We start from the raw sequence: 115,343 nt of genomic DNA, 5'->3' as shown, positions 1-115,343 counted from the left end.
TCATCATCATCTCTAGGTGTAGTTGGATAACGCAACATACGTAATGTTCCCATAGGATCTTTACTAGAAGCATCAAAATAGTTCGATGGCAGATTTAACGTTAATGCTAAAAGTTGCATCAGAAAATTTGCCAGTTTATACATTTCATCGATGTACTCCTGACAAATCAATTCACATTGAGGTAATTCTTCAGGCCACTGATTTGGACCATAGTTTTGATATTTAGCGATTGCAAAAGGATGATCTTGAGGATAATTACGACCACAATAAAACCCTTCTTTATAATCTGGCTTGCCGTAAGGGTCTAATTGCTGACCATTTAGTTTATCAAATCCACGGAATCCAAAAAAATTACGTACATCATATTTTTGCTTAACGTCTTCTGGAAGCGCCAATAATTCTTTTGCTAATGCAAACTGTCGCGTCATCATTTCCAAAGGAACTGTATGATTCTTCACATAGAAAAAACCTGAATGCATCGCAGCTTTTCTCAGTTCAGCAACTGCACGTTTAGTCGCCTCACTTTCTGGTTTGTTTATATCTACGCCTGCTAAATCAATTACTGGTATTCCCATTTTTATCCCCTTGTATCAGGTATACATCTTTTACGTTTTCATTATCTTGCTGAAACTTTCGACAATTTAGGATTGACTAAAATTTGTCTTAAAAGCTAAGTCTCAAACTTAAGTTTTTTCTGGTACAACGTCTGCTACTATTTGATTCTGCTTTTGATTAGCTCGATTAAAAATCAGATTTAGAATAATTCCCGCAAATGTCGCCGTTGTAATGCCGCCGAGATCAAGTCCACTAACCATAATCGAATAGTTCCCTGCGCCCATAATCACAGTCACTGATGCCACAATAATGTTGCCGTTTTGAGTAAAATCGACTTTATTTTCGATCCAGATTTTCGCACCAGCGATTACAATTAAGCCGAAAACAATCATTGAAGTCCCTGTCAAAATTGCGACAGGTAATGTGCTAATGAGTGCTCCAAATTTTGGTGATAATCCCAGAATAATGGCGACAATACCCGCAATTACAAAAACCACTGTAGAGTAAATACGCGTTGCCGCCATGACCCCAATATTCTCTGCATATGTAGTTAATCCTGTTCCTCCTACTGCACCAGACATAGAGGTACATACCCCATCTGCCAAAAATGCTCTACCCATATAGGGTGTAATATTTTTGCCTGTCATTTCACTTACAACTTTGAAATGCGCAAGATTTTCAGCAATAAGAATAAATGCGATAGGTAGAATCAGCAGAATTGCATTCATTTGAAATTCAGGTTGATATAAAGTTGGTAAACCAAACCATGCCGCATTTGAAACCGAGCTAAAATCGATTGGTTTGCCCATTCCCATCATGTTAGCTAAAACAAAATATACAAGATACGAAACTATCAAACCCACCAATAGCAATAATCGTCTCAACATTCCTCTTGTAAATACTGCGACACCACCAATACACATTGCGGTCAATAAAGCCATCCATGTATCAAACTCATTACCTGATACGGCTTTAATCGCCCCAGGTGCTAAATTTAATCCAACAATCATAATGATTGCACCAGCAACAACTGGTGGTAAAAGATTCTCCATCCATTGAGAACCCGTTTTCATTACAAGTAAACCCATCAAGGCATAGAAAATACCACATACCACTATTGCACCTAAGGCAATCCCAATATTTGGATTTAACCCTGAACCGGTATAGCCTGTTACAGCAATCACAGCACCAATAAAAGCAAAACTACCCCCAAGATAGCTTGGCACTCTCCCACCTGTGATAAGGAAAAATAATATCGTGCCTATACCAGATAACAGGATCGTTAGACTAGGATCAAACCCCATGAGCAGCGGTGCCAACACTGTTGCACCAAACATGGCAAATGTATGTTGAAGTCCAAGTACAATACTTTGTCCTGTAGGCAAGTACTCGTTCATGGCAACGGGAGTTTTTTCAATATCTCCTTGAAAAGGAGTAAATTTGGAAAACCAATTCTCTTTCATCACATACCACCCCATTGGTAATGTGAGCCAATGTCGAACATCTTTAGACATTGGCTGTACAATGATAAATTCATTTCGTTTAAGTACAAATCACAGTTCGTCTATCAAATTTATCGGAACCATATATTCACTTTAACTAAGCAACAAATATACCAATTGGTCGAATTTCTAATATTTCGTTTGGTTGGCAGCTAGTTTAAGATCAACAAAAATAAAACCTAATACTCAGTTTTATATAAATATTAATTTCATTAACAAATGAAAAAATTTGACCGTTTTGTATATTTTTTAGACTTTTACTCAAAAAAATTGGATTCCCGAAATATAAAATAAAATCGTATTTAAAATCATTATTTTAATTTTATTCTTAATGAATATTTCATCATATTAGCCAAGTTTTACTAAACTTTTATGCATTAAAAAAGGTCACCTTTCGATGACCTTACTGACTTAATTTAAATCTTTAAATCCTTGTTGTCGCCATGCTTCATAAACAATCACTGCCGTAGCATTAGATAAATTTAAGCTTCTAGAATTTGGCGCCATGGGCAAACGAATCCAATGTTGCTTTGGGAACATCATACGAACATGTTCAGGTAGTCCGCGCGTTTCAGGCCCCATGAGTAAAGCAACTGGCCTATTCAGATTCGAGGTATGTGGTGTTTCGGTACCTTTGGTCGTTAAAGGATAAATCGAATCTTGATCCACACCTTGACTCGCTAGATTTTCCAGACATGCTTCAATATTATCCCATATCTGCATGCGAGCCCATTCATGGTAATCTAATCCAGCACGCTTTAACTTCTTATCATCCAGCTCAAAACCTAGCGGTTTGACCAAATGTAATTGTGCTCCTGTATTTGCACATAAACGGATAATGTTTCCTGTATTTGCAGGAATTTCTGGTTCGTATAAAACAACATGAATCACAATAATTTCTCAACTTTATAGCAGACTTTTACAGTTCGTCTTGCCATTTCAACTGTTCTCTTAATTTCACCACCTCACCAATAATGGTCAAAGTTGGCGCCTGAATTTGATTTTCTAACACTTTCGAAGCGATATCTGCCAAAGTCCCCACAACAACTTTTTGTTCTGGTGTCGTACCTTTAGAAATTAAAGCAACAGGCATGTCTGCTCGTTGACCATGTTGAATAAGCTTTTCACAGATTTTTTCTAATCCAACAAGCCCCATGTACAGTACCAATGTTTGGTGTTCATACACGAGTTCATTCCATGGAAGTTCAGGAGAACCTTCCTTCAAATGTCCAGTCAAGAAGCGAACACTTTGTGCGTAATCACGATGAGTTAAAGGGATACCCGCATATGCTGAACACCCTGATGCTGCGGTAATTCCGGGAACGACCTGAAATGAAATTCCTGCCTCATAGAGTTCTTGAATTTCCTCACCACCTCGCCCAAAAATAAAAGGATCTCCTCCTTTTAAACGGCAGACACGTTTGCCTTCATTCGCATATTTCACGAGTAAAGCATTAATACCTTCTTGTGGAACAGCATGATTTGACCTTGCTTTACCCACATAGATTTTTTCAGCATCCCGGCGGCATAACTCCATAATAGCACCAGAAACTAAACGGTCATAAATCACAACATCTGCTTGTTGCATCAACCTTAAAGCTTTGAGTGTGAGAAGCTCGGGATCACCTGGACCTGCCCCAACTAAATAAACTTCACCTTTGGGTTTGTTCCATTCTATTAAAGACTGATGAATAATTTTTTCTGCTTCAGCCAGATTATTATTAAATACACGCTCTTTGAAAGGTCCAGCATACAGCTCTTCCCAAAAGATACGGCGTTCATCAGGATTTTCAATTTTTTGTTTTACACGTTTTCGCCATTCACCAGAGATTTTAGCTAATGTTCCGATTCCATGCGGGATTACAGTCTCAAGTTGAGTTCTAATCTGTCTGGACAATACTGGGGATGTCCCATTACTCGCAATTGAAATAACAAGTGGAGAGCGATCAACAATTGCAGGGACCATAAATCGGCAATGTGGTGGATCATCAACACTATTCACCAATACATTTAAGTTTTCACATTCTTCAAAAACTTGTTGATTCACTAAAGGCTGATCTGTGGCAGCAATCACTAAACGGTAATCGTTTAATTTTAAATCGTGATCTTCAAAATGAGCTTGAATATATTGACCAGAGCTTTTCTCGACAATTTCTAAAAGTTGCGCCTCAATCTCAGGTGAAATAACCGAAATTTTTGCTCCTGATTTTTGCAGTAACAGTGCTTTGCGATAAGCAATATGCCCTCCACCGACAATCAAACAAGGTTGCTGCTGCAATTTTAATGAAATTGGAAAAATATCCACTGAATCGATCCTCATATGCCCACTCTATTTTAGCACCTTCTCCACGACTCAAGCTGCTTAAAAGTAAGCAAGTGGTAGCTTTTTTAACAGATGCATATCGATGAAGGGACCTAAAACGGATAAAACTTGAACTCTATTTGGATAGTCAAAAATCCTGCTGATGCCGATGATAAGTTCAACAGTAAAGGAGATTATCGAGATGGCTGGTTCATATATTGATGTACATTCATCAGCAGGTTCATTTAAAGCATATCTTTCAGTACCTGAAGCAGGTAAAGGTCCTGGTCTTGTGTTATGTCAGGAAATTTTCGGTGTTAATGAAGTTATGCGTCAAAAGGCAGACTTTTTGGCTGAAGAAGGTTATACCGTTATTGTTCCTGATTTATTTTGGCGTATTCAACCTAATGTAGAACTCGGTTATACCGAAGAAGACTTTCAAAAAGCATATGACTTATATACTCAATTTAATCAAGATCTGGGTATTGAGGATATCAAATCTACAATTGAAACACTCAAATCCCTTGAAACAGTTGATCAAGATGCAGGTACTGGATTGGTCGGATACTGCCTAGGCGGTAAATTGGCATATCTCGCAGCTTGCCGCATTCCAGATTTAAAGTGTTCTGTTTCTTACTACGGTGTAGGAATCGAGCAAAACCTAGAAGAAGCAGTCAACATTCAATCCAAACTGGTTCTTCATTTTGCTGAACAAGATCAATTCTGTGATTCTAACACTCGTGAACAAATCCTACTTGCTCTGCAAAACAACTCAAAAGTCGAAACATATATTTATCCAGATGTCGATCATGCCTTTGCTCGCCCACAGAGTATGCATTATCACAAGCCTAGTGCACTCATGGCACATGAAAGAACCATTACAGCTTTACGCAAAGCAATAGGACCAAATTACGACCTTGCTGCGCTATGGGAAGAGCATGTTCGATTTGAATTTGACACTCGAAATGTTCCAGACACGATGGCAACAATGGTGGCAGAGCCTTATGTCAATCACATTCCAACATTGACAGGTGGCGTCGGCTACAAACAATTAGCTCGCTTCTATCAATACCATTTTGTTCATAACAATCCAAAAGATATGAAACTGACGCCTATTTCACGAACTGTAGGCGCAACTCAAGTCGTTGATGAATTCATTATGAGTTTCACTCATGATGAGGAAATTGATTGGTTAATTCCTGGAATTAAACCGACGGGAAAATATGTAGAGATTCCAATGCTCGGCATTATCAAGTTCCGTGGACCGAAACTATGTCATGAGCATATCTATTGGGATCAGGCAAGTTTACTGGTGCAAATTGGCGTATTAGATCCAACTGGACTACCTGTTGCAGGTGTTGAAACTGCCAAGAAACTTTTAGATGAAACTTTACCCTCAAATGAACTGATGCCAACTTGGCCATCCAGTGAAAATAAACCGATTGGCGAATAAAGGAACTCATTCTGACAATCAGAATTAAGATGAAGGATTATGATCATGTTAAATGAAATGACACCTGTAATACAGTTGGAGCAACGCTCGTTACGCCAACTCTTGGGTCAGTATGCAACTGGGATTACAGTAGTAACTGCATTAGATTCAAATCATAAAAAAATTGGAATGACAGCGAACTCATTTACTTCTGTATCGCTTGATCCACCTTTAATTTTATGGAACATCGCAAAATCTGCGACACATTTCGAAGATTTCAAACAGGCAGAATATTTTGCCATCAATATCTTGAGTGAAGATCAGTATCAAGAGTCTAAGCATTTCTCAAAATCTTCTGATGACAAATTCGAAGGCTTAGATGACGTTGATGAGTATATGGGCATCCCCATTCTAAATAAATCCTTAACCACTTTTGTTTGTCGTCAGTATGAGCTTCATGAAGCTGGGGATCACTACATTATTGTGGGACAAATTGAAGCCTGCCGTAATCAGCTTGGAAATCCATTGGTGTTCCATAACGGGCAATATAAACAAGCAAATCTTCATCAAGCATTTGCTGGTGTATAGCGAATTCACGAAATTTAAGGATTTTTTAAAATGAATCAACATCACTTTTTCAATGATAATCGCTTTCTACTCGGCTCATTTGCTTCTAACTGCTCAGGTGGAATGACCATTTCAACTCTTGAAGATCGATGGAGTGCGAGCTGGGAAAAGAATCTCGAACTTGGAAAAATGCTAGATGAAGCTGGTATCGACTTCATGTTACCGATTGCTCGCTTTACAGGCTATGGCGGTGAAACAGACTTTCAGGGAACAATTTTAGAGACCATGACTTGGGCGGCCGCATTATTGGCTTTAACCAAAGACATTACAGTTTTTGCGACAATTCAGACTGTCCCCAATCATCCAGTTGTAGTTGCCAAGCAGATTGCAACGCTATCTGAGATTAGTCAAGGTCGTATTGGACTCAACATTGTTGCAGGCTGGAATAAACCTGAATATGAAGCACTCGGTCTACATTTACCTGATGATCACGAAACTCGTTATGGTTATGCACAAGACTGGTATGACCTGATTAAAAAAGTATGGACCAGTGAAGAAAAATTTGATTTTGAAAGTAAGTTTTTCAAAACCAAAGGAACTTATGGAAAACCAAAACCACTTGTACATCCGCCTATCTTCAATGCTGCTGGTTCAAAAAATGGACGTGAATTTGCCGTTAATAATGCGGACTTTCTTTTTACACCAGCTTCAGACTTGGGCAGAAGCAAGATTGAAATTGATGAGCTTAAACAAGCAGGTCGCGACGTAAACCGAGAAGTCAATGTGATGACCTTCTCCCATGTCATTTGCAGACCTACACAAGAGGAAGCCAAAGCAGAATGGGATCGTCAATTAAACAATGCTGATACTGTTGCCGTTGACAATCTGATGAGCTTAATGTTTGCACATGCTCAAAGTTTCCCAAAAGAGGTTCAACAATCCATTCGTGATGCAATGAGTGTAGGCCATGGTGGCTTTCCATTAGTCGGTACACCTGAACAAGTCGCGCAAGGTATTTTAGATTTACATGAAGCTGGTTTTAGAGGAACGACTCTTTCATTCCTCGATTATAGCCGCGAATTTCCGTATTTCCGTGATCATGTTTTACCAATTTTGGAAAAGCATAATATTCGTTAATCCACCACTTAAGCCGACCGTTTCACTGTCGGCTTATTTATTTTAAGAGGGAATTTAGCTGTGAATTATATTTTAAAGGGGTTATTCACTGGATCAATCTGCTTTGCATTAGGCACTGCAGTTCAAGCGGCAAATTGGAGTGATACTTCACTGGCTGTCAGTTATGGTCAAGATTTCTCAGAACCATTTAAAGACGGTGATTTTGACAAATATATTTTTAGTCTTGTACACCTAAGCGGCTATAAATATGGCACCAATTTTTTTCAACTCAATATGCATCAATCCTCAGCTGAACCAAATGCAAACAAAGCTTCTGGTCGAGGAGCTCAAGAGGCATATGCAATTTATCGTCATACCTTAGATATCCCAAGTATCACGCAACACAAACCGAATGATTCTAGTTGGTTCAAGACATATGGTTTTACAGTAGGTTTTGACTGGAATACAAAGAATGATGATTATGGTTCAAATCGACAAATGTATGTTGCTGGTCCAAGTGTTACATTAAATACACCAGGCTATCTTAATCTCAGTTTGCTAGGCTATTACGAGAGCAATGATGCTAATGTACTGAGTAAAAAATATACCTATGATCCTTACTTAGCACTTCAAGTGCTTTGGGATTTTCCTATTATGCAATCGAATTGGAATTATCAAGGCATAGGTGTTTGGATGAGTACCAAAGGGAAAGATCCTTTTGGTGAGCCTACCGCCAGTGAAATCTTTGTAGACATGTCTTTAATGTATTCTTTACTTAAAGATAAATCTGCCAATCAACCAAAATTGAAAGCTGGGATTGCTTATCAATACTGGAAAAATAAATATGGTAATGATGCATCTGGTGTTGCTGGTTCAGGAGCGACCGCGAGTAGCCCTATGTTACGTGTCGCTTACCACTTTTAAATAACATATCAAATTAATCTAATTTAGTACCAAAAGAGTATTTTTATATTCTACTATTTTAGATTAATTTATTTATTTGAGATAAAACAAAAAAAGCAAAATCATGGATTGATTTTTGCATAAGTAATGATAAGCAAGCTAAGGATAGAGGTATTTATGTATAGCCAGCAACACAGGTCTATTTCTACGATTCAATCACATACGCAGAATATTCATGATGCCAACCATTGTCTTGATTTAATCATTGGCCCACATGATTTAGTCGATTTTAATCAATATGAACCATTGGATTTTAGTTTTAATGGATCGCAAATCGGTCGTATGATTATTGGGGATTTAACATATGGTAAAGATGTAATTTTCAAAACGCATACGCATGAAAATATGAACCACTTTTGTATAACGCGCCCTAAAAATGGGCGACCACTATTTAAAAAAGATGGTCAAACTTTTTACGCCTGTTATGATCAAGCATCCATTGTTTCACCTGAAGATAAATTTGAACTAATTATTGACAAAGACTGTGTGCAAACATTCATTTCTTTTTCAAAGACTTTTGTTGAAAAAATACTTTCAGATTTAATCTCTCAGCCAGTTACCGAACCTTTGGTATTTCAAAATGTGATGGATCAAAACAACCCGAAAATTAAAGCATGGTGGGATTTAATTGACAGTATTAAAAATTTCACAAACAATTTTACCAATACTTCATTTTTTCAAGAAATGCGCTCAGATTTTGAATATATTATTGTGAAGTCATTATTATTATCTCAACCCAATAACTATAGTGATTTAATTTATAAAAATACTTTAGATTATCCTGACTTCTTTACTCGCTTGTTAGAATTCATACAAAAAAATATACATCAAAAAATTGAAATTTCAGATTTAGAATATGCATCTGGATTAAGCAAAAAAAAGCTGAATACAATTTTCAAAAAATATTTAAAATGCAGTCCAAATGCTTATATACGCCATTACCGACTTAAATGTATTTATAATGAAATTTCACAGTCTACGCATAAAATTAATATTACTGAAATTGCTTATAAATGGGGTGTTACACATTTAGGTCGTTTTTCACTTGAGTATAAAGATGCATTTGGCGAAAAACCGAGTGAGACCTTAAAAAAAATTATTGAAAGGCAAACAGGCAGTGCTCAACTCATTCATTAAAACACTCAAAAAAAAAAAAAGCTAACTCAATTGAGTTAGCTTTTTTGTGTTTTATCGATTAATCGATAAAACTTTGTCCACCCATATAAGGACGCAAGACTTCAGGAATCTCAATCGAACCATCTTCTCGTTGATAATTTTCCATTACCGCGAGCAAAGTACGACCAACTGCTAAACCTGAACCATTCAAAGTATGAACAAACTCTGTTTTCTTTTGATCAGCACGGTAACGAGCTTTCATACGACGAGCCTGGAAATCCCCCATGTTTGAACACGATGAAATTTCACGATAGGTATTTTGGCTTGGTACCCAAACTTCTAAGTCATAAGTCTTCGTTGCACCAAAGCCCATATCACCACCGCATAAGATGATTTTGCGATATGGCAATCCAAGCGCCTGTAAAATACCCTCAGCATGCCCTGTTAACTCTTCCAATGCTTGCATAGAGTCTTCAGGTTTAACAATTTGAACCATTTCAACTTTGTCAAATTGGTGCTGACGAATCAAACCGCGTGTATCACGACCATAAGAACCAGCTTCACTACGGAAACAAGGTGTATGAGCAGCATATTTTAACGGTAGACGCTCAGGATCAATAATCTCATCACGCACAAAGTTAGTCACAGGTACTTCAGCAGTTGGGATCAAGTAATATTCTTTGTCACCTTGAAGCTTGAACAAATCTTCTTCAAATTTAGGCAACTGACCAGTTCCACGTAATGAATCAGCATTTACTAAATACGGTACATAAGCTTCTGTATAGCCATTTTTCAATGTATGTGTATCTAACATGAACTGCGTTAGTGCACGTTGTAAACGTGCAAGCGGGCCCTTGAGCACACTGAAACGAGTACCTGTTAACTTAGTCGCTGTTTCAAACTCGAGTCCACCCATCCACTCACCAAGATCAGTGTGATCTTTAATTTCAAAGTTGAATTCACGAGGCGTACCCCATTTTAAAATTTCAACGTTGTCATTCTCATCTTTGCCCTCTGGCACCGACTCATGAGGTAGGTTTGGAATAGAAAGTGATTTTGCTTCAATTTCAGCTTGTAGTTCTGTTAACGCAAGCTCAGCGGCTTTAATTTCATCTCCGATCGCGCTCATACGAGCCATGATTTCAGAGGCATCACCACCTGCTTTTTTGATTTGACCAACTTGTTTAGCACCCGAATTACGTTCTGCTTGTAAAGCTTCAGTCTTAGACTGAATTTCTTTACGACGAGCCTCTAAAGATGCCCATTCTTCTACGTTGAGTTGCACGCCACGTTTAGCTAAGGCTAAATTTACAGCCTCTATATTATTTCTAAGTAATTTCGGGTCGATCATGGTTAATCTTTTCAGGGAAAAAAACTGCATATAGTGTAAGCGCTTCGTTGAAAAAAATACAGTCGAAGCGCTGACAGCTGAAGCTTATTGAATCAAATTAAAATAGAGTCAATTACTCAGCAGCGAGTTTGGGTAGGTTTGGAAGATATTCTGACTGTATCAAACCATTCACACTCACATAAGGTAAAGTGAGTTCAGACATTCCTTCAGCATAGGACGCGAGTTCATACAGCGGATAAACAAAGACGATACCATCAACTCCGTAATAGAAATTGTCACTTAATTCGAGTTTATCTTGTTCAATATTGTGATCTGTAAGCCACATACTATTAGCACTATAAAGTGTTTCTAATAGCTTTTTATTTTGACCTTTCACAATTAAATCTTGTAGTGCTATTCTTTTTTTAGTTTTTAAATCGAAATGAACATATTCTTTGTGGTACATCCCATGTGCTGCACCAGCAGGATATACATAGCTCAGATATTCAAAACTCGCTATATTCTGATGTTGACTTAAATAACGTACCACAGTCTGACTCTGACTCAACTTCAGCGGATCCACAGTAGTTGTCTCTGTATTCTTAGTAGCCGATTGGAATGGTATAGGGTCTGCTTTTTCAATTCGATTTTTAAAATACGTATTAATCCACGGATGATTAGTTTCAACCGTTTGGAATGAATATTCTGTACACCCTGCCTCATCGCATACTTGCTTCTGTTTAGGCTTTAATTCGACGTTCTTCGATTCGATATACCAAGATTCTGATTGTTTTGCTTGCACAGCAGTCTCATTGCTTTTTTTAGTTTCTGCATCAGATTGAGGCTGACAAGCGCCTAACATGATCATTGATGCACAAATAACACTCAATTTTCCAAACCGATTCATGTGTTTTAGCATATAGCCTCCAATAAAAATGAGTGTTTAACACAGAGACTATAAATTCTAGATGACATGAATTCAGTTGAAATTTGTAGTTAAAAAAAGCAGCGATAAACGCTGCTTTTATATTATTGGTCAATAATGTCTGTGCCTTTAGGCGGTGTAAAGTTAAATGTTGAATCCGGAATACCTGCATTCACTTTCACATTACTAAATTTAACGTGTGTAGTTTGTCCTAATGAATCTTCTAAAATCATTAAGCTTGGCGCTTTATTTGCACCGAAACTAATGGTCAGACTCTGAAAGGCACCATCTTTCTGCTTAGGATATAACGTGTAATAAGTTTTAGCTTTATTTGGCTGTGTTACACGATATGACTGCATAATTTGGTTGGTATTACCAGACAATAATAATGCTGGTGTATTGGCAACTTGCTCATCCATATTTTGACGAATTGCCTGCTGTAGATCTGGGTCATAGATCCAAATCATCTTTCCAGAAGTCACAATTGTTTGTTTTGCTGGTGCTGTAGTTTCCCAATAGAACTTACCTGGACGAGCAACTTTCATCACCCCAGTAAAAGTCTGATTCATATGTTGAGCACTCAAACCTTGTTTTTGTGGTGCTTTACTAGATTTAGTTGCTTTCGTTGTTTGTTCAAAATTTGCCGTTAAACTTTTTATTCCGTTTAATTGACGAACCAAGTTTGCGGTCGCTTGTTGCTCCGAAGCAGCCACTGGCGCTGCGAAAACTTGAGTGCTTGCGACTGGTGCCATCATTGCAGCACTCATTGTAATTGCACCAATCGTTTTACGAAGCATTGTCATGATCCCACCTTTTGTTATTGATCATCATTTGATATGGAGTCATCTTAAACCAAATTTGATCGCTAATAATTGAGAAAATAAGAACTTTTGTATTGTTATTTAGCTAAATTGTTGAAAATACTTCATCATGATGAAGATTCACTTCAGTTCAAAAACTTTCTTTCAGATATAAAAAAACCCACTCAAGAGTGGGTTTTTTGGTTATGCCTGATAAAACTTATACAGTTTCAACAGATACATAACGACGGCCAAATTGACCTTTAACTTCGAATTTGATCACGCCATCAGCGGTAGCAAATAAAGTATGGTCACGACCCATACCAACGTTAGCACCAGCGTGGAACTCTGTACCACGTTGACGAACGATAATGTTACCAGCAGTCACAGCTTGACCACCGAACATTTTAACACCTAACATTTTAGGATTTGAGTCACGACCGTTACGTGTCGAACCACCGGCTTTTTTAGTTGCCATGTCTATTTACTCCTCGTAATTAGCCTGAAATAGCTGTAATTTTCAACTCAGTGAACCATTGACGGTGACCTTGTTGTTTACGATAGTGTTTACGACGACGCATTTTGATGATGCGGATTTTGTCGTGACGACCATGGCTAACTACTTCAGCAGTTACTTTAGCACCAGCAACAACTGGAGCACCAATTTGAATGCTATCACCGTTCACTAACATTAATACGTCATCAAACGTAATAGTAGAACCAGTTTCAGCTTTCAATAATTCAACTTTAAGGGTTTCACCCTCAACAACACGGTGTTGTTTACCACCGCTTTGGATTACTGCGTACATAATGTACTCCAACAGGCCCGTGTCGTCGTGCCGATAAAGGAATATATCGATCTTAAAACGAACGCCACTGGGGGTTATTCAAGGGCAAGGATTTTAAGTGATAATGAAATAAACAACAAGGTCTTTTGTCTAAAAGTTAACTTTCATCCCGAAATATCTATTTCTTACATGAAAATAACAATTTGCTGATTGATTAAACTATATTTATTCACAAAATGAACTACTTCGAATATCAAATAACGTATCAAGTTTTATTGGTATTATGAAGATTAAATCACAAACATGAATAGAAACTGAACAACATTAAGAAAATCATGCATATTCATGTGGCAAAGCGACCAAAACTTTCACTTAAATTGTTACACTAGCTGAGTAACATCTACTGTTTGTATAAGGACTTCATTGTTATGGCCATCGATTTTAAGCAAGACATTCTCGCACCTGTTGCTACAGACTTTGCTGCGATGGACCAACTTATTAATGAAGGAATCAGCTCTAAAGTTGCTTTGGTGATGTCAGTCAGCAAACATGTGGTTGAGGCAGGTGGTAAACGCATGCGTCCTATTATGTGTTTATTGGCTGCTCGCGCTTGCGGTGAAACCAACCTAGAGCATGCCCAAAAGTTAGCTGCAATTATTGAAATGCTGCATACCGCTACACTGGTACATGATGATGTCGTAGATGAGTCTGGGTTACGCCGTGGTCGTCCTACAGCGAATGCAACATGGAATAACCAAACCGCTGTACTTGTTGGAGACTTCCTGATTTCTAGAGCTTTCGATTTGCTCGTAGATTTGAACAATATGGTGTTATTAAAAGACTTCTCAACAGGAACATGTGAAATTGCCGAAGGAGAAGTACTTCAACTGCAATCTCAACATCAACCTGAAACCACTGAAGCGACGTATTTAGATATTATTCACGGCAAAACATCTCGTTTGTTTGAATTGGCGACTGAAGGCGCTGCGATTCTTGCCAATCAACATCAATATCGTGAAGCACTCAGAAAATACGCAGGTCATTTCGGGAATGCATTTCAAATCATAGATGACATACTCGATTACACCTCTGACGCAGAAACACTTGGTAAAAATATTGGCGATGACTTAATGGAAGGTAAGCCAACACTGCCACTGATTGCTGCTCTACAAAAAACTTCTGGAGCAGAGCACGATATTATCCGTCGTAGCATCACTACAGGTGGTACTGAACATTTGGATCAAGTGATTCAGATTGTTCAAAACTCTGGTGCACTAGATTACTGTCGCGAACGTGCTGTTGAAGAAACTACAGCAGCTCGTGAGGCATTGTTACAACTGCCTGAAAGTATTTATCGTCAAGCGCTTGATAATTTGGCGCAATTAGCATTAGATCGAATCCAATAAACTTCAACTAAAAAAATTTGCGTATGCATATAAACTTTAATGATCTTTTTAAACAAATGCAGGAGCAACTTGACCATCATCAAGCTGCTCCAAACGAAAACATACTCATTGAACTCGTTAATCGCATCCGTCCATCAGACAGTTATAACCTAGAAGAAATTAATCAAAAATTTCAGGCGTTGATACAAGCGTTATTAATTACGCCGACTGCAGCCACCACTTTTCAAGCCTATATCGTTCATCTGATCAATCGCTATAAACAAACCACTATTTATGCGGACAGTGGGATTCTTTCTCTAGATGGTTTTTGGAATCAGTTGGGTCAACGAATGGGAGCGCATGTTCTTCCCCTTTTGACCGATGAAACTGATTTAAAAGATTTAGTCTTCCGTGTCTTTCATTTACGTAGCGATAAATATTGGCTAGAAAATATTGAAGATCAGCAATGGATTCAGTTTTTTCAGATTGTCAATCAAAGTAATGGCAGCTTAGATGCAAAATTTGGCATCAAACGCGACATGATTAAAGCCATTACAGTTTTATCTTACCGTATCAGCGGTATTGGACTTTATCCTGAGTTTATTAATGCACAACCAGAACTGACTGAATATGAGTCACCTTTTTTGGTGCAGAATCGTGAAATCATTGAATTTATTGAGCTATACAAAAAACATTATAGTGAAGCTGATGATCTTACTGAAATGGTCGTACCCGACGCCAACCAGGCTTTGGTGATGATTGAGCAGTGTCGCGATGTTGTTTTAAAGATTCGTCGTGCTACGAAAAGAATTGGGGTGAGTTTAAGTCTCACTTATTTATTGTCTTTGCTTGAGCAATGTTTAGATCGTATTGAACTATTACTGAACTTATTGACTGAAACTGGAAAAGTTCAATACTTAGCACTAGCTGAGTTATGTCAAGATTTAGTTGCGGCTCACTATGAGGAGCGAAGTGTTCGAGAGCTTTTAAAAACAAACAGTGAATTAATCGCATTACAAGTCACTGAAAATGCCAGTAAAACAGGCGAACATTATGTAAGCACCAATAAAGCTGGTTTCTTCAGTATGTACAAATCAGCCGCAGGTGCAGGCGTCATTATCGCTATCATGGCGACCTTGAAGATTCTCACTGCGCGCATCGCCATGGCACCTATCATGCAAGCCTTCGCGTATAGCATGAACTATGCATTAGGTTTCATGTTGATCCATGTACTGCATTTTACCGTTGCAACCAAACAACCTGCTATGACTGCAGCTGCCCTAGCCGCGACAGTTCAACAAAAGAAAGGGTCTCGAACTGCACAAATTGCAGAACTTGCTGCACTGATTATCAATATTATCCGTACGCAGTTTGTCGCTATTCTCGGCAATATTTCCATTGCAATTCCGGTTGCAGCATTGATCACCATGATGTGGCCGTTGATTCTGGGTGAACAATTACTCAATCACAGTAAAGCAACATATTTACTTCATAGTTTGAATCCTTTTACATCCCTAGCAGTCCCACATGCAGCTATTGCAGGTGTATGTCTATTTTTATCTGGTTTGATCGCAGGTTACTTCGACAACATGGCAGTGTATCGTAAAGTCGGACCTCGCTTAAAAGCACATCATCGTCTAAAAAACTGGCTAGGTGCTGACAGACTTGAAAAGTTTGCAAACTATATTGAACGTAATTTAGGAGCACTAGCCGGGAATTTCCTGTTCGGAATCATGCTAGGCAGCATGGGGACAATTGGCTTTATTCTTGGTCTGCCTTTAGATATTCGTCATATTGCCTTTGCTTCAGCAAACTTTATGCAGGGCCTATTGAGTATCAATGGCACGCCTGAAATAGGGCTCATTATTGTTTCATTCCTTGGTGTATTATTAATTGGTTTGACCAACTTATTTGTCAGCTTTAGTCTCACTATTATTGTGGCATTACGCGCACGACGTGTTCGTTTTGAACAATGGAAACCTCTGGCAAAATTAGTATTTACTCACTTTGTTACACGACCAATGGACTTTTTCTGGCCCCCAAAACAACCTTTAGAGGTCGAAGATCCAATTTCACCAAAGAAATCTTCTCATTAGATATTTGTGTTATTTTTTGTGCTAAAAATAAGATGCACATTGTAATGAAATTACTATAAATTATGCTTTTACACTGACTTGAAAAAAAGTGTACTGGCGAGTACACTTTGACGCATTCATGCAATAAATGTATGCCACTATAATATAACTTAGGTTATTTTATATGCCTTACTTACTGATTTTAATAGGTTGTTTAGGAATAACGATAAGTAGTATAGGAATCTATATTCCAACGATACAACAGCTCGATCTCACTGCTGTTTCATGGATGAGTCAACACCGCAATCCCCTCATAGATGGAATTGCGGTTTTATTGTCTCATGTTGGCGGTTTACCGATCATGCTGATGTGCGTGGCGATTTGGACCTTACAGCAATGGCGATTAAAACAATATGCTAACTGTCTATTTATCTCACTTGGTCTCGTTGGTGGTGCCTGTCTTGGCTGGTTACTCAAATATGCTTTCGACCGACCTCGTCCAAATGCAATTTATCAAATCGTTGAAACTTATGGAGCCGCATTTCCAAGCGCACATAGTCTCTATGCAGCAGTGATTGCTGGTTTGATGATCATGATCTTTCGAAACCATCATCAAAGTAGAATCATTTTTGTCGCTGCCTGTATATGGTTTGTTGGCATGGGTTTTTCACGGGTTTATCTCGGTGCTCATTACCCGACAGATGTTGTTGCAGGTTGGAGTATTGCGTTGATATGGCTGACTATACTGTGGTTAGTCCTATCACAACGGATAGCAAAGCAAACAATTATTTTTAGAGAAAAATCTAACGAGGTGGAATAATGATGTCGGCAAAGCTTTGGGCCCCTGCCCTCACTGCTTGTGCTCTTGCAACAAGTATTGCACTTGTGGGTTGTAGCAAAGATCCAAAAGATGCAGAGCAAGCCGCTGCACAACAGCAAATGCCGCCAACTGAAGTTGGTGTCATCGTTGCTCAACCACAAAGTGTTGAACAAACTGTCGAGCTTTCGGGTCGAACTTCAGCCTATCAAATTTCTGAAGTACGTCCGCAAGCAAGCGGTGTGATTTTAAAGCGTCTGTTTGCTGAAGGTAGTTTTGTCCGTGAAGGACAACCTCTGTACGAAATTGATGCAAATACCAACCGTGCGAACTTAGACAGTGCAAAAGCAGCCTTAGTTCGTCAAAAAGCCAATCTCAATGCGCTTCAAGTTAAAGCTGACCGTTATCGCCAACTTGTCGGTATCAATGCTGTGTCTAAGCAAGAATTTGATGATCTACAAGCACAAGTTAAATTGGCACAAGCAGATGTTGCAGCTTCAGAAGCAGCGGTGAAAAATGCGCAGATTAACTTAGGTTATTCTACTGTTCGCTCACCAATTTCAGGGCAATCAGGTCGCTCTAGTGTGACTGCAGGTGCATTGGTAACGGCTAATCAACCTGAAGCATTGGTAACAATCCAACAGCTTGATCCAATCTATGTCGATATCAACCAATCAAGTGCTGAGCTTCTTCGTTTACGTCAACAGTTGAGTCAAGGCAGCATCGACCGCAGCAACAATACTAAAGTTCGTTTAAAACTTGAAGATGGCAGCATCTACCCTATTGAAGGTAATCTTGCATTCTCTGATGCAAGTGTAAATCCAGAAACAGGGACAGTTACCCTACGTGCTGTGTTCTCAAATCCGAACCAATTATTATTGCCAGGAATGTTCACTAATGCTCAAATTGTGCAAGGTGTAATTCCTAATGCGATTTTAGTGCCTCAAGCGGCTGTGACCCGTACACCAACAGGTCAAGCGACTGCGATGATCGTGAATGCGAAAGGTGCAGTTGAAGTACGTCCAATTGAGACTGCAGGTGTGCAAGGTAAAGATTGGATTGTGACCAAAGGTCTAAATACAGGTGACAAGGTCATTGTAGATGGTGTGGCGAAAGTTAAACCTGAACAACAAGTTGTAGCTAAACCTTATCAACCTCAAGCTGCAGCACCTCAAGCCGGCAAAGATGGTCAACAAGCAAAGCCAGCAGCTCAATCTGAACAAAAAGCTACTTCAAATGCATAAGGAGTAGACTGAATGGCTCACTTTTTTATCCATCGCCCAATTTTCGCTTGGGTGATTGCATTGGTCATCATGTTGGCGGGTATTTTATCCCTCACCAAGATGCCAATTGCGCAATACCCAACGATTGCACCACCAACGGTATCGATTTCTGCATCATATCCGGGTGCATCTGCTGAAACTGTAGAAAACACAGTAACGCAAATTATTGAACAACAAATGAATGGCTTGGATGGGTTACGTTACATCTCATCTAACAGTGCTGGTAATGGACAAGCTTCCATTACTCTAAACTTTGAACAAGGTATCGATCCTGATATTGCACAGGTACAAGTTCAAAATAAACTTCAATCAGCGACTGCACTTTTGCCTGAAGACGTACAACGTCAAGGTTTAAAAGTTACTAAGTCTGGCGCAAGCTTCTTACAAGTTATTGCGTTTTATTCTGAGTCAGATGCATTAGATGCAAATGACATTAAAGACTATGTAAACTCAAATATCTCTGAACCACTTAGCCGTGTGACTGGTGTGGGTGAAGTGCAAGTATTTGGTGGTTCATATGCTATGCGAATTTGGATGGACCCATCCAAAATGGCCAACCTGCAAGTTACACCGAGTGATATTGCAAATGCATTAAGAACTCAGAATGCGCAAGTGGCGGTAGGTCAGTTAGGTGGTGCACCTTCTGTACAAGGTCAAGTTTTAAATGCGACTGTAACTGCTCAAAGTCTTTTACAAACACCTGAACAATTTTCAAATATTTTCCTTAAGAACTCACCAAATGGTGCACAAGTTCGTTTAGGTGATGTCGCTAAAATTGAATTAGGTGCAGACAACTACGCATTTGACTCTAAATTTAATGGTCAACCTGCAGGTGGTGTAGCGATTCGTTTGGCAACGGGTGCAAACGCATTAGATACAGCCCAAGCGATTGAAGATCGTTTAAAAGAATTACGTCCAAACTACCCAACAGGTATGGTGGACAAACTTGCTTTTGATACAACACCATTTATTGAGCTCTCAATTAAAAGTGTTGTGAAAACCTTAATTGAAGCGATTATCCTCGTATTCTTGGTCATGTTCTTGTTCCTACAAAACTGGCGTGCAACCATTATTCCAACAATGGCTGTTCCAGTGGTTGTATTGGGTACATTTGCCGTGATCAACATGTTCGGATTCTCGATCAACACATTAACCATGTTCGCTATGGTTCTCGCCATTGGTCTTCTGGTGGATGATGCGATTGTCGTCGTAGAAAACGTTGAACGTGTGATGGCAGAAGAGCATCTTGAGCCTGTGGAAGCGACTGAAAAGTCGATGGGACAGATCTCTGGTGCATTGATTGGTATTACCTCTGTCTTAACTGCAGTATTCGTACCTATGGCATTCATGGGGGGTACGACAGGTGTAATTTATCGTCAGTTCTCTATCACGCTCGTTACAGCAATGATTCTTTCATTGATTGTTGCATTAACCTTTACCCCTGCATTGTGTGCGACCATGTTGAAAAAACATGATGTCAACAAACCTCAAAGCAATAACATTTTTGCCCGTTTCTTCCGTTGGTTTAACAATGGTTTTGACAAAATTTCGGTGAAATATCAAAACGGCGTAAACCGTTTAACACATGCCAAGCTATTTGCAGGATTGGTCTATGGTGTTGTGATTGCTGTGATGGGCTGGTTATTTGTCAACCTTCCTTCTTCATTCTTACCAGATGAAGACCAAGGTGTGGTGATGACACTCGTTCAGCTACCACCAAATGCAACGCTTGAACGCACTGGCAAAACAATTGATCAAATGACAGGCTTCTTCCTCAACAACGAGAAAGAACATGTTGAATCTGTATTTAGTGTTGCTGGTTTCTCGTTCACGGGTATTGGTCAAAATGCGGGTCTTGCCTTCATTAAGTTGAAAGACTGGAAAGACCGTACCTCTCCTGAATCTCAGGTCGGTGCAATTATCCAACGTGGTATGGCACTGAATATGATTGTGAAAGATGCCAGCTATATCATGCCTCTTCAACTTCCAGCAATGCCGGAGTTGGGCGTGAGTGCAGGCTTTAACCTACAGTTAAAAGCAGCTGCAGGTCAAAGTCACGAGCAATTATTAGCAGCACGTAATGCTGTACTCGGCTTAGCTTCTCAAGATCAGCGCTTAACAGGTGTTCGTCCTAACGGACAAGAAGATACGCCTCAATATCGTGTCATCGTCGATCATGCTCAAGCAGGTGCTATGGGAGTCAGCATTGCTGAAATCAATAGTACGATGGGTATGGCATGGGGTGGTTCATACATTAATGACTTCATCGATCGTGGTCGTGTGAAAAAAGTGTATGTCCAAGGTGAAGCGAGCTCTCGTATGATGCCTGAAGACTTAGACAAGTGGTATGTCCGCAATAACCAAGGTACGATGGTTCCATTCTCAGCGTTCGCAACAGGCGAATGGACTTATGGTTCACCACGTTTAGAGCGTTATAACGGCGTTTCTTCCATGAACATCACAGGTACTCCAGCTCCAGGTGTGAGTTCGGGTGATGCAATGGCCGCGGTTGAAGAAATCATTGCAAAGCTTCCTTCAATGGGCTTACAAGGCTTCGATTACGAATGGACAGGTTTATCTCTCGAAGAACGTGAGTCTGGCGCACAAGCACCATTCCTTTATGCTCTTTCTTTATTGATTGTCTTCCTCTGCTTGGCAGCCTTATATGAAAGTTGGTCTATCCCATTCTCTGTACTCATGGTTGTGCCATTGGGTATTGTTGGTGCACTTGCCTTAACATTCTTGGGAATGATTATTTTGAAAGATCCAAACCTTTCAAATAACATCTACTTCCAAGTGGCGATTATTGCCGTGATTGGTTTGTCCGCGAAGAATGCGATCTTGATTGTAGAGTTTGCGAAAGAGCTTCAAGATCAAGGTGAAGAACTCTTCGAAGCAACCTTGCATGCCGCGAAAATGCGTTTGCGTCCAATCATTATGACCACATTGGCTTTCGGTTTTGGTGTTCTTCCTCTAGCTCTCGCTTCTGGCGCAGGTGCAGGAAGTCAACATTCCGTGGGTTATGGTGTACTTGGTGGTGTAATCAGCTCAACACTTTTAGGGATCTTCTTTATTCCAGTGTTCTATGTATGGATCCGAAGTATCTTTAAAACAAAACCAAAACAAAATAAACAGGAGCAAATTTCGTGATGCAAAACGTATGGTCTATTACAGGTCGTAGCATTGCGGTATCTGCAATTGCGCTTGCTTTGACAGCATGTCAAAGCATGCGTGGTCCAGAACCGGTCACTCAAGCCAATATTCCAGGAAGTTATCTTGGCAATGCTTCTGGTCCATCTATTGCGGAGCAAGGTTATAAGGATTTTTTTGTAGATCAACGCTTAATCCAAGTTTTGGATTTAGCCTTGGCAAATAACCGTGATCTTCGTAAAGCGACGCTAAATATCGAATTAGCACGTCAACAATTTCAAATCAGCCAAAACAATCAATTGCCTACGATTGGTGCAAGTGGTGGTGTTTTACGACAAGACACGGTCAATTCGCCAAGCCCAGTAACAACCTATAATGTAGGTTTAGGTTTAACGGCTTATGAAATTGATTTTTGGGGTCGTGTTAGAAGCTTGAAAGACAATGCCCTAGACACTTATCTTTCAACTGCAAGCGCACGTGATGCCACTCAAATAGCCTTGATTAGCCAAACAGCTCAAGCTTGGTTGGCTTACTCATATGCGCAAGCGAATCTTAAACTCGCTGAACAGACACTGAAAGCTCAACTTGAATCTTACAATCTCAACAAAAAACGTTTTGATGTGGGAATCGACAGTGAAGTTCCGCTTCGTCAGGCTCAAGTTTCTGTTGAGACGGCACGTGGTGATGTTGCTGAATACAAGACTCAAATTGCACAAGCGGTTAATGCGTTAAACCTCCTTGTAGGTCAACCACTACCTGACAATTTATTGCCTAAAGAGAGAATCACACGTGTGACATCAACCACTGCTTTTGCGGCTGGTTTGCCAAGTGATCTACTCAACAACCGTCCAGATGTTAAAGCGGCTGAATATCAGCTGAGTGCGGCTGGTGCGAATATCGGTGCTGCAAAAGCGCGTTTATTCCCAACCATTAGCCTCACAGGATCAGCAGGTTATGCATCAACAGACTTAAGTGATTTATTCAAGTCTGGTGCTTTTGTTTGGTCAGTTGGTCCTAGTCTAGATATTCCAATCTTTGACTGGGGAACACGTCGTGCCAATATTAAAGTCTCTGAAACACAGCAACAGATTGCATTATCTGATTATGAAAAATCAATTCAATCTGCGTTCCGTGAAGTGAATGATGCTTTGGCAGTGCGTCAAAATATCGGTGAACGTTTAACTGCACAACGCCGTTTAGTTGATGCGACCAATACAACCTACAAACTCTCAAATGCCCGCTTCCGCGCTGGTATTGACAGTTTCTTAACTGTATTAGATGCGCAACGTACATCATATAGTGCTGAGCAAGGTTTATTGCTGCTTGAACAAGCGAACCTTAACAACCAAATCGAGCTCTATAAATCACTCGGTGGTGGCTTAAAAACCAATACTACGGATCAAGTGATTTATCAGCCTTCAAGCTCAGATTTAAAATACGACAAGAAGTAATTTTTTGTTTAAACAAAGCTCACCTCGGTGGGCTTTTTTATTGTCCCAAATACTGATATTTTGTCATTAATTACCCTTTTTATAACGACTTCAATCACATGCTGTTAAGTAATTTAGAATCTGTACCTGGTCATCAAATTCAACAACAATTTGACGTGGTATATGGCAGTACCGTCAGAAGTAAACACGTCGGGCGTGATTTACTCGCAGGACTTAAGAATATCGTCGGTGGAGAACTCACCGCATACACGGAATTACTTGAAGAGTCTCGTCAAGAAGCAATGAATCGTATGATTGATAAAGCACGTGGCTTAGGGGCGAATGCGATTGTCGGAATTCGTTTCTCAACTTCCAATATTACCCAAGGTGCTTCCGAATTATTTGTTTATGGCACAGCTGTGTATGTCACACCGAATGTACCTAAAATTCCTGATCCATTCACCTCTTAAGGATTCGTTATGGATGGTATCATTTTTCAGGTGGTCATCTTTCTCATCCTATTTTGTATTGGATTTGGATTTGGTCGCTATAATGAACAAAAGCATCTTAAGCAACTTGATGAACAAGAAGCGCGCTTAGCTTATATCAAGTTAGATAGTCAGCGTTTTAAAACTTCTGAAAACCATGGACAAATGATCAGCAGTAATGTTGTGATTTTGCATGATTATTTTAAGTTTGTACTTGCGCAAATCCAAAATTTCATTGGTGGACGCTTACGCAGTTATGAAAGTATTGTTGAACGTGCAAGACGTGAAGCTATTGTTAGACTTAAACTTGAAGCTGAAAAAATGGGCGCAACTGAAATCTTAGGGTTAAGACTCAGCACCACAGATTTAGGACTTCAAGGTGGAATGGTTGAAGTATTCGCTTACGGAACTGCTATACAAAAGAGAGACTAAAAGTCTCTCTTTTTCTTTACAGGTATGTAGTAGTCACTCAAGCCCTATACTTTATTTGAGGAGTCTTCAAACCCCTTATCGCTCGCATGATCATTGAGATAGAAAACCAGACATAGTTGATAAAATTTTTCTCATCGATACGCGGGTCACGATCATTAAAAATTACTTTACTTTCATTTTTCGGATCATTCGATACAGTATTGCTGGTGATAACCGTGAAATAAAGACGCCTAATTTTTCTTTTGCCCCACCCACGACAATATACTCATCCCCTTTTAATAATGCCTGTACGGTTTGTTTAGCAAATTCCTCTGCTTCTAAACCATTTTCAATAGCCTCATCTTGATAACCTTGGGGCTTTCCTTCACCGTTTAAAGCGTTAAAGGATACATTGGTTTTCACAAATCCTGGGAAAATTACCGAGACACCCACACCATCTTGCGCAACTTCAGCACGTAAGCTATTCGCCCACATATGAATCGCACCTTTGGCTGCCGAATAAGTCGCACGATATTGTGTGCCCAATAAACCAGCGACACTTGAGATAAAGGCAATTCGTCCTGACTTTTGTTGCTGAAAAGTCGGCAAAACCGTTTTGGTTAAAAAGACTTGAGAGAAATAGTCAACTTCCATGATCGCACGTTCAGTTTGCATGGTCGTGTCTTTAATTAATGCACGTTGTGATAGACCTGCATTATTGATTAACCAATCAATACGTCCTTTTTGTTGGAGAACTTGTTCATAAGCATGACGAACTTGTGATTCATCTGTGATATCCGCTTTAATGGAAATATGTCGTTCTGGGTGTGCCAAAGACTGCCTTACCGTTTCCAGCTCTTCAAAACGACGAGCCGTCAAAATAACCTGTGCCCCTAAACTGGCACATTCAGCAGCCAACGCTTTACCAAGACCCGATGATGCACCTGTAATCCACACCACTTTCTGATCAAGCTGTTCCAACTTTGCCATTCCCTTTATCCTTATGGTTTAAGCATTTAATTTTGCTTTTTGCTGTCCTTCATTATCAAGAAAAACCAGAAAATGGTCAAAGTACTTCACGATACTTTGTGCATCATGAATTTTGCTTAAATTTTCAAATCGCTTATACCCTAATCCTGTGGTCAGACTGATCACACCATTTAAGGTTTTATCCACCACCATATTAAATTTCAGCATTTTTTTAGGTTCACGAATTAAGCTCGTAACGCCTTGATCAACCACTTTAGTGAAGGCTTTTAAGCCAGGAGCAACATATTGATTTTGACCTTCACGCATACGTTCTGCACAGCCCAGTAACTCATTCACAATAACTTTTTCAACTGGGTATGAAATATAGTATTTTCCATCTTGTTCATACATCAAACTTTGTACATGATTCACCATAGGCGTTAAGCGATCATTACCAAAAAAAGATACTGACCAAGGCATGTATTTCAAGATTGCATCTTGCACTTGTTTCAATACTTTTGCTGAGTCTTGATCCTTTGCATTAGAATCTTTGACCAGTGTGCCAAAGGCTTGATCAATAATCTCACAAGCAATTTTGGACAGATTATCTCCAAGAATTTTAGCTTGCGCTTCATGGTCTCCTGCATTGAGTTTTTGGTGAATGGTTTGATATTGCTGATAAGTTTCAGGTTGTAAGCGCAAAGAAATAGTATAGGTCATGCGATTGTTATCCTTTATTGTCAGGCCGATTCCGCGAGTTGACGCTGGCTTTAGTGTTATTCAAAATCAATTACTGTTCGATTGTGTGGGATTTGAAACGAGAATGCATTTGCTTAACGTGCCTCTCCATGCATTTTTTTTGCTACAATAGATGCAATTTTTTATCTACTTTTGATCTGTTCGAACTATGACTGATTCAGCGCAAAATATTGCTACAACCTACGATCCGACCGAGATCGAGAAAAAATGGTACCAAACTTGGGAAGAACGCGGTTACTTTAAGCCGTCTGAAAAAGGCGAGTCTTTCTGTATCATGATTCCGCCACCAAACGTCACTGGTAGCTTGCACATGGGTCATGGTTTTAACAATGCCATCATGGATGCTTTGACACGTCATAAGCGTATGTCAGGTTTTAACACGCTTTGGCAACCAGGTACTGACCATGCGGGTATCGCAACGCAAATGGTTGTAGAGCGTCAGTTAGGTGCGCAAGGCGTAAGCCGTCATGACTTGGGTCGTGATAAATTCATCGAAAAAGTATGGGAATGGAAAGAACAATCTGGCGGTAATATTACCCGTCAAATTCGTCGTTTAGGTTCGTCTGTTGATTGGTCACGTGAACGCTTTACCATGGATGAAGGTTTATCAAATGCTGTGAAAGAAGTGTTTGTAAAACTTCACGAAGATGGTTTGATCTACCGTGGTAAACGCCTTGTTAACTGGGATCCTAAACTCCAAACTGCCCTTTCTGACCTTGAAGTTGAGTCTGATAAAGAAGAACAAGGTTCATTGTGGCACTTCAAATACTTCTTTGAAGATAAGTCACTTCGCACGCACGATGGTAAAGATCATATCGTTGTGGCAACGACTCGTCCTGAAACATTATTAGGTGATACAGCGGTTGCTGTTGCGCTTGATGATGAACGCTATGCAGCTTTAGTTGGTAAGAACATTATCCTACCGATTACAGGTCGTGCTGTTCCAATCGTTAAAGATGAATATGTTGACAAAGAATTCGGTACAGGCTGTGTAAAAATCACCCCTGCACATGACTTCAATGACTATGAAGTGGGTAAACGCTGCGAATTGCCAATCATCAACATCTTCAACAAAAATGCTGAAGTGTTGGCTGAATTTCAATATATCGCGAAAGCGGGCGAGCAAATTTCTAAAACTATTCCTGCCCCTGCGGACTATATTGGTTTAGAGCGTTTTGAAGCTCGTAAAAAGTTAGTTGAACAAGCGGAAGCTGAAGGCTGGTTAGATCAAATTCAACCGTACACACTTAAACCACCTCGTGGTGACCGTTCAGGTGTAATCGTTGAGCCGTTATTAACAGACCAATGGTACGTGAAGATTGCACCGCTTGCTGAGCCTGCAATTAAAGCGGTTAAAGATGGCGACATCAAATTTGTACCTGAGCAGTACAGCAACATGTACATGGCTTGGATGAACAACATTCAAGATTGGTGTATCTCTCGTCAATTGTGGTGGGGTCACCGTATCCCTGCTTGGTACGATGCAGAAGGTAATGTTTACGTAGGTCGCAATGAAGCTGAAGTTCGTGAGAAAAACAACATTCCTGCCGATGTTCAATTAGATCAAGATGAAGATGTACTTGATACATGGTTCTCATCGGGTCTTTGGACGTTCTCAACTTTAGGTTGGACGGGTGACGAAGCGAAAGATAAAGAAAACTACTTCTTAAATACGTTCCACCCGACTGATGTTCTTGTAACAGGTTTCGACATCATCTTCTTCTGGGTTGCGCGTATGATTATGCTTACGATGCACTTCATGAAAAATGAAGATGGTACGCCACAAGTGCCGTTTAAAACGGTGTATGTACACGGTTTGGTTCGTGATGGCGAAGGTCAGAAGATGTCTAAATCTAAGGGTAACGTACTTGACCCATTAGATTTGATTGACGGTGTTGATCTTGAAACTTTAGTACAAAAACGTACTACAGGTTTGATGAACCCGAAACAAGCGGCGAAGATTGAAAAATCAACGCGTAAAGAATTCCCTGAAGGTATTCAATCTTACGGTACTGACGCAGTTCGTTTCACATTCTGTGCGCTTGCGAACACGGGTCGTGACATCAAGTTCGACATGAAACGTGTTGAAGGTTACCGTAACTTTGCCAACAAAATCTGGAACGCGACTCGTTTCGTGATGATGAACTGCGAAGAGCAAGTCATTGGTCAAGAAGTTCGCCAAGATCTTTGGGAATTGCCTGAACAATGGATCGTGAGCCGTCTACAAAAAGCGGAACAAGCAGTGCAAACAGCATTTGCAACCTACCGTTTAGACTTGGCTGCACAAGCGATTTATGAGTTCATTTGGAATGAATACTGTGACTGGTATGTAGAGCTGACTAAGCCTGTTCTGAATGATGAAAACGTATCGGTTGAGCGTAAAGCTGAAGTGCGTCGTGTTCTTCTTTCTGTAATGGAAGCATCTTTACGTTTAGCGCATCCATTGATGCCGTACCTAACAGAAGAAATCTGGCAAACACTTGCGCCGAAACTGAACATCGTTGGCGAAACCATTATGCTTGCACAGTACCCTGTTGCTGACCAAGCGCTTATCAACGAGCAAGCTGAAGCAGATATGCAATGGCTTCAAGGTTTGATTGGTGCGGTACGTAACATTCGTGGTGAGATGGGTCTAGGTAATGCTCGCTTGTTGCCTGTTCTGCTTCAAAACACGACGGATGCAGAAAAAGCACAGATCGCACGTATTGAGCCGTTGTTTAAAGCATTGGCTAAAGTTGAAAGCATTACATTCTTGGCTGATGCTGAACAACCGCCATTGTCTTCTTCATCTGTAGTGGGTCATGTATCTGTATTCGTTCCAATGAAGGGCTTAATTGACCCGAAAGCGGAATTGGGTCGTTTGCAAAAAGATTTAGACAAGGTTCAAAAGCAGCATGACCAAATCGCAACTAAACTTTCTAACGAAGGTTTTGTGGCGAAAGCACCTGCTGCTGTGGTTGAAGGCGAGAAAGTAAAACTTGCTGAGTTTGCTGACCAGTTAGCGAAGATTAAAGCGAATATGGAGCAGATTGCAGCGCTTTAATGTTGTAGTTTGATTCAAAAAATCCCCTCTTAATGAGGGGATTTTTTATTCATTAAAGTTGCTTATTAAGCTTATTGTTAAAATATCCGATGTGGGTACTTCACTATTTTTTTGCCACTTTAATGCAGTTAGTAATTGCTCTGAAATATGATTATTAGCCCACTCATGACCTTCTAAGGCATCTAAAAAATAAATTAAATCCGATATGAAATAATAGCTATTTTCAACATACTCTTCATCTAGTTCTTTTTTATTTGGTAACCACCCTGTATGTACAATTTTGTTCCTATTCTCAATTAATTTCTGCAAGGGATTATTAAAAACTTTTTTTACATTATCCCAATATTCTTTATTGTTCCCTTCTAAAAAAGGATGTAGCTCCAACAGATATTTACTGAACAATTTTTGAATCGGTGGACTTGGCATATTATCCAACAACCAATAGCTTTTTGGTAATACTCTTCCAATATGCTGTTTAATCGCAATTTCCAAACTTGCTACCATTAAAACAAACGAGCTTCTTAGACTATCTTTCCTAACATTATAAGCTTCCTTAAGTAACTCATGAGCTAATGGTATTTCAAACTGCTGATTATAAAAAATTTGAAAATTATCAACATGATTATCAGCCCAATATACCCCATTACATTTTCCAGTAATAGAACCACCGTCTTCTTTCAATGGAATTAAATGATATAATTTTTCTTCATTTCTAGTTTTCCAAAATAAACTTAAACTAATTTCTTTTATAAATTGACTATTTAAATTTTGATACCAAATTAATGACTGCAAAAATCTTTTTAATTTTTTTTTGATTTCAGAATCAACACTTAAGCATAATTCTTCAACTTTGTAAGGAAGATGATTTAAATCAATAAATTTGTCATGTTGCAAATCACCATTAGCGTTAATATATAAATTATCAAATTTATCAATTAGAGGAAGATTAATTGATGTATCTAAATGCATTAAATATTTATTTTCGTAGATAAAACTATCAATAAATTTATAAATATCAGCATCCACATTGACATCATGAACTACTCTTATGACAGGTGCTCGAGGATTTTCATCATTATCTTTAAAGGATAGTATATAATTGTCACCTAAATCAAAATCCTGATTCTTAAATTTAGAAAAAAAGCCTAATGGTGATTTCAACTCTCCTTGAAAAGCAACAATCATTTAACAATACTCCATTAAATATTATTTGAAAAAATTCTTGGTTAGAATTTAAAAATTTACCACAAATTTTTAAATAGCTATCCTTAATTTCAACCTCACCTCGATCCTATCCAAAGGGAGAAGGAGCTTTCATTATTCATTTACTTTTAGTTCAAAACATATATTCCATAAATGATCTAAAACTACATCAGTCCGCTCCAACACATCATAATTCCAATACCGAACAACCGTTAAACCTAAAGCTGCTAAAAACTTCGTCCGTTCAGCATCATATTCTTGTATCTCATCCGTTCCATGCTGACCACCATCCAACTCAATCACCAAACCAATTTCATGACAGTAAAAATCCACAATATAAGGTTTAATCACATGCTGACGACGAAATTTAAGATTCATAAATCGCTTAGCTCGTAGAATTTGCCACATCAAATGTTCTGCATCAGTGGCGGTGTGGCGCATGGATTTGGCAAATTCTAATAGTTGAGGATCTATTTTCATTTTTATTTTCCCTCTCCCTAACCCTCTCCCATAGGGAGAGGGAACGTTCATTGCGAATCTAATTCTTATTATTAAATTTTATACCAATTACCATAACCAAATTTACAGCTTGAATTTGCTTAGCAATGGATTTTTCCCTCTCCTTCCAGGAGAGGGTCAGGGAGAGGTGCTTTTAAAAAAAATCACAAAACTTGATGCCCCAACAACATCTCCAACCCACGCTCTTTACCCATAAAGCTCAGCCTTTGCTTTTCCGCTTTCAGCTGTTGCTTCACCGCAGATACATCTGCATCAATCTGCTTATACAACTGCTCAATATTCAATTGCCCTTTCGACTTCCTCACCGCAATTTTGGCTTTATTTGACCACACAAGCGAATCAATCAACTCCTGAATTTGCTTTTTTAATGCTTGGCTTTGTGCTTCTAAAGCCTGCTGATAAAACTTAACTTGCTCCGCTGTTAAACCTTTATTTGAACCATTTTTACTTTGCTCAACTTCAAGCTGAAGTTTCAATAAATAGAACAAATCTTCCTGTTCATTGGCTTCATTAGCACGCTGTAACAGCTCGGTCTTTTCCGCTTTTTTCGACTCATCACGCTCACGGTCAGGGTGAATAATCGAGGCAATCTTTAAATATACGGTTTTTAGCGATTGATTCACTAACTTTTCTGCTTCGGCTTGTTTATCTTGCTGCCGTTTAAGTTTGGCTTGCTGCCTTGCTTGTTGATACTGCGCTTTGTCCCACAATGAATCGTCATCAATCGTTGAATCATTTTGTTCACCATGAGCATCTGGTGCTTGACTAGATTCTAAGTTGTTCTTTTTATCTTGCTTATTTCGTGGTTGAGCAAACACCTGTTCGAAATAAATATGTAATTTTTCAACTGTCTCAATTTGAGTTTCATTGAGCATATTTGATTTACTCAACATTTGGGTCAAGTTAAAACACTTCTCTTCTACTGCCTTTTGAGACGACTTATTTAAATCAATTTGACTTAGGCTATTCCATAGACTTTGTAACTGCTGAAACAGCACTTGATAAACATCACGATAGACAGGAATAAGTTTCTTCTGCGTGTAGGCACGAATTTCTTCTTGTGCGTGTTGCCATGCGGATAATTGTAATTTTTGCTGCTCAATCTGATTAATCAAAACCCGTAGCTTATGATCTTGAACAAGTTGTGCAGAAGAACTGGATTGAATTTCGAATGAAGTCACGTCAGGTGTTTAGTCCAATGAGAGAATACTGAGTTTAACTAACTGTGGATGCTTTATTTTAAGCATCGATCACAGTTTGATTTCGACCATTCGCTTTTGCTTGATAAAGATGTCGATCTGCTCGTTTAAGAATGGCATAAGCATCAGCATCGTTGAGATCAGTCACACTGACACCAATACTGACGGTCAAAGTTTTCTCTGCCAAAATAACAGCTTGTTCCACCAATGTACGAATTTTCTCTGCCAAAACTTGCGCACCCATCAGATGTGTTGCAGTCAATAAAATTACAAATTCTTCACCACCATAACGTGCCACAAAATCGGTTTCACGCGTTGCTTGATCAAGGATTTTTGCTACTTGTTGTAACACTTGATCCCCTTGATCATGACCATATTGATCGTTGACTTGCTTAAAATAATCGACATCCAATATAAGTGCTGCATAGCCAATTTGATTTCTTTTATGTTGACCAAACAAGTATTCAAGTTGTTCGTTTAAAGCACGGCGATTGTGTAAACCTGTTAATGCGTCATGTCGTGACAATCGAATCAACTCAAGATTAGCCAATTCAAGTGCTCGAGTGCGCTCTTGAACCTTACGCTCTAGAGATTGGTTTGCCTCAAGCAATTGTTGTTTCTGTTCCAATAAGGTTTGCGTCATGCTTTGTAGAGAATGTGATAATCCTTGGATTTCACGGATGCTGCTTTGACTATGAAATGCCGTATGCACGTCTCCCTGTTCGACCGCATAAGCCGATTTAGCTAAAGCCTCAATGGGTCTGCTCAATTTATTGGCAAGTTGATAAATCACATAAAAGATAAACAGCGAGACGAATAAACCAATCAGGAAGATTTTGAACTGCAAATCACGCATATCTGCCAAAGCAATCGCCAAAGGTTGACGAATTACCACATGCCAACCAATATCACTTTTAGTCTCGGACTCCACCGCAATATTTGCGGTTAAGAAATCCTGCCCTTCATTCCAATCATCAATATAATAAAGTGCATCGTTGACTTTAAGTTGAGGTGGCTTGACTCGTCCAATACTTTTAAATGGATACAGCAGTTCACCCTGTTTGTTTAAGATAAAGACTTCTATGCCACGCTGAGATGCTGTTTGAGATAATGCTTTATTGAGAATATGACGTGCCCACTCCCAATCTGCATGTGCAGCTAACACTCCTTTTAATTTTTGAGTATTTGGATCATAGATTGGTGTTGCGAAATCAATAAAACGCATCGGCTCATGAGGATTTAAAGCTTGAATTTTTTTTGCCAATAACACAGCTTCATGCACATCACCTAAGTATGTACCCTGTAAACCTGCCTTAAACCATGGCCGTGAAGAAACGTTTTCACCTTCAAGAATACCATCCGCAGCAATTTGAACATCACCGTTTAAATCTGTTACCCCCATCCAAGCATAATAGACATACGCATTTTTGACTTGTTCCAAGCGTGTACGAACACGTGGATCATCTAGACTTGCTTCTGAAAAGAATGGAGATTGGCTGAGCAGCACCATTTCGCGCTCGCGTTCGGCAAGAGAAACTGCCAAGGCATTACTGATATTTTTTGCTGCGACATGTAGGGTCTGTCCACTGGCTTTAGCCAAGTGCTGAGATGCGATATTTCCAATATACAGCGATACGCATATCCCAAGGATAATGGTTAATCCAGCAAATATGAACAGAACGCGATTACGGAATGAATCCAAAATACACCTTAACTCTTGGTTAAACACCGAAACATGCAACCATAAGAATATAACAGAATATTACAAATACATAACAAACATTTCGGATCATTGTAATGAATAAAAAATGCCAACCTTATCTCATATATTCAAAATCCTGATTAACATTAACAACTGTAATTCCACTCCCTATCTTTTAAACAACATGATTTAATATTCAAGTCACGCACCACATCTACATAAAGTCATAATAATTCGACAATAATTCTGTATTTCTTTTTTTTGGCGCTTGATAGCTTAAGTAGAATCACCTAGAAAATTGAGGAACAAATGGATTTTGCTTCTATCTTTTTTTACGACACCACATGGGCATTTGTTTTCGAGATTTTAGTCCGATGCGTGGTGATGTATTTACTGATCATTCTTTTTCTTCGTTTGACTGGCAAGCGAGGGGTTAGACAACTCTCCATCTTTGAAGTTGCCATTATTCTTTGTCTTGGATCAATTGCTGGAGATCCAATGTTTACGGAGGATTTACCCTTAATTCAAGCCGTAGTCGTCATGAGTGTGATCATCTTGCTTTACCGCACCACAACGTGGTTAATGATGAAATATCAGCCTTTCGAAGACTTAGTCGAAGGTAAATCCTGTTACATCGTAAAAGATGGCATGCTCGTCCTTGAAGCATTCAAGCGAGGTAATATGTCGCATGATGAGTTCTTTTCGGAAATGCGTCGTCAATCCGTTGAGCATTTAGGTCAAATTCGAGTCGGTCTATTAGAGTCCGATGGGAATTTCAGTATTTTGTTTTATCCCGATGAGCAAGTTAAATATGGCTTACCAATTTTTCCAGATCAAGCTCAATCAATATACAAGGTAAAACCTAGCGTAATATATGCGTGTACACATTGTGGATTCTGTACTGAACTTCAACAACCACTTCAAGATTGTCCGCGCTGTTCTTGCCAAGATTGGACGCAAGCAATGAACAGTCTAAGAATTGGTTAGCAGATGAATAATCTAAAGTCTGTTGGGACGAAGCAGATTATTCATCCTCAGCGCTGACTCAATCGAACATAGGTGGTTGAGATTAATCCAAGACTTTCACCACAATTTTACCAATGTGATCACCTGCATCCATTGCCAAATGAGCCGCTTGAATCTCATCAAAATTAAAAGTTTTATAAATCATCGGTAGACATTCACCTTTTGCCCATAACGGCGCAACATGTGTCTTTAAATCTTGAGCGATTTTGGCTTTTTCTGCTGTGGTACGTGCACGCATGGTTGAGCCAGTAATGGTTAAACGCTTCATCATGATTTGACCTAATTTTACGCCGTCAGCTTTAGCTCCTCCAAGAAATGCGATATAAACCAAACGCCCATCACGACGTAATACATTCAAGTTTTGGGCTAAATAAGGCGCTCCAACCATATCTAAGACAATATCTACGCCATTTTCTTCCGTCGCTTGCTGAATGACCTGTTCAAAGTCTTCCGTTTTATAATTAATTGCATGCGTCAAATCTTGAATTGCTTTTACTTTCTCATCTGAGCCAACAGTCGCAAAAGTTTTTAAGCCAAATGCTTTACACAACATTAATGCTGTTGTTCCAATCCCACTGGTTCCGCCATGGATTAAAGCCGTTTCCCCCGCTTTAGCTTTGCCCATTTGAAAAATATTCGCCCAAACGGTAAAAAATGTTTCTGGAATTGCAGCAGCTTGAATATGACTCACCCCTGCAGGAATATTAATCAGCTGAGATTCAGGCACCACACAGTATTCCGCATAACCACCACCATTGGTGAGTCCACACACTTGATCCCCCACCTGATAGGCGTTTACCTCAGCCCCTACTGCAACGACTTCCCCTGATACCTCTAACCCAGGTACAGGTGTGACCCCTTTAGGCATTGGATATAAACCTTGGCGCTGTAAAATATCAGGACGGTTAATGCCGAAAGCATGTACTTTCACCAAGACTTCATTGTCTTTAGGTTGCGGAATATCAACCGTTTCATAAGCCAACTTCTCAACGCCGCCTGGTTCAGTAATGATCACATGTTGCATGCTTTGTGCCATAATCAAATCCTTTATTTACAATACTTTTCATTCATTTCAATCAATTTCATCATAGTTGATCGCATTGATAAAGTCCTGTATTACTTATGTATAAGGATGAAAACGAATCATTATTATTTGGGGAAAATAATATGCGTTACTTGCTGCAATTTATTTTGCCATGCAGTTTTGCTGCCTTGGTCATCATCTGTTGGACTTTTTTGTTAAGTTTTCCATGGGATTCAGCAGTAATTGCGATGATCTACTTCCAAATTGGGCTGGTGTTGTTATTGCTATACATTGAATACGATGCGAGTAAAGTGGATGGTGCAGCAGGTTGGACTTTTTTAGTTTTCTGTTTTTTTGAAATGATATTGTTCGTCGCTTTGGGGATCATTCGTGTCATTATTGGTGGATGGCAAGTTTTAAATCTTTTATTTTGAACCTTGCCTCAGACACGAATATTAAAATAACTCAATAATATAAACAAAGTTTCGTATTTTTCTGATTTACAAAGGAATTGTAACCTTAATTTCATAGATTTTAAGGTCGTCATGGATCGTACACTCGAGAATTTTAAAATGAAAAAGCAGACTCTAGTTGTCACACTATCGCTCATGCTCGGTTTAGCAGGATGCTCTGGGGAAGATCAAGCTAAATCAACCTTACCAAATACTCCTGAGCCAACCATACCAATTCAGCCTGAAGATCCAGAACAATCTCTACCACCGGATCTCGAACCTGAAACACCGATCAATGTTCCACAACCAAACACTTATTTAAATCTGGATTTTACTGAACTTTATTCAATACCTTCTGATTGGAATATTCTGCCTTTAAATCCAGGTAGCATTCAATTTAAAGAAGGCGCCTTACTGATTGATGGTCGCAAAGATTTAATCAAACCCACCACGATCATGTTAAGTTCGTATTTTCAAAAGCTTCGCAATTATAAAATTGAGTTAGAATTCGAATACCTTGAGCGTAATAACGGTACTCGTTGGGGAAGTATTATTTATAGAGCCTCAGAAGTGTTTGCTCAACCTGAATATACACCATATTACCAATTTGCTATTCGTGCAGATGCATCTGCTTATAATGGTCTAGAACTCGCACTTAGACGCTCAAATAACACATGGAATGTCATCAATACATCCAAATTCGAATCAAACATCGCTTTAAATACACCTTATAAGGCTACAGTTGTTGTTCATGATCAACGTGTTCGTCATTACTTGAATGATCAATTGGTTTTTGATGGTGAATTACCCATCAACCTAAACCAAGGTGCCATTGGACTTTCAGCAGCAGGATTGCTGATGAAGGTCAACACAATACGGGTGATTGAACAACTTGATGCTCTCCCTACTCAAGATCGGATCACAGATGTCATTGATCACAAATATCCAGTTGCAATGGCGCCTGCTTTAGCACAACCAGCCGACTCATTAACAAATGATAACGCTCATACCGCCACTTATATTGCGTACCAACTTGATGAACAATTATTTTTAAAAGATTTCGACAATAAGACCTCGATGCACCTTAGAAGTCTTCTTTCTGATCAAACCAAAAGAACACTTCCTCTTCTGCATATCGACTCTGAAAACACACTGGCTGAATTAAGATCTTTGTCTTCAGATTATGATTTTAGTGATGTCACGCTAGTCTCTGATGATCCATATCTATTAAGAAAAGCGCGTGTGGAGATTCCAGAAATCCGTACAGCATTGGATTGGTCTGAAAAGGGCAATTTGATTTCAGATCAAAATAGTGTTGTGAAAATTGCACAGGCAACCAATACATCACTTGCTAAAATTGTGATTTTACCAGCCCATTTGGTTCAATCTCATCTGGTTGCACACTTGCAACGTTTATTGATCACACCTTGGGCAGGTTTTACCCACAATACTTCTGGACAGACCAGTCCTAAACTTGATGCCTATCAAGCTGCTGAAATATTAACGACAGGAGTGAATGGCATTTATACGCTTCAGCCTGAATTATTTCATTCCATCATGCGCTCAATGGCGCCCAACACCCTACTTCGTAAACCGCTCATTACAGGTCATCGTGGAATTCCATCTCAAGTTGATGAAAATACCCTTGAAGGTATTCTTAAAGCGATAGAAGTTGGCGCTGATGCCGTGGAATATGATGTATATCTGACAAAAGATGACCATGTCGTTTTAATGCATGATAAATCGGTTTTGCGCACAACGGGTATCGCAAAAAATATTGAGAACATGACGCTCGAAGAGGTTCGTAAACTAAAAACGACCGGGCAGCGACTTGCCGTACCGACGATGGATGAAGTATTGGCTGCAGTAGTTGAAAAATACCCACATGTCACCAATTTTATCGAGATTAAGAGTGCAAAACCCGAAATAATTTCAAAAATTAAAGATTTACTTGATAAACATGATGCATATGGTCAAGTGATTGTCATAAGTTTTGATGGGCAACAAATTCTTCAAATGAAGAACACTCTAAAAGGTGTATCAACGGGTTTATTGGTATATCCACCAAAGGAACAAACTACTTTTCTAAACGTTCGAAGAATTTTGGAAACAACACGACAATTTTCTTCAACATTTAATCCGAATTATAGTGGTTTGAATCAGGACGTCATGTATCTGGCAAGTTTACGTGGTGTAACCTTCTGGCCTTGGACGTTCCGTTTAATAAAAAATGATTTCTATCGTATGTACATTCAAGGTACACATGGGTTGACCACGGATTATGCACAAGATGCATCAAATTTTGTGGTCAAAATTGAAACTCCACGACAAATAACAGCAACTGTTGGTCAACCTTTACAAATCGCTGGGCAAAAATTAACGCAACTGGGTCAATCTAGTTACCAAAGCTTCAATACGATGCTCGTACTACCAGGCTCTGCAAAATATAGTCTAAATGGTCAATCTGTGAGTTTCAGTGAACGTGGTACTGCCTATGTCATGCCAAGCTACCAATACACCATAGCACCCAATTTCACCTATATGATCTATGCAAAACCCGTGACTGTGACCATTCAATAAGCAAATCTCATTGATATTCGAAGACCAATTCAGTTCGCTGAGTTGGTTTTTTTCGAAAATCGCATTTTCCCTTATCTTTTCATAAGATTTCAACTGGACTTTTAATGATGTTCACCGCTTAAACACGACAGTATTTAAAACTGATGAATTTCATAAATATTTAATATGTAATATTTTTTTTACTTTATGACAAATCCATAGAATTGTCATTTTATGTACTTAGATTGTGTCTCGCTTAGGGACATACTTTTCGAGTACTTTTTAATGATGAAATTTACAACACTGACGTCAGCAATATTATTAACATTAAGCTTAACGGCTTGCTCCGATGATGATCAAAAAAATGCTGTATCAAATCCAGATCAAACGGAAAATCCTAATCCATCTCCTGAACCAGAAACACCAGACATTGAAGTACCTGTACCCGAAATACTTTTTGAAGAAAATTTCAATGCTTTAACTACTATTCCAAACAATTGGACTCAACTTCGTAGCAATCCAGGTAATATTGAAGTTAAAGATGGAGCACTACTCATCAATGGTACGGCGCACGATACACAAATGACGACCATCATGTTGCCAACCGAACTACAGCAACATCGTAATTATCGTATCGATATGGATTTTGCTTTCTTAGAAAATAACAATGGCGGGCGTTGGGGTAGCATCATCTATCGTGCCGCTGATCAATATGCTGATCCAGCTTTTACTCCATACTATCAATTCGCATTTCGTGTTGATGCAACCGCTGCAAGTGGTCTTGAACTTTCTATGCGTCAACCTAACAACACATGGAATGTTTTACAGAAATCTGCATATAAAGAGAATTTTGAGTTAAATAAAACCTACAAAGCAACAGTCATCGTACATGGCCAACGCGTACGCCATTATATTAATGATGAACTCGTACTCGATAGCACGCTACCTTACAATTTAAATCAGGGTGGCATTGGCATTTCTACAGCTGGCGCTTTGATGCGTGTAGATTCAATTAAAGTGACTGAGCAACTTGAAGCCCTACCAGAGTCTAATCGAGTTACAGATCTAATCGATCAGCAATTGCCAGTCTCTATGGCACCAGCACTCGCTCAGCCTGCTGGCGCAACTACACTGAACTCAGCTCCATTAGCAACTCATGTTGCCTACCAACTGGATGAGCAACTCAATCTTCTTAACCAAGATCAAAAGAAAATTACTCATTTAAAAGATTATTTAAATGATTCAACACGACGTCATATTCCGCTATTAACGATCAATTCAGAAAAAACAATTCGTAATCTGAAAACGTTGACAGAAAACTATGATCTCGCTGATATCACCTTGGTGTCGGATCAGCCTGAACTCTTACGTAAAGCTCGTGTTGAAATCCCTGTATTGCGTACAGCACTCGACTATTCAAAACAATCTGGTTTAACCAATAGTAAATCAGATATTGTAAAAATTGCTCATAATACCAATTCTTCTTTATCAAAAATTGTCATTTTACCGCCGCACTTAGTGCAATCAGAAGTCGTATCTCATCTACAACGCTTATTAATTACACCTTGGGCAAGCACACTTCATCCAGATCAAAAAGATGGCATTGATGCATTCAAAGCAGCTGATATTTTAAGCACTGGTATTAATGGGATCTATACACAACAGCCAGATGTTTTCCAAAACATTATGAAGCAGATGGCACCGAATACCCTGTTAAGAAAACCCCTCATCACAGGCCATCGTGGCATTCCAGCTTTAGAGGATGAAAATACTTTAGAAGGAACAATTAAAGCTATTGAGGTGGGTGCTGACGCAGTTGAATATGATGTTTATCTATCGAAAGATGGTCATGTTTTCCTGATGCATGATGGAACATTAACTCGTACCACAGGTGATAATAGAAATACTGAAGATCTTACCTTAGCTGAAATTCGTCAGTTACGTACGATTCCCAATGGTCGCCCAGTTCCAACCATGGATGAGGTTTTGGCTGCAGTCAAAAAATACCCCCATGTGACCAATTTCATCGAAATTAAAAGTGCTAAGCCTGAAATTGTAGCGAAGATTAAAGAGCTTTTAGATAAGCATAATGCCTATGATCAATCGATTGTTATTAGTTTTAATGGTGATCAAATCTTACAGATGAAAAATACCTTACCGGGTGTTTCTACAGGCTTTTTAACGAGTACGCCGAACGCACAAAGCAATATTGTAAACACACGTCGAATATTAGACGCGACTCAAAAATATTCTTCTACATTTAACCCGTCTTTTGCAGGATTAAGCAAAGAGTTAATGTCAATGGCGAGCTTACGTGGCGTAACTTTCTGGCCTTGGACATTCCGTACCAATAAAGATGATTTTAATCGTATGTATGTACAAGGAACACATGGCTTAACCACCGATTATGCTCATGAATCTTCTGATTTAGTCGTCAAGATCAATACTCCAGGTCAAATTACTGCGAAAGTGGGACAGCCTGTTGTTTTTAGTGGAGAAAAAGTTACTCAAATAGGTAAGGCTTCAGCACAAAACTTTAATTCAATGATTGTTCTGCCTGGTTCTGCCAAATATAGTAAAAATGGTCAGTCGATTACATTTAGTGAAAAAGGCAAAGCCTATGTCATGCCGAGCTATCAATACACGATTGCTCCGAATTATAGCTACACTTTGTACGGTAAACCCGTGACAGTCACGATTCAGTAAGAAACTTTAAATTTACATGCCCAATTGTTAAGTTTGAAGCTTCAATTGGGCATTTCTTATTTTTTTAAATTTTGAATCACTTCGGGTAAAAAAGAACGGTGAAATCCATCATAGGCTTGATTATTCTCAGCTGGACTTAATGGAAATATACGTGTGCCTTGAGAAGCTGCGCCATCAATCCGTATCGTGACACCCGATATAAATTTAGACGCTTCAGACAATAAATAGACGATCGCTGATGACACCTCAGCTTCTGTTCCCATGCGTTGCAAAGGAACTTTCTCCGCCATACTTGGAATCACTTTTTCAGCCATTTCACCAGTATATGTATCCATACCTGATGACAAAATCCATCCAGGTGCTACGGCATTCACACGAACTCCAGATTTGCCCCATTCGACAGCAGCTGTCTTGGTCAGATTATCAACCCCTGCACGGGCTGCGCCTGAATGTCCCATATTCGGCATACCTCCCCACATATCAGCAGTCATGTTGACAATACTTCCACCATGCTTATTCATCCACTGATTGTAAGCTTCGCGCATAAGATAGAATGTAGCGTGTAGATTGTTTCGAATGACAGCATCAAATCCATTGGGTGAGATTTTTTCTAAATGCGCTGGAAATTGTCCGCCTGCATTATTCACCAAGCCATCAATTCGTCCGAATTTTTCAATTACTTCGCTGATCATGGCTTTCACTTGTGCCTCATCACGATTATCACAAGCGATGCCATAGGCTCTGCCACCATCTTGCATGATTTCAGCAACAACTTTATCGAGTTTTTCTTGGGTACGCCCTGTAATAATCACTTGTGCATCCAATGATGCAAGCTCATGAGCTGTACAACGTCCAATACCAGAACCACCTCCTGTCACAATGATGACCTGATTCTGAAATAAGTTTTCCTTGAATACTGAGTTATATGTCATGCCAATCCTTAGGTTGTAATTTTTATCGACTTGCAAAATTATCCCGATTTTTTAACAGTTGCAAGATCATAGAATTTTATAATTGTTGTTTTAAATGCTAATCAAACCTTTCATTCAAGGGCTATGGCATCGTTTTTACAAAACGCATTAAGATTTTTCTTACCACAGGTAAAAATATTAAGATCAATGGAAATGCGATTAACCAAGACATTGCCCACGTCTTTATCCAGACCACCCAGATCCCATCAAAAAATCCACGATTCATTACAATATTAATTAAAGAAATTGAACCACTCATCAAACATGACAAAATTAACGGCATCAGCCAATTGAGATGTTTGGGGTGAAATTTTGGGAGTGCATTATTCATTGTAGCGCCTAATCATTTCATCTCATTTAATTTAGCACCGATGCAATCATGATTCCTATATTTTTCAAGTTTCAAGCACACAAAACTAATCCAATATCGTTAAAATTTTGAACCTTAAGGCATGGTTTAATAATTTTTCTTAGTAAATGAATATTAAATAGAATGGATTAGTTTCCTTCTTAATCAAGACTCATGAGCAATAAAAAAATATTTGACTTTAAACGATGATTTTATTTTTTAGCTTTTCTACTCTACGAAAATGTTTTAAGTTTTTAGTTCAATTTTACCGTTAATCTCTATTCTTTAGATTCGAAGCATTTTTTTTTCAGTTTTTGCATAGCTTCTCTAGGCATAGGCGCTGTCATCATTTGTTGGTATTCTAAACAAGCTTTACTAGGGTGTTTTTGTTGTATCGGAGCATTAACACATGCCGTTAAGAGCATCAAAAGCAAATACGCTACTATTTTCATCATATCTCGAATTTATCGTTAATGTTCATTCTATCTTAGCTCATTAGGGCTAGTGTGGTCGTTATTAAATTTTAAATAAAAAAACCCGCCATCAGGCGGGTTTTTTAAATCAGTCAATCTTAAAGACGAACCAATTCCACAATCTTCTCAGCCAATTCTTCAGCAGCTTCTACTTCAAAACTTGCATCCGTACCTGTTGCAGTATCAGTAATGACCACCACTCCAGTTTCACGTAATAATGCAACGTGTTCAGCAGTTAAACCAGCTTTAGCTATCGCGACAACACCTTGTTGGATCAATAAGCTTTCTAATACTTGTGCATTCACAATTGCAGCATTTGATACAGTTACCGCAGCAGGTTTTTGACCCAAACGCGCCGCACGTGCTTCTGATGTTACAGGCTCATTATGTGCAGTCCACTCAACTGCCTCTTCAACCATACCTGCACCAACTGTAACGTTGCTTAAGCGGTCAATAAAGATAAATGAACCTGTGTAACGGCTATCTTGATAACGGTCAAATACGACTGGTGCATCAAATTCAATCGTTACATTCGCAATCGCATTCAGCTCTAAGTTTTCAACTTGAACTTTTTCAAGCGTATTTACGTTTGTACGGAAGTTAATTGCTGTTACCTTAGCAGGAACAGTTTGCGTACCAATCTTCACGTTATATAACTTACCAATCGCAAGCGGTTGGTCAGCCATCCATACAACAGTCGCTTGAACAGAACGAGAAATTGCCGGTACTTCTTGGTCTGCACGTACAAGTACGTTACCACGAGAAATATCAATCTCGTCGTTTAACGTTAATGTCACTGCTTGACCGGCAACTGCACGTTCTAAGTTACCATCAAAAGTAACGATTTCTTTAACTGTAGATGATTTACCTGATGGCAACGCAGTAATCGTATCTCCAACGTTGATATCACCTAGGGCGATCGTACCGCAGAAACCACGGAAATCGAGGTTAGGACGGTTCACATACTGTACAGGGAAGCGGAAGTCAGCTTTAGCTGAAGTACGATTAATCTCTACAGATTCAAGCGTACCCATCAAAGTTTCGCCTGTGTACCAAGGTGTATTTGGTGATTTGTTTACAACGTTATCACCATTTAACGCAGAAATCGGCGTAAAGATGATGTTAGATGGTTTACGATCGCCAAGTTGTGCAACAAAGCCTGCGTATTCTGTTTGAATTTCATTGAAACGAGTTTCAGAGAATTCAACCAAGTCCATTTTGTTGATCGCAACAATAATGTTCTTAATACCAAGTAAGCTTGCAATATACGTATGACGACGTGTTTGCGTCTGAACACCGTAACGCGCATCAATTAAAATGATCGCAAGATCACACGTAGACGCACCTGTAGCCATGTTACGTGTGTATTGTTCATGCCCCGGAGTGTCGGCAATAATAAACTTACGTTTTTCTGTAGAGAAATAACGGTAAGCTACATCAATCGTAATACCTTGCTCACGCTCTGCTTGTAAACCATCTACAAGTAGCGCTAAGTCAGGTGCATCCCCTGTTGTACCGACTTTTTTAGAGTCACGTGTAACGGCTTGCAATTGATCTTCATAAATCAATTTTGAATCGTAAAGTAAACGACCAATTAAAGTTGATTTACCATCATCTACGTTACCGCAAGTCAAAAAGCGTAATAAGTCTTTATTTTCGTGTTGTTTTAAATAACCCAAGATATCTTGGCTAATCAAATCTGATTGATGAGACATGGCTCATAGCTCCACAAATATGTTGAAATCGGTGTATTTGAATCCCCCTCGTTCCCCCTTTGAAAAAGGAGGATGACTCCTCTCTTTTACAAAGAGAGGAGCAACGCTGCTGCGCAAGAGAGATTCTAGAAGTAACCTTCTTGCTTTTTCTTTTCCATCGAGCCCGCTTCATCATGGTCAATCATTCGACCTTGGCGCTCAGAACTGGTTGCAAGCAACATTTCTTGGATAATTTCTGGCAAGGTGTTAGCAGTCGACTCCACCGCACCTGTCAATGGGTAACACCCCAAAGTACGGAAACGAACCGATTTCATTTGTGGAACTTCACCTTCTTTTAAAGGCATACGCTCATCATCCACCATAATTAATGTACCACTACGCTCAACAACAGGTCGTTCTGCCGCCAAGTACAATGGAACAAGTGGAATACTTTCTAAGTAAATATATTGCCAAATATCAAGCTCAGTCCAGTTCGACAATGGGAACACACGGATACTTTCGCCTTTGTTCACTTTACCATTGTAAAGATTCCAAAGTTCTGGACGTTGGTTTTTAGGATCCCAACGATGTTTATCATCACGGAATGAATACACACGTTCTTTGGCACGTGATTTTTCTTCATCACGGCGAGCACCACCAAATGCAGCATCGAACCTGTATTTATCTAATGCCTGTTTTAAACCCTGAGTTTTCATGATATCAGTATATTTCGAACTACCATGATCAAATGGGTTAATCCCAGCATCCTTACCTTCTTTATTTTGGTGGACGATAAGATCGAAACCGTGTTGCTTAGCCATATTGTCGCGGAAAGCAATCATGTCCTTAAATTTCCAACCTGTATCTACATGTAACAGTGGAAAAGGGAGTTTTGCAGGATAGAATGCTTTAAGCGCTAAATGCAGCATAACTGCCGAGTCCTTACCAATCGAATAAAGCATGACTGGATTTTCGAATTCTGCAGCAACTTCGCGAATGATATGAATACTCTCAGCTTCAAGCTGTTTAAGATGAGTAAGTCTTTCCTCATTTAATGACATGGACAACACCAGCTAGAATATGTGTACTTATGACACTTTTGAAAATTTATATTCATTATAGTGATTTAGACAACGGAGCTTTATCTCGTTTTTTTATATTGATATACTCAAATAGAATATAAGCAAAGATACAATCTAATTATGATAATAATTACAGGCCTTTCAAATATAAAATACCAAGAATGGTTAGCCCTTTGGTCAGCTTACCTTGAATTCTACAAGACCGAATTGAATCCTCAACAAGCGGCTCTGACTTTCAAACGATTATCTGATGCGTCGCAAACCGATATGTTTGGCTATGCCATTATAAAAAATCAAAACGTCGTCGGAATTGTACATCTCATTTCTCACGCAAGCACTTGGACTAAACTCCCTTATTGTTATCTCCAAGATTTGTTTATTGATGCAAATTATAGAAATCAGGGCTTAGCCAGGAAATTAATAGAATTTAGCTATGACGAATGTAAAAATAATTATGATAGAGTGTATTGGTTAACCCATAAAAACAATGATAATGCTAGACTTTTGTATAATCGTGTTGCAACCGAAACGGGATTCATTCAATATAAAAAATCTCTAAATTAGTTATTTTTATCTCCCATGCTTAGCCTTGAATCTCTTAAACAACATTTAGAGCGAGCTCAAATTGCTGGTCATATTTATCAGCATCATCAAATTCTAGTGTTACAAGAACCGTTTACTGAAAATGGTTCTGCTTTAAATATTTTTGTTCAGCACGAGTTAACTGCTGATCAAATTGGCTTACAGTTTGCTGTTGAACATACTGATCAAAAACTAAAGTTCTTGATTGGCGTTACACATAGCAATCAAGATCATAGAAGTGAAATTAGTATTGGTCATTTAAAAGGCAATCAAAAAGCTTTTAATTTGTGCTACGCCTTTTACAATTACACAAAACACTTTTTTGTAGTTGAAACAGATTTATATGCGAACGCTGAGCAATTTAAAGACTGCTTAGAAAAGCAATTATTCAGTCAACCTGAGCTTAGTTTTTTAGACACAGCCACTAAAGTAAATCCAATGGGACAGAATTACCCATGGATGAAGGATTATATCGCGCAACTTAGCTTAGAAATGAAAGTTCGGATACAAACAAGTCTCATGTAAAAAAAGCCACCTTTTCAGGTGGCTTTTTCAATTGCTAATCTAAGAATATTAACGTCCCAGTTTTTTGACATCTAAAGGTATTTCAATACCAACAGAAGCACCTGCATCATTACCATGACGATCTGAATCTGCAATCCAACCATTAATCTTTAATGGCAAATTCGGCTTCACAAAATGCGTCCAAGTTAAATCTAATGCTTGGATATCATCTTCTTCGGAAAATGCAACATTGGTATCTCGATTTGATTGATTTACTTTTGAAAATAATACGCGACCTGAAAGTCTGTTCATGGCATCAAAACGAATATTTCCACCCAAAGAAATCATCTCACCATCTCCCCCAATCGCATGTGCAAGAGGATAGCCATGTTGATAATATCCATCTGTGTAAATATGATGATTATAAGATATCCCTCGAGCCTTACCATTTGTAGTGGTGTCTACCCACTCTGCATAAATCTGATAAGGCATTTTTTTTAAAGATGAAGAATAATCCACGCCGGCTTGATACATTTTCTTAGCAGGTAAACCACCAGCTTCATCTTCACCCACGTATTGAGCATAAAGGCCTATTGGTTGGTTCGATAAATAGCTTAGATTCAATCGTGCATCGAGTCCAGCAATTTGATTTGATGCATTACCCTCACCACTACAATTATTATTTTCACACTCATTATCTTTTCCAATGAAAGCGTTCCAATAAGATTTAACAGAATTTGGTTGACCTTTACCAGCAATTTGAAAAATTCGTGATAATCCCAATTCTAGATAAGGTAAAGGCTGAGCTGTAAAACGTAAGCCAATTAACTGGGTACCTGACACAGCTTTATAATCATCTAACTGGCCGCCAAAAGCTTGGTATTGCCAAGGCCCGATCCATGATAGCCATTTATGATCAAAAGCAGACTGTTCAGCACGCTGTAGAGTGAAACCATATACTGGTCGACTTGCATCTCCACGTATCAAACTACCATCGTGTGCAGGCCCCCAGTAGGTTGGAATCTGACCAGCAATGAGCCATTGATTCCAAAGTTTACCCGCAAGATATGAGCCTTCTAGATTAACGTCTTGCCCATTGTCTATCTGAGGATTTTTTTCACCTCTAACTTTGAGCTTCGCATCCCAATTTTGCCCCCCAAGATTTAACTCTGCACCAAGCGCATATTGTGCTTTTTGATGATCGGCAAAAGATTGTGGGATTTTCTTTTGATCACTCTCCGCGAAAGCATCAACTTTTAATGTTTCATTTTGCTGCTTAATCGCTCTTTCGACTTCCTGAATAACCTTTTGTTGTTCGATGGAGTTTATTTTAGCATTGGTGAGGGCACGCTGGACTTCATTACCACTTAGCGGCCATGTTGAGGTGCTTATTTGAATCACACCTTGTTGATTCAGCCAATTTAAATCATCTCTCAGGTTTTCATCGTTGAGGAGAATACCATTGGCAAAGACCCATGGACTAGAAAATAGTAAGCTCGATGAAAGGATTTTTATAAGTCTATTCGGGTTCATCACAAATCAATTTAGGATTATATCTTATTGATTATTTGAATTTTTAATTTATAAATCCATTAACTTTACATTAAGTATTTAATTAGATACATTTAATAACATTGTATAAATATTTGGATAAACATACAGCTGGTTAAACAGATTAGCTTTAATGATAATTTTCTATATTTTTTATCACCTTAATTAAATATTTTGTGATTAAAACCTCAAAATACACTCACACTAAAAAACATTTAAATTTAATTTTATGTTAAGAAAAATTAAAAAAGCCCTTCAAAGAAGGGCTTTTTTAATTTCACTATTACGCATTTTTGTGACGCATATGTGGGAATAAGATCACATCGCGAATACTTGGCGCATTGGCAAATAGCATTACCAGACGATCAATACCAATCCCTTCACCTGCTGTAGGAGGTAAACCATATTCAAGCGCCTCAACGAAGTCGGCATCATAGTGCATTGCTTCATCATCACCCGCATCTTTTTCAGCTACCTGTGCTTGGAAACGCTCAGCCTGGTCAATTGGGTCATTTAACTCTGAGAAGCCATTTGCAAGCTCACGACCACCAATAAAGAATTCAAAACGGTCAGTAATGTGCGGGTTGTCATCGTTACGACGTGCCAATGGAGAGGTTTCCGCAGGATATTCAGTAATGAAGGTCGGTTGACGAAGTTTCGTTTCAACAGTTTCTTCAAATACAATCGTTTGAAGCTTACCTAGACCAAAACCTGGCTTCACTTGCTCTTTAAGTTCATTCTTAACAAACTCAGCTAAGAACTCGCGATCATTTACATTTTCAGGTGTAAATTGTGGGTTATGTTCAAGAATTGCATCAAACATTGAGATTTTCTTGAATGGACCTTTGAAGCTATATACTTCTTCGCCATAAGGTACATCTGTCGAACCTAAGATATCAATTGCTAGTTTTTCTAGCATTTGCTCTGTCAGTTCCATCAAGTCTTTGTAGTCTGCATAAGCTTGGTAGAATTCGATCATGGTGAATTCTGGGTTGTGACGTGTAGACACACCTTCATTACGGAAGTTACGGTTAATCTCAAACACACGTTCAAAACCACCTACAACCAAACGCTTTAAGTAAAGTTCTGGTGCAATACGTAAGAATAATGGCATGTCTAAGGCATTGTGATGCGTTTCAAATGGACGCGCAGAAGCACCACCTGGAATCACATGCATCATTGGCGTTTCAACTTCCATATAACGTTTTTCAGTCAAGAAGTTACGAATACCAGCAACTACTTTTGCTCGAATTTCAAAAGTCTTACGCGTTTCTTCGTTCACGATCAGATCAAGATAACGTTTACGGTATTTTACTTCTGTATCTGTTAGACCGTGGAACTTATCTGGAAGAGGACGGAGTGATTTAGTGAGGAGTTCAAAATGTTCAATATGCACATAAAGATCACCTTTGCCTGAACGTCCAATGTAACCTTCAACGGCAATAATATCACCTAGATCAAGACCTTTAATGGTGTCTAAAGTCTCTGCAGATAATTCTTTACGTGCAACATAAAGCTGAATACGGCCAGTCATGTCTTGGATCACCATGAACGAACCGCGGTTCAACATCACCCGACCCGCAACTTTGACATAAACTTTTTCACTGCCTTCAATTTCTTCTTTTGATTTATCAGCAAACTGATCCTGAAGGTCTTGTGCATAATGTTCACGCTTAAACGTGTTTGGCCAAGGGCTCGTACCCTGCTCTTGAGCCTTATCTTGAATCTGTTTTAACTTGGCATGACGCTGTGCGATTAAATCGTTTTCGGAAATGGCTTGTTCAGAAGTCGATTGAGCGTTTTGTTGCGTCATCTCTGCCTCGTAATTTTATTTAAAAAAGAAGTTGCATAGCATAGCAGAATTCAAAGTACTTGAGCATTAGAAAATAATCAGCCATTTGAAAAACGCTTAATTTCATCCACTAAAGTCTAGGTCTGAACATTTCTTAGACCAAAAGCTAAGTTGTACTTTGAATACAGCACTCTACAATCATCCTATAAATTGTGGAAAAGTATACTTTCAACAATCATAAAAAATAGAATGGATTTAATGATGACTTATGAACACTCAAGACCCTAAAGTATTGTTTATGCATGGATTAGATTCTTCAAGAGAATCTACCAAGTTTCAGGCAATTCTTTCTAAAAATAAATATTGCATTAATGTTGATTATCGAAATTTAAAATACGCTGCTGTTGAACGTTTTTATATCGATATGATCGAGAAAATTAAACCAGACATTTTAGTAGGACATAGTCTAGGTGGTTACTGGGCATTAAAGATGTCAAATCGATTTCAACTTCCTGCTGTGATTGCAAATCCGAGCTTAATGCCATCTTTTGATCCTGATTATCCAGCGATTACAATTGAGGAGCTTCAATCCAAAACCTCATCTCAAATCGCTTATATCGAACTTGGTGATGAACTGATTGATATGCATAGTACCTCTGACTTATTAGAGCCATACATGTACGTTGAAAGTATTATTGGTGGCCGTCATCAACTGGAAAACCCTGATCGTCTGAATTACCTGATCGGATTAGTCAGCCACTCAAATCATCAATCACATTAAAAAAGCCTTGTGAATCACAAGGCTTTTCGACTTAAATTTGAGGTTTTGATTTATCGTCCAAAACAAACCAAATATTCATTCCTAAATCCGCGTGTAAGTCTGGCAAATCAAGGAAAATACTCGCCCCTAAAACAGTGTGCTGACATTTATCCATCAATTGCTTAACTGCTTTTAATGTACCACCTGTGGCCAATACATCATCAACAATAATCACTTTTTGAGCCTGTACATCCGCAGACATTTCTAAACGGTCCATGCCATACTCAAGGCTATAGCCCACACCAATCACTGGTGGTGGTAATTTTCCAGCTTTACGAACCAACAACAACCCCTTACCAGTACGTTGCGCCAACAAACTCGCCAAAACAAACCCACGTGCTTCAACCGCAACGAAACTCTCTACCTCTGCCAATTGCTCCGCAGGAATACTTTCGATTAAGGCGTCAGTTAAAGGTGCAATGCTCTGCATGAACAAAGGAGTTAAATCAAAGAAACAAATTCCTGGTTTTGGAAAATCTTGGACCGTACGAATGTGTGACCACAATGATGTAGACAAAGAAGTAGACATAGGAGATAAAAATTAGACAAAAGAATGCGTGAATTTTAACGAATTATTGACAAAAAATATAGCAAACATGAGCTAAGAAAAAATACCGACCAATATAACTTATTGATTTTTAATAAACCATTTTTTAATTAAATAACAAGTATAAAACACAAACAGTATAAATTTTATATGAGTAGCTGGTAAATCAATACGCGACAAAAGTCTGACAATTTTTTTTAAATCATAATACATATAATTTTGGCAAATATTTCAAAGATTTAATGCTCAGTCCTATCATGCATTAGCATAATTAGCATGCGTTTTGTCCTAATCTGCCATTCAGCTTCTCTTTTAGTCAGCTAAACTCCGTTATTTACTTTACTTTCCACCTCGAACTGCGTAAAAATTTGCTTGAATATGAACGATAAAAATTCATATCACTCGAGTCTAGGTGTGAGAAAGATTTTGGCTGACACCAATAAATGGAATTGTCAGTATTTTTTGGAGAATCAAATGAAAAAATATCAATGCATCGTTTGTGGATGGATTTATGACGAAGCAGAAGGCTGGCCACAAGATGGCATTGCTGCAGGCACTAAATGGGAAGATATTCCAGATGATTGGACTTGCCCAGATTGCGGCGTATCAAAAGCAGATTTTGAAATGATTGAAATCTAATACAGATTTCCTTTAAAGACCATTTTGATATGGTCTTTTTTCTTATTTACTAAAAAAATTATCAGTATTGGAGAGTACTATGCAACCGATCATCATTGTTGGCTCTGGCATGGCAGGTTACACATTAGCGCGAGAGTTTCGCAAACTGAATGCTGAACAAGCACTTGTTATGATTTGCTCAGATGATGCGGTGAACTATGCAAAACCAACTTTATCTAATGCACTTGTAGGTAAAAAAGCGCCAGAGCAAATTGCCTTAGGTGATGCTGAGAAAATGTCTGCGCAATTGAATATGCAAATTATTCATCATGCGACTGTAACTTCAATTTCTGCAGATCAACATCAATTGACCTACACAAAAGATGGACAAGCTGAAAACCTTATATACAGCAAATTAATATTAGCTGTAGGTGCTAACCCTATTCGTTTAGCCATTTCAGGTGATGGCGCTGATGATATTCATGTAGTTAACTCACTGATTGATTATCGTGAATTTCGCTCTAAGCTCGACCTTAAACAAGACAAGCGTGTTGTCATTTTAGGTGCAGGCCTCATTGGGTGTGAGTTTGCCAACGATTTACAGAACACTGGTCATCAAGCGACTGTGATTGATCTTGCCCCACAACCTTTGGGTCGCCTTCTACCAGAACACGTTGCACATGCTTTCCAGCAAAATCTTGAAGAAACAGGTATTCAGTTTGCATTAAGTACCACCGTAGATCGGGTAAGTAAAAACTCAGACGAAAGCTATACCGTAACGCTTGCAAATGGACAGAGCTTTACAGCTGACGTTGTTCTTTCTGCTGTTGGCCTGCAACCCAATACATCAGTTGCACAAGAAGCAGGAATCCATACCAGCCGTGGGATTGTGACTAACACTTTAATGGAAACCAATAAAACCGATATTTATGCATTAGGTGATTGTGCAGAAGTAAATGGTTTACTGCTTCCGTATGTCATGCCAATTATGCAACAAGCACGTGCTTTAGCTAAAACATTGTCTGGTGAAAATACACAAGTTCATTATCCAGCGATGCCAGTTGCAGTGAAAACTCCTGCTGCACCACTGACTGTATTACCTGTACCTCAAGGTGTGGAGGCAACTTGGGAAACTGAAGAACTCGATGACGGAATGATTGCTAAAGCACTTGACCAAGAATCAACGCTTCGTGGATTTGTGCTACTTGGACCAACAGCAGCGAAGCAACGTTTAACATTGACCAAACTGGTCCCAGATTTAATTCCAGCTGCCGTTTAATTATTCAAAGATTTAGGGTATTTTCAAATGAAAGTACCCTTTTAGTTTGGACACAATAAAAATGAATAACGCACTAGAATATCAAGTTTCACCTTATGCTCCATTCATGCAAGAAAGTAAAGTGAGTCTAGGCAATGGGATCGACCTTCATATTGAAGTTGGAGGCAAGGCTGAACATCCTACGATTATTCTCATCATGGGACTGGGTGCGCAGATGCTTTTTTGGCCAGATTTTTTTTGCAAATCTTTAATAGACCAAGGTTTCAGAGTCATTCGTTTCGATAACCGAGATATTGGCCTCTCAACAAAAATTAAGCACAAGGGACCTCGCCTCAATACATTTAAACTTATGGGTCGATTTGCTTTTGGTCTAGGAAATCAAGGCTCTCCTTACAATTTATTTGATATGGCTGAAGATGTAGCGTTACTCATTGAACGATTAGGTCTTGAAAAAGCGCATATTATTGGTGCATCAATGGGGGGAATGATCGCTCAGATATTGGCAGCAAAATATCCAGAAAAAGTGGATAAACTAGGATTATTATTTACCAGTAATAATCAGCCATTTCTTCCGCCACCATTTCCAAAACAATTATTTAGTCTTATTGGTCGCCCTGCATCGAATGATGAAGATGGTATTGTAAATCATAGTATTAAAGTCATTCAGACGATTGGTTCACCTGGTTACGTCAATCAATTGGAAGTTATTCAAAACGCGCGTAAATTATATAAGCGTAGTTATCATCCAGCGGGTGTACTTCAACAGTTTTTAGCAATATTATGTACAGGCTCATTAGTTTCTATCGATAAGCAAATTCAAAAGCCAACACTGGTTGTACATGGCTCAAAGGATCGTCTACTCCCTTTTAGCCACGGCAAGGCAGTATCAAAAGCAATATCAGGCGCAAAGTTTGAATTAATCGAAGGAATGGGGCATGATATTCCTGCGCATTTCATCCCACAACTGAGTGGTTTGTTTGCAAAACATTTTAAATGATAAACACTAGGACACTATGGCTGCATTACCATCCCTAAGACAGCTGTCATATCTCGTGACTCTGTCTGAGACGTTGCATTTTACAGAAGCAGCACGTCGCTCATTCGTTACTCAGTCTACGCTTTCTGGCGGGATTATGGAGCTCGAGCGTTTATTGGGTGGCGTTCTCGTTGAACGTGATCGCCAAAATGTACGTTTAACCCCTCTCGGTGAGCAAGTGGTTGCACGAGCACGTGTCCTTCTTGCTGATGCTCAAGATCTCATGCGACTGAGCCGTGAGATGAGCGAACCACTTACTGGTGATCTTCATTTAGGAATTATTCCAACGATTGCACCATTTATTTTGTCGCAATTGTTAGAAGAAGTTCATAAAGAGCTGCCTAAAATTCAACTACATCTTCATGAAGCACAGAGTGAACATTTGGTTGAAAAGCTAGAACATGGCAATTTAGACATGATCATGTTAGCGCTCCCATTCGACACACGTGGCTTAAAAGTCGCTGAAGTTGCGAAAGAGAGTTTGTACTTAGTTGCAAACAAAGCTGACCACAAAACGGCGCAAGCTAAATCTCTAGAAGACCTTGATTTGACACACCTCATGTTGCTTGAAGAAGGTCATTGCTTAAGAGACCATACTTTAAGTGTATGCCCTATCGGTGAACGCAAGAATGATCATCGCCTTAAAGCGAGCTCATTACCAACCTTGGTTGAAATGGTGAGTTCTAATCTGGGCTTTACATTACTACCTCAGATTGCGGTAAATACACATATGCTGAAAAATAATGATCAATTGGTGATCCGACCAATTGAGAATGCCCCTTCACGCATTCTGTCATTAGTGACGCGTAAAAGTACGCCATTGCAAAGCGAATTTGATGTCCTTTTACAAATTCTACAGCGCATTACTGCTGATATTTGCTAATAAGTCATCACAAAAAAGGAGCCATTTGGCTCCTTTTTTTATAAAAATCATTTAAGATTTAAAGAGTTCAAGCAATTTATGTTGCGCATTATGAGGAGTCTCACCTTCATCGCATTGCGCACGTGACCAAGTTCCATCACCATTTAACAACCAAGCTTGTTGATTATCTTTCATATAATTCAATAAACCATGTTGATAAATGTGCTTTCTCAAAGTTGGATCCTCAACAGGGAAACAAACTTCAACACGATTAAATAAATTACGATCCATCCAGTCTGCGCTTGAACAATACAGTCGTGGTTGCCCTGCATTTCCAAAATAATACACACGTGTGTGCTCTAAGAATCGTCCAACGATAGAGCGCACACGGATATTCTCAGAAAGCCCTGGCAAACCTGGTCTTAAACAACAAATTGAACGTATGATTAAATCAATCTGCACACCAGCTTGTGATGCTTCATAAAGTTTATTAATCAGTTGCACTTCAGTCAGCGCATTCACTTTCACAATAATCTGAGCTGGCTTACCCGCTTTGGCGTGAGCAATCTCTTCATCAATATAACTAATTAACTGTGTATGCAACGTAAATGGCGCATGAAGTAATTTCTTCAATTTTGCCATTTTGCCCATTCCAGTCAACTCTTGGAATATACGATGCACATCTTCACAAAGCTCTTTGTCCGTTGTCATCAATCCGTAATCGGTATAGATCCGGGCATTGGTTGCATGATAATTCCCTGTACCTAAGTGCACATAACGAACCAATTTATTATTTTCACGGCGCACAACGAGAATCATTTTTGCATGTGTTTTATAGCCTACGATGCCATAAACCACCACAGCACCAGCCTCTTGCAAAACATTTGCTACCGCAATATTTGACTCTTCATCGAATCGCGCTCGAAGTTCAATGACAGCTGTGACTTCTTTACCATTACGTGCAGCTTCAGCCAACACTTGAACAATCTCAGAATCAGGCCCACTTCGATATAATGTTTGCTTAATCGCTAAAACTTGTGGATCTCGTGCTGCCTCACGTAATAAATTAATAACTGGAGCAAATGATTCGAATGGATGATGTAAAAGAATGTCCTGTTTCTTCATCGCAGAAAAAACATTTTCAGACTTCTTTAATACTTTAGGAATGACCGGCGTATGTGAGTCATATCTCAAATGCGGACGTTTAAAATTAGACACTAAACGTGCCAAGTTCACAGGTCCATCAACTTTATATAATTGTTCTTCATGCAAGTCGAATTCGTTGAGAAGGTAATCATAAATATGTTTTGGACAATTTTCTGTCACTTCTAAACGGACAGCACGTCCGAATCGACGAGAGTTTAACTCCCCTTTTAAAGCTTTTGCCAAATCTTCGACATCTTCATTAAGGGCTAAATCCGCATTTCGCGTCACACGGAATTGATAGCAACCTGTCGCAGTCATTCCTGGGAATAAATCAGAGACATGCTCATGAATAATCGCTGACAGCATCACGTGGTGTTCTTTACCATCGGTTAACTCGTCAGGTAAACGAACCACACGTGGTAAAGAACGTGGCGCAGGGACAACGGCTAAATCAATCTGTCGTCCAAAAGCATCTTTGCCTTCTAGCGTGACGATAAAGTTGAGTGATTTGTTGACTAAACGCGGGAATGGATGTGCTGGATCTAAACTAATTGGAGTAAGTACTGGCGCAACTTGTTCCTGAAAATATTTTTTAATCCATTGGGATTGAGCAGGTGTCAACTCTCCACGACGTAAGAAGCAGATATCTTCTTCACGTAATTTTGGAAAAATTTCATCATTCAAAATACGATATTGACGCTCTATTGCAGCATGCGCAGTCTGTGAAATTTTCTCAAGAACTTGCTTTGGTGTTAACCCATCTGGACTACGGCTTTCATTACCGAGCTCCAATTGCTCCATAACACCAGCAACACGAATTTCAAAGAATTCGTCCATATTTCTTGAAAAAATCAATAAGAAATTCATTCGCTCAAGCAATGGATGCAATGGATCAACTGCTTGTTCTAAAACACGAAGATGAAAGTCTAAAATCGAAAGTTCACGATTGATATATCGTTCATTATAAGTATATTCAGTTGGAGTATTTGTAATCGCGGTATTCATACCACAAACCTGCATGCTAAAGATCTGCCTTAAGTATGCTTCAAATTTATGACAATTTCATAAAAAATGCACATGATCACTGTGCATTTTTGATCTCACGAGAGTTTTTTAAACAAGTCCATCTCACGGAATTCTTGAAGTATTCATGTAACGCAAAATAATTCGCTGTTTATTTTTGAGTTTACGATCTTGACGGTGGTGTTGATAATAACGCGGATTCGGCAAGATCGCTGCCAAAAATACGGCTTGCTCACGTGTTAGACTGCTTGCCGATTTTCCAAAATAATGACGTGCTGCAGCTTCCACACCAAAAATATGATCTCCAAATTCAATGGAGTTCATGTATACCTCAAGAATGCGTTGTTTTGACCACATACGCTCCATCATGACAGTAGCGACAGCCTCTTGTCCTTTACGTAAAAAAGAACGCTTATTAAATAAAAATAGATTTTTGGATAATTGTTGGGAAATGGTAGATCCACCCGCAACCACTTGTTCTTTTTCTTTATTTCTTTCCAAAGCATGTTTTATGCCGTCAAAATCAAAGCCATGATGTTGCATAAATTTAGCATCTTCAGCTGCAATAATCGCACGTTTCAGATGATCACTGATATTCTCATAATCACGCCATTGATGCTGAATAGGCTTCGAACTGTCGGTCCAGTATGTCCAACGCATGAGCATCGTTGTATCAACAGCATTGGTTCTCCACCATGCAAGACTTGAAAAAATCCATAGTTGAATTACAAGGATGATACTGACAATGACCAATAAAGTTCGAACAATAAATGCTTTCATGTCAGTGTGTTGCTCCTTTTGTTAGCGTAGTGCATGCTTGACCTTAATCCATATCATTATCACAGAATACAATGACATGACTGAAATGCAACCACCCCAATTTCAAAGCCAATCACGTCTACCCTTAAGTCAGATTACGTTTTTACTCATTACACTGAATGTTGGACTTTTTATCTGGCAAATCTTTAGCGGGGTGGATGTATCAAACCCAGCAACAATAGATGCTTTGCGCTGGGGTGCTGATTATGCACCGCTGACTTATTTAGAGGAACCCCTCCGAATCTTCAGCAGTACATTTTTTCATTTTGGTCTTATTCATTTAATGCTCAATATGTGGGCATTGTATATCTTTGGCAATGTCGCTGAGAAAACACTTGGACACGTTTATTTTTTAGGCTTGTATCTATTAGCAGGCATTATGGGAAGCTTGATCAGTGGACTGATTGATATTCGGAATAGTTACGAGTTATTGGAGCATGTCAACCATGATTTATTTCCACGTGTATCCGCAGGTGCATCAGGTGCCGTTATGGGTTTAGGTGGTGCTTTAACGCTCTTATCTCTTTTTCCCCCTTTACCACAACAACAATTTCTCTTTGATCGTAAATCGCTGCTGATCATCTTGGCATTAAATATTGGTATGGGATTCATGATCCCTGGAATAAATAATGCAGCGCATATTGGTGGAATGTTGATGGGTGCAGTCATGGCTTTATGTTGGTACATCGGTCAACGATTTAGACTAGGCTTCACCACTACCATCGTGGTACTTCCTCTAGGCATCTTCTTATGTTGGCTCATGTATCAATATAACTTAGGCTTAGTGAGCGGAATACAACCCATTTGGGCTGAAATGTTGCAGCAAATGAAAATGCAATTGGCGTATTAATTCCAATTGCATTTTTTAGACCTCATATATTTTATGATTGATTGAGTTCGCGCAAGCTTTTTAATGGAGGAATCTCAGTTAAGTAGCTTAAACGATAACGACCTATCAGCGCACATAAGATCATCATGCTCATAGGTAGAATCACCCAGATTTCCCAATGCGGTTGTATTGCGAGATCCATTTTATAACTGGCGATCGCACTGATGACCTCAGCAAAAAAACACGATACTAAGCCAGCCATAAAGCCGATAAATCCAATTTCTAAACTCAGCATATTTTTCAAATTGGATTTTGAGCTGCCAAATGATCTTAAAATCGCGACTTCTCGCTTTCGCTCATCCATCAATAAATTAATGCAAGCAATCAACACCAAAAAACCTGAAACACTGACGAGAAGCGCAAGAATGGTAATAATCTGAACCAGAACAGATACTAAGTTTTTAATTTCCTCTAAAATTAAGGAAACATCGATAAATACAGTATTTGAGAACTGCTGAATCAGATTGACCAACTTGGATTTTTCATCTTGAGGTACAAAAAAACTTCCTAAATAACTTCCAGCATTTTCATCCATCGTATTCGGTGCAAAAATGAAGAAAAAATTTGGACTGAAGCTTTCCCACTCGACTGTTCTTAAATTTACAACTTTGGCTTGAAGTTCACCTTCTGGCAAGCTAAAGCTGAGTTGATCACCCACTTTTATCCCTAACTCTTCAGCAAGATTTGCTTCAACAGAAACATCTCCCACCTGCTGCAATTGTGGCTGCCCACTGACAATGACATTATCTTCTGGATAGCCTTGAGCTTGAGTCAAATTCAACTCTCGTCTGAGTGAGTTATTTTGCGCTCTTAATGATTCCGAAAATGGCTGACCATTATGTTTAATTAGGCGTCCGCGGATATTCGGATACAAGGGTGTACTTGGCCAACCTTCTTTTTCGATCTGAGCTTTAAATTGCTCAACTTCAAATGGAGGAAGACCATAAATAAATTGATTTGGCGTACCTTCAGGTAACTGTTGCTGCCAACGATCTAATAGATCCGTCCTTAATACTACAAGAACTGTAATCAGGCTCAGACCTAATGCAAGTGCAGTAATTTGAAATGCTGTTTGATTAGGTACACGTACATAGGCTGACCATCTATTTTTCAAAGATTTGATCATCTTTAATAGCAACCAAACTATGCTGAACATACTTGCACACAATGCGAGGATCGTACCGATAACGAGCAATGAGAGCTGTATATTTTGAGTGAGCAAAATACAAAATAAAATAAGACTTACAGCTCCCGCTCCCAATAAGGTCAAGAGAGAACGCGTAGATTTAACATCCTCACGGATAACACGAATTGGAGGCGTATTTAAGAGCTGCATCAAACTTGGGACAATAAATCCAAACATCACAATGACACTGGTGAATATTGCAATCGGCAAAGGACCCAAAACCAAATCAAACAAGCTAAATTGGATGTCTAAATGCGGAATCAGTTGTAACATAAACTGCAATAAAATATAGCCTAGACCAATCCCTAATCCAGTACCGATGAACATCGCAATTGCGACGGCAATCATAAGTAATGCAATATAGTTCTTAAGAATTTGGAACTTTGCAGTCCCCATACATCTCATTAAAGCAACATGATCTTGATTTTGTTGAACGTACCGTTGACTGGTCAACGCAATTGCAATACCGCACAGTAAAATTGTAAGAATGTTTGCAAGCTGTAAAAAAGTATCTAGATTTTCAATTGGACGCATCAGGCGGGTATTCGCCTCATCCGCAGTTCTCAAGCGAATTGAGCTTGGGGTTTCCATTGCTTGCTGATCATCTGCATTTGGTTCAATCATTTTTTTAGGATGGAGCTGATCAAAATAAGCCGTAAACTCATTAAGTCTATTCGGCTCACCAGACATAAGCAGACGATATTCGATACGACTTCCAGGCTGAATCGCATTGGTTGCCGCAACATCAGATTGTGAAATGATCACTGTAGGTGAAAAGGCGGAAAATCCGAGTTCTTGGTTAGAATCCTTTTCAATGACTCCTGTGACTGTAAAACTCGCATCTGCGATTTGAACCCTCTCCCCTATTTTAACATTTAATAAATCTAAAGCACGTTGACTCAGCCATACCTCTCCTGACCGAATAGCAGTCTGATCAGGTTGAATAATGAGTTCACCACGTAGCGGAAAATTGGACTCAATCGCTTTGACATTCACCATGACAAATTGTTCATCGGTATGTGCCATTGAGCCAAAAACCGTCACTAGGGACTGGTGTAGATTGAGTTGACTTGCCTTCTTTTTAAATTTTTCATCGAGCGGATATTGATCACTTAACACTAGATCTGCAGCTTGAAGCTTAGCAGCCTGCAATGAAACAGCTTGTTGAATCTGATCATTACTGAACTTTAAAGCGGTTGTCGCACTAATCGCGAGACTCAATGCAAAAATGAGCAAATAAATCCCTGTACTAGCAAAACTTTGCTTCAACAAAGGTTTAAATAGCGCACTCATACACGCTCTCCAGATCTTGAAGCACCTTGTACTTTTTGTAATTGACCATTGATCAATTCATAATGCGTCTCACATTTTTGTGCTAGCTGTTGATCATGGGTGACTAAAACCAATGTAGTGCCCAGCTCCCGATTCAAATCAAATAAAAGCTGTTCTATCTCCTGGGCTGTCGTCCCATCTAAATTTCCCGTTGGTTCATCCGCAAATACAATTTTGGGCTCAGCAATTAAAGCGCGTGCAATTGCTACACGTTGTTGTTCTCCCCCAGACAGTACTTTAGGTGTTTGAGTACTTTGACGATCTAAACCCACTTTGTTCAACCAATAAAGGGCTTGTTGTTCTGCTTTGGCATAATCAAAATTCTTTTGAATTCTCAGCGGTAACATGACATTTTCAAGCGCAGATAAAGAAGGTAAAAGCTGAAAGGATTGAAATACAAAACCAATATTTTCAAGTCTAATTTGAGCGCGTTGCTCTTCGCTTAATTGCTCAACTGCTATACCATTAATCGACAATGTTCCTGAACTTGGCTGATCTAATGTCGCCAGAATTCCCAGCAGTGTAGATTTTCCAGAACCCGATCTGCCTGTGATTGCGACTTGCTCGCCAGGATAAATTTGTAGATTTAGATTCTCAAAAATCGTCAACTTTTTTTGTTGGATCTGTATCGTTTGTGTCAATTGCTGTGCAGAAATTAACGCTTGTGGCATGATTGAAGAAGTTGAGTCATTACGAACCATAGAAAGCCTTTATGCAAATCAGTCAAAGTTTAAATATTGTTACGTTGAGAAAAACTGCCTTTTTATTTATCTGCAGTTGTCTGTTTCTTTTACCGATCAATAGCTTTGCAAAAACTATCCTTATTCTTGGTGATAGTTTAAGTGCTGGTTACGGCGTGCCTACCGAGAAAGGTTGGGTCAATCTTTTACAAAAACGTCTTGATCAACAGTATCCGAAACAACATCGAGTGGTCAATGCAAGTGTCAGCGGTGAAACAACCAGTGGTGCATTAGCACGTTTGCCCAAATTGCTTCAAACACACAAACCAGATATTGTCGTAATTGAATTGGGAGGTAATGACGGTTTACGAGGTCAACCTCCAAAAATGATTCAACAAAACCTAACTCGATTAGTTCAATTGAGCCAAAAATCTAATGCCAAAGTCCTTATGTTTGGCATGAAGATTCCTCCAAATTACGGCTCAGCCTATAGCAAATCCTTTGAAAATAATTATAGGGTTGTGAGCCAGCAATTTAATGTGAAGTTGCTCCCTTTTTTTCTAGAAGGTGTTGCTGGAAATAATAAACTCATGCAAAAAGATCTGATTCATCCTAATGAACAAGCTCAACCTAAACTCTTAAATAATGCATATCCTTACATTAAAGGCGCTCTATAAAGTTATAGACATAGAGATCCATAAATCCCAATCAATAAAAAAGCCAGCTTAAGCTGGCTTTTTTAAAATGCTGATATTAGAAGTCAAAGAATGTAACTTCACCTGTTTCAAGTGAGTATTCTGCACCTACAACTTTTAATTTACCTTGTGCAATCAAGTTTTCCAACACCGCAGAACCATGGCGCAACTGGTTAACTGAAGCAAAAACATTTGAGCGAACCGCGTGTACTGAAAGCTTTTTCAAATCATCTTTTAACTCAGTTTGCATTAAAATTTCGACTGATGGACGTACGCGATTGACAATAGACATCAAATTAACAGATGGCGGTTGTTGAGGATTACGTAATGCTTCAATCGTTGAGTCGATTGCGCCGCAATGTGTATGACCCAATACAATCACTAAAGGACAATTAAAACTTTCGGCTGCAAACTCCACACTTCCAACTTGAGATGGAGCTACGATATTACCTGCTACACGAATAACAAATAAATCACCTAAGCCCTGATCAAAAACCATTTCAGCTGGAACACGTGAATCAGAACATCCTAATACAATCGCAAATGGCTCTTGAGTTTCAGCCATCTGAGCGCGCTCATGATGCGTCAATAATCGTTGATGCTTGGTTTGACCTTCAACAAAACGTTGATTACCAATTTTTAAACGTTCTAAAGCTTCTTGTGCAGTTAGCATCTTGTATCCATGGTTTATCAAGGTTTGAAGTAATTTTAATACTGTGCTTTTTGATTGTCACTGACAAAATTTAAACTCTGTTACAATTTTTGTTAATTGCTAAAAATATCTTCAATTTCTTCAAATCTGATGATTATGATCATTCCTTACTGAATCACTTTAGCAGCTGATTCAGCGCTTAAATTTATGTTTATGAAGTAAAACTTATTTAAATCGAGAACCAATTATCACAAAAATAGGATTTATTTTTTTACTTTTAACTACTACTTTATAAAAGTCACTTGATTATAATGTCGCCCTGTTTTAAGGGATTTCACCTGCATGTTTGTTCATCTTCCTTTACCCATATTAAAGCATCAACATTTATTTTCCATTTTACTCTCGTTAATGCTCAGCCTCGGTACCTCATCTACCCGAGCAAATACTGTTGAATTTATCGACTATCAAAAAGTTTTAAATGAAGAACGTGCTTGGTCAGGATTATCCAATAAAACGATTCGCGTCGGAGATGTTGTGTGGTCTTATAGCGAAGGTGGTCCTGCTGATCGACCTGCCTTATTGCTCATTCATGGTATAGGCATGAACCGAGACAGTTGGAATCATGTAGCTCGGAATCTCACACAGCAATATCGCGTCATTATCGTTGACTTGCCTGGAAGTGGACAAACGCTAACACCGAAGGGATTTGACTTATCACTTCCTCATCTGACTGAACAGTTACGTCGTTTTGCAGAAGCATTACGCATTGAAAACCAGCTTAATCTAGCGGGTCACTCTGTCGGTGGATCAATCGGACTGATGTATGCTGCTAAATATCCTCAAGAAATGAAAAGTTTATTTCTGATCAGTGCCGGTGGATTATTCAGAAGCAACAAAACATTCTTCCTCAATAACCCAATTTATTTAAAGCAGCTTTTAATCTCACAACCTGGTGACTTGAATTATGTTTCTAGGAGAGTCATGCATAAAGCTCCCTTCGTACCCAGTTTAATCAAGAAACAACAAGAGCAAGCACTTATTCAACGCGCGGCGGATACATCTGAGTTGATTCATCAGCTTGTTAAACTCAATCAACAGTACACCGTTGAATCATTTGCTCAATTGTTAAAAAATATTGAGGTTGAAACATTGATTTTGTGGGGAAAACAAGATCAGATAGTCAATGTTGAAGTTGCACATGAATTAGGGACCGCCTTAAAAAAAGCACATCCCCCTATTCTATTAGATCAAATTGGTCATACACCTATCGTAGAAATACCTGATCTTGTGGCGCAACATTACTTAAGTTTTTTAAATAAGATGAATACCGTTAAAACGTCATCATCAAATTAAGGATATTGAGAATTTTCATGGAAAAAAATCCTAAAATCGAACAGTTGATTGAGGCACATTTGGCATTTCTTGATCATGAATTTTCTCAAGACGACACCATTGAAAATGAATTTTTATATTTTTATCAATGGTTTAGAAAACAACCTTTAAAGCAAATTTGGTCTTTCGAGGCGATTAATGCACTGCTTCAAAAACAAATTCTAAATACACCTGCAACTGATTCTCTCATTCAACAGATTGCGGAGCATATTCGATTTGCGTTGGTTCACCCGCTTAATGAAACGACTCAAATCGAAGATATTATCTCGGTTCACACCATTGATCGAATTGCACTTTATATTTCATCTAAAAGTGCTCACCGCCAAGCTCTAATTAAACGTATTGTAAACAATCCCGCATTTTCGAGTATGCTCACCGAGTTAATCCATCATTCTATTCAGGATTATATTGATAATTCAGTGATGAATAAAAAAGTACCCGGTGTCGGCCGCTTTATGAAAATGGGCAAATCAGTTCTTGAAAGTGTCACTGATTCAAATCTTGATGATACGGTCAAACATTATCTTCAAAAAAATATTATCAAGATCAGTCAAATTAGCGAACAAGTGATTAACCAACACTTTGATGATAATAAGCTATACCACTTCCAAGCCAATCTTTGGCACAAAATAAAGCAAGTCCCACTCTCTGCTGTTAAAAACTATATTGAAATCAATGATCTACCAAATACTGTGGCAATGGGACATGATATTTGGGACAACCTCCGTCAAACTGAATACCTAAAGCAACAAGTACACGATGGTATTTATACGTGGTATTGCCATAATCAAGACCGCTCTTTTGATCTGATCATGCAAGATATCAATATCAACGAAAGCCTTGTTCAAAATGAATTAAGTGCTCTACTCTGCCCCGTAATTAAGCATATGATTTCTAGTGAACACCTTAAACAACGTGCACGTGTATATCTTGAAAAATTCTACTATTCTGAACCAGCACTAAGTATTCTCACATCTTAATTAGAAAACCGCTCCTTAGAGCGGTTTATTAGAAATATGTCGTCGGTATTTGAATCTCAATTTGATGCTCACTCAGCCATGAATTGAGACGTTCTATTTTACGTAGGTCCTTTGATTTTCTATGCTCGCTTATAGGGTAGATATAATGGCAATTCATCAATAAAAATATACTCTCAACAAGTAGTTTTAAATTTTGCTGAAAACAAGGAAGGTGATGTAACTGTTGAAAAGTTTTAGAACCTGTTCTTAAACTTTCAATAATGACACTCATCACCTCCTTCGGAGCTTGAATTGGGCCAATTGATGTTTTTAAATTAATATTATCCAATCGCTGATTGTTAAGAATAAGATCTAATCTAATCTTATGTAAAATTCCTAAATGGTCTTCAAAACGGTAATTCACTGATTTTTTTTGAAACAAATCCATACGCTGCTTTGAATCCCGAGCAATATCTTTTAGATACTCTTTTGTATTCGAAATATTCACATCTGATATCAACTGTTGCAAGTCGACTGGAATGCTAAGAGAATCTAAGTTTTCAGTTGGAACTACACTCCCAATATATGATAGATCAGCTTCAATCTTTAAAATCTCATGTACATCTACACTATAAAGGGGTTGCCAATAATCAGTTAAAAGTTCGTGAGCGAGATAATTGGTATCATTTTTTAATGTATTCACAATTCCTTGTATTTTGTCATATCCAATAAAAGCGCCTCTCCGATTTAATTCACTCACTAGTGCTGTAGACAATTCAATACTTTGAGCAGATTGCTGAGACGTATTTTTATCAACCAAGTTAAAGATTTTTTGAATAGGCTTTAAAGTAGCGGATCCAGGAAAGCACATATAGTGTAAATAGAATAGCCCTTGGTCCTTTAAAGATTTATCTAGAATCTGCCTAATAAAATATTGATTGTATTCAGAAACCCAAGAATACACTCCATGACAGACAATGAAATCAAACACTTCATTATTATTTTTGTTAAATTTTTCAAAGTCTATATTTAAGAATCTTATATTGCTTAACTGTAAGGATTGAGCAAGATCTGTAGCTCGTTGTATGTGTTTGTCATTAAAATCCACTCCGACAAACTCAGCGTGCGGATTTGCAATTGCTGCCACAATCAAGTTAAGACCACAACCACAACCCAACTCTAAATATTGAAAATTTTGAGATATATCTGGCGCTATATAACCTTGAAATTGGCTGATTGTACTCAGCCAAATTGGCTGCATCTCTGGATAAAAAAACATAGGATAGATGGTGTCAACCACATAGCCATCGACGCGCTTCATTATTTTCCTTCTAAACTCGACTATTCAAAGCTTGGAGTGAGATTGTCGCTCTCACTCCAAGCACAAGACATTAAAACTTATAATTCAAGGCAAAGCTGTAACGTCGACCATCAAGCACCCAATCATTTCCATCTTTCAGTACATTTTTGTTTGCAACATTATATACACCAGTAGATAGCTGGAATTGGTCACTATACTTATACACAGCTCCAACATCTACAAATGTATAAGCTGGTGTTTTATCTCCATCGGTATCACCCACTGTTTTGCCACGATAATTCAATTGAGTCCATAAATACAATTGATCATTAAAGTCCCAATCTAAGCCTGCATTAAACATATGTTTAGGCAAATTATTCAATGGTTTACCTTCATACTGTCCAGATTTTTGCTCACTATCTGTGAATGTATAAGAGTGTCTATATTTTAAGTAATCTGTGATGTTGTAATCTGTGGTCAGTTCAAGCCCTCTAATTTCGGCTTTATCAATGTTATAGTTGAGTGTATAACCATTTGCGTTATATGGCAGATTAGGGTTGGACTGATAGAAAGCACTGCTATCAACGAAATCATTAATTTCAGATTGAGTGTAAGGCGGCTCACCGTCATTTTTTGGGGGAAGTCGACTACCATCTAAACGACCAGATCGAGTAATTTTATCGTTAAAGTCAGTTTGATAGACCATAAGACTTGCAGATAAACCCAATTCAGGATGAGTGAATGCAAAACCTGTTTCATACGTTAAACTGGTTTCTGGCTTTAAATTTGGGTTTGGCATAATTGCCCCGCCCATTGAGTTCAGCATGTAATCTGGAGAAGAATTACGTAAGCTCGGCGCTTTATAGCCTGAAATTACACCTCCTTTTAAAGTCACGTTGTCTGTAGCTTTATAAACTGCATATGCCTTTGGACTGAAATTATCACCAAAAAACTCATTTTCATCGAAACGACCACTTAAGGTTAGTGCTAACTTATCACTGACATTCCAAGTATCTTCTGCAAAAATAGACCATTGATATCGATCCATTTTAGTGACTTTACCAGCCATCGCTGCATTTTGGTTACTTGTACCATCCTCGAGATTTTCTTTTAAATATCGCCCGCCAATGGTCAGACTATGATCTTTGAAAAAGTACGTTCCTTGTGTATTGGCTGTGATAGTCTCAAATAAAATCCCCCCTGGATTTTGAACTTTACCCACAGTACGCCCTGTAATTGCATTATTTTTATCTTTATCATATTGCAAGTAAGAAGTGAGTTTTAGATTGTCGTAATCACCATCATGAGTAAGACTAAAATTATTTTTTTCTAATTCGGAGTAAGTCCCTGTATTCGGTACGACATCTGAACGATAGATTAGCTCACCATCATCATTACGATTATTCGTATTATATGCTGGATAATAATTTCCATTAGATAGAACGAAATCTTTACCATCGATATCAACTTTAGGCCCCGTTACTGAAACATACTGGGTATAACTTTTACCTGGGTTGTGTGTACGCTCTTGTTGAGTTCTTACATATTCAGCAGTGAGTGTGTTTTTTTCATCTGGTGTAAAAACAAACTTTGTACCTAAATTTGTTTTTTGAAAATCTGGTTCACTCTCACCTGTTTCAGCTGTATTTTTTTGTAATGAACTTTCTTCAATTGTTTGAAGACCAGCCGTAACTTGGACTGAAAGAAGCTTATCAATTAATGGCGCATTTACATACAAGCTGGTATTGGTTGCGTCGTTGTTAACATCATTCGATTTTCCAGCTTTGATATATTCTGTTCGAATACTTGCAGTCAAACGATCTTGATGCTTTTTAGTAATGATATTAATTACACCACCCATAGCATCAGAACCATATAGAGAGGATGACGGGCCTCGAATCACTTCAATACGTTCAATTGATTCTATTGGCGGTAAGAAGTTTACTGATGCTCCTTGAACCCCCCCATTTGTTGTTAAAAGACTACCATCATTCATTGGACGTCCATCTACTAAAAATAGGGTATAAGCTGATCCCATACCCCGAATGGAGATCGTCTGGTTCGTTCCACCACCTTGTACAAATACACCTGGAACATTTTTCAATGCATCAGTTACATCACTATAAGATTTTTTTTCTAATTCTTCGGCAGTAATCACTGAAATCGTAGCAGCAGCATCCGCTATATTTTGCTCATAACCACTCGCTGAAGTTACGACAATTGTTTTTAACTTAGTTGTATCTTGTTTTGCATTAGTATCTTGACCAATTTGCTCTTGTGCAAAACTTGAAACCGACATGGTGGTTAAGACAGCAAACGCTAACTTAGATTTTAAAAATGTCTTTTGCATTGTGTAATTACCAAAGAATGTGTGGAGAGATCTTGTTCGAATTGTGTCGCATTGTAACAAATGATAATCACTTTGCAATAGATTATGATAACTATTCTCATTTATAGTTTTGTTTTTACATTTCAATTTTATTGATATTACTCATTTTGTTCAGTTTTCATAAAAAAAGCCCCCTTTTAATGGGAGCTTTTCAAATCAACTTTTGTAAATTTAAAGGCAACTTATTTGATATAAGCGCCTTCTGATTGGCTGTGGTCTGTCTGGTCCACAACACGTTGTAACTCTGGGATATGCTGTTTTAGCGTAACTTCAACACCTTGTTTAAGTGTCACATCAATTGCTGAACACCCTTGACAGCCACCACCAAATTTCAAGACCGCTGTTAAACCATGCTCAGCATCTTCAACCACTTCAACCAATGCACAGTTTCCACCATGCCCTGCTAAACCAGGGTTAATTTCCGACTGTAATACATAGGTTATACGTTCTTCAATCGATGCATCTGGACCTACACGTGGCACTTTCGAGTTAGGTGCACGGAAAGTCAACTGACCACCAAAGCGATCTTTGTTGTAATCAATCACTGCATCCAATAAGTATGGGATTGATGGTGTATCAATATATGCAGCAAATTTTGGATATTCTTGTTTATAGTCGGTTGGAACGACTTCATCTGGTGCACTATATGCCATGCAGCATTCAGCACGTGGTGTACCCGGATGTTCTACGAAAACACGTACCGCGATACCAGGAGTATTTTGCTTCTCTAAAAGTTCAAACAAATACTCTTGCGCAGTTGGTGTAATTAATAAATTTGGAATTTCTTCAGCAACTGCAGTGCTGGTGTTCTCAGTCGACATAACAATTTTTCCTCAAGCTGAAGACTCTATTTTAACTGAAGATCGGGGGTAATATTTAAAATTCAACTAAATTTGTCAGAATTATTATATTAATAACAATTAAATTTAAAAAAATGGCATGATGAACAGAATTAAAGCAATTTATTCAATCTTATCCATATGCTTGATTTACCTTTTAATCATACTGTCACCATCGTTTTAATTACGGTTGCCATTTCACTGGTTGCATTTTCCAATCAAAATATTATGAATCGTTTGATTTTTTGGCCTCCAGCCATGCAGAAAGGTCAATACGATCGATTTATCACGCATGGTTTTATACATGCAGATGGAACACATCTACTGTTCAATATGATCACACTCTTTTTCTTTGGAAGTGTAATTGAGAGTTTTTATCGACAATACTTATATGAACTCGGATTTGTTCTGTTCTATTTAGGCGGTTTAATCGCGGCAATTATTCCAAGCTATTTAAAACATAAAAATGATCACCGCTGGGCAAGTCTAGGGGCTTCTGGAGCAGTGTCAGCAGTCTTGTTTGCTTATATTTTATTTCAGCCCTGGAAACTGATATTTGTCTTTTTTATTCCTGTTCCAGCCATTATTTTTGCCGTGCTTTATGTTGCTTATAGTATTTGGTCAGGTAAACGTGGAAACAGTAACATCAACCACAGCGCACATTTATGGGGTGCAGCCTACGGTGTCGTAGTTACGATATTGATTGAACCTCAAATTATTCCACATTTCTTCAGCAAGTTGCTTCAACTACCTTTCTAATCCTTTGATCATTGCGGAGGGTTAAAACACTCCGCACAAATACCCTTAAATTCAAAATTGATGCTGTTAAATAAATCAAAAACACAAACTCAACAATGATAATGATTATCATTTATATATTCATGTTAAGCTTTTATCAAACCACGAGGTATTGATATGACTTACATTAAACTTCCATTGGCACTCATTCTTTCATTCAGCGCCTTTGTTTCATATGCTCAACCTGTTCAATTCACTTATCAAGATCAAACTATTCAACTTCAAAATACACCACAGAAGCTGGCTGTTTACGAACTATCCGCGTTGGATACACTGAATGCTTTAGGTATTCAAGCATCAATCGTACCCGAAACTACATATGTTGGTGCTTTGAAAAAATTTAATGACAAACAATATTTAAAAGCTGGATCTTTATTTGAACCCAACCAAACCTTATTAAAAGAACAAAAGCCAGATCTCATCATTGTCGGCGGGCGTTCTGCTGCAAAATTAAATGAGGTCAAAAAAATTGCACCTGCAATCAACCTCTGGCCTGATACTCAAAACTTCAATCAAGACCTGAAAAATCGCACACTTTTTTTAGCAAAAATGTTTAATAAGGAACAACTCGCACAATCTAAATTAGATCATGTCTATGCCCTTCAAGCACAACTTAAACAACTCACTAAAGGCAAATCCGGCCTGATGCTTTTTGCCATGGGTGATAATTTTATACCGCATGCAAAGAATGAAAGATTTGGATTTGCCTATGATATTTCTGGCTTAAAGTCAGTGGTGCCGACTGCAGCACCTCAAGCCTCAAGTACTCGACCTGCTCCAAACTCACCAGAAGCGCTTGCTGCCGCGCAACGCAATTTAGAGCGTCTAGCGCAAGCAATAAAACAAAATCCTGATTTCATCATTGTGTTAGACCGTGGTGCTGTAAACACGCAAAACTATGCTGCGAAACAACATATTCAATCACATCCATTACTCAAGAATAGTCAAGCAATCAAAGAGAATCGTGTCATCTTTGTTGATGCCGATGCCTGGTATTTAACGGGCGCTGGCTTAGATAACACTGCATTTATGTTAGAAGAATTGATCAATGGTATAAAAAATACTAAATAATTGATTTTATTTATAAAGGAAGTCTTCGGCTTCCTTTTTTTAGAAATATCTCGTAATAATTCAATCAATATCTGGTAATTAATGCCACCTAGATCATTAATTTTGTCAGGATAATGTAGGCATCCGCGAATTTATTCATTTTTTTTTGAGATTTTTTGCATGTCTAATCAACCTGATGGTTTACAATTTTCCTCTAACACGTCCTCTAAACCCAGCAGTTCAAAATCAGGCCAACGCATCGTCAGTGCGGCATTACAACAAATTCAGCCAGAATACGCTGATGCAGTTATCAATGAAAAGAATTGGCGCAAATCCTATCCGATTCATTTTAAACGGTTGGTAGAATGTGGGCTCTCATCACCTGAAGCTGCGCTGCTCATCGCTCATGATGGACTTCAACAAGCTTATGAAGAGTTTAGTTTTCAACGTGATCAACATACACACGCATTGAATGAAGTGATGAATCTTAAATCAAAAGATTTAAATACCTACACACTTCAAGGAAACTCTACTGCTGAGCCGCAATGGTTTGTACCTTATCAGGGTAAAAATTTAGAAGGTCAAGCCCTACTCGACCAAATTCAACTCTGGTTAGACAGAGGTATTATAGAAGCATCACATGCTCAGGCACTACAAGCGTGTGTGCAGCATCCAGAGTGGTTTGACCTTTCGGATCGAACAATGGTGCTGTTTGGTGCAGCTTCTGAAGCAGGACCTTTACCTTGGCTGGCGAAATGGAAAGCCAATATCGTGGCGCTTGATTTAAATCATGAGCGAGTATGGACAAAGATTTTGAATACTGTTCTGCAAGGCAATGCGACCTTATACGCTCCAAGTGTCGAATCAATAGATTCATCTGCATCTATACGTGAAGCTGCAGAGCGTTTAGGCGTTAACTTATTAACAGATACCCCTGAGATTGCACATTGGCTCACCCAGTTTGATCAAGACTTAGATCTTGCCGCAATTGCGTATTTAGATGGCGAAAAGCACGTTCGTGTTTCTATGGCGATGGACGCCATTATGCAACATGTCAGCCAACAAAAATCCAATACCAGTTTAATGTATATGTGTACGCCCACTGACGTCTACGCTGTACCACAGGAAGTTATTCAAGGTGGATTAGATAAGTTTAAATCACGCTCTAAACTTGAAAATATTCTGTCCAAGAGTATTTCGACTGTCTCTCGTGATTATTTTTTCAAACAAAACGAAGAACGCTTATTCCAATGTCATGATAAACAGTATGGGATCTGCGACTGTCTTGTGGTTGAACAAGGTCCAAATTATGCGTTGGCGAAAAGGATTCAACAATGGCGCGCTACGTTAGCACGGTCACAAGGTCAACGTGTCAGCATTAATATTGCTCCATCGACCACTACACATTCGGTAACCAAAAACCCATTATTAAAAGCTGCTTTCAATGGTGCCAATTTGTTTGATGTTGAAGCATTTGAACCCGCGACGACCAATGCGATTATGGCTGCGTTGTGGATTCATGATTTGAGAAACCCACAGTCGGTTGCCAATCCTGAAATCGCCCTCAATCATCCATTAGACTTAATCATGCATGGTGCTAATCATGGTGGATTATGGCGTGTAGCATATCTCGCACGCACCGCCCTACCATTTGCCGCATTATATGGTTTTGCTGAGGAAAAACTCCCCTTGAAAAAACTTTGGTCTAAATTCCAAAAATAAGCGTCATAAACAATTGATCATAAAAAAAGCGCTGATTGTTCAGCGCTTTTTTAGTCTTTAAGTATTGAATTCAATCAGGTGAACTGAAGGAACAACCAGAATAAACCACCTGATAAACAGATTGTTGCTGGCAGTGTGAAAATCCACGCTGATAAGATTGTGCGAACCATTTGGAAGTTTAAGCCCGACTTATTCGCAACCATCGTACCTGCTACAGCAGAGTTTAAAACGTGTGTTGTTGACACTGGCATACCAAAGCCATCAGCAGCAGCAATCGTTGACATTGCAACTAACTCTGCAGACATCCCCTGACCATACGTCATGTGTTGTTTACCAATACGTTCACCAACGGTAACAACAATACGTTTCCAGCCTACCATCGTCCCTAGACCTAATGCCAATGCAGTCGCAACTTTCACCCATGTTGGAATGTATTGAAGGAATGAATCTAAGTTATCACGGTAGTTGTCCACTGTTTTTTCTTGCGCTTCAGTCATGGCAGGTAAAGCTTCTGCTTTATCTAAACGCTTGAATGCAGTCGTGCTGAGGTACATATCATTACGGAATTCAGCCACTTGATCTTCAGGAACATCTTTAATGGATGTGTAGCTTCCTACTTTTTCACCTAAATGATCCGTCAAGCTTGCCAAAGCTGGCACAACTTCAGGTGTGATTTCTTTGGTTTGGATATATGACGTGATAATTTGACGCGCTTTTTCATCTGGAATATCTTGGTGATTTGGATAAATCAAATCAGCAGTTTGAGCAGATAACTGACCAAACGTTTGGATATGTTGTTGATCTAGACTCTTGTTTAAAGAGTAAGCCAATGGCACGATCCCGATCAGAATCAACATAATCAGACCCATACCTTTTTGGCCATCATTTGAGCCGTGTGCAAAACTTACACCGGTACACGTGAAAATCAAAATGGCACGAATAAGTGGCGGCGGCGGTTTATTCCCTTCTGGTGGTTGGAATAATTCCACTTGTTTCTTAAAGATTTTTTTAACCAATAAGAACAATACAGCCGCAAATGCAAAACCGATTAATGGTGAGAATAAAAGTGCTTTACCCACTTTCATCACCTGTTCCATGTCTACACCTGACGCACCATTACCTGCGTTTAAGATGTAGTTCATGATGCCCACACCTAAAATCGAACCGATCAGAGTATGAGAGCTAGAAGCAGGGATACCGAGGAACCAAGTTCCTAGGTTCCATACGATTGCGGCAATCAACATGGCAAAGACCATGGCAAAACCAGCACCTGAACCGACGTTCATAATCAATTCAACAGGCAATAGCGCGATAATACCGTAGGCAACTGCACCACTTGCGACCATTACGCCAAGGAAGTTACAGAAGCCTGCCCACATTACAGCGACAGGTGCAGATAAAGCGTTGGTATAAATAACTGTTGCCACAGCATTGGCCGTGTCATGGAAACCGTTAACGAACTCGAAACCCAATGCGATAAACAATGCCGTGGCCAACATGATCACAGCATAAAGATTTAAAGCAGGCACATGAGATAAATCAGCAGCCAACTGAAAACCAATGTAAATCAAGGTTGAAACAATCAGTGTAAGGAACACTGGCATAAAGAATTTCGGCGTTGGCACGTGAACATTCGTCGACTGCATAGGCGTTGACGATTGTGCTGAATCTGAAACTGGAGTTTGATTAGAATTCATGCAAGCAGAGAAAGAGGATAAATATCCCCTCTATTGTTCAATTTAATTATTACAATTATATGACAAAGAGCTGTCATATAAGTCATCCAAACGATACTTATTTAAGAAAATTAAACTTTAAAAACAACCAATATTCAAAATTTAACAATAATAATCAGATAGTTAATACAAAACCCTCGCCTTTAATCTTTATTTCAATCGGCAATTAAATAGATGAAATAAAGATGACATCACTGTCACATTTGTTACAACGGCAGTTATTATTACATTAGATTATGACAACATGATGAAATATAGACAGTTTCAGTTTTGATAGGTTGATCATCGTAGTCGATGGATGAAATTCATCCTTAATTTTTTGGGAATAGGTTCATAAATTTTTATTTATCAGAAAAGTGGACGTAACTCTGCTAAAATATTGCACCATTATTTGTGCAGATTTTTGTGAGAGTCATTTGATGTCTACCCTCGCCACCTTAAAAGCGCTTCTTGCCAAACGTATCCTGATTATTGATGGTGCAATGGGTACCATGATCCAACGCCACAAATTGGAAGAAGCTGATTACCGTGGTGAACGTTTTGAGGATTGGGCCTACGACCTTAAGGGTAATAACGACTTATTGGTTCTAACTCAGCCACAGATTATTCAAGGCATTCATGAAGCTTATCTTGAAGCTGGTGCAGATATTATTGAAACCAACTCGTTCAATGGAACGCGTGTTTCAATGTCTGACTACCATATGGAAGATTTGGTTCCTGAGATTAACCGTGAAGCAGCTCGAATTGCCAAAGAAGCATGTAAAAAATACTCAACACCTGAAAAGCCACGTTTTGTCGCGGGCGTATTAGGACCAACGTCACGTACCACTTCAATTTCACCAAATGTAAATGATCCGGCATTCCGTAACATCACCTTTGATGAGTTAAAAGTTAACTACATTGAAGCGACTAAGGCATTGATTGAAGGTGGTGCAGACATCATCTTGATTGAAACGGTATTCGATACTTTAAATGCGAAAGCTGCGATCTTTGCAGTGAAAGAAGTGTTTAAAGAAATTGGTTATGAACTCCCAATTATGATTTCGGGCACCATTACCGATGCATCTGGGCGTACACTCACAGGTCAAACCGCAGAAGCATTCTGGAACTCAATGCGCCATGCAGAGCCTTTATCGATTGGCTTTAACTGTGCACTGGGTGCAGATGCGATGCGTCCACACGTCAAAACCGTGTCTGACGTTGCCGATACCTTTGTTTCTGCGCATCCAAATGCTGGTTTACCAAATGCCTTTGGTGGTTATGATGAAACCCCTGAAGAAACCGCAGCATTTATTAAAGAATTTGCTGAAAGTGGCTTAATTAACATTACGGGTGGTTGTTGTGGTACGACGCCGGATCATATTCGTGCGATTGCGCAAGCAGTTGAAGGTATTACGCCGCGTCAAATCCCTGAAATTGAACCTGCATGTCGTTTAAGTGGTTTAGAACCATTTAACATTACTAAAGATTCTTTGTTTGTGAACGTGGGTGAACGTACCAACGTCACAGGTTCTAAAAAATTCTTGCGTTTAATTAAAGAAGGCAACTTCACCGAAGCTTTAGATGTTGCTCGTCAACAAGTCGAAGCAGGTGCACAGATCATTGACATCAACATGGATGAAGGCATGCTCGATTCACAAGGTGCGATGGTGCACTTCTTGAATCTGATCGCATCTGAGCCTGATATTTCACGTGTGCCAATCATGCTTGACTCTTCTAAATGGGAGATTATTGAAGCAGGTTTGAAATGTGTACAAGGTAAAGCGGTTGTAAACTCAATTTCCTTAAAAGAAGGTTATGACGAGTTTGTCGAACGTGCTCGCCTCTGCCGTCAGTACGGTGCGGCAGTCATTGTCATGGCGTTTGATGAAAATGGTCAAGCGGATACAGCTGAACGTAAAAAGGAAATCTGTAAGCGCTCTTACGATGTCTTAGTCAACGAAGTGGGTTTCCCATCTGAAGATATTATTTTTGACCCGAACGTGTTTGCGGTCGCAACAGGTATTGAAGAACACAATAACTACGGTGTTGACTTCATTGAAGCAACCGGTTGGATTAAACAAAACCTTCCAAATGCGATGGTGTCAGGCGGGATCTCAAACGTATCGTTCTCATTCCGTGGTAATGAGCCTGTTCGTGAAGCGATCCATGCGGTGTTTTTGTATCACGGCATTCAACAAGGCTTAACCATGGGTATCGTCAACGCAGGTCAGCTTGCAATTTATGATGATATCGATGCTGAGCTAAAAGAAGCGGTTGAAGATGTGGTACTGAACCGTAACCAAGGCGCAAGCGGTCAAGAAGCGACTGAAAAATTACTCGCTGTTGCGGAAAAATATCGTGGTCAAGCGGGTGCACAAAAGGCTGAAGAAAACCTTGAATGGCGCAATGAACCTGTAGAAAAACGTCTTGAATACGCGTTAGTTAAAGGTATTACGACTTATATCGATGAAGATACTGAAGAAGCACGTTTAAAATCAGCACGTCCACTTGATGTGATCGAAGGTCCACTCATGGCAGGTATGAACGTGGTGGGTGACCTGTTCGGTGCCGGCAAAATGTTCTTACCACAAGTGGTGAAATCTGCACGTGTGATGAAACAAGCCGTGGCTTGGTTGAATCCGTTCATTGAAGCAGAAAAAACCCAAGGCGAAGCCAAAGGTAAAATCTTGCTTGCTACTGTTAAAGGCGACGTACACGACATCGGTAAAAACATCGTGGGTGTGGTACTTGGCTGTAACGGTTATGACATCGTTGACCTTGGCGTGATGGTACCGTGTGAGAAAATTCTACAAACAGCGATTGATGAAAAAGTTGACATCATCGGTTTGTCTGGTTTGATTACACCTTCATTAGATGAAATGGTTTTTGTTGCCAAAGAAATGCAACGTAAAGGTTTTAATATTCCATTGATGATTGGTGGTGCGACTACATCGAAAGCGCATACCGCTGTGAAGATTGCACCGCAATATCACAATGATGGCGTGTACTACACTGCTGATGCCTCTCGTGCAGTCGGTGTTGCAACGCAACTTTTATCTGCTGATATGAAGCCTCAATTGGCAGCTGACTATGCAGCAGATTATGAAAAAATCCGTACGCGTCTTGCAAACAAGCAACCGAAAGCAGCAAAACTTTCTTATGCTGAATCGATTGAAAATGGTTTCAAAATTGACTTTGAAAAGCATGCCCCAGTTAAACCAAACTTTATTGGTTCTGAAACATTCACCAACTATCCTTTAGAAACTTTGGTGGAATACTTCGACTGGACACCATTCTTTATTTCTTGGAGTTTGGCGGGTAAATACCCGAAAATCCTTGAGGATGAAGTCGTTGGCGAAGCTGCACGTGATTTGTTTGAACAAGCACAAGCGATGCTCAAAGACATTATCGAAAATAAACGTTTCGATGCGCGCGCTACTTTCAGTCTTTACCCTGCCAACCGTGTTGCAGCAGACACTGTTGCGGTAACGGATGAAAATGGCAATGTGACGCATACCTTTGAGCATATTCGTCAGCAGTCTGACAAAGTCACAGGTAAAGCAAATTTCTCACTGGCTGACTTTGTTGCACCAAAAGATGTAGCGCAAGACTACCTAGGTGGCTTCACCGTTTCGATCTTTGGTGCGGAAGAGCTTTCGCAAGAATACAAAGCCAAAGGTGATGACTATAACGCGATTATGGTTCAAGCCTTGGGTGACCGTTTTGCAGAAGCATTTGCAGAACACTTGCACCAACGTATTCGTAAAGAGTTCTGGGGCTACCAAGCCGATGAACAGCTTTCAAATGAAGAGTTGATCAAAGAGAAGTATGTGGGTATTCGTCCTGCACCTGGCTACCCTGCTTGTCCTGAACATTCTGAAAAAGCGCCATTATTTGATTGGTTAGGTACCACTGATAAGATCGGAACTTACTTAACCAGTAGCTTTGCAATGTGGCCACCTTCATCAGTGAGCGGTTTCTATTACGCAAGCCCTGAAACGGAATACTTTAACGTGGGTAAAATCTCTGGTGATCAGTTGGAAGATTATGCGAAGCGTAAAGGTTGGACGTTGGATGAGGCGAAACGTTGGTTAGCGCCGAATTTGGATGATTCGATTGTTTAATTTTTAAAAATTAAAAAAGGTCTTCAAAATTTTGAAGACCTTTTTATATAAAAGGAAATCTCAATGCCCATACAATCAATTAATTTAACTAATTTTAAAAGTATTCGTGAACTAAACATAGATATAGAAAAGAGATCACAAGTTATATGCTTTGTTGGTGAAAATGGTAGCTCTAAAACTTCACTTTTAGGTTTAATTGTTGATTCATTTATTAGTAATTTAAATATTAGTTTTCCTGACTACAATCCTAAAGATGAAAAAAGATTTAGGGCTATCAGTCCATATGAAGTATTAAATGATCAAGAATACTACTCTTTAAATTTAAAATACTCACTTGGGGCTGAGAATAATAACTATAAAAGAAGCGTATTCAAAATTACAAAGAATAAAACTAATGCAAACATTAATAATAGTGAAGAATGGGGAAAAATCAAGATAAATAAATTTCATTATGAAGAAAACTCATATTCTCAAAATAAAAATACAAACTATCTCATTAATAATATTTTCTTATATAGACCCAGCTATCGTTATGAACCTGATGCTCTTGAGGTCAATGATTTAAAAGATGATTATGTATTCAAGGTTTCTACACAAAAAAACAATAACACGGACTATCCATTTCCTTTTAAAGTTGCACACTCAGGTACAGATCTTGAAAGTTTAATCATTGAGCTATTATTAGATAATTTCATTGGTTACGAAAGATCAATAAATGCATTCTCTAGTATTCCTCGAATACTAAATTTAGTCACCAATAAAGATTATGGTAATTTCCAAATTTCTCGTCATCCATATCGTAAACTTTGGTCTTCTACTCAAGGCTTAATAACCTCATTATCACAAGGAGAATTAGACCTATTAGTTACTATTACTTCAATTGTAACTCGCCAACTTTACGTATTTGAAAATAGTTTAGAACTACGTCAAAAATATAGTAATTTTCAAGATGTTCCAGGTATAGTAATAATTGATGAGGTTGATCTACACCTTCATCCTAAAGCTCAAGAAAACTACTTACAAGTTTTAACATCAAATTTTAAAAACATTCAATTCCTAGTAACAACACATAGCCCATTTGTTGTTCGCGGTCTACCAAAGGAATCTATGGTAATTCAATTACCTTCTGGAAATATCATTGAAGAAGATTTTTCATTAATGGATATCGATAGTATTACTAGTAGAATTTTTAATTATGATGGAAGATTTTCAGATGAAATTGAAACTGATCTAAAGAATTTTAAAAAGCTTATTAGCAGTGAAAACAAAGAGCAATATATAAATTCATTAATAGAAATATATAATAAATATAAAGCATCATCATCCATTGTGAATGAGCTTGACACTTTTTTATCTATATTCTCAACCCCAGATTTAACTAAAAAAGTTTTGAGTGGATAATATGCGTCAGGTAGATAGAAATATTGTAAATACTCCTAATAATTTATCTAATTTATCAGCAGATCAATTAGCTCACTTATCTGACCACAAAAAAATTCGACAAGATATTTATGCACATGAGAATGTAAAACAGGCGTTAAAAGCTATTTATCATGATAAATGTTATATTTGTGAATGTTATGTAGGAGATAGCTATGCTGTTGAACATTATCTACCTAAAAAATCTTTTCCTCATTTAGGTTATACGTGGGAAAATCTACATAAAGTATGTCCGCAATGTAATCTCGCGAAAGAGAGCGATCAATTTTTCTTTATAGATCCAACATCAGGAGATATTACTGATATTTTTCTTTTAGACCCATCTAATCCTACTTACAATATTAAAGATTATTTATCTTTTAATCTAGATGGATTAGCTGTTTTAGTTGATTCAGGGACAGACCCCTTAGTTCGTATTAAAGCACAATACACAGTTAATTATTTAAATGGCGAACTCAAAAAAAGCCAAGGAAAGCCCTTTGAACATGCATCAAAATTAAATCATTTACGGGCGGCACGCATAGGAGCTTTCGAACGATCATTACGGCAGAATAATTTTATAAATTTTCGTGAAAATATTATAAATATTCATTGTGGAAGTAATGCTTATGTAGCTAAAACAGATCCATTGGAAATTAAATTAGATAGAGAGACTTATACGTTTTTAGCTAATACTTTTAAAATTTTCTTAGATGATCATTGTGACTTCTGCTCTACCCTCAGAGACTACTCTTTTAGTGCCTTTGGAATAACTTTCAAAGAATTAAAAGATGTTCTTGTACTATTACGACGAATCTACAATCTCCCCATCTATTGACAATGCTACTGCTATTTTATTTTTTAAAATTTAAGTAAGTATTATAAGATCTTTCTTACTTAAGAGAGATCTTAACTTCTAAAATTCAACATCACCTGCCCATTATCTAACCTCAGCACTTTAAGCCCAAGTTGAGCCAAAGCTTCATCTCGAATCCGATCTGCCTCTAAGCCTTCTTTTGTAAAATGCTGACTACCATCACACTCAATCACTAAATTGGCAGCAGGACAGTAAAAATCCACGATGTAATTCAAAATTGGCTTTTGCCGATAAAACTGCAAACCTAAAATCTGCTTATTACGAAGTCTTGACCATAACAACTTTTCAGCATCGGTCATGTTATTGCGTAAGTCACGCGAGGCTTGCTTTAAATTTTTATTGTAGGGTTTCATTTTTTATTCTACTAATTTTTTATTAATCCCTCCCAACCTCCCTTTAATAAAGGGAGGAGCTAAAACAATTCTAGATGAGCAAACATTTTTGAAATATTTATTAATTGCTTAGATATTAATCACTATAAACATTGTAAATTAAGAAATTATATGTTAATCAAAGTAGTAAAGATAGGTTATGAGATTATATGAAATGAGGCGTTTAAAAAAAATTAAAAATGGGTTTTACACTCTAAAGCTTGAAGTACTTTCCAATCCCGACATCATCAGAGGGCTTGGAGCTTTCTGTGCTATAGCTATGCTGATCTTATTCTTTTTTACTGTACCTTCATTGCAAAACACGCTGATTGACGGTAGTTACTCTAGTCATGTTGATGTTATAAAAATTATCTTAAAAGTTGGAATTATTTCTGTGTACTTTTTACAAGGTATAATTTTAACCGTCCAACCAAAATTTCTAACATCCTGCGATATCACTCTATTAAGTAACTCCACTCACACATTCATTCAAAAAATTAAAAAACCGGTTCAAGTATTCAAGCTTTTCAGTCACTAAATTATTTTTTTGGGGGGGAGGGATAATATTATTCCGAGCCTCCCTAGATTTCTTGAATTTCAGCTCATCAAAATTAATAATCACTCAAGTCAATACATCATATAGGAATATTTTATTCATCTAGGCTCAAGTGGATATAAATCAAAAATGCCCCTTTTCTAACCCATCACACCCAAACCATCCATTTTTACATTTTTACATTTTTAATTCAGCAATCTCAGTCACTTTCTATAATAATAAGCCTATTCCAAATCTCCTAAAGAAACGTGCAAGCATTCCTCCATGAAAAAACTAATGAACGGTGCTGAAAACCTCGTTGTGGAAATGTGCAAAGGCTTTGTCTTGGCACACCCAGAACTCGCATTTACTGAGCCTCACAAAATTATTTCAAGAAAAGAAAAACATAATAATGTTGCACTGATCAGTGGTGGTGGTAGCGGGCACGAACCTGCACACGCGGGCTTTGTGGGCACAGGCATGTTAGACGCTGCCGTATGTGGCGATGTCTTTGCATCGCCTTCACAAATTCAGGTCTATAAAGCACTGCAACACGTCGCAACCGACAAAGGCGTGTTAATGATCATCAAAAACTATTCTGGCGACATGATGAATTTCCAGAATGGTGCAGCCTTAGCCGCTGAAGACGGAATTCAAGTCGACTTTGTGAAAGTGGCAGATGATATTGCAGTCAAAGATAGTTTATATACCGTCGGACGTCGTGGTGTCGCAGGCACAATCTTTGTTCATAAGATTGCAGGCGCAGCAGCATCTAAAGGCTTAGAATTAGGTGAAGTTAAAACAGTCGCTCAAAAAGCGGCTGACAATGTCATCAGTTTAGGTTTTGCCTATAGCTCATGTACTGTTCCTGCTAAAGGCACACCAACCTTCACCCTTGCCGATGATGAAATGGAATACGGCGTGGGTATTCATGGTGAACCGGGGATCCGTCGTGAAAAAATCTTGCCAGCAAAAGAACTGGCACAACGTATGGTCGATGACCTGTTTTTAGATCGTCCAGACATGAAAGAAGTTGCAGTATTGATCAATGGCTTTGGTTCTACCCCAATGCAAGAACTGTATCTGTTTAATCATGATGTATGTGAACACCTTGCACATAAGGGCATCAAAATTTACCGTACCTTTGTCGGCAACTACATGACCAGTATCGACATGAATGGCGCATCCATTTCATTACTTGAATTGGATGATGAACTCAAAACATACTTAGATGCCGAAGCCAACACCCCTGCCTTTAAACTTGATGGTTCACCTGCTTTAGCCATTGAGTTTGCAACAAAGAATACTAATGCTCAACAACAAGGTAACAACCAAGTTGAAACTGCAGCAGAACATGCTGAAATTCAAAATGAGCAATTCACCATTGAAAACATGCGCTATGTAGTCGATGTCATGGCAGCATGTATCATTAAAAATGAAGTGCCATTTTGTGAGTTAGACGCACACGCAGGCGATGGTGACTTCGGCATGAGTGTGGCTAAAGGCTTTAAACAACTCAAGAAAGAATGGCAAAGCTTGATCCAAGCACAGCAGATGGATGAATTCTTGCTCAATAGCTCCATGATCATTATGGAACATTGTGGCGGTGCTTCGGGTCCCATCTGGGGTTCTGCATTCCGCGCTGCAAGTAAAGCCATTCAAGGTAAAACCACGTTAAGCGTGGCAGATTTTGCCGATATGCTGCAAGCCGCAGTAAAAGGTATTCAAACCACAGGTGAACGTTCATTTGGACGTGGCGCGGTAGTGGGAGATAAAACTCTCATTGATGCGCTCGTGCCATGCGCAGATTCATGGTCTGCCAACACCGACAAAAGCTTTAAGGAAAACTTTATCTTAGGTGCTCAATCTGCTGTTCAAGGCGCAGAATCGACCAAAGAGATTGTTGCACGTATGGGTCGTGCAGGTACTGTCGGGGATCGTAGCTTAGGCTATCCTGATGCAGGTGCATATGGTTTAGGCGTGATTTTTACCGATATTGCTGATCATCTAAAATAACATCTAAACATGACATAAATGATTGATTAGTTATGTAAAAAAGCCCTGATGATTCAGGGCTTTTTTTGCTTTTTATTTTTTAAAACTTGATAATAATGCGCTGGTAATCGCCTGATTATGTGATGCCACACGAGACTTCTTCGCTTTCGCTGACTGGTCAGCTATACGTTGAATTTTGACTGCTTTTAATTTACCTTGATTTTCAACAACCTGAAATTTGACTCGGTCATTGCGTTTTGGCTCACCTTCATCTGCAGGAAAGTCAGAAATGTGGAAAAAAATATCCTCACCTGCACCACCAATAAAACCAAAACCTTTATCGGCATGATAAATTTTAATTTTGCCTTGCTGGACTTCAGACTTCATAACATTCCCAAAAAACGGTATACAATTTTCAATATTATACACGCATCTTAAAGTACATCATCTTTGCTGATCACTTTAAATAATCATGCAAGTGCTGTTGGACAATGACGCGTTTGTGTCCATTACTTTGTTGCTCCGATAACAATGATTCCGCATCTAAAACCACCACTTTGTGACCATCATCCTGTAGACGTTTCACACCTTCAAATAACATTCGAGCACCGACATCATGGATCAAGGTCAAATGTGTAAGATCAAGCACTACTTTATTTTTACCTACAGGCTCATTCTGTAACTCACGCAAGAACATTTCAGTCTCTGTAAATTGCAAGACACCACGTAGCTCATACACCACCATGCCATCATCATACTCACGGCGACTTTGGATAATGGTTTGTGCTGAAGGGGTTCCCTCCATTAAATGTAATCCCATATCACTTGATAGACGTTCAAAGATTTCCACACCTCGAACACTGTTGCCATGGCTGTCTAATTTAGGCGAAAAAACCGCAATTCCAACCTGACCTGGTAAGACACCAATGATCCCCCCTGCCACACCACTTTTGGCAGGAATACCAACGGTGGTCAACCAATCTCCAGCTGCATCGTACATACCACACGTCATCATGACGCTAAGTACCTGACGACATACCTGACGATCTAAAATACATTTTCCCGTAACAGGGTCTTTTCCGCCATTCGCCAATACACTGCCCATTCGCGCTAAATCTTTCACGGTGACTTTAATCGCACACTGTTGAATATAACCATGAACAATATGCTCTGGGTCTTCTTCTAGCACGCCGACGGTACGCAACATATATCCAATCGAAAGATTACGAAATGCTGTTTTCAGCTCAGATTGATAGACTTGCTCATCAAAGGTTAATTCACGCCCACACAGTTCACTCAAGAAACGTCGTAAATGTTCTGCACGTGAAACAGTCTTTTTATGAGGTAATAAAGAATGTGTCGTAATCGCACCCGAGTTAATCATTGGGTTCTTGGGAATCGATCGTTCTTTTTCTAATGAGATTTGATTAAATGCTTCCCCCGAAGGTTCAACACCAACTTTTTCTAATACCTGAGCCAAACCATGTTCTTGAATCGCTAACGCATAAGCAAATGGTTTAGACATTGATTGAATCGTGAACTCAACTTCATCATCCCCTGAAGAATAAATCGTACCATCAATGGTTGAAAGTGCTAAAGCGATACGATTTGGATTGGCAGCTGCGAGTTCAGGAATATAGTCAGCCAATGCTCCTTCGGTATTCGCATGACATTGGTCCAATACATGGGCAAGATAATCAGGTACAGGTGTCTTCATTTTTATTCTCTTGGTGATCAATGGAGACCCAAAATAAGATCTCAAATTTCAAATTCAGCTGTCGATATCGTGTCACATTTGACTTGATTACGACCATTTTGCTTTGCAAGATATAGTGCTCTATCCGCTGCACTATAAATCCTTTGCTTTACTTCGTCTGTGTATAGATGTGGTAAATTTTGTGACATCGCCACGCCAAAGCTTGCGGTCACTTGAATAAAAGTCGCTGGGCTAATCTCAATTTTTTCACTTTCGATCGTTCGACGGCAGCGTTCTGCGATGATTAATGCTTCGTCGATATCACCATCTGTCAGTACTAGAACAAACTCTTCACCACCGAGCCTTCCTACTATATCCTCTTCTCGTGTTTGCTGTTTTAAAATGAGAGCAATACGTTTGAGTACAAGATCACCAACATCATGACCATAATTGTCATTAATCTGCTTGAAGAAATCGAGATCTAAGATGATGAAAGCAAAGCTGCGATTTTGTTGAATTAACTTACTAATAAACTGATTGATGTAACGACGGTTATAGATGTTGGTTAACGCATCTTTCTGACTTAGTACTTCAATCTTACGCTCACGTCGTCTCCACTGCGACAAGATCAACTCAAAAAAAACTGCTGAGCACAACAGTATAGGTAAATATAGTACCGCCATACTTTTCAGCCAAAAAGGATTGGCATACAAATTAGATTGATTCAGTGCATCACTAAATAATGGTGCATAAGTCAGTTGACCATTGGCCGTCAGTACTGCCAACCACAAGATAATACAAGCAATAATAAAAGAGACGCTATAGATGATGCGCTGTTCATATAACACAAAACCAATTAATACAATATTGACCGTTCCCGCCATCACCGCAGGACTATAAATCCCAACCGTGTATCCTGAAAAAATGACAATCAATCCATAAAATAAGGGGATTAAATAGCCCAAGATTCGGCGAGCAGTAGCATTTTTTCGAAGCATTAAAGCGATTATCAGAAAACACGCGGTCAAAATCACTTGTAAACATGTGGTCAATGTCCGATGAGGATAATATTCTGGATCTAACCAAATTTGATATTCTGAATGGAAAGTTAGGTAGTACCACAACCAATGACCGACGAGCATCAACAGCCCAAATATAAGTAACAGAATCCCTTTATTAAAATTGGACCAGTTAATAATAGAACGATCAGATTCTAACAAGACATATTTGATAGCTTGCAATAAACTGCGCTGTTGTTGTACTTCATTCTCTCGAGTCATCATCTAATTGTATTATCGAATATTCATATTTATTTTTATTAAAATTTGGATGTATTCAGCGATCATGTCAATGCGCTTTAAGCATTAAAAAGACTGCTTTATCGTTCAGATCAATTTATGGTATGAATTTGATGATCACTGACCAAAACAAAAGCATTGCTATAAAAAAAACATAAGCGTATGTTTCTCTATAGTTAGTAGTACCAAAACCGAAATTTAATCATTGAATTAAGCTGAATGATATAACTGTACCTGATTTCGTCCGCTTTCTTTGGCAATATATAAAGCGTGATCTGCACAATGCGTAATGACGTCTTGATCAGATAACTCATGGGATAGTGCAATACCAAAGCTTGCCGTCACATTTAACGAGGTTCCATCATCCAGCACAATCGGCTGCTGTGCAATTGCGTTACGGCAACGTTCTGCGATATCAACCGCTTGATCACGACTGAGATTGTCCAGAATTAATATAAATTCTTCACCGCCATAACGTCCAACCGTATCACCAATACGAACATGATATTCCAAACGCGTCGCCACCTGTTTCAGGACTTCATCTCCTGCTGCATGACCATATTGATCATTAATTTGTTTAAAATGATCCAAATCCAATAAGATCACAGCATAATCAGCACGATCCTGCTGAAAATGTGATAACACTTCATTGATCTGACGACGGTTATAAACGTTCGTCAGCGCATCAAATTTACTGCTGGTTTCGAATTGTTTTTCACGACTGCGCCATTGGGTGAGTAAAATCTCAAAGAATAAAACACTCATAAGTAAAATGGGCACGTAGAGCTGTACCATGCTCATGACCCAAAAATCATTTTGGTAAACGATACTTTTATTCAACTCATCACTAAACATAGGTGCATAACGAATTCGATCGATATGCGTCAAGTAACACGTTAATAACGTGTATATCGTAATTGGAATTGCAATCCCATAAATAATTTTACGGCTATAAAATACCAACCCGACCAATACAATACTGATGAACCCTGCCATTGTTGCAGGACTATAAATTCCAATCGAATACCCTGAATAAATCATGGTCATTCCAAAGAAACTAGGGGCAAAATAAGCAATGAAGGTTTGAAACTTAGCGATATGCTGAAACTTGAAACAACTCCAAAACAGGACAAGATAAATCACGGAGGTCACCAACAATTGGGTAACACGTAATTCAAAATAGTCAGGATTTAACCACTGTGCTTTTTCAGGGGTATAAAAAGCCACAATTAACCAGCGAGCGACCTCAAGTTGGCTTAGAATTCCAAAAAAGAGGATAAGCCGTCCCTTTTTAAAATCACTCCAATTGATCAGCATATTTTGAGGATCAAGGATGTACGTATTGGCCATACGATACAATCGCTTAATCATATGTTGAATCTTCCTGATTAACTTCATTCTGTCCTTTTATCTTTTATATTGTCTTTTTAAGCAGCGTGAACTCGCTCTACAAATAAGATCCCATCAAGATGGTCAATTTCGTGTTGAATAATTCGTGCAGGGAATCCTGAAAAAGTCTCAGTAATTTCCTGTCCTTGCATATTACGATAACGGACACGGATTGATGAAGCTCGAGCTACTTCCGCACGTCGATTCTCTACACTTAAACATCCCTCTTCTCCTAAAACAACATGATCAGAACGCTCCAATATTTCAGGATTAATCATGTAAATAGGCTCCATCTCAGGCGCATCGGGATACCGTATATTGGGTTTTGAAGCGACGATAATAATCCTTTTAGAGACATAAACTTGTGGTGCAGCAATACCGACACCATTGCGCTGTTGCATCGTAAAATTCATTGCTTCAACCAGATGCGTTAACCAGCTACTACTAAACTCAAGTTCACTTACCGGCGATGCAACCAATTCAAGGATCACTTCACCTTTTTGAGCAACGGGTAGTATCGTCATAATACGTTCATCTCAATTATGATAAGAATTTGATCTTCATAATTTTTTAAATTTTAAATCAAATATTTGATTAATAGTCAACCAATCTTAAAGCATTTCAAGATGAAGTAAAACTGATTTAAATGACGAATTTGTGACCTGATAATTTTACGGCTCAAGTTTCACTTTTTTGTATGACATCAGCATCCTGAAGTTCGTAGTAGTGTCTAACCTGATTACGACCACGTTTTTTTGCTAGATATAATGCTTGATCTGCATAACGAATCACCGCTTCTTTATTTAAATTAAATTCAGAAATGGCTATACCAAAGCTTGCTGTCACTCTGATCGTCGTACGTTCATCGATATAAAAGAGCTCATTTTCAATTTCTTTGCGACACCGCTCTGCGACCTCCATCGCAGCTCTGAGGTTTTTATTCTGCAACAGCATCACAAACTCTTCACCACCAAATCGCCCAACAATATCTGTATCACGTATATTTTGACGTAGTACATTGGCAACACGCTTTAAGACGTTGTCTCCGATATCATGACCATAGTTATCATTAATACTCTTAAAATGATCAAGATCTAACAGAATGAGAGCAAATTTTCGTTCTTGTAATTGAATTTCATTGAGTTCTAAACCTATTTTTCGACGGTTATAAATCCCCGTAAGCGGGTCCATTTGACTCATTAAATTAATTTGTTTTTCTCGATTTCTCCATTGCGTCAACAAAATTTCAAACAATACAAAAGTCGCAAAAAAAATAGGCACGTAAAAATAAAGTTGTGAATAAACCCAGAATTCATTAAATACCATGACTGAATAATTGAGCTGATCACTAAAGACTGGTGCGTAGGTCATATAACCCAATGCACTACTGACAATTGCAATGAGCATATATACAGTGACTGGTAAAAAAAGCAGATACACAATCTTGCGTTCAAATAAAACCAGACCAACTGTTAAAATACTGATAAATCCCGCAACGGTAGCAGGACTACTGATACCAACCGAATAGCCACCATAAATAAAGCTTACGGAAAATACCAAAATAATAAAGTAAGGTAAATATTGTCTCACCCATTCTTTATGACGCCATATGACACAAGGAATAATCAGTAAGAACTGTAATACACAGCACAGCAACATCCGTGATAGGTGAAAATAATAATAATCAGGATTGAGCCAATGATGTAATGCAGGATGATGAAATGAAAATAAATACCATGCAATCCAGGTGATATGTGCAAGTCCGCCCAATACCATAACCAGAATACATTTATTTAAGGTACTCCAATTCATCAACACACTTTGATTCATAAATGAATGAAGTGTATAGGGGCGAAAAATTCGATTGAATAGTCTTAACATAATGAACTAACTCAATTGAAACAGCTCATCAAAATAAACTATATTTTCATTTAACTCTGTAATCATTAAATCTATTTCACCCCTACAAAATATAGTGAATAAAATCACATATTTTTTATTATAATTGCACTTATTATCACAATCTAACCTTAAGATTAGGATTTATCAAGGTTTTTTTACCATTTATTCTATTTTTTTTTTAAAGCTTTTTTTGCTTAAATCCAGCTAACGATACGCTCAAGTATTTTAATTTGACTCAGCTAAAAATTGCTAAGCACACTCCTAACTCTTAGAGATCGAGTTCTCGATAAATTACTTTAATTTCTTGTGCAATGTGAATACTGACTTGATGATGCAAATATTGAATCAAAATATCAAATTGCTCTGCACCATCGTCTAATCCAGTACAAAAATATTCAGTATGAGGAGGAAGCGTTTTTAACCACTGACATTGATAAAAATCGGCAACGGATTCAAAATTAAGATAACGGTGAGGATGCTGTTGTAATGATTTTACAAATTGCAGAAATCGAGCTTCCCAAAAGTGGATAATCATACATTTAAAGTCTACTGGTTAAATTCAATTTCATTGTTACATCGATCCGCTTAATTTTGCAGATCGAATCATTCAAATCAATGTCCAAGGATGTAAATTTTTCAGAGTGAGTAGACGGTTTGCTGTTGAACTTGATATTTTTTCTTCCACTGAAGATAACCTAATAAGGCTAAAACAATAAATGCGCCATAAAGACCAGCCGTCATGTATAGATCTTTATACATAAACATCATCACATAGATGATATCCACCACGATCCAAGCAGGCCAAATTTCCAAATATCGTTTAGACGTCCAATATGTAATGAGCAGACTTAAACTTGCCAATTGAGCATCTAAATAAGGAATGGAAGCATCCGTAAAATAATCCAGACCTAAACCAAAAATAAGTCCTGCACACATCGTAAAAAACACATGTTTGATAATTCTCAACCCTTGAATACGATTGATGGCAAGTTGCTCTTGTTGTTTAAACTGAGCTTTCCATATCCACCACCCATACACACCTAAACCGATAAACACGCATTGTAATATCGTTTCACCATAGAGTTGATAATCATAAAATAACTTTGCATATAAGCCATAAGCCACGAGATTCACAGGCCAACACCAAATATTACGGCGAATAGTGAGGGTTACACCCAATACACTCATCAATACTGAAATAATTTCTAAAAGGCTCATACACTACTTAAAATGATCGTGGTTTATTTGATGCGCCTATCCTAACGCATATTGAATGGCACCATACATGATTCTTAACGAACACGACTTAGCGCTGTTCAATTTGAACTGCACAGTTTTGACCTAACCATTAAACTTCTCTAAAAATAGAATATCCTCAATGGAAAATAATAATGATGAATACAACTCAAACGACCAGAATAACCATTGAAATTCGCAATCATCTGATGTTGATTGGTTTAAACCGTGCTGCGAAGCGCAATGCATTCGACAGTCATATGATTGATGAACTTTCACAAGCACTTACCACCTATGAAGACCAGTCTGATTTACGCTGTGCTGTGATTTATGCACATGGAGAGCACTTTACGGCAGGATTAGATCTGGTTGAGCTTCAGCCGCGTATGTCAGATGGTATATTTTCGGAAGATATGAACTTGATTAACCCATGGGGCACGACTGGTCGTAAACGAAAAAAACCAGTCGTTGTCGCTGTGAAGGGGTATTGTTTTACTGCTGGAATAGAATTGATGTTGAATGCCGATATCTGTATTGCCCATCAAAATACCCAATTTACTCAACTTGAAGTGCAACGTGGCATCCTCCCCTTTGGCGGAGCAACTTCACGCTTCGTTAAAACTGCAGGTTGGTCTAATGCAATGCGCTACTTATTGACGGGGGATTTTTTTGATGCTGCAACTGCATTTCGACTTCATTTGATTACTGAAGTAACAGAACAAGATCCGCTTGACCGTGCCATTGAACTTGCCGAATCCATCGCTTCAGCTGCTCCACTCGCTGTTCAAGCCACCTTGACGGCTGCTCACGAAGCGATTTCACATGATGAGCAGTACGCTTTTAATCAGTTAAAGACTCATCTTCTTCCACTAATACAATCTGAAGATGCAGTCGAAGGTATGCGAGCAATGAGCGAAAAACGTCAACCTCGCTTTAAAGGTCAATAGTTCAATATCGGGAAATATAGACATGCAAGCCATTCCAAATGTGAACCAGATGCCAAGAAGCATCAATAAAACTCAAGTTCAGTTTCCTGCCTTAGATAACTATATGCTCACCGGCACTCGCTACCTATCATCTGGTGTGAAGACTGTTGCACGTATTATTGTGGCTTCAGCGACAGCGGTTCCCCAACCTTTTTATCGCAGATTTGCAGAGTATGCTGCAGAACGTGGTTTTGAAGTGCTAACCTTTGATTATCGTGGTGTGGGGGCATCATCTCCAGCACAACTCAAAGGTTTTAAAATGAGTTATTTGGATTGGGGGAAACTTGATCTCGCTGGTGCCATTGAATACTTTTCTAGCGATACTTTCCCCTTATTTGTGACTGCACACTCTTATGGTGGTCAAGCCTTGGGACTTACCCCTAATCATCATCAAGTCAGTGCCATGTGTTGCTACGGTACAGGTGCAGGTTGGGCAGGATATATGCCGTTCAAAGAAAGATTCAAAGTATCCGTGATGTGGAGTATTGTGTTTCCACCCATTGTCGCAGTCACAGGTTATTTACCTTGGAGTAAATTCAATATGGGCTCTGATCTGCCTTTAGGGGTATATCAACAGTGGCGTCGTTGGTGCAAAAATCCGTTATACTTTTTCGCTGACCCCGAGCAACAAGATTTAAAAGCACAATATGCAAGTGTTAAAACCAAAATTTATGCTGTTTCAGCATTAGATGATGATTGGGCTCTCCCAAATTCGAGGCAAGCCTTTATGCAACATTATCGTTCTGCTGATATGCGCTACATTGATATCACAGCCAAACAGTATCAAATGCCTGCAATTGGACACATGGGATATTTCAAAAAAGGCGCAGAAAAAATTTGGGATGACATGCTCCAAAATTATCTCAATTTAGTTAATGATTAAATTCTAAATTACTGAATAAAGTCAGATTGATGTTCTACCCCTTGTGCGTCAGTATGTCGATACATGATGCCATATTGACTCACATAGTATTCAAGGGATTGATTACGATATTCCCATAAAATCGACCACTCACCTAAATCAAATTGATTGATCTGACATAAAGTTCGTGATGGCATCTTGTTCAAAAACTCATATTGAATTTGCTGAGCAAACTTGATATCACGATGATTTACACGTTTCTCAAACAGTAATTTAGCAACCTCATCAAACATACGAATATCTTCGATAGAATCCGTATCATACACCAAGCGCGCCGGCTGGCTGAGATCAGTAGGCTTGAGGAGTTTTGTTAAATCAAAGTGCCTCTGCGTATTCCCCATAATCAATTTAGGTTGTAATAATAGTCGCCATACGGCATAGCAACTGACCAAAGCAAAACACACCACGATTAGCATCATATTTTTTACTCATTCCGATGATTATTCATTGAATCGTTCATTACAGAAATGATTATTTCTTTATTTTTATTGTTAATTTTCTTGGTGTTATTAAGTTTTAACTTTTAAAATATTAACTTAAAAACCAGTAGAGGGATGGCACGAAACGTAACAACTCATTTCAAAATCCACATGTTATGTAAACCGTGTAAATCTAGGTAATTTTATTCAATTAATATGACTTAAAAGTACGTTGAAAGATTCTCATTAAAATAGGGTTTAAAATCTTAGTGTTCTAAATCATTACGACATTTTTTGTCGTTTAACTTGATACGCATCTACACTATTCTTTTCTCAAATTTTATAATTTAACCATGAACTATTCCCGTAAACGCAAACCCATTACCAGTGCATGGCCAGTTGAGCATGATTGCTTCCTCATTGAAAACAGTCATCTTCAACTCGAAGCATTGCAACAGACGCTTCCTTATTCTGCTCAAGAAATTCAAGATCGCCAAGAAATCTTGGGGCTCACGAGACGTCGTCGTCAAATGAAAAAATTAGGTCAATTTTAATTTTCTAATGAAGCTAAAAATAAAATCCCAATAATCCATCAAGTTTAAGTATTTTTTGTTTAATAAATTAACCCCTCGTGCCCTCTCTGACAATGAATCAATTTCGCCATATTCTTGGATGGTGATTTGCCATCATTTTTGCTCAAAAATAATTATTATTTAAATGCTCTCTCAAAAATGGATCCAAAATATTTAGTTTTAAAGATTATTATTGACTTTTTATCTAAAAAATAGAATTATTGGATCCAATTGATAAGGAGATCAACTCATGTTTGTAAAAAATGCTTGGTATGTGGCGGCACGACCTGAAGAAGTACAAGATAAGCCTCTAGGAAGACAAATTTGCGGTGAAAAAATGGTTTTTTATCGTGGAAAAGAAAACCAAATACATGCCGTTGAAGATTTTTGCCCACATCGCGGTGCACCTTTGTCATTAGGCTTTGTTGAAGATGGTCAACTGGTCTGTGGTTATCATGGGTTAGTGATGGGATGTGACGGCAAAACGGTTTCAATGCCTGGGCAACGTGTACGTGGCTTTCCTTGCAATAAAAGCTATCGCGCAATTGAAAAATTTGGCTTTATTTGGGTATGGCCAGGAGACCAATCGCTTGCAAGTGAAGATCAACTCCCAACTTTAGAGTGGGCTGAAAATCCAGAATGGGCCTATGGTGGTGGACTATTCCACATCAACTGTGATTACCGCTTGATGATTGATAACTTAATGGATCTCACCCATGAAACATATGTTCATGCAAACAGCATTGGTCAAAAAGAAATCGATGAAGCTGCACCAACCACTCGTGTTGATGGTGACCACGTTGTGACTGAACGTCATATGGAAAACATTTATGCACCTCCATTTTGGCAAATGGCTCTAAAAGGTAATAATCTCGCTGCAGATGTCCTAGTAGACCGTTGGCAAATTTGTCACTTTCATGCACCTAGCAATGTTCATATTGAAGTTGGTGTTGCCCACGCAGGCCATGGTGGTTACAACGCACCGGAAAATAAAAAAGTGTCTTCAATCGTTGTAGATTTTATTACCCCCGAAACGGAAACGTCTCACTGGTATTTCTGGGGAATGGCTCGACACTTCCAACCCGACAACATCGAATTAACTAACCAAATTCGTGAGGGACAGGGCAAAATTTTCTCGGAAGATTTAGATATGCTTGAACAACAGCAACAGAATTTATTGAGACATCCTGATCGTAAATTGCTGATGCTGAATATTGATGCAGGCGGTGTTCAATCTCGAAAAGTAATAGACCGCTTGATCAGCATAGAGCAAACGAATGATGAGCAGAAAATTACAACTTTGAATGTTGTTTAAAGTAAACCCACATTTTATCAGTTTTTCATTTTACCAAGGAGCGATACTCACATGGATGTGACTATTCAGAAGATTTATCGTCATAATGAACACATTTTATCTTTCGAACTGGTAAACACCCATGGTGAATTATTACCAGCTTTTCAAGCCGGTGCACATATTGATGTGCACTTAGGTAATCAATTAATTAGACAGTATTCTTTGGCAAATTGTAGTTCAGAGCAGCACCGTTACGTCATTGGTGTCCTGAATGATCCTTTATCACGTGGTGGTTCTAAATTTATTCATGAACAACTTCGTGAGGGTCAGCAGCTCAAGATTAGTGAACCACGAAATTTGTTTGCCTTGGTTCCTGAGACAGAATATGCATATTTGTGTGCAGGTGGAATCGGTATCACTCCTATCTTAGCAATGGCTAAAGAGCTTAAACGCAATAATCAGTCCTTCCAATTACTGTATTTTGTGAAAACGAGAGCTTCTATTGCATTCCAACAAGATTTAGAGGCTCTAGGAGATTCCGTCCACATCCATATTGATGATGAACCTGAAACACATATTCTTTTGAATACGGTCTTTGCCTCTCCTCATATCGATCATCATATTTATGTATGTGGCCCAGATGGTTTTATGAACTATGTGATCCATACCGCAGATACGCTCTCTTGGCCTAGTCATCAAGTACATAAAGAGCATTTCAGCGCACAAGCTATTGATACCAGTCAAGATGGCAGTTTTGAAATTGAGATTTTAAAAACAGGGCAACGTATTCATGTCGCAGCTGATCAATCTGCAGCACAAGCTTTAGAACATGCTGGAATCTGTATCCCTTTATCTTGTGAACAAGGTATTTGTGGCACTTGCTTAGTAAATGTAGTTGAAGGTGAAATTGATCACAGAGATATGTATTTAACTGAAGAGGAACAAGCTGCAAATGATCAATTCACACCTTGTTGCTCAAGAGCCAAATCTCAACGAATTATCATTGATGTTTAATTTGGATCGATAGATTTTCAAGTGTAGCCCTTCATTAATTGAAGGGTTTTTTATATAGACCCATCTGTGTGAAATATTGAACGCATAGTCTCCCCTAAAGTAACCACATGACTATGCTCACGCATTAAACTTTCAGCGCGTGCTGAGTCTTGTTGCTTTAATGCATTGAATATTGAGCAGTGTTGGATATGCGCATATTGCAAACGACGAATTTCAGACAGCGCATTATTTTTATCATAAGTCAGTGCTTGTGCAGATGCCATAGGTAACTGATTGTTTTTACTAAGTGCTTGCACAATTGCAATATTATCCGAGCCTTGAATAATAGTATTGTGAAAAATAGTGTTGTAATGATGGTAGGTTTCTAAATCATCGCTTGTTAGTTCTAGTTTATTGAATATGGAATCAATTTGGGTAATACAATTCAAAAGTGTTTGATGTTGATCTATCGTCATGCCTTTTTCAGCAAGCGTTTTTGCAGCTAGACCTTCTAAAACGCCACGTACATGCAACGCATCATGAACTAATTTGGATGAAATTTCTCGAACAGTATAGCCTCGAGTTGGATTTTTAACGAGTAAGCCTTCTTGCTCTAAAAGCCGAAAAGCCATTCGAATGGGTTGACGTGATACACCTAGCATTTCAGCAGTCGGAATTTCAGCCAAACGAGAACCTCCTGCAATCTCCCCAGAAATAATCATTTTGCGAAGTTCAATTAACACTTGCTGCCCTGAAGACATATAACTACTCAATATTTTTGATCATGATTGATCCTAACGAGTCAGATTTGGAATATCAATCTCTGTTGACTTAAAGGACTCTTTTAGGCCGGAAATTCACTATTCTATTTTTGATAACTGAGGTGATTATGAGTTCGTATCATCAATATTTATTTTTTGAAGATTGGTTGCCATTAACTCTAGATTGTTTCGAATTAAATAAGCTAAATGGATATCTACCCCATCTAACATTTTTTGTTCTATCTCATTAACAATGTTTCGACATTGTTCGAGTTTTTCAAATCCTTTAGGCGTTACATTAATTAAAATTCTTCGTCCATGTGAGGGATCTGAAGCTCTACTGATCCAATCCTGGTTTTGTAAATCTTGTAGAATTTTATTAGTAGATTGCGGTTTAATAAATGAACGTTCTGCAAGTTTTGCATTAGATAGATTGCCTTTCGCAGCGATAACTGACAATGCTGTAAACTGAGATAAGGTGATATCTAAGTCTTTTAAACGTTCAGTTAAAAGTTTACTCACAATACGATCAACCCTTGCAATTATATAGCTCAGTGTCGGAATCGAATGATTAACTTCTGACATTTTATCTTCCTTAATAGATGAACAAAAGTATGACTACTGTCGTAATCATACTTTTAACATAAGTTTAACGTGTAGTTATATTTAGCACAGCATCAGACTGCTCTGGACGTGGTTTGCGTACAAGCATTAATGCCGCAATAGCTGCAAATAAAATCAGTGGAATACTTGCACCAATGACCATTGCTGAACTAGAACCTAACGACAGTAGCATGCCAGCAAATAGGGGCCCTGCAAAAGATCCTATACGCCCTACTGCGACTGCAGCGCCTACACCCGTGCCACGCATTTCTGTTGGATAGAACATCGCTGCCAATCCGTAGAGCGCTGATTGGCCACCTACAATAAATAGACCACAACCCACAGCAGACAATACAAGTAAGGCAACAGTTGGTGAGATTGCAAGACAGCACAGTGATAACAAGATACCAATATATATAAATTTAATTACAGTACTCATGCGAATCTTATCAAGTAAAGTTCCCATGAGAATCGACCCGAAGATACCACCGATGTTGTAACCAATTTGAACATAGTTCGCTTCTGTTTTTCCTAAACCTTGTGCACCCATCAATAGTGGCAACCAGTTGAGTAAAAAATATAAAACAACTAACGTAAAGAAAAAACTGATCCAAATTTGAATCGTGGAAAAACGCCGTTCTTTTGCAAACAACACTTCAAAGAATGGGGTAGAAGTTTTATTCTTCGTCGCTGTTAAATAGTCTTTAGACTCCGGCAAATACTTCATTAGCAAAGGGATTAAAAGAATTGGAGCGAAGCCACCAATGTAGAAGATATGTCTCCATTGCGCATCACCAGCTAAACCCATTGCCACGAATGATGTCAACATTCCACCAAATGGAATACCGCTATACATAATACTGACTGCAATGCCTTTATGTTTCTCTGATACTGCCTCAGATGCCATGGTGATCATCATTGGTAAAGCGCCACCCATCCCTAAGCCAGTTAAGAAACGAATGATTAAAAGCAGTGTATAATCAGAAGCATATGCCGTTAGAACTGACATCACTCCAAAAATTAAAATACTGGTCAATAGAACTGCCTTACGCCCAATTTTATCAGCGAAACGACCTCCTAATAATGCACCAGGTAAAGTACCCAAGATTGCCGCGCTAAATGCCCATGCCATTTGAGTATTATCTAAGCCAAACTCTGCTCGCATCCGTGGTGCTGCTACGCCCATTGATTGAAGATCGAAACCTTCAAATACAGCGATAGCGAAACACAGTACGAGTGTAAGCGTAGCTTTAGTCTTACTACTTACACTTTGTTCCATTTTTTATTGTCCCTTTTAGAGCTTTTAAAATACTTTTAAAAAAATACACATCCTATGTATTGCCTCCGTCCAGGCAACTCAAAAAATATCACCTAAACTTATAAAATAATCAATATTTTTTTTTTAAATAAAATTCATTTAAAATATTATTTTATTAAATATCAATAGTTTATAAAAATTTTATAAAAAATTCAAAAAAACACTTGTATGTAAGTTTAACTGATATTATCTTAATTCCAACAGGACATAAAACAAACACTAAGGAGCTTATCATGTCTTATCAAAATCGCTGGTCCACTGTAGATGTAAAAGTTGAAGCTGGCATTGCTTGGGTCACTTTAAATCGCCCAGAAAAGAAAAATGCGATGAGTCCAACCTTAAATAAAGAAATGATTGATGTACTTGAAACGCTTGAACTCGATCCAGAAGCAGGTGTTTTGGTACTCACTGGTGCTGGGGATTCTTGGACAGCAGGTATGGACTTGAAAGAGTACTTCCGTGAGGTTGACAGCCAGCCAGAAATTTTCCAAGAGCGAATTCGTCGTGATGCATCACGTTGGCAATGGCATTTACTTCGTTTTTATTCAAAACCAACGATTGCAATGGTAAACGGCTGGTGCTTCGGTGGTGGATTCTCACCACTAGTCGCATGTGATCTAGCCATTGCAGCAGATGAAGCTACATTTGGCTTGTCTGAAGTGAATTGGGGAATTCCTCCAGGTAACTTAGTGAGCAAAGCTATGGCTGATACAGTCGGTCATCGTGCTTCTATGTACTACATCATGACAGGCAAAACCTTCTCTGGTGTTGAAGCTGCAAATATGGGCTTAGTGAACAAGAGTGTTCCACTTGCTCAATTACGTGCAGAAGTAACTGAATTGGCAAATAATTTGCTTGAAAAGAATCCAGTTGTACTGCGTACAGCGAAGAATGGTTTTAAGCGCTGTCGTGAGCTGACTTGGGAGCAAAACGAAGATTACTTATACGCCAAACTGGATCAATGCAACTACCGTGATGATGAAGGTGGTCGTGCACAAGGTATGAAGCAATTCTTGGATGACAAAACAATCAAACCAGGTCTTCAAACTTATAAACGTCCTGCTTAAGCAGAATCTACTTTTTTCGTCATGATGGACATGTAAGGAAACATTCACCATGCAAAACGTACAGTTACTTATTCACGGCCAATCTGTTGCAGCAAGTTCAGGACAAACTTTTCAAAGAATCAGTCCAATTAATGGCTCAATCGCATCAACGAGTGCAGCAGCGACTTTAAGCGATGTTGATCGTGCAATTGAGTCAGCGCATGAAGCATTCAAAACTTGGTCTGTTCTATCACCAACAGACCGACGTTTAAAATTGCTTAAAGCTGCAGATTTGATGGATCAAAAAACTGAACAGTTTATTCAAACTGCAATACATGAAATAGGTTCAACTGCGACGTGGTATGGCTTTAATGTCCATCTTGCTGCCAATATGCTGAGAGAAGCGGCAGCCATGACTACACAAATTGATGGAAATATTATTCCATCAGATGTTCCTGGCAATATCGCTATGGGTGTTCGCGTTCCATGTGGTGTCATCGTTGGTATGGCGCCGTGGAATGCTCCTGTTATCTTAGCCACTCGTGCCTTAGCGATGCCTCTGGCTTGTGGGAATACAGTCGTACTTAAAGCATCTGAAGCTTGCCCTGCAACACATCGATTAATTGGGGAAGTACTTCATGAAGCAGGTATTGGCGATGGTGTTGTCAATGTCATTACTCATGCTTCGCAAGATGCTCCACAGATTGTAGAGCGTTTAATCAGTCATCCATTGACTAAAAGAATTAATTTTACAGGTTCAACGCATGTAGGACGAATAATTGCACAAACTGCAGCGAAATACCTCAAACCAGTGTTGCTGGAACTTGGTGGCAAAGCACCGGTCATTGTATTGGAGCAAGCGGACCTGGACGAAGCCGTTAATGCCATCAGTTTCGGCGCTTTTTTCAATCAGGGACAGATCTGTATGTCGACAGAGCGTGTTCTTGTGGATGAAAAAATTGCAGACCAATTCATCGAAAAATTGATCAATAAAGTTCAGAATATCAGAGCAGGAAATCCACTTGAGAGTCAAGAACCCCTAGGCGTTCTAGAAAGTTTAAAAGCTGCAACAAGAATCAAAAATTTAATTGAAGATGCACGTGAAAAAGGTGCATATTTACCACTAGGTTTAAGCATTGATGGTGCTATGATGCAACCTACTATCGTAGTTGACGTCACTAAAGATATGCAGATTTATGCCGAAGAGTCTTTTGGTCCTGTGTGCACCGTTCAACGTTTTAAAACTATTGATGAAGCAATCGATTTAGCAAATGACTCAGAATTTGGATTATCTGCAGCAGTTTTTAGTCAAGATTTATCCCTAGCTCTAGATGTTGCTAAACGTATCGAATCAGGTATTTGTCATATTAATGGTGCAACCGTTCATGATGAAGCGCAAATGCCTTTTGGTGGCGTGAAACAAAGTGGTTATGGACGATTTGGGAGTAAAGTCTCAGTTGCAGAGTTCACTGAGCTGCGTTGGATCACCATGCAAACCAAAACTCGTCACTACCCTATTTAACGAATATTTCAAAGAGTTGACATGAAGTCAGCTCTTTTCGTTGGAAAAGAATAGCTAAAAATACATGGAGTGAAAACAATGTCGAATATGACGGTTCATACGCATAAATATCCTGAGCGATTTGTTAAATTAGGCAGTCACGAGATTGAGTTTCAATCTAAAAATGGCACTTTGTATATTTCCCCAAAAGAACAACTTAAACCATACCCACAAAAAATTACTGACCGTTTAATTCAATATGCTCAAACACATCCCGATCGTGTATTCGCAGCAAAACGTGGTCACGATGATGAATGGATTAAGCTTACATACGCAGAAACATTAGATCAAGCATGGCGTATTGCACAGAGTTTGAAACAATATTCACATCTTTCAACTGAACGTCCTATTGTCATTCTATCTGGGAATGATCTAGAGCATCTTACTTTGTCAATGGGAGCAATGCTTGCAGGGATTCCATTCTCCGCAATTTCTCCTGCCTATTCACTTATTTCTAAAGATTTTGGCAAGCTCAAACATGTGTTTGATGTTCTAACACCAGGTTTGGTTTTTGCTAATGATGGTCAAGCTTTTGCTAAAGCGATTGAACATTGCTGTGATACAGATGATATTGTGATCGTTACGAATTCTGGAAAATTTGGTGAGAAAAATTGCCTTGCTTTCTCTTCACTCCTCTCCTCTGAAATTAGTGATATTAAAGATCATTATGAGACCATTGATGAACATCAAATAGCGAAATTTCTATTTACATCTGGCTCAACTAAAATGCCGAAAGCGGTACCTACAACTCATTTGATGCTATGTACCAATCAACAAATGCTGCTTCAGACCTTCCCTGAGTTTGAAGAGACCCCCCTGTATTGGTTGATTGGTTAGCATGGCATCATACTTTTGGTGGCAGTCATAATGTAGGAATCGCATTATATAACGGCGGCACAATTTATATTGATGACGGCAAGCCAGTTCCAGGAAAGATGGAAGAAACCATCAAAAATCTTAAGGAAATTGCACCTACTGTGTATTTAAATGTTCCTAAAGGATGGGAAGAAATAACCGTAGCTCTTGAACAAGATGCTGAGTTACGTGAAAAATTTTTTAGTCGAGTTAAAATTTTGTTTTTTGCTGGTGCTGCACTATCAGAAGCTGGTTGGAACAGACTTGACCAAATTGCGCAGTCACACTGTGGGGAACGTATTCGTATCATGAGCGGTTTGGGGATGACTGAGACTGCACCATCATGTGTGTTTACAACTGGTCCCAAAGTAATGGCTGGGTTCATTGGATATCCAGCTCCAGGTTGTGAAGTGAAATTAGTTCCTTATGGTGACAAACTTGAGTTTTGTGTTCGTGGTAAAAATGTCATGAAACATTACTGGCGTCTACCTATGGCACAACAAGCTGACATCTTTGATGATGAAGGCTTTTACCGCACCGGGGATGCAGTGAAATTAGTGGATCCATCCGACCCGAGTCAAGGACTCATGTATGATGGCCGTATAGCTGAAGATTTTAAGTTGAATACAGGTACCTTTGTCAATGTTGGAACTTTACGCAATAAAGTTCTCATTACAGGTAATCGACTTATTCAAGATGTATGTATCACCGGTTCTAATTTAAGTGCGATTGGATTTTTAATATTTCCCAAAATTGCAGATTGCGCTGAGTATGCAGGATTAGATTTAAGTCTAGTGGATACTAAAGAGGTGCTTCTACACCCTAAAGTTCAACAGTGGTTTAAGCAGTTTTTAATTGATTTCAACAAAGATGCGACAGGTAGTTCAAACACTGTTTCAATGCTTTACCTCATGATTGAACCTCCACTTCTTGATGCAGGAGAAACCACTGATAAAGGCAATCTCAATCAAAGTGGTATCTTGAAACGTCGCATAGCAATGGTGGAAGAGTTATACGAAAAAAACATCAATAATCCACTCATTATTCGCATTCCAACCCTTAGAAATTAACTCAACTTTTTTATTCAGCAGCGTTTAGTCAAACGCTGCTTAGACAGTTGCATTCAAAATTAGGATAACGCTATGCAGAAAGATAGTGATTTTGAGCTGTTTCGGGACAATTATCGACGCTTCCTAGCAGAGTTTGTCGCCCCATATTATGAGTCATGGGAAGAGCAAGGACTCATGCCTCGACAAGTTTGGGATCAACTTGGACAAAATGGATTTTTATGCGTCGATGTGCCTGAACAATATGGAGGTTACGGCGCACCGATATATTATTCACAAATGATCGTTCAAGAAACGGCTCGAGCGGGCTTCTCTGCGTTAGCCGTTGCAATCGGTGGTCAGAGTGAACTTGTTTCACCCTATATCCAGAATATTGGAAGTGAAGATCAAAAACAATATTGGTTACCTAAAATGGTATCCGGTGAAGTTGTTACAGCTATTGCAATGACTGAAGCCAATGCAGGTTCAGACCTACAAGCCATCCGCACTCAAGCCTTATTAGATGGCGATCATTATGTGGTAAATGGCTCAAAAACGTTTATATCGAATGGTCAACATGCAGATCTCATAGTTTTAGTTGCTAAAACTGATCCTCAAGCAAGAGCTAAAGGTATTTCGATTTTATTGGTGGATGCTCATTTAGATGGAGTAAAAAAAGGTCGTAGTCTAAAAAAAATTGGACTTCAATCTCAAGACACTGCCGAATTATTTTTTGACCAAGTCAGAGTTCCTAAAGACCAATTATTAGGTCATGAAGGTCAAGGCTTTAGCTATCTCATGCAAGAACTTCCACGTGAGCGTTTGAGTATTTCTCTCATGGCATTAGGCGCTTTGCAAGGTGCTTTAGAAATGACTCAAGAATATGTCCTCGAACGTAAAGCTTTTGGACAATCAATTGCACAATTTCAAAATACTCGTTTTGTAATCGCTCAAGCCAAAATTAAAACTCTAGCAGCCGAAGCCTTTGTCGAAAAATGTAAGTCGCTTTATCAACAGGGAGTATTGGATGTAAGCGAAGTTGCGGCATTGAAATGCTTCATCACTGATACCCAATGTGAAGTCATTGATCAACTTCTGCAATTGTTCGGGGGATATGGATACATGCGGGAATATCCAATATCTCGATTTTATGTCGATGCACGTGTTCAAAAAATTTATGGGGGAACCAATGAAATTATGAAAGAAATCGTTGCAAGAGAACTTTTAGGAAAATAACACAAAGATTACCTCTATGTATTAATACTATTTCAGGATGAAATAAAGATGAAAAAATTATGGATCACACCACTTCTATTATGTACCGCTCCAGCATTTGCAAATAATTTTATCGACCAAAGTAAAGTCGAATTAACTGCACGTAACTTCTACTTTGACCGTGACTTTAAAGTTGAGAATAGATACCCCGCATTAAGAGACTGGACACAAGGATTTATCTTTAAAGCGCAATCTGGATTCACCGATGGAACGATTGGTTTTGGTTTAGATCTATTAGCGACTGCAGGTTTTAAACTGGATGCTGATGCTAAATATGGAGGTACCGGAAACTTAATTCGTTCCTTGGAAACCAATGAGCCTGCAGATCAATATGGTGAAGTTGGAGTCACTTTAAAAGCTAAAGTTTCTGAAACCGAGGTACGTATAGGGACTCTTCAACCCATGACTCCTGTTTTAGTCGGCTCTCCAGCACGACTTTTACCTCAAACGTATCGAGGTGTTGCAGTTCAATCTAAAGATATTCAAGGTCTGGATCTCCAAGCATCCTATATTGATGAAGTCAATCAACGTGATTCTACAAATTATGAAGCTATAAAAATCTCTGGAGTAAATGGTCGTTATATTTCTGAAGAAACGGATTATTTGTATTACTTAGGTGGACATTATGACTTAACTAATAATCCATTGCGGTTGACTGCATTTCATATGGATGTTAACGACTTATATCGCCAATCGTTGTTAGGCATAACCTATAAATATCCAATCTCTAATCAATCCACTTTTACAACACAGTTGCCTTACTACATTAGCGATGAAGATGGGACTGCTAAAGCGGGTTTAGTTGACAATAATTTACTTCATAGCCATTCAGAACTTCAACACCAAAACCATAAGTTTATCTTTTCTACATTTCACCACTTTGGAGATACTGCTTTTCCGTACTTAACTGGAGGAGAAACTGGACTAGCAATTGATACTTGGACTGGTGAGTTTTTGAATGCGAAAGAGCGTGTTTATAGCCTGCGTTATGAATACGATTTTAAAGACTATATTCCAGGTCTTCGTTTTATGACCCGCTATACCCATGGTAGCAATATTTACGCACCACAGTTGGGTGGTACAGATTTTTCGGAAGATGAATTGGATTTTGATCTAGCTTACATAGTTCAAAATGGCCCACTAAAAAATTTAGGTTTACGCGCGCGTTACGCGATCTACGATAATGATATGCCAATTACCGCCAATATTAAGCCAGCCAATGAAACTCGTATCAATCTTGATTACACATGGAAATTTAAATAATAACAAAAGGGTTCTTTACTGAGGAACCCTACCCTCTCTAAGGATAATAAGTATGAAATATTTAATCGGCTTATTGGTCTACACCACCACTACATTAAGTTTGGCAAATACCCAATATTCACCACAACCCATAAAACTTGAACCCCTTGCGACATTCAATGTTGAACTCACAGCCCCAGTTTGGGAACTAGGTAAAACTTCAGATTTAGGGCAAAGACGCATTATCCCAATCACTGGAGGAACTTTTTCTGGACCAAGTTTGAAGGGGCGTATTCTTAACAATGGTGCAGATTGGCAAAAGGTCGATAGCAAAGGTTTGGCATATATAGATACGCGCTATTTATTAGAAACTGATGATGGTGCTCTGATTTATTTACAAACTAAAGGTTATCGCCATGCTTCACCACAAGTACTAGAACAATTAAGTCGTGGCGAAGATGTTAATCCCACTCAATATTACTTCAAGTTAACCATGCAGTTTGAAACTAGCTCAGAAAAATATGCATGGCTAAATCAGACAATTGCAGTTGGAAGTGCAATGCGTCTCGGAAAAGCCGTGATCTATGATGCATTTGCAGTGAAATAAATATTAAAGGAGTACTTTTCAATGGAAGAACAAGTTTTATCTAATCTGCCCCCTATTCATCATTTGTTGGGTGGTCATCAACTTCACTGGGACAAGGAAAAGCGAGAAATTTCAGTTCAATATACTGCTCTTGAAAGTTTTACTAATCCTAGGGGAAGTGTTGAAGGAGGCATGATCTGTGCCATGCTTGATGATGCAATGGGTATTTTAGCTGCCTTAAATCAAACAGAAAAACCAGCTGCCACAATTAATTTAACAATTGATTTCTTCAGACCATGTGAAGTTGGTGAAGTATTGGCAAAAGCGTGGTTCATCAAAGAAGGACGTAAAATTTTAAGCATTCAAAGTGAAGCTTGGCAGCATGGAAAGTTAGTGGCAAAAACCAGTGCTGCATTTATGGTTCTATAAGGATTAAAAAAAGAATGGATATCTTAAAATTAAAGGACTGTGTCGACAACGACAGAATAAGTTCATATCAAAAATTTGTCGTTTTTTTCTGTTTTATTTTATACATTATCGATGGATTCGATTTCATGATAATGGCTTATTTGGCAAGTTCAGTTGCCAATGAGTTTTCATTAACTGGTACTAATATAGGAACTTTAATTAGTGCTGGTTTAATTGGTATGACCGTCTGCTCATTTTTACTTGCACCTCTCGCAGATAAAATCGGTAGACGTAATTTAATTAACCTTTGTCTATTAATCTGTGGTTTGAGCATGTTTGCATCTGCATTTGCCACCGATTTTAAGCAATTGGTTCTGTGCAGATTTTTCACTGGTGTTGGTATTGGTGGTGTTCAAATCAGTGCTATGATTTTGGCCAGTGAATATTCTCCGACTAAATATAAAAGTTTTAGTGTTGGGATATTATCTGCCGGTTATGGGATTGGAGCAATTAGCGGAGCACTACTTGCTGTATATAGCTTAGAAAGTATCGGTTGGAGACAAGTATTTCTAATTGGTGGATTCGTTACTACATTTGCTTTTCTGTGCTCATTGAAATTTTTACCAGAATCGATCGATTATTTATTACTAAAACAACCAAAACATGCTTTGGAAAAATTGAATCAAATTTTCTCTAAAATGCATAAAAAACCAATTCTCACACTCCCCAAAGCATATGTAGAAAATCAAAAGTCTTCTTACGTAGAAATATTTAACCACAAGTATTTAGTTAAATCCCTTGTATTATGGGTTTCTATATTCTTTATTCTTTTTGGTTTTTATTTCGTGATGGGCTGGACACCTAAAATTCTCAATAGTTCTGGTCTAGATAACTCATTATCTATTAAAACTGCCATGATGATCAGCGTGGGTGGTATTTTAGGTAGTTTTATCATTGGTGTTCTTAGTTCTAAAGTCAGCGTATACATCAATCAAATTGCCTTTTTAATCCTCACGTACGTATGTATTTTATTGTTTGTGAACAATACAGATAATTTAAATATATTAATCATCGTTGCCACAACGCTAGGATTCTTTATTAATGGCTGTTTAGCTGGAATCTATGCCATTTCTACACAGCTCTATGAGGCAGATGTACGATCAACAGGCGTGGGGATTGCAACTGGTGTTGGTCGTTTTGGTGGTATTTTCTCTCCAATCATTGCGGGATACTTTTTAGACCTAGGGAACTCGCCTTTAGAATTGTACGGAAATTTTGGTTTTGCATTTGTTTTAGCAGCTATTGCCATTTTCATCATCTATAAGTTAAAACAAAAATCCGTAGTAAATACACCATACGTCGTTTTACAAAAAGAGCCTCAATAATTTATGCTCACGAATATATAACTTTGTATTGTTAAGATAAGTTGTTTCATCAAAATCTATTGATAGAAACAACAAAAGGTCAGTGAAATCACTGACCTTTTGTTGTTTCTTGTTCAAAGTTTAAATATCAAAGAATACAGTTTCATTTTCACCTTGAATACGAATATCGAAACGATAAACGATCTGACCATCACGCTCTTCACGCTTAGCAATGAGTGTTTGACGACGTGGCGCCCACTCAATACCATTCAAAATTGGGTCTTTCGCATTCGCTTCAGCTTCATCCTCGAAGTAAACTCGAGTATGTAAACCTAAATTGATACCACGCGCAAAAATAACCAGCGCGATATGTGGTGCTTGCTGTGAACCCTTACGTCCAGGAACAGCACCTGGTTTGATCGTATCGAAGCTCCAAAAACCAGTGTCAAAATCCGCACCCGCTCTACCCCAACCTAAAAAGTTTGGATCTGGCTGCTTCCCTTGCGTATCCTGCTGACTTGGATAAACACCATTGGCATCAGCTTGCCAAATTTCTACGAGTACATCGCGAAGTGGTAAACCCAAACCGTCAAAAACTTGCCCTTCGAGGCGAATACGTTCACCTTGAGTGCCATCTTTCACCATTTGATTATTGAAGCTATGCTCAAATACTTCTATACCAGCTTGATTAGGCATTAATCCAATATGGACATATGGACCACCTGTTTGAGATGGTGTTTCATGTAATTCTTCAAATTTCCAGCCATTCATCCTGATGCTCCCTATCAAGTCAAATCATTTTCAAAATATGTCGCACGACGACCACGTAAAGTAATGTCAAAACGATAGCAACGACTATCTGCTTCAATAAAGTTGCTCTTGTCTTCGAGCGCAATTAAAGCTCTTCGCTGTTGTTCTGAAGGAACAGTTTTTAAAATTGGACAGCTATCAATTAATGTATCGCCTTCAAAATAAAACTGGGAAATCAAACGCTGTGCCCAGCCATCTGCCATCACAGAAAAATGGATATGTGCTGGACGCCACTCATTGATACGGTTACGCCACGGATAAGGTCCTGGTTTTATCGTTCTAAAAATGAAGAATCCATTTTCATCTGTGAGCATTCGACCGCAACCACCAAAGTTAGGGTCCATAGCTCCCACATACTGATCATTTGGATGGCGATAACGTCCTGAGGCATTCGCTTGCCATACTTCAATCAAAGCATTTTTAACAGGACGACCAAATTGATCACGTAAATAACCATGAATAATGACGCGTTCACCAACAGGTAAACCATCTTTTGCATAATTTAAAATTAAATCATTGTCTTTAGGACCCAATAAGTCTGCGCTAAAGTGAGGTGCAGTAACCTCGGTTAATGTTTGCGCAATCGAAATCAGTGCATTTTTCGGCGAACGTAATACACTGGTTTTATATCCCGGTGCATATGCTGGTGGATGATCATCTGTATTTCGCTGTGCATAAGCACCCATCAGAATTTGAGACATGAATCTCTCCTTATTCAATTTAAAATATCGTCCGTTTATTTAATTTTCTCAGGCGAAATGCCTAACTCTGCAAATACTTCTTCTGCCATATGCATTGCAGCATTGGCTGCAGGAAGTCCTGCATATAAAGACGCATGCAAAAATAATTCTTTAAGATCATCTTTGGTAACGCCATTGTTGAAACAAGCACGAATATGCATTCTGAGCTCTGCTTCACGCCCCAATGCAAGTAAGATTCCAATCGTCACCAAACTACGTGTATGTCTTGGCAATCCTGGTCGTGACCAAACCTCACCCCATGCAAAACGACTAATAAAGTTTTGAAAATCAGCATTAAATTCGTTTAAATTTTCAAGTGAACGCCCGACATGGGCTTCACCCAAGACTTCAGTACGGACTTCTAGCCCCTGCTTATAACGTTCTTCATCATTCATGAGGTTGTTCCTCTTTAAAATTGAAATTATTTGATGTTCAGAAGTGCTTAAGACTGAATAAAAGCAAGCAATGCTTGGTTAAATTCAACTGGTCGCTCAATATTGGATAAATGCGATGCATCTATGACTGCAAGTTGACAGTCAGGTATATGTTGTTTTAAAAACTCACCATCATTCACTGTGGTCACAGGATCTAAGCCGCCACATAATGCCAAACAAGGCACAATAATTTTTCCAAGTTGATTGCGTAAATCCGTCTGAGCTAAAGCACGACAAGAGGCTGCATAGCCTTTAGGCTGAGTGACAGACAAACTCTGAATGGTTTTTTGAGCTGTCACATCGTGTAAATAATCAAATTGTTCACTAAACCAACGCGTATGTGTAGTACTGACGATATCAGCCAAACCATTTTGTTCAACCGCATCTGCACGACTCAACCATGCCTCGGCATTTCCAATTTTTGCTGCTGAATTTGCAATCGTAATAGAGTTAAAACGCTCTGGTGCAATTATGCCTAATTGAATCCCAGTAACTCCCCCCATGGAGATACCACAAAAATGCGCTTTTTCTATAGAGAAATGATTGAGTACATCAAGAACATCATTGGCTAAATCAATGATTGTGGTATTTTCAATGACACTACTTCTTCCATGACCACGTGTGTCGTAGCAAATCACATCATAATCTTTGGAAAAATAATCAATTTGGGCTTGCCACATGCCATGATCAGTGCCCAGTGAGTTTGAAAAAATGATGCTTGGTTTTGTATCGTCACCAAAACGATAGACCGCAAGCTGCTGACCATTACGATTATTGATTAATGTCATTATGGTGTACTTCCTTGAACGCTCTCTAGTACTGCATCTATTTGTGCTTGAGTATTTCCTAGATAATGTTGCGGATTAAAAATCTGACGGAGTTGATCTAGATCAAAAATAGCTAATATTTCTGGATTATTTTGTACAACATCGAGTAAGTGTCGTTGTTCGGCAACTGCTTGCTTACAAGCAGCTTCCACAAGATGATGTGCATTCAATCGACCCATCTGAGGTGCAAGTGACATCATCAGTGCTTCAGCCATGATTAATCCTTGCGTGCACTCTAAATTTCTGAACATATTTTCAGGATCTACTTCTAATCCCGTAAATACATCGATTGCTCTACTTAAACTACCCGCCGTCAGTTGAAATAACTCTGGTAACGCTAGCCATTCAGCATGCCATGCTCCTAAACTTCGTTCATGTTCTTGTACTAAGCTTTGGTAGATACTTGACATTAATGCAGGGACGCGATTTGCAGCGGCTAGAATTGAAGCAGCTGCAACAGGATTACGCTTATGAGGCATCGTCGATGACCCTCCACGCCCAGCACCACTCGGTTCAAACACTTCTGCAATTTCTGTTTGCATCATGAGTGACCAGTCACGGGCCATCTTGCCCAAGTTTCCTGTAATCGTTGCAAGTACATGTGCAATTTCGGCTACACGATCTCGCTCCCCATGCCATGTACATACGGGTGTATTTAAACCAAGTTTTTGTGCGTAGGTACTCACTACAGCCGAACCATATTCATTTAATGAAGCTAAAGTACCTACCGCACCACCTAACTGCGCTGTTAAGACATGTTGCTGTAACTGCTGAACACGCTTTAAATCTCGATCTAAACTAGAGAGCCACCGTGCTGTTTTATGTCCAAAGGTAAGCGGTAAACCTTGTTGCAACCATGTACGTCCGATCATCACCTGATCACGGTATTGAATCGTCAGTTTTTTAGTTGCCTGAATAGCCTGGATAAGTTGCATTTCGATCAGCTGTAACGCATCTTGAGCTTGCAGCATAAAGGCCGTATCAATGATATCTTGGCTGGTCGCACCCCAATGCACATAACGAGAAGCATCTTCATTGATTTTTTTCACAGCAGCAGTGAATTGCTTTACGAATGGAATTGCAATATTGCCAGCGAGACCACTGGACTGTGCCAAATGATCAAAATTAATAATGGAATGAATTTCTTGTTCTGCAACACGTTGAATCGTTTCAGCAGCAATTAAGGGAATAACACCAACTTCAGCTTGAGCTTGAGCCAGTGCAACCTCTGCACGCAACATATATTTTACGAGTGCTTCATCACTAAATATGATATTTACATCATTCTGATAAAACAAACTTGCATATAACTGACTCATAACTTATCCCTATTACGCTTCATCATGTGTTTCACCATAAAGCGTCTGTCCAAAAATTGCTGTTAAACTTTTTCAATTATTAAAGCGATGCCTTGACCCACACCAATACACATAGAGCACAATGCATATTTGCCACCAGTTGCTTCAAGTTGATTCAGTGCAGTCGTCACCAAACGCGCTCCTGATGCACCCAATGGATGACCCAGTGCAATTGCACCACCATTTGGGTTTATACGCGCATCATCGTCGGCTAAACCTAGGTCACGTGTACATGCCAATGCTTGTGCTGCAAACGCTTCGTTCAGCTCAATCACATCCATTTGCTCTAGTGTTAAACCTGTTTGTGCTAACAGTTTTTTAATCGCAGGTGCAGGACCAAAGCCCATAATGCGAGGTTCAACCCCAACAGTGGTTGCACCAATCACTTTGGCACGAGGTTTTAAACCATATTTTTCTACAGCTGCATCAGACGCAATCAAAATCGCAGCAGCACCATCATTAATGCCTGATGCATTACCTGCGGTTACTGTACCGTCTGCTTTTACAACAGGTTTTAACTTGGTTAAGGCCTCGAGGGTGGTTGCACGTGGATGTTCATCTTTTGCCACCACAACTGCATCACCTTTACGCTGTGGAATAGTCACAGGCACGATTTCTTGATCAAAGAAACCACGTGCTTGCGCTGCAGCCGTACGTTGTTGGCTGGTTAAAGCAAATTGGTCTTGATCAGCACGGCTAATATTGAACTGTTCAGCCACGTTTTCAGCCGTTTGCG

The 115,343-nt window shown here is 38.8% G+C and carries 100 protein-coding genes and 1 pseudogene (1 of these 101 running past the window's edge); 50 read left to right on the top strand and 51 right to left on the bottom strand.

Translation table 11 applies throughout. The annotated features are described in order from the left end of the window. From AC1M86_RS06420 to cysG, 4 genes are all read right to left on the bottom strand, one after another. Positions 1 to 575: the 5' portion of an isopenicillin N synthase family dioxygenase gene (locus AC1M86_RS06420; RefSeq protein ID WP_481607566.1), read on the bottom strand. Its footprint begins 400 nt before the window's first position; 575 of the gene's 975 nt are visible here — the first part of the coding sequence; its start codon is at positions 573 to 575; the stop codon falls past the left edge of the window. A gap of 108 nt (positions 576 to 683) precedes the next feature. Next, positions 684 to 2,018 carry a solute carrier family 23 protein gene (locus tag AC1M86_RS06415; protein WP_481607613.1) on the bottom strand — a complete coding sequence of 445 codons (1,335 nt, stop codon included), beginning with the start codon at positions 2,016 to 2,018 and terminating at the stop codon, positions 684 to 686. Between the two features lie 450 nt (positions 2,019 to 2,468). Then, positions 2,469 to 2,948, bottom strand: coding sequence for a tRNA (cytidine(34)-2'-O)-methyltransferase (locus AC1M86_RS06410; protein WP_481607565.1), 480 nt, complete (start codon positions 2,946 to 2,948; stop codon positions 2,469 to 2,471). 28 nt (positions 2,949 to 2,976) lie between these two features. Further along, positions 2,977 to 4,362, bottom strand: coding sequence for a siroheme synthase CysG (gene cysG / locus AC1M86_RS06405; protein WP_481595839.1), 1,386 nt, complete (start codon positions 4,360 to 4,362; stop codon positions 2,977 to 2,979). A 199-nt stretch (positions 4,363 to 4,561) separates the two neighbouring features. Here cysG and AC1M86_RS06400 point away from each other — a divergent pair, with 199 nt between their 5' ends. The 5 genes from AC1M86_RS06400 (at position 4,562) to AC1M86_RS06380 (ending at position 9,574) form a co-directional block, all read left to right on the top strand. Further along, entirely contained in the window at positions 4,562 to 5,812 is a 1,251-nt protein-coding gene (locus AC1M86_RS06400; protein WP_481595838.1) for a dienelactone hydrolase family protein, read from the top strand. A gap of 45 nt (positions 5,813 to 5,857) precedes the next feature. Then, positions 5,858 to 6,379: a flavin reductase family protein gene (locus AC1M86_RS06395; protein ID WP_179997732.1), complete on the top strand. Its 522-nt coding sequence runs from the start codon at positions 5,858 to 5,860 to the stop codon at positions 6,377 to 6,379. Positions 6,380 to 6,409: 30 nt separating this feature from the next. Continuing rightward, entirely contained in the window at positions 6,410 to 7,495 is a 1,086-nt protein-coding gene (locus tag AC1M86_RS06390; protein WP_179997731.1) for an LLM class flavin-dependent oxidoreductase, read from the top strand. Positions 7,496 to 7,555: 60 nt separating this feature from the next. Next, positions 7,556 to 8,398: a hypothetical protein gene (locus AC1M86_RS06385; RefSeq protein WP_035267867.1), complete on the top strand. Its 843-nt coding sequence runs from the start codon at positions 7,556 to 7,558 to the stop codon at positions 8,396 to 8,398. A gap of 156 nt (positions 8,399 to 8,554) precedes the next feature. Beyond that, positions 8,555 to 9,574, top strand: a complete 1,020-nt coding sequence (locus AC1M86_RS06380; RefSeq protein WP_481590631.1) for an AraC family transcriptional regulator — start codon at positions 8,555 to 8,557, stop codon at positions 9,572 to 9,574. Positions 9,575 to 9,632: 58 nt separating this feature from the next. Here AC1M86_RS06380 and serS read toward each other — a convergent pair whose 3' ends face one another. The 5 genes from serS to rplU all read right to left on the bottom strand — a co-directional run bounded on the left by serS (position 9,633) and on the right by rplU (position 13,417). After that, on the bottom strand, positions 9,633 to 10,904 hold the full coding sequence (serS, locus tag AC1M86_RS06375; RefSeq protein WP_179997729.1) for a serine--tRNA ligase: 1,272 nt from the start codon (positions 10,902 to 10,904) through the stop codon (positions 9,633 to 9,635). A 112-nt stretch (positions 10,905 to 11,016) separates the two neighbouring features. Next, entirely contained in the window at positions 11,017 to 11,802 is a 786-nt protein-coding gene (locus AC1M86_RS06370) for an RsiV family protein (protein ID WP_481607564.1), read from the bottom strand. Positions 11,803 to 11,912: 110 nt separating this feature from the next. Beyond that, the gene (gene lolA, locus AC1M86_RS06365) at positions 11,913 to 12,611 is read right to left on the bottom strand and encodes an outer membrane lipoprotein periplasmic chaperone LolA (RefSeq protein WP_035267863.1); all 699 of its coding nucleotides are present in this window, start codon (positions 12,609 to 12,611) and stop codon (positions 11,913 to 11,915) included. 217 nt (positions 12,612 to 12,828) lie between these two features. Then, positions 12,829 to 13,086 (bottom strand): 50S ribosomal protein L27, encoded by a 258-nt coding sequence (gene rpmA / locus AC1M86_RS06360; RefSeq protein WP_035267862.1) that lies wholly within the window; start codon positions 13,084 to 13,086, stop codon positions 12,829 to 12,831. 19 nt (positions 13,087 to 13,105) lie between these two features. Beyond that, positions 13,106 to 13,417: a 50S ribosomal protein L21 gene (gene rplU / locus AC1M86_RS06355; protein WP_035267860.1), complete on the bottom strand. Its 312-nt coding sequence runs from the start codon at positions 13,415 to 13,417 to the stop codon at positions 13,106 to 13,108. A 407-nt stretch (positions 13,418 to 13,824) separates the two neighbouring features. Here rplU and sdsA point away from each other — a divergent pair, with 407 nt between their 5' ends. From sdsA to AC1M86_RS06315, 8 genes are all read left to right on the top strand, one after another. Then, positions 13,825 to 14,802, top strand: coding sequence for an All-trans-nonaprenyl-diphosphate synthase (sdsA, locus tag AC1M86_RS06350; protein ID WP_035267858.1), 978 nt, complete (start codon positions 13,825 to 13,827; stop codon positions 14,800 to 14,802). A gap of 23 nt (positions 14,803 to 14,825) precedes the next feature. Then, entirely contained in the window at positions 14,826 to 16,877 is a 2,052-nt protein-coding gene (locus AC1M86_RS06345) for a site-specific recombinase (protein WP_481607563.1), read from the top strand. A 163-nt stretch (positions 16,878 to 17,040) separates the two neighbouring features. Next, complete coding sequence (locus tag AC1M86_RS06340) at positions 17,041 to 17,676, top strand: phosphatase PAP2 family protein (RefSeq protein WP_035267854.1); 636 nt, start codon at positions 17,041 to 17,043, stop codon at positions 17,674 to 17,676. Beyond that, positions 17,676 to 18,917, top strand: a complete 1,242-nt coding sequence (locus AC1M86_RS06335; protein WP_035267853.1) for an efflux RND transporter periplasmic adaptor subunit — start codon at positions 17,676 to 17,678, stop codon at positions 18,915 to 18,917. Before AC1M86_RS06340 ends, AC1M86_RS06335 begins: the two co-directional genes overlap by 1 nt. Before the next feature lie 12 nt (positions 18,918 to 18,929). Continuing rightward, positions 18,930 to 22,106: an efflux RND transporter permease subunit gene (locus AC1M86_RS06330; protein WP_481607562.1), complete on the top strand. Its 3,177-nt coding sequence runs from the start codon at positions 18,930 to 18,932 to the stop codon at positions 22,104 to 22,106. Then, a complete protein-coding gene (gene adeK / locus AC1M86_RS06325) occupies positions 22,106 to 23,557 on the top strand; it encodes a multidrug efflux RND transporter AdeIJK outer membrane channel subunit AdeK (RefSeq protein WP_035267849.1) in 1,452 nt (483 codons plus the stop codon). The genes AC1M86_RS06330 and adeK overlap by 1 nt, the downstream gene beginning before the upstream one ends. 98 nt (positions 23,558 to 23,655) lie before the next feature. Beyond that, entirely contained in the window at positions 23,656 to 24,006 is a 351-nt protein-coding gene (locus tag AC1M86_RS06320) for a YbjQ family protein (protein WP_481607561.1), read from the top strand. Positions 24,007 to 24,015: 9 nt separating this feature from the next. After that, the gene (locus AC1M86_RS06315) at positions 24,016 to 24,456 is read left to right on the top strand and encodes a YbjQ family protein (protein ID WP_481607560.1); all 441 of its coding nucleotides are present in this window, start codon (positions 24,016 to 24,018) and stop codon (positions 24,454 to 24,456) included. Positions 24,457 to 24,618: 162 nt separating this feature from the next. Here the strand turns inward: AC1M86_RS06315 and AC1M86_RS06310 are convergent, their stop codons facing one another. Next, entirely contained in the window at positions 24,619 to 25,425 is an 807-nt protein-coding gene (locus tag AC1M86_RS06310; RefSeq protein WP_035266703.1) for an SDR family NAD(P)-dependent oxidoreductase, read from the bottom strand. An 18-nt stretch (positions 25,426 to 25,443) separates the two neighbouring features. Further along, a complete protein-coding gene (locus AC1M86_RS06305) occupies positions 25,444 to 26,124 on the bottom strand; it encodes a hypothetical protein (protein ID WP_481607559.1) in 681 nt (226 codons plus the stop codon). Positions 26,125 to 26,311: 187 nt separating this feature from the next. Here AC1M86_RS06305 and AC1M86_RS06300 point away from each other — a divergent pair, with 187 nt between their 5' ends. Beyond that, positions 26,312 to 29,206 carry a valine--tRNA ligase gene (locus tag AC1M86_RS06300; protein WP_481607558.1) on the top strand — a complete coding sequence of 965 codons (2,895 nt, stop codon included), beginning with the start codon at positions 26,312 to 26,314 and terminating at the stop codon, positions 29,204 to 29,206. Positions 29,207 to 29,251: 45 nt separating this feature from the next. On the opposite strand, the gene AC1M86_RS06295 is transcribed toward AC1M86_RS06300, so the two are convergent. From AC1M86_RS06295 to AC1M86_RS06280, 4 genes are all read right to left on the bottom strand, one after another. Further along, positions 29,252 to 30,391, bottom strand: coding sequence for a hypothetical protein (locus AC1M86_RS06295; protein WP_481607557.1), 1,140 nt, complete (start codon positions 30,389 to 30,391; stop codon positions 29,252 to 29,254). A gap of 132 nt (positions 30,392 to 30,523) precedes the next feature. After that, positions 30,524 to 30,889, bottom strand: coding sequence for an endonuclease domain-containing protein (locus AC1M86_RS06290; protein WP_481607556.1), 366 nt, complete (start codon positions 30,887 to 30,889; stop codon positions 30,524 to 30,526). 182 nt (positions 30,890 to 31,071) lie between these two features. Continuing rightward, positions 31,072 to 32,109 carry a molecular chaperone DnaJ gene (locus AC1M86_RS06285; protein ID WP_481607555.1) on the bottom strand — a complete coding sequence of 346 codons (1,038 nt, stop codon included), beginning with the start codon at positions 32,107 to 32,109 and terminating at the stop codon, positions 31,072 to 31,074. 58 nt (positions 32,110 to 32,167) lie between these two features. Beyond that, positions 32,168 to 33,829 carry a sensor domain-containing diguanylate cyclase gene (locus AC1M86_RS06280; protein WP_481607554.1) on the bottom strand — a complete coding sequence of 554 codons (1,662 nt, stop codon included), beginning with the start codon at positions 33,827 to 33,829 and terminating at the stop codon, positions 32,168 to 32,170. 309 nt (positions 33,830 to 34,138) lie between these two features. On the opposite strand from AC1M86_RS06280, the gene AC1M86_RS06275 reads away from it, so the two are divergent. Next, positions 34,139 to 34,816, top strand: a complete 678-nt coding sequence (locus AC1M86_RS06275; RefSeq protein WP_481607553.1) for a YetF domain-containing protein — start codon at positions 34,139 to 34,141, stop codon at positions 34,814 to 34,816. Positions 34,817 to 34,898: 82 nt separating this feature from the next. Here the strand turns inward: AC1M86_RS06275 and AC1M86_RS06270 are convergent, their stop codons facing one another. Continuing rightward, positions 34,899 to 35,891, bottom strand: coding sequence for an NAD(P)H-quinone oxidoreductase (locus tag AC1M86_RS06270; protein WP_481593898.1), 993 nt, complete (start codon positions 35,889 to 35,891; stop codon positions 34,899 to 34,901). Positions 35,892 to 36,022: 131 nt separating this feature from the next. Between AC1M86_RS06270 and AC1M86_RS06265 the strand changes: the two genes are divergently transcribed. The 3 genes from AC1M86_RS06265 to AC1M86_RS06255 all read left to right on the top strand — a co-directional run bounded on the left by AC1M86_RS06265 (position 36,023) and on the right by AC1M86_RS06255 (position 41,596). Next, a complete protein-coding gene (locus tag AC1M86_RS06265) occupies positions 36,023 to 36,313 on the top strand; it encodes a hypothetical protein (RefSeq protein WP_155756968.1) in 291 nt (96 codons plus the stop codon). A gap of 138 nt (positions 36,314 to 36,451) precedes the next feature. Next, positions 36,452 to 38,911 (top strand): glycerophosphodiester phosphodiesterase family protein, encoded by a 2,460-nt coding sequence (locus AC1M86_RS06260; RefSeq protein ID WP_481607552.1) that lies wholly within the window; start codon positions 36,452 to 36,454, stop codon positions 38,909 to 38,911. Positions 38,912 to 39,175: 264 nt separating this feature from the next. Then, positions 39,176 to 41,596 carry a glycerophosphodiester phosphodiesterase family protein gene (locus tag AC1M86_RS06255; protein WP_481607551.1) on the top strand — a complete coding sequence of 807 codons (2,421 nt, stop codon included), beginning with the start codon at positions 39,176 to 39,178 and terminating at the stop codon, positions 41,594 to 41,596. A gap of 56 nt (positions 41,597 to 41,652) precedes the next feature. Here the strand turns inward: AC1M86_RS06255 and AC1M86_RS06250 are convergent, their stop codons facing one another. From AC1M86_RS06250 to cysD, 4 genes are all read right to left on the bottom strand, one after another. Continuing rightward, positions 41,653 to 42,528: an SDR family oxidoreductase gene (locus AC1M86_RS06250; RefSeq protein WP_481607550.1), complete on the bottom strand. Its 876-nt coding sequence runs from the start codon at positions 42,526 to 42,528 to the stop codon at positions 41,653 to 41,655. Positions 42,529 to 42,649: 121 nt separating this feature from the next. Further along, the gene (locus AC1M86_RS06245) at positions 42,650 to 42,898 is read right to left on the bottom strand and encodes a DUF2798 domain-containing protein (RefSeq protein ID WP_481607549.1); all 249 of its coding nucleotides are present in this window, start codon (positions 42,896 to 42,898) and stop codon (positions 42,650 to 42,652) included. Positions 42,899 to 43,487: 589 nt separating this feature from the next. Beyond that, positions 43,488 to 45,104, bottom strand: a complete 1,617-nt coding sequence (cysN, locus tag AC1M86_RS06240; protein WP_481607548.1) for a sulfate adenylyltransferase subunit CysN — start codon at positions 45,102 to 45,104, stop codon at positions 43,488 to 43,490. A 125-nt stretch (positions 45,105 to 45,229) separates the two neighbouring features. Continuing rightward, positions 45,230 to 46,144, bottom strand: a complete 915-nt coding sequence (cysD, locus tag AC1M86_RS06235; RefSeq protein WP_481607547.1) for a sulfate adenylyltransferase subunit CysD — start codon at positions 46,142 to 46,144, stop codon at positions 45,230 to 45,232. Positions 46,145 to 46,285: 141 nt separating this feature from the next. Here cysD and AC1M86_RS06230 point away from each other — a divergent pair, with 141 nt between their 5' ends. Continuing rightward, positions 46,286 to 46,729 carry a GNAT family N-acetyltransferase gene (locus tag AC1M86_RS06230; RefSeq protein ID WP_481607546.1) on the top strand — a complete coding sequence of 148 codons (444 nt, stop codon included), beginning with the start codon at positions 46,286 to 46,288 and terminating at the stop codon, positions 46,727 to 46,729. 15 nt (positions 46,730 to 46,744) lie between these two features. After that, on the top strand, positions 46,745 to 47,272 hold the full coding sequence (locus tag AC1M86_RS06225; RefSeq protein WP_481607545.1) for a hypothetical protein: 528 nt from the start codon (positions 46,745 to 46,747) through the stop codon (positions 47,270 to 47,272). A 48-nt stretch (positions 47,273 to 47,320) separates the two neighbouring features. On the opposite strand, the gene AC1M86_RS06220 is transcribed toward AC1M86_RS06225, so the two are convergent. Both AC1M86_RS06220 and lysS read right to left on the bottom strand, forming a co-directional pair. Continuing rightward, positions 47,321 to 48,784 (bottom strand): capsule assembly Wzi family protein, encoded by a 1,464-nt coding sequence (locus tag AC1M86_RS06220; RefSeq protein WP_481607544.1) that lies wholly within the window; start codon positions 48,782 to 48,784, stop codon positions 47,321 to 47,323. Between the two features lie 301 nt (positions 48,785 to 49,085). Then, complete coding sequence (lysS, locus tag AC1M86_RS06215; protein ID WP_092766879.1) at positions 49,086 to 50,615, bottom strand: lysine--tRNA ligase; 1,530 nt, start codon at positions 50,613 to 50,615, stop codon at positions 49,086 to 49,088. Between the two features lie 247 nt (positions 50,616 to 50,862). On the opposite strand from lysS, the gene AC1M86_RS06210 reads away from it, so the two are divergent. Continuing rightward, entirely contained in the window at positions 50,863 to 51,375 is a 513-nt protein-coding gene (locus AC1M86_RS06210; RefSeq protein WP_035266673.1) for a YqiA/YcfP family alpha/beta fold hydrolase, read from the top strand. 31 nt (positions 51,376 to 51,406) lie between these two features. On the opposite strand, the gene AC1M86_RS06205 is transcribed toward AC1M86_RS06210, so the two are convergent. Further along, positions 51,407 to 51,943, bottom strand: coding sequence for an adenine phosphoribosyltransferase (locus AC1M86_RS06205; RefSeq protein WP_481607543.1), 537 nt, complete (start codon positions 51,941 to 51,943; stop codon positions 51,407 to 51,409). Between the two features lie 492 nt (positions 51,944 to 52,435). On the opposite strand from AC1M86_RS06205, the gene rubA reads away from it, so the two are divergent. The 4 genes from rubA (at position 52,436) to oxyR (ending at position 55,777) form a co-directional block, all read left to right on the top strand. Next, on the top strand, positions 52,436 to 52,600 hold the full coding sequence (rubA, locus tag AC1M86_RS06200) for a rubredoxin RubA (RefSeq protein ID WP_000760495.1): 165 nt from the start codon (positions 52,436 to 52,438) through the stop codon (positions 52,598 to 52,600). 79 nt (positions 52,601 to 52,679) lie between these two features. Continuing rightward, positions 52,680 to 53,858 carry an NAD(P)/FAD-dependent oxidoreductase gene (locus tag AC1M86_RS06195; RefSeq protein ID WP_035266666.1) on the top strand — a complete coding sequence of 393 codons (1,179 nt, stop codon included), beginning with the start codon at positions 52,680 to 52,682 and terminating at the stop codon, positions 53,856 to 53,858. Positions 53,859 to 53,919: 61 nt separating this feature from the next. Beyond that, complete coding sequence (locus AC1M86_RS06190; protein WP_035266665.1) at positions 53,920 to 54,855, top strand: alpha/beta fold hydrolase; 936 nt, start codon at positions 53,920 to 53,922, stop codon at positions 54,853 to 54,855. Between the two features lie 16 nt (positions 54,856 to 54,871). Next, on the top strand, positions 54,872 to 55,777 hold the full coding sequence (oxyR, locus tag AC1M86_RS06185; protein ID WP_035266662.1) for a LysR family transcriptional regulator OxyR: 906 nt from the start codon (positions 54,872 to 54,874) through the stop codon (positions 55,775 to 55,777). Positions 55,778 to 55,828: 51 nt separating this feature from the next. Here the strand turns inward: oxyR and ppk1 are convergent, their stop codons facing one another. After that, positions 55,829 to 57,907, bottom strand: a complete 2,079-nt coding sequence (gene ppk1 / locus AC1M86_RS06180; RefSeq protein WP_481607542.1) for a polyphosphate kinase 1 — start codon at positions 57,905 to 57,907, stop codon at positions 55,829 to 55,831. 123 nt (positions 57,908 to 58,030) lie between these two features. Beyond that, on the bottom strand, positions 58,031 to 58,705 hold the full coding sequence (gene mtgA / locus AC1M86_RS06175; RefSeq protein ID WP_481607541.1) for a monofunctional biosynthetic peptidoglycan transglycosylase: 675 nt from the start codon (positions 58,703 to 58,705) through the stop codon (positions 58,031 to 58,033). A 76-nt stretch (positions 58,706 to 58,781) separates the two neighbouring features. On the opposite strand from mtgA, the gene AC1M86_RS06170 reads away from it, so the two are divergent. Then, positions 58,782 to 59,594 (top strand): rhomboid family intramembrane serine protease, encoded by an 813-nt coding sequence (locus AC1M86_RS06170; RefSeq protein WP_481607540.1) that lies wholly within the window; start codon positions 58,782 to 58,784, stop codon positions 59,592 to 59,594. 31 nt (positions 59,595 to 59,625) lie between these two features. Here AC1M86_RS06170 and AC1M86_RS06165 read toward each other — a convergent pair whose 3' ends face one another. Then, positions 59,626 to 62,112: an ABC transporter permease gene (locus AC1M86_RS06165; RefSeq protein WP_481607539.1), complete on the bottom strand. Its 2,487-nt coding sequence runs from the start codon at positions 62,110 to 62,112 to the stop codon at positions 59,626 to 59,628. Beyond that, positions 62,109 to 62,822, bottom strand: a complete 714-nt coding sequence (locus tag AC1M86_RS06160) for an ABC transporter ATP-binding protein (protein ID WP_416224319.1) — start codon at positions 62,820 to 62,822, stop codon at positions 62,109 to 62,111. Before AC1M86_RS06160 ends, AC1M86_RS06165 begins: the two co-directional genes overlap by 4 nt. A gap of 41 nt (positions 62,823 to 62,863) precedes the next feature. Between AC1M86_RS06160 and AC1M86_RS06155 the strand changes: the two genes are divergently transcribed. Then, the gene (locus tag AC1M86_RS06155) at positions 62,864 to 63,508 is read left to right on the top strand and encodes an arylesterase (protein ID WP_092766885.1); all 645 of its coding nucleotides are present in this window, start codon (positions 62,864 to 62,866) and stop codon (positions 63,506 to 63,508) included. A 76-nt stretch (positions 63,509 to 63,584) separates the two neighbouring features. Here AC1M86_RS06155 and AC1M86_RS06150 read toward each other — a convergent pair whose 3' ends face one another. Then, on the bottom strand, positions 63,585 to 64,199 hold the full coding sequence (locus AC1M86_RS06150) for a carbonic anhydrase (protein WP_035266649.1): 615 nt from the start codon (positions 64,197 to 64,199) through the stop codon (positions 63,585 to 63,587). Positions 64,200 to 64,520: 321 nt separating this feature from the next. On the opposite strand from AC1M86_RS06150, the gene AC1M86_RS06145 reads away from it, so the two are divergent. Together AC1M86_RS06145 and AC1M86_RS06140 are read left to right on the top strand one after the other, a co-directional pair. Beyond that, complete coding sequence (locus tag AC1M86_RS06145; protein WP_481607538.1) at positions 64,521 to 65,531, top strand: alpha/beta fold hydrolase; 1,011 nt, start codon at positions 64,521 to 64,523, stop codon at positions 65,529 to 65,531. Between the two features lie 17 nt (positions 65,532 to 65,548). After that, positions 65,549 to 66,550 carry a hypothetical protein gene (locus AC1M86_RS06140; RefSeq protein ID WP_481607537.1) on the top strand — a complete coding sequence of 334 codons (1,002 nt, stop codon included), beginning with the start codon at positions 65,549 to 65,551 and terminating at the stop codon, positions 66,548 to 66,550. A 28-nt stretch (positions 66,551 to 66,578) separates the two neighbouring features. Here the strand turns inward: AC1M86_RS06140 and AC1M86_RS06135 are convergent, their stop codons facing one another. The 3 genes from AC1M86_RS06135 to nfuA form a co-directional block, all read right to left on the bottom strand. Next, on the bottom strand, positions 66,579 to 67,850 hold the full coding sequence (locus AC1M86_RS06135) for a class I SAM-dependent methyltransferase (protein WP_481607536.1): 1,272 nt from the start codon (positions 67,848 to 67,850) through the stop codon (positions 66,579 to 66,581). Between the two features lie 70 nt (positions 67,851 to 67,920). Beyond that, complete coding sequence (locus AC1M86_RS06130) at positions 67,921 to 70,179, bottom strand: TonB-dependent receptor domain-containing protein (protein ID WP_481607535.1); 2,259 nt, start codon at positions 70,177 to 70,179, stop codon at positions 67,921 to 67,923. A 221-nt stretch (positions 70,180 to 70,400) separates the two neighbouring features. Beyond that, positions 70,401 to 71,039: a Fe-S biogenesis protein NfuA gene (gene nfuA / locus AC1M86_RS06125; protein WP_481607534.1), complete on the bottom strand. Its 639-nt coding sequence runs from the start codon at positions 71,037 to 71,039 to the stop codon at positions 70,401 to 70,403. Positions 71,040 to 71,198: 159 nt separating this feature from the next. On the opposite strand from nfuA, the gene AC1M86_RS06120 reads away from it, so the two are divergent. The 3 genes from AC1M86_RS06120 (at position 71,199) to AC1M86_RS06110 (ending at position 74,627) form a co-directional block, all read left to right on the top strand. Then, a complete protein-coding gene (locus AC1M86_RS06120; RefSeq protein WP_179997692.1) occupies positions 71,199 to 71,816 on the top strand; it encodes a rhomboid family intramembrane serine protease in 618 nt (205 codons plus the stop codon). Between the two features lie 156 nt (positions 71,817 to 71,972). Then, on the top strand, positions 71,973 to 72,926 hold the full coding sequence (locus AC1M86_RS06115; RefSeq protein WP_481607533.1) for an ABC transporter substrate-binding protein: 954 nt from the start codon (positions 71,973 to 71,975) through the stop codon (positions 72,924 to 72,926). A 159-nt stretch (positions 72,927 to 73,085) separates the two neighbouring features. After that, a complete protein-coding gene (locus AC1M86_RS06110; RefSeq protein WP_481607532.1) occupies positions 73,086 to 74,627 on the top strand; it encodes a hypothetical protein in 1,542 nt (513 codons plus the stop codon). 74 nt (positions 74,628 to 74,701) lie between these two features. On the opposite strand, the gene AC1M86_RS06105 is transcribed toward AC1M86_RS06110, so the two are convergent. Then, positions 74,702 to 76,324 (bottom strand): inorganic phosphate transporter, encoded by a 1,623-nt coding sequence (locus AC1M86_RS06105; RefSeq protein ID WP_180027990.1) that lies wholly within the window; start codon positions 76,322 to 76,324, stop codon positions 74,702 to 74,704. Between the two features lie 458 nt (positions 76,325 to 76,782). Between AC1M86_RS06105 and metH the strand changes: the two genes are divergently transcribed. The 3 genes from metH to AC1M86_RS06090 all read left to right on the top strand — a co-directional run bounded on the left by metH (position 76,783) and on the right by AC1M86_RS06090 (position 82,726). Continuing rightward, complete coding sequence (gene metH / locus AC1M86_RS06100) at positions 76,783 to 80,469, top strand: methionine synthase (protein WP_481607531.1); 3,687 nt, start codon at positions 76,783 to 76,785, stop codon at positions 80,467 to 80,469. A 63-nt stretch (positions 80,470 to 80,532) separates the two neighbouring features. Continuing rightward, the gene (locus tag AC1M86_RS06095) at positions 80,533 to 81,870 is read left to right on the top strand and encodes an AAA family ATPase (RefSeq protein ID WP_481607530.1); all 1,338 of its coding nucleotides are present in this window, start codon (positions 80,533 to 80,535) and stop codon (positions 81,868 to 81,870) included. A 1-nt stretch (position 81,871) separates the two neighbouring features. Beyond that, positions 81,872 to 82,726 (top strand): hypothetical protein, encoded by an 855-nt coding sequence (locus AC1M86_RS06090; protein WP_481607529.1) that lies wholly within the window; start codon positions 81,872 to 81,874, stop codon positions 82,724 to 82,726. Positions 82,727 to 82,797: 71 nt separating this feature from the next. Here the strand turns inward: AC1M86_RS06090 and AC1M86_RS06085 are convergent, their stop codons facing one another. Further along, positions 82,798 to 83,118, bottom strand: a complete 321-nt coding sequence (locus tag AC1M86_RS06085) for an endonuclease domain-containing protein (RefSeq protein WP_481607528.1) — start codon at positions 83,116 to 83,118, stop codon at positions 82,798 to 82,800. Positions 83,119 to 83,296: 178 nt separating this feature from the next. Here AC1M86_RS06085 and AC1M86_RS06080 point away from each other — a divergent pair, with 178 nt between their 5' ends. Both AC1M86_RS06080 and dhaK read left to right on the top strand, forming a co-directional pair. Continuing rightward, positions 83,297 to 83,674: a hypothetical protein gene (locus AC1M86_RS06080; RefSeq protein WP_481597308.1), complete on the top strand. Its 378-nt coding sequence runs from the start codon at positions 83,297 to 83,299 to the stop codon at positions 83,672 to 83,674. Between the two features lie 282 nt (positions 83,675 to 83,956). Further along, entirely contained in the window at positions 83,957 to 85,687 is a 1,731-nt protein-coding gene (gene dhaK, locus AC1M86_RS06075; protein WP_481607527.1) for a dihydroxyacetone kinase subunit DhaK, read from the top strand. A gap of 72 nt (positions 85,688 to 85,759) precedes the next feature. Here the strand turns inward: dhaK and AC1M86_RS06070 are convergent, their stop codons facing one another. The 8 genes from AC1M86_RS06070 to pnuC form a co-directional block, all read right to left on the bottom strand. Beyond that, on the bottom strand, positions 85,760 to 86,053 hold the full coding sequence (locus AC1M86_RS06070) for a cold shock domain-containing protein (protein WP_481607526.1): 294 nt from the start codon (positions 86,051 to 86,053) through the stop codon (positions 85,760 to 85,762). Positions 86,054 to 86,123: 70 nt separating this feature from the next. Continuing rightward, positions 86,124 to 87,383, bottom strand: a complete 1,260-nt coding sequence (locus AC1M86_RS06065) for a glutaminase (RefSeq protein ID WP_481607525.1) — start codon at positions 87,381 to 87,383, stop codon at positions 86,124 to 86,126. A 41-nt stretch (positions 87,384 to 87,424) separates the two neighbouring features. After that, positions 87,425 to 88,642: a GGDEF domain-containing protein gene (locus AC1M86_RS06060; protein ID WP_481607524.1), complete on the bottom strand. Its 1,218-nt coding sequence runs from the start codon at positions 88,640 to 88,642 to the stop codon at positions 87,425 to 87,427. A 228-nt stretch (positions 88,643 to 88,870) separates the two neighbouring features. Then, entirely contained in the window at positions 88,871 to 90,031 is a 1,161-nt protein-coding gene (locus tag AC1M86_RS06055) for a GGDEF domain-containing protein (RefSeq protein ID WP_481607523.1), read from the bottom strand. Between the two features lie 56 nt (positions 90,032 to 90,087). Further along, positions 90,088 to 90,576 (bottom strand): peptide deformylase, encoded by a 489-nt coding sequence (def, locus tag AC1M86_RS06050; protein ID WP_481586554.1) that lies wholly within the window; start codon positions 90,574 to 90,576, stop codon positions 90,088 to 90,090. 151 nt (positions 90,577 to 90,727) lie between these two features. After that, positions 90,728 to 91,861 carry a GGDEF domain-containing protein gene (locus tag AC1M86_RS06045; protein WP_481607522.1) on the bottom strand — a complete coding sequence of 378 codons (1,134 nt, stop codon included), beginning with the start codon at positions 91,859 to 91,861 and terminating at the stop codon, positions 90,728 to 90,730. A 358-nt stretch (positions 91,862 to 92,219) separates the two neighbouring features. Then, a complete protein-coding gene (locus AC1M86_RS06040) occupies positions 92,220 to 92,486 on the bottom strand; it encodes a hypothetical protein (RefSeq protein ID WP_481588870.1) in 267 nt (88 codons plus the stop codon). 101 nt (positions 92,487 to 92,587) lie between these two features. Continuing rightward, positions 92,588 to 93,169, bottom strand: coding sequence for a nicotinamide riboside transporter PnuC (gene pnuC / locus AC1M86_RS06035; RefSeq protein WP_481607521.1), 582 nt, complete (start codon positions 93,167 to 93,169; stop codon positions 92,588 to 92,590). Between the two features lie 173 nt (positions 93,170 to 93,342). Between pnuC and AC1M86_RS06030 the strand changes: the two genes are divergently transcribed. Further along, complete coding sequence (locus AC1M86_RS06030) at positions 93,343 to 94,134, top strand: crotonase/enoyl-CoA hydratase family protein (protein WP_481593925.1); 792 nt, start codon at positions 93,343 to 93,345, stop codon at positions 94,132 to 94,134. A gap of 22 nt (positions 94,135 to 94,156) precedes the next feature. After that, entirely contained in the window at positions 94,157 to 95,056 is a 900-nt protein-coding gene (locus AC1M86_RS06025) for an alpha/beta hydrolase family protein (protein WP_481607520.1), read from the top strand. Positions 95,057 to 95,064: 8 nt separating this feature from the next. Here AC1M86_RS06025 and AC1M86_RS06020 read toward each other — a convergent pair whose 3' ends face one another. Beyond that, entirely contained in the window at positions 95,065 to 95,514 is a 450-nt protein-coding gene (locus tag AC1M86_RS06020; RefSeq protein WP_481607519.1) for a hypothetical protein, read from the bottom strand. Positions 95,515 to 95,867: 353 nt separating this feature from the next. Here AC1M86_RS06020 and AC1M86_RS06015 point away from each other — a divergent pair, with 353 nt between their 5' ends. The 3 genes from AC1M86_RS06015 to AC1M86_RS06005 all read left to right on the top strand — a co-directional run bounded on the left by AC1M86_RS06015 (position 95,868) and on the right by AC1M86_RS06005 (position 98,394). Then, on the top strand, positions 95,868 to 96,068 hold the full coding sequence (locus AC1M86_RS06015; protein WP_035269110.1) for a hypothetical protein: 201 nt from the start codon (positions 95,868 to 95,870) through the stop codon (positions 96,066 to 96,068). Between the two features lie 268 nt (positions 96,069 to 96,336). Beyond that, positions 96,337 to 97,401: an aromatic ring-hydroxylating dioxygenase subunit alpha gene (locus AC1M86_RS06010; protein ID WP_481607518.1), complete on the top strand. Its 1,065-nt coding sequence runs from the start codon at positions 96,337 to 96,339 to the stop codon at positions 97,399 to 97,401. A gap of 51 nt (positions 97,402 to 97,452) precedes the next feature. Beyond that, positions 97,453 to 98,394: a PDR/VanB family oxidoreductase gene (locus tag AC1M86_RS06005; RefSeq protein WP_180028002.1), complete on the top strand. Its 942-nt coding sequence runs from the start codon at positions 97,453 to 97,455 to the stop codon at positions 98,392 to 98,394. A 50-nt stretch (positions 98,395 to 98,444) separates the two neighbouring features. Here AC1M86_RS06005 and AC1M86_RS06000 read toward each other — a convergent pair whose 3' ends face one another. The 3 genes from AC1M86_RS06000 to mhpT all read right to left on the bottom strand — a co-directional run bounded on the left by AC1M86_RS06000 (position 98,445) and on the right by mhpT (position 101,016). Further along, positions 98,445 to 99,134 carry a GntR family transcriptional regulator gene (locus AC1M86_RS06000; RefSeq protein WP_481607517.1) on the bottom strand — a complete coding sequence of 230 codons (690 nt, stop codon included), beginning with the start codon at positions 99,132 to 99,134 and terminating at the stop codon, positions 98,445 to 98,447. Between the two features lie 126 nt (positions 99,135 to 99,260). After that, entirely contained in the window at positions 99,261 to 99,719 is a 459-nt protein-coding gene (locus AC1M86_RS05995) for a MarR family winged helix-turn-helix transcriptional regulator (protein ID WP_092766907.1), read from the bottom strand. Positions 99,720 to 99,783: 64 nt separating this feature from the next. Further along, positions 99,784 to 101,016 carry a 3-(3-hydroxy-phenyl)propionate transporter MhpT gene (gene mhpT / locus AC1M86_RS05990; RefSeq protein ID WP_481607516.1) on the bottom strand — a complete coding sequence of 411 codons (1,233 nt, stop codon included), beginning with the start codon at positions 101,014 to 101,016 and terminating at the stop codon, positions 99,784 to 99,786. 272 nt (positions 101,017 to 101,288) lie between these two features. Between mhpT and AC1M86_RS05985 the strand changes: the two genes are divergently transcribed. From AC1M86_RS05985 to AC1M86_RS05950, 8 genes and pseudogenes are all read left to right on the top strand, one after another. Beyond that, positions 101,289 to 102,122, top strand: a complete 834-nt coding sequence (locus tag AC1M86_RS05985) for a p-hydroxycinnamoyl CoA hydratase/lyase (RefSeq protein ID WP_035270071.1) — start codon at positions 101,289 to 101,291, stop codon at positions 102,120 to 102,122. A gap of 49 nt (positions 102,123 to 102,171) precedes the next feature. Then, a complete protein-coding gene (locus AC1M86_RS05980; protein WP_481607515.1) occupies positions 102,172 to 103,623 on the top strand; it encodes an aldehyde dehydrogenase in 1,452 nt (483 codons plus the stop codon). 78 nt (positions 103,624 to 103,701) lie between these two features. Continuing rightward, positions 103,702 to 105,587, top strand: a pseudogene (locus AC1M86_RS05975) (feruloyl-CoA synthase). Between the two features lie 72 nt (positions 105,588 to 105,659). Further along, the gene (locus AC1M86_RS05970) at positions 105,660 to 106,799 is read left to right on the top strand and encodes an acyl-CoA dehydrogenase family protein (protein WP_481607514.1); all 1,140 of its coding nucleotides are present in this window, start codon (positions 105,660 to 105,662) and stop codon (positions 106,797 to 106,799) included. Between the two features lie 48 nt (positions 106,800 to 106,847). Then, complete coding sequence (locus AC1M86_RS05965) at positions 106,848 to 108,101, top strand: OprD family outer membrane porin (protein WP_481607513.1); 1,254 nt, start codon at positions 106,848 to 106,850, stop codon at positions 108,099 to 108,101. Positions 108,102 to 108,153: 52 nt separating this feature from the next. Further along, positions 108,154 to 108,687 (top strand): DUF3237 domain-containing protein, encoded by a 534-nt coding sequence (locus AC1M86_RS05960; protein ID WP_481593932.1) that lies wholly within the window; start codon positions 108,154 to 108,156, stop codon positions 108,685 to 108,687. Between the two features lie 21 nt (positions 108,688 to 108,708). Next, on the top strand, positions 108,709 to 109,095 hold the full coding sequence (locus tag AC1M86_RS05955; protein ID WP_481607512.1) for a PaaI family thioesterase: 387 nt from the start codon (positions 108,709 to 108,711) through the stop codon (positions 109,093 to 109,095). Positions 109,096 to 109,109: 14 nt separating this feature from the next. Then, positions 109,110 to 110,459, top strand: coding sequence for an MFS transporter (locus tag AC1M86_RS05950; RefSeq protein WP_481588856.1), 1,350 nt, complete (start codon positions 109,110 to 109,112; stop codon positions 110,457 to 110,459). 120 nt (positions 110,460 to 110,579) lie between these two features. Here the strand turns inward: AC1M86_RS05950 and pcaG are convergent, their stop codons facing one another. From pcaG to AC1M86_RS05920, 6 genes are all read right to left on the bottom strand, one after another. Then, complete coding sequence (gene pcaG / locus AC1M86_RS05945; RefSeq protein ID WP_092766915.1) at positions 110,580 to 111,209, bottom strand: protocatechuate 3,4-dioxygenase subunit alpha; 630 nt, start codon at positions 111,207 to 111,209, stop codon at positions 110,580 to 110,582. 14 nt (positions 111,210 to 111,223) lie between these two features. Then, a complete protein-coding gene (gene pcaH / locus AC1M86_RS05940; RefSeq protein ID WP_092766916.1) occupies positions 111,224 to 111,949 on the bottom strand; it encodes a protocatechuate 3,4-dioxygenase subunit beta in 726 nt (241 codons plus the stop codon). 35 nt (positions 111,950 to 111,984) lie between these two features. Further along, complete coding sequence (gene pcaC, locus AC1M86_RS05935) at positions 111,985 to 112,383, bottom strand: 4-carboxymuconolactone decarboxylase (protein WP_035269644.1); 399 nt, start codon at positions 112,381 to 112,383, stop codon at positions 111,985 to 111,987. A 47-nt stretch (positions 112,384 to 112,430) separates the two neighbouring features. Beyond that, positions 112,431 to 113,213 (bottom strand): 3-oxoadipate enol-lactonase, encoded by a 783-nt coding sequence (gene pcaD / locus AC1M86_RS05930; RefSeq protein WP_171076801.1) that lies wholly within the window; start codon positions 113,211 to 113,213, stop codon positions 112,431 to 112,433. Beyond that, entirely contained in the window at positions 113,210 to 114,568 is a 1,359-nt protein-coding gene (pcaB, locus tag AC1M86_RS05925) for a 3-carboxy-cis,cis-muconate cycloisomerase (protein WP_481607511.1), read from the bottom strand. Before pcaB ends, pcaD begins: the two co-directional genes overlap by 4 nt. 62 nt (positions 114,569 to 114,630) lie before the next feature. After that, on the bottom strand, positions 114,631 to 115,343 hold a 713-nt coding region (locus AC1M86_RS05920), incomplete at its 5' end, for an acetyl-CoA C-acyltransferase (protein ID WP_481607510.1).

It is taken from the genome of Acinetobacter sp. ANC_7654 (assembly GCF_056779855.1).
Note: the sequence above shows the minus strand (reverse complement) of the source record. Positions and strands in the feature narration are given on the sequence as shown.

Bases quoted from the DNA above. Each gene is read 5' to 3' on its own strand.
- AC1M86_RS06020 (WP_481607519.1), bottom strand. From the start codon at position 95,514: ATGATGCTAATCGTGGTGTGTTTTGCTTTGGTCAGTTGCTATGCCGTA.
- AC1M86_RS05950 (WP_481588856.1), top strand. From the start codon at position 109,110: ATGGATATCTTAAAATTAAAGGACTGTGTCGACAACGACAGAATAAGT.
- AC1M86_RS06310 (WP_035266703.1), bottom strand. From the start codon at position 25,425: ATGGCAAAGTTGGAACAGCTTGATCAGAAAGTGGTGTGGATTACAGGT.
- AC1M86_RS06260 (WP_481607552.1), top strand. From the start codon at position 36,452: ATGAAAAAGCAGACTCTAGTTGTCACACTATCGCTCATGCTCGGTTTA.
- AC1M86_RS06145 (WP_481607538.1), top strand. From the start codon at position 64,521: ATGTTTGTTCATCTTCCTTTACCCATATTAAAGCATCAACATTTATTT.
- AC1M86_RS06065 (WP_481607525.1), bottom strand. From the start codon at position 87,383: ATGAAGACACCTGTACCTGATTATCTTGCCCATGTATTGGACCAATGT.
- AC1M86_RS06000 (WP_481607517.1), bottom strand. From the start codon at position 99,134: ATGTCTTCAGGGCAGCAAGTGTTAATTGAACTTCGCAAAATGATTATT.
- pnuC (WP_481607521.1), bottom strand. From the start codon at position 93,169: ATGAGCCTTTTAGAAATTATTTCAGTATTGATGAGTGTATTGGGTGTA.
- lolA (WP_035267863.1), bottom strand. From the start codon at position 12,611: ATGACAATGCTTCGTAAAACGATTGGTGCAATTACAATGAGTGCTGCA.
- AC1M86_RS06015 (WP_035269110.1), top strand. From the start codon at position 95,868: ATGAACTATTCCCGTAAACGCAAACCCATTACCAGTGCATGGCCAGTT.
- AC1M86_RS05970 (WP_481607514.1), top strand. From the start codon at position 105,660: ATGCAGAAAGATAGTGATTTTGAGCTGTTTCGGGACAATTATCGACGC.
- AC1M86_RS06120 (WP_179997692.1), top strand. From the start codon at position 71,199: ATGCTTGATTTACCTTTTAATCATACTGTCACCATCGTTTTAATTACG.
- dhaK (WP_481607527.1), top strand. From the start codon at position 83,957: ATGAAAAAACTAATGAACGGTGCTGAAAACCTCGTTGTGGAAATGTGC.
- AC1M86_RS06085 (WP_481607528.1), bottom strand. From the start codon at position 83,118: ATGAAACCCTACAATAAAAATTTAAAGCAAGCCTCGCGTGACTTACGC.
- AC1M86_RS06245 (WP_481607549.1), bottom strand. From the start codon at position 42,898: ATGAATAATGCACTCCCAAAATTTCACCCCAAACATCTCAATTGGCTG.
- AC1M86_RS06250 (WP_481607550.1), bottom strand. From the start codon at position 42,528: ATGACATATAACTCAGTATTCAAGGAAAACTTATTTCAGAATCAGGTC.
- oxyR (WP_035266662.1), top strand. From the start codon at position 54,872: ATGGCTGCATTACCATCCCTAAGACAGCTGTCATATCTCGTGACTCTG.
- AC1M86_RS05995 (WP_092766907.1), bottom strand. From the start codon at position 99,719: ATGTCAGAAGTTAATCATTCGATTCCGACACTGAGCTATATAATTGCA.
- nfuA (WP_481607534.1), bottom strand. From the start codon at position 71,039: ATGTCGACTGAGAACACCAGCACTGCAGTTGCTGAAGAAATTCCAAAT.
- AC1M86_RS06030 (WP_481593925.1), top strand. From the start codon at position 93,343: ATGATGAATACAACTCAAACGACCAGAATAACCATTGAAATTCGCAAT.
- AC1M86_RS06330 (WP_481607562.1), top strand. From the start codon at position 18,930: ATGGCTCACTTTTTTATCCATCGCCCAATTTTCGCTTGGGTGATTGCA.
- AC1M86_RS06060 (WP_481607524.1), bottom strand. From the start codon at position 88,642: ATGACTCGAGAGAATGAAGTACAACAACAGCGCAGTTTATTGCAAGCT.
- AC1M86_RS05985 (WP_035270071.1), top strand. From the start codon at position 101,289: ATGTCTTATCAAAATCGCTGGTCCACTGTAGATGTAAAAGTTGAAGCT.
- serS (WP_179997729.1), bottom strand. From the start codon at position 10,904: ATGATCGACCCGAAATTACTTAGAAATAATATAGAGGCTGTAAATTTA.
- AC1M86_RS06290 (WP_481607556.1), bottom strand. From the start codon at position 30,889: ATGAAAATAGATCCTCAACTATTAGAATTTGCCAAATCCATGCGCCAC.
- AC1M86_RS06005 (WP_180028002.1), top strand. From the start codon at position 97,453: ATGGATGTGACTATTCAGAAGATTTATCGTCATAATGAACACATTTTA.
- pcaC (WP_035269644.1), bottom strand. From the start codon at position 112,383: ATGAATGATGAAGAACGTTATAAGCAGGGGCTAGAAGTCCGTACTGAA.
- AC1M86_RS06140 (WP_481607537.1), top strand. From the start codon at position 65,549: ATGGAAAAAAATCCTAAAATCGAACAGTTGATTGAGGCACATTTGGCA.
- AC1M86_RS06190 (WP_035266665.1), top strand. From the start codon at position 53,920: ATGAATAACGCACTAGAATATCAAGTTTCACCTTATGCTCCATTCATG.
- AC1M86_RS06170 (WP_481607540.1), top strand. From the start codon at position 58,782: ATGACTGAAATGCAACCACCCCAATTTCAAAGCCAATCACGTCTACCC.
- AC1M86_RS06295 (WP_481607557.1), bottom strand. From the start codon at position 30,391: ATGATTGTTGCTTTTCAAGGAGAGTTGAAATCACCATTAGGCTTTTTT.
- adeK (WP_035267849.1), top strand. From the start codon at position 22,106: ATGCAAAACGTATGGTCTATTACAGGTCGTAGCATTGCGGTATCTGCA.
- pcaB (WP_481607511.1), bottom strand. From the start codon at position 114,568: ATGAGTCAGTTATATGCAAGTTTGTTTTATCAGAATGATGTAAATATC.
- AC1M86_RS06265 (WP_155756968.1), top strand. From the start codon at position 36,023: ATGCGTTACTTGCTGCAATTTATTTTGCCATGCAGTTTTGCTGCCTTG.
- AC1M86_RS06055 (WP_481607523.1), bottom strand. From the start codon at position 90,031: ATGATTAAGCGATTGTATCGTATGGCCAATACGTACATCCTTGATCCT.
- AC1M86_RS06095 (WP_481607530.1), top strand. From the start codon at position 80,533: ATGCCCATACAATCAATTAATTTAACTAATTTTAAAAGTATTCGTGAA.
- AC1M86_RS06150 (WP_035266649.1), bottom strand. From the start codon at position 64,199: ATGCTAACTGCACAAGAAGCTTTAGAACGTTTAAAAATTGGTAATCAA.
- AC1M86_RS06165 (WP_481607539.1), bottom strand. From the start codon at position 62,112: ATGAGTGCGCTATTTAAACCTTTGTTGAAGCAAAGTTTTGCTAGTACA.
- AC1M86_RS06210 (WP_035266673.1), top strand. From the start codon at position 50,863: ATGAACACTCAAGACCCTAAAGTATTGTTTATGCATGGATTAGATTCT.
- AC1M86_RS06395 (WP_179997732.1), top strand. From the start codon at position 5,858: ATGTTAAATGAAATGACACCTGTAATACAGTTGGAGCAACGCTCGTTA.
- AC1M86_RS06230 (WP_481607546.1), top strand. From the start codon at position 46,286: ATGATAATAATTACAGGCCTTTCAAATATAAAATACCAAGAATGGTTA.
- AC1M86_RS06300 (WP_481607558.1), top strand. From the start codon at position 26,312: ATGACTGATTCAGCGCAAAATATTGCTACAACCTACGATCCGACCGAG.
- cysN (WP_481607548.1), bottom strand. From the start codon at position 45,104: ATGTCTCATCAATCAGATTTGATTAGCCAAGATATCTTGGGTTATTTA.
- AC1M86_RS06010 (WP_481607518.1), top strand. From the start codon at position 96,337: ATGTTTGTAAAAAATGCTTGGTATGTGGCGGCACGACCTGAAGAAGTA.
- AC1M86_RS06370 (WP_481607564.1), bottom strand. From the start codon at position 11,802: ATGCTAAAACACATGAATCGGTTTGGAAAATTGAGTGTTATTTGTGCA.
- AC1M86_RS05980 (WP_481607515.1), top strand. From the start codon at position 102,172: ATGCAAAACGTACAGTTACTTATTCACGGCCAATCTGTTGCAGCAAGT.
- metH (WP_481607531.1), top strand. From the start codon at position 76,783: ATGTCTACCCTCGCCACCTTAAAAGCGCTTCTTGCCAAACGTATCCTG.
- AC1M86_RS05965 (WP_481607513.1), top strand. From the start codon at position 106,848: ATGAAAAAATTATGGATCACACCACTTCTATTATGTACCGCTCCAGCA.
- AC1M86_RS06045 (WP_481607522.1), bottom strand. From the start codon at position 91,861: ATGAATTGGAGTACCTTAAATAAATGTATTCTGGTTATGGTATTGGGC.
- AC1M86_RS06220 (WP_481607544.1), bottom strand. From the start codon at position 48,784: ATGAACCCGAATAGACTTATAAAAATCCTTTCATCGAGCTTACTATTT.
- mtgA (WP_481607541.1), bottom strand. From the start codon at position 58,705: ATGAAAGCATTTATTGTTCGAACTTTATTGGTCATTGTCAGTATCATC.
- rplU (WP_035267860.1), bottom strand. From the start codon at position 13,417: ATGTACGCAGTAATCCAAAGCGGTGGTAAACAACACCGTGTTGTTGAG.
- AC1M86_RS06135 (WP_481607536.1), bottom strand. From the start codon at position 67,850: ATGAAGCGCGTCGATGGCTATGTGGTTGACACCATCTATCCTATGTTT.
- AC1M86_RS06080 (WP_481597308.1), top strand. From the start codon at position 83,297: ATGAGATTATATGAAATGAGGCGTTTAAAAAAAATTAAAAATGGGTTT.
- AC1M86_RS06315 (WP_481607560.1), top strand. From the start codon at position 24,016: ATGGATGGTATCATTTTTCAGGTGGTCATCTTTCTCATCCTATTTTGT.
- lysS (WP_092766879.1), bottom strand. From the start codon at position 50,615: ATGACGCAACAAAACGCTCAATCGACTTCTGAACAAGCCATTTCCGAA.
- AC1M86_RS06110 (WP_481607532.1), top strand. From the start codon at position 73,086: ATGTCTAATCAACCTGATGGTTTACAATTTTCCTCTAACACGTCCTCT.
- AC1M86_RS06205 (WP_481607543.1), bottom strand. From the start codon at position 51,943: ATGTCTACTTCTTTGTCTACATCATTGTGGTCACACATTCGTACGGTC.
- AC1M86_RS06130 (WP_481607535.1), bottom strand. From the start codon at position 70,179: ATGCAAAAGACATTTTTAAAATCTAAGTTAGCGTTTGCTGTCTTAACC.
- AC1M86_RS06160 (WP_416224319.1), bottom strand. From the start codon at position 62,822: ATGCCACAAGCGTTAATTTCTGCACAGCAATTGACACAAACGATACAG.
- AC1M86_RS06155 (WP_092766885.1), top strand. From the start codon at position 62,864: ATGCAAATCAGTCAAAGTTTAAATATTGTTACGTTGAGAAAAACTGCC.
- AC1M86_RS06400 (WP_481595838.1), top strand. From the start codon at position 4,562: ATGGCTGGTTCATATATTGATGTACATTCATCAGCAGGTTCATTTAAA.
- AC1M86_RS06275 (WP_481607553.1), top strand. From the start codon at position 34,139: ATGGATTTTGCTTCTATCTTTTTTTACGACACCACATGGGCATTTGTT.
- AC1M86_RS06040 (WP_481588870.1), bottom strand. From the start codon at position 92,486: ATGATTATCCACTTTTGGGAAGCTCGATTTCTGCAATTTGTAAAATCA.
- AC1M86_RS06105 (WP_180027990.1), bottom strand. From the start codon at position 76,324: ATGAATTCTAATCAAACTCCAGTTTCAGATTCAGCACAATCGTCAACG.
- AC1M86_RS05955 (WP_481607512.1), top strand. From the start codon at position 108,709: ATGGAAGAACAAGTTTTATCTAATCTGCCCCCTATTCATCATTTGTTG.
- AC1M86_RS06115 (WP_481607533.1), top strand. From the start codon at position 71,973: ATGACTTACATTAAACTTCCATTGGCACTCATTCTTTCATTCAGCGCC.
- AC1M86_RS06270 (WP_481593898.1), bottom strand. From the start codon at position 35,891: ATGGCACAAAGCATGCAACATGTGATCATTACTGAACCAGGCGGCGTT.
- AC1M86_RS06340 (WP_035267854.1), top strand. From the start codon at position 17,041: ATGCCTTACTTACTGATTTTAATAGGTTGTTTAGGAATAACGATAAGT.
- AC1M86_RS05960 (WP_481593932.1), top strand. From the start codon at position 108,154: ATGAAATATTTAATCGGCTTATTGGTCTACACCACCACTACATTAAGT.
- AC1M86_RS06070 (WP_481607526.1), bottom strand. From the start codon at position 86,053: ATGAAGTCTGAAGTCCAGCAAGGCAAAATTAAAATTTATCATGCCGAT.
- AC1M86_RS06025 (WP_481607520.1), top strand. From the start codon at position 94,157: ATGCAAGCCATTCCAAATGTGAACCAGATGCCAAGAAGCATCAATAAA.
- sdsA (WP_035267858.1), top strand. From the start codon at position 13,825: ATGGCCATCGATTTTAAGCAAGACATTCTCGCACCTGTTGCTACAGAC.
- AC1M86_RS06335 (WP_035267853.1), top strand. From the start codon at position 17,676: ATGATGTCGGCAAAGCTTTGGGCCCCTGCCCTCACTGCTTGTGCTCTT.
- AC1M86_RS06305 (WP_481607559.1), bottom strand. From the start codon at position 26,124: ATGACCTATACTATTTCTTTGCGCTTACAACCTGAAACTTATCAGCAA.
- AC1M86_RS06255 (WP_481607551.1), top strand. From the start codon at position 39,176: ATGATGAAATTTACAACACTGACGTCAGCAATATTATTAACATTAAGC.
- rubA (WP_000760495.1), top strand. From the start codon at position 52,436: ATGAAAAAATATCAATGCATCGTTTGTGGATGGATTTATGACGAAGCA.
- AC1M86_RS06380 (WP_481590631.1), top strand. From the start codon at position 8,555: ATGTATAGCCAGCAACACAGGTCTATTTCTACGATTCAATCACATACG.
- cysD (WP_481607547.1), bottom strand. From the start codon at position 46,144: ATGTCATTAAATGAGGAAAGACTTACTCATCTTAAACAGCTTGAAGCT.
- AC1M86_RS06390 (WP_179997731.1), top strand. From the start codon at position 6,410: ATGAATCAACATCACTTTTTCAATGATAATCGCTTTCTACTCGGCTCA.
- AC1M86_RS06090 (WP_481607529.1), top strand. From the start codon at position 81,872: ATGCGTCAGGTAGATAGAAATATTGTAAATACTCCTAATAATTTATCT.
- mhpT (WP_481607516.1), bottom strand. From the start codon at position 101,016: ATGGAACAAAGTGTAAGTAGTAAGACTAAAGCTACGCTTACACTCGTA.
- AC1M86_RS06225 (WP_481607545.1), top strand. From the start codon at position 46,745: ATGCTTAGCCTTGAATCTCTTAAACAACATTTAGAGCGAGCTCAAATT.
- AC1M86_RS06345 (WP_481607563.1), top strand. From the start codon at position 14,826: ATGCATATAAACTTTAATGATCTTTTTAAACAAATGCAGGAGCAACTT.
- rpmA (WP_035267862.1), bottom strand. From the start codon at position 13,086: ATGGCAACTAAAAAAGCCGGTGGTTCGACACGTAACGGTCGTGACTCA.
- pcaG (WP_092766915.1), bottom strand. From the start codon at position 111,209: ATGAATGGCTGGAAATTTGAAGAATTACATGAAACACCATCTCAAACA.
- ppk1 (WP_481607542.1), bottom strand. From the start codon at position 57,907: ATGAATACCGCGATTACAAATACTCCAACTGAATATACTTATAATGAA.
- AC1M86_RS06320 (WP_481607561.1), top strand. From the start codon at position 23,656: ATGCTGTTAAGTAATTTAGAATCTGTACCTGGTCATCAAATTCAACAA.
- AC1M86_RS06415 (WP_481607613.1), bottom strand. From the start codon at position 2,018: ATGAAAGAGAATTGGTTTTCCAAATTTACTCCTTTTCAAGGAGATATT.
- pcaH (WP_092766916.1), bottom strand. From the start codon at position 111,949: ATGTCTCAAATTCTGATGGGTGCTTATGCACAGCGAAATACAGATGAT.
- AC1M86_RS06195 (WP_035266666.1), top strand. From the start codon at position 52,680: ATGCAACCGATCATCATTGTTGGCTCTGGCATGGCAGGTTACACATTA.